General features: G+C 70.0%; 101 protein-coding genes, 2 tRNA genes, 1 pseudogene and 1 riboswitch (2 of these 105 running past the window's edge). Of the genes and pseudogenes, 59 read left to right on the top strand and 45 right to left on the bottom strand.

The genetic code is table 11. The annotated features are described in order from the left end of the window. On the top strand, positions 1–1,192 hold the 3' portion of the coding sequence (locus tag EV567_RS12760) for a PLP-dependent aminotransferase family protein (RefSeq protein ID WP_130439283.1). Its footprint begins 206 nt before the window's first position; the window shows 1,192 of its 1,398 coding nt (coding positions 207–1,398); the start codon falls outside the window, past its left edge; it ends in the stop codon at positions 1,190–1,192. 110 nt (positions 1,193–1,302) lie between these two features. Continuing rightward, the gene (locus tag EV567_RS12755; protein ID WP_130439281.1) at positions 1,303–2,592 is read left to right on the top strand and encodes an MFS transporter; all 1,290 of its coding nucleotides are present in this window, start codon (positions 1,303–1,305) and stop codon (positions 2,590–2,592) included. A gap of 175 nt (positions 2,593–2,767) precedes the next feature. On the opposite strand, the gene EV567_RS12750 is transcribed toward EV567_RS12755, so the two are convergent. The 3 genes from EV567_RS12750 to EV567_RS12740 all read right to left on the bottom strand — a co-directional run bounded on the left by EV567_RS12750 (position 2,768) and on the right by EV567_RS12740 (position 5,190). Next, entirely contained in the window at positions 2,768–3,595 is an 828-nt protein-coding gene (locus tag EV567_RS12750) for a triphosphoribosyl-dephospho-CoA synthase (protein WP_130439279.1), read from the bottom strand. Positions 3,596–3,605: 10 nt separating this feature from the next. Further along, a complete protein-coding gene (locus EV567_RS12745; protein WP_207228753.1) occupies positions 3,606–4,586 on the bottom strand; it encodes an intradiol ring-cleavage dioxygenase in 981 nt (326 codons plus the stop codon). 100 nt (positions 4,587–4,686) lie between these two features. Beyond that, positions 4,687–5,190 (bottom strand): ATP-binding protein, encoded by a 504-nt coding sequence (locus EV567_RS12740; RefSeq protein ID WP_130439277.1) that lies wholly within the window; start codon positions 5,188–5,190, stop codon positions 4,687–4,689. 243 nt (positions 5,191–5,433) lie between these two features. Between EV567_RS12740 and EV567_RS12735 the strand changes: the two genes are divergently transcribed. The 9 genes from EV567_RS12735 to EV567_RS12695 all read left to right on the top strand — a co-directional run bounded on the left by EV567_RS12735 (position 5,434) and on the right by EV567_RS12695 (position 15,558). Next, positions 5,434–6,309 (top strand): hypothetical protein, encoded by an 876-nt coding sequence (locus EV567_RS12735; RefSeq protein WP_130439275.1) that lies wholly within the window; start codon positions 5,434–5,436, stop codon positions 6,307–6,309. Between the two features lie 128 nt (positions 6,310–6,437). Continuing rightward, the gene (locus EV567_RS12730) at positions 6,438–7,187 is read left to right on the top strand and encodes a YcnI family protein (protein WP_130439273.1); all 750 of its coding nucleotides are present in this window, start codon (positions 6,438–6,440) and stop codon (positions 7,185–7,187) included. A gap of 78 nt (positions 7,188–7,265) precedes the next feature. Further along, complete coding sequence (locus EV567_RS12725; RefSeq protein WP_130439271.1) at positions 7,266–7,916, top strand: SCO family protein; 651 nt, start codon at positions 7,266–7,268, stop codon at positions 7,914–7,916. Then, complete coding sequence (locus EV567_RS12720; RefSeq protein ID WP_165430362.1) at positions 7,913–8,377, top strand: copper chaperone PCu(A)C; 465 nt, start codon at positions 7,913–7,915, stop codon at positions 8,375–8,377. Before EV567_RS12725 ends, EV567_RS12720 begins: the two co-directional genes overlap by 4 nt. A 43-nt stretch (positions 8,378–8,420) precedes the next feature. Then, the gene (locus tag EV567_RS12715) at positions 8,421–10,601 is read left to right on the top strand and encodes a copper resistance CopC/CopD family protein (RefSeq protein WP_130439269.1); all 2,181 of its coding nucleotides are present in this window, start codon (positions 8,421–8,423) and stop codon (positions 10,599–10,601) included. Positions 10,602–10,608: 7 nt separating this feature from the next. After that, positions 10,609–11,910, top strand: a complete 1,302-nt coding sequence (gene efeB, locus EV567_RS12710) for an iron uptake transporter deferrochelatase/peroxidase subunit (RefSeq protein WP_130439267.1) — start codon at positions 10,609–10,611, stop codon at positions 11,908–11,910. Between the two features lie 112 nt (positions 11,911–12,022). Then, the gene (gene pheA, locus EV567_RS12705; protein ID WP_130439265.1) at positions 12,023–12,955 is read left to right on the top strand and encodes a prephenate dehydratase; all 933 of its coding nucleotides are present in this window, start codon (positions 12,023–12,025) and stop codon (positions 12,953–12,955) included. A 525-nt stretch (positions 12,956–13,480) separates the two neighbouring features. After that, complete coding sequence (gene serS, locus EV567_RS12700; RefSeq protein ID WP_130439263.1) at positions 13,481–14,758, top strand: serine--tRNA ligase; 1,278 nt, start codon at positions 13,481–13,483, stop codon at positions 14,756–14,758. Then, the gene (locus EV567_RS12695) at positions 14,755–15,558 is read left to right on the top strand and encodes an HAD family hydrolase (RefSeq protein ID WP_130439261.1); all 804 of its coding nucleotides are present in this window, start codon (positions 14,755–14,757) and stop codon (positions 15,556–15,558) included. The genes serS and EV567_RS12695 overlap by 4 nt, the downstream gene beginning before the upstream one ends. 370 nt (positions 15,559–15,928) lie before the next feature. On the opposite strand, the gene EV567_RS28120 is transcribed toward EV567_RS12695, so the two are convergent. From EV567_RS28120 to EV567_RS12670, 5 genes are all read right to left on the bottom strand, one after another. After that, positions 15,929–16,222 carry a hypothetical protein gene (locus EV567_RS28120; RefSeq protein WP_242620778.1) on the bottom strand — a complete coding sequence of 98 codons (294 nt, stop codon included), beginning with the start codon at positions 16,220–16,222 and terminating at the stop codon, positions 15,929–15,931. A 190-nt stretch (positions 16,223–16,412) separates the two neighbouring features. Then, the gene (locus EV567_RS12685) at positions 16,413–17,132 is read right to left on the bottom strand and encodes an ABC transporter permease (RefSeq protein WP_130439259.1); all 720 of its coding nucleotides are present in this window, start codon (positions 17,130–17,132) and stop codon (positions 16,413–16,415) included. A 10-nt stretch (positions 17,133–17,142) separates the two neighbouring features. Beyond that, positions 17,143–18,054, bottom strand: a complete 912-nt coding sequence (locus EV567_RS12680) for an ABC transporter ATP-binding protein (protein ID WP_130439257.1) — start codon at positions 18,052–18,054, stop codon at positions 17,143–17,145. Then, a complete protein-coding gene (locus EV567_RS12675) occupies positions 18,051–18,959 on the bottom strand; it encodes an ABC transporter permease (RefSeq protein ID WP_130439255.1) in 909 nt (302 codons plus the stop codon). The genes EV567_RS12680 and EV567_RS12675 overlap by 4 nt, the downstream gene beginning before the upstream one ends. After that, complete coding sequence (locus EV567_RS12670; protein WP_130439588.1) at positions 18,949–19,914, bottom strand: ABC transporter ATP-binding protein; 966 nt, start codon at positions 19,912–19,914, stop codon at positions 18,949–18,951. The genes EV567_RS12675 and EV567_RS12670 overlap by 11 nt, the downstream gene beginning before the upstream one ends. Positions 19,915–20,139: 225 nt before the next feature. Here EV567_RS12670 and EV567_RS12665 point away from each other — a divergent pair, with 225 nt between their 5' ends. From EV567_RS12665 to EV567_RS12650, 4 genes are all read left to right on the top strand, one after another. Next, a complete protein-coding gene (locus EV567_RS12665; protein WP_207228752.1) occupies positions 20,140–21,924 on the top strand; it encodes an SDR family oxidoreductase in 1,785 nt (594 codons plus the stop codon). A 186-nt stretch (positions 21,925–22,110) separates the two neighbouring features. Beyond that, positions 22,111–22,659 carry an RNA 2'-phosphotransferase gene (locus EV567_RS12660; protein ID WP_130439251.1) on the top strand — a complete coding sequence of 183 codons (549 nt, stop codon included), beginning with the start codon at positions 22,111–22,113 and terminating at the stop codon, positions 22,657–22,659. Between the two features lie 75 nt (positions 22,660–22,734). Further along, positions 22,735–23,637 (top strand): LLM class flavin-dependent oxidoreductase, encoded by a 903-nt coding sequence (locus EV567_RS12655; RefSeq protein WP_130439249.1) that lies wholly within the window; start codon positions 22,735–22,737, stop codon positions 23,635–23,637. Positions 23,638–23,696: 59 nt separating this feature from the next. Next, the gene (locus tag EV567_RS12650) at positions 23,697–24,605 is read left to right on the top strand and encodes an HAD hydrolase family protein (RefSeq protein ID WP_207228751.1); all 909 of its coding nucleotides are present in this window, start codon (positions 23,697–23,699) and stop codon (positions 24,603–24,605) included. Between the two features lie 13 nt (positions 24,606–24,618). Here the strand turns inward: EV567_RS12650 and EV567_RS28115 are convergent. From EV567_RS28115 to hisC, 5 genes and pseudogenes are all read right to left on the bottom strand, one after another. Then, a pseudogene (locus EV567_RS28115) lies at positions 24,619–24,735 on the bottom strand (M23 family peptidase); the annotation flags it as partial. A gap of 146 nt (positions 24,736–24,881) precedes the next feature. After that, the gene (gene cydD, locus EV567_RS12640; RefSeq protein ID WP_130439245.1) at positions 24,882–28,385 is read right to left on the bottom strand and encodes a thiol reductant ABC exporter subunit CydD; all 3,504 of its coding nucleotides are present in this window, start codon (positions 28,383–28,385) and stop codon (positions 24,882–24,884) included. Between the two features lie 56 nt (positions 28,386–28,441). Next, entirely contained in the window at positions 28,442–29,446 is a 1,005-nt protein-coding gene (cydB, locus tag EV567_RS12635) for a cytochrome d ubiquinol oxidase subunit II (RefSeq protein ID WP_130439243.1), read from the bottom strand. A 20-nt stretch (positions 29,447–29,466) separates the two neighbouring features. After that, a complete protein-coding gene (locus tag EV567_RS12630) occupies positions 29,467–30,975 on the bottom strand; it encodes a cytochrome ubiquinol oxidase subunit I (protein WP_130439241.1) in 1,509 nt (502 codons plus the stop codon). Positions 30,976–31,231: 256 nt separating this feature from the next. After that, positions 31,232–32,311 carry a histidinol-phosphate transaminase gene (hisC, locus tag EV567_RS12625; RefSeq protein WP_130439239.1) on the bottom strand — a complete coding sequence of 360 codons (1,080 nt, stop codon included), beginning with the start codon at positions 32,309–32,311 and terminating at the stop codon, positions 31,232–31,234. A gap of 437 nt (positions 32,312–32,748) precedes the next feature. Here hisC and EV567_RS12620 point away from each other — a divergent pair, with 437 nt between their 5' ends. The 3 genes from EV567_RS12620 (at position 32,749) to EV567_RS12610 (ending at position 36,239) form a co-directional block, all read left to right on the top strand. Further along, positions 32,749–33,861, top strand: coding sequence for a LacI family DNA-binding transcriptional regulator (locus EV567_RS12620; protein ID WP_130439237.1), 1,113 nt, complete (start codon positions 32,749–32,751; stop codon positions 33,859–33,861). 230 nt (positions 33,862–34,091) lie between these two features. Then, positions 34,092–35,171 (top strand): metallophosphoesterase, encoded by a 1,080-nt coding sequence (locus tag EV567_RS12615; RefSeq protein WP_130439235.1) that lies wholly within the window; start codon positions 34,092–34,094, stop codon positions 35,169–35,171. Positions 35,172–35,363: 192 nt separating this feature from the next. Next, entirely contained in the window at positions 35,364–36,239 is an 876-nt protein-coding gene (locus tag EV567_RS12610) for a hypothetical protein (protein WP_130439233.1), read from the top strand. A gap of 74 nt (positions 36,240–36,313) precedes the next feature. On the opposite strand, the gene thiC is transcribed toward EV567_RS12610, so the two are convergent. Then, complete coding sequence (gene thiC / locus EV567_RS12605) at positions 36,314–38,128, bottom strand: phosphomethylpyrimidine synthase ThiC (RefSeq protein WP_130439231.1); 1,815 nt, start codon at positions 38,126–38,128, stop codon at positions 36,314–36,316. Then, positions 38,121–38,309, bottom strand: a riboswitch (TPP riboswitch). It overlaps the preceding gene by 8 nt. 72 nt (positions 38,310–38,381) lie before the next feature. Between thiC and EV567_RS12600 the strand changes: the two genes are divergently transcribed. Continuing rightward, positions 38,382–39,935, top strand: a complete 1,554-nt coding sequence (locus EV567_RS12600; RefSeq protein ID WP_130439229.1) for a YibE/F family protein — start codon at positions 38,382–38,384, stop codon at positions 39,933–39,935. A 165-nt stretch (positions 39,936–40,100) separates the two neighbouring features. Here the strand turns inward: EV567_RS12600 and EV567_RS12595 are convergent, their stop codons facing one another. The 4 genes from EV567_RS12595 to EV567_RS12580 form a co-directional block, all read right to left on the bottom strand. Next, a complete protein-coding gene (locus tag EV567_RS12595; RefSeq protein WP_130439227.1) occupies positions 40,101–40,547 on the bottom strand; it encodes an SsgA family sporulation/cell division regulator in 447 nt (148 codons plus the stop codon). A gap of 97 nt (positions 40,548–40,644) precedes the next feature. Next, the gene (locus EV567_RS12590; RefSeq protein WP_207228750.1) at positions 40,645–41,502 is read right to left on the bottom strand and encodes an IclR family transcriptional regulator; all 858 of its coding nucleotides are present in this window, start codon (positions 41,500–41,502) and stop codon (positions 40,645–40,647) included. A 196-nt stretch (positions 41,503–41,698) separates the two neighbouring features. Beyond that, positions 41,699–41,911 carry a DUF5326 family protein gene (locus EV567_RS12585; protein ID WP_130439223.1) on the bottom strand — a complete coding sequence of 71 codons (213 nt, stop codon included), beginning with the start codon at positions 41,909–41,911 and terminating at the stop codon, positions 41,699–41,701. 174 nt (positions 41,912–42,085) lie between these two features. After that, the gene (locus tag EV567_RS12580; protein ID WP_130439221.1) at positions 42,086–42,403 is read right to left on the bottom strand and encodes a cupin domain-containing protein; all 318 of its coding nucleotides are present in this window, start codon (positions 42,401–42,403) and stop codon (positions 42,086–42,088) included. A gap of 48 nt (positions 42,404–42,451) precedes the next feature. On the opposite strand from EV567_RS12580, the gene EV567_RS12575 reads away from it, so the two are divergent. The 5 genes from EV567_RS12575 to EV567_RS12555 all read left to right on the top strand — a co-directional run bounded on the left by EV567_RS12575 (position 42,452) and on the right by EV567_RS12555 (position 46,185). Next, positions 42,452–42,829 carry a phage holin family protein gene (locus EV567_RS12575; protein ID WP_130439219.1) on the top strand — a complete coding sequence of 126 codons (378 nt, stop codon included), beginning with the start codon at positions 42,452–42,454 and terminating at the stop codon, positions 42,827–42,829. A 7-nt stretch (positions 42,830–42,836) separates the two neighbouring features. Continuing rightward, positions 42,837–43,328 (top strand): low molecular weight protein-tyrosine-phosphatase, encoded by a 492-nt coding sequence (locus EV567_RS12570; protein ID WP_130439217.1) that lies wholly within the window; start codon positions 42,837–42,839, stop codon positions 43,326–43,328. After that, positions 43,325–44,482: a cystathionine gamma-lyase gene (locus tag EV567_RS12565; protein WP_130439215.1), complete on the top strand. Its 1,158-nt coding sequence runs from the start codon at positions 43,325–43,327 to the stop codon at positions 44,480–44,482. The genes EV567_RS12570 and EV567_RS12565 overlap by 4 nt, the downstream gene beginning before the upstream one ends. 227 nt (positions 44,483–44,709) lie before the next feature. Continuing rightward, positions 44,710–45,615, top strand: a complete 906-nt coding sequence (locus tag EV567_RS12560; protein ID WP_130439213.1) for a LysR family transcriptional regulator — start codon at positions 44,710–44,712, stop codon at positions 45,613–45,615. 87 nt (positions 45,616–45,702) lie between these two features. Beyond that, on the top strand, positions 45,703–46,185 hold the full coding sequence (locus tag EV567_RS12555; RefSeq protein WP_130439211.1) for an NUDIX domain-containing protein: 483 nt from the start codon (positions 45,703–45,705) through the stop codon (positions 46,183–46,185). A 16-nt stretch (positions 46,186–46,201) separates the two neighbouring features. Here EV567_RS12555 and EV567_RS12550 read toward each other — a convergent pair whose 3' ends face one another. Continuing rightward, complete coding sequence (locus tag EV567_RS12550) at positions 46,202–47,560, bottom strand: globin domain-containing protein (RefSeq protein WP_130439209.1); 1,359 nt, start codon at positions 47,558–47,560, stop codon at positions 46,202–46,204. Positions 47,561–47,981: 421 nt separating this feature from the next. On the opposite strand from EV567_RS12550, the gene EV567_RS12545 reads away from it, so the two are divergent. Next, entirely contained in the window at positions 47,982–48,848 is an 867-nt protein-coding gene (locus tag EV567_RS12545; protein WP_130439207.1) for a GNAT family N-acetyltransferase, read from the top strand. 154 nt (positions 48,849–49,002) lie between these two features. On the opposite strand, the gene EV567_RS12540 is transcribed toward EV567_RS12545, so the two are convergent. Beyond that, positions 49,003–50,220 (bottom strand): MFS transporter, encoded by a 1,218-nt coding sequence (locus tag EV567_RS12540; RefSeq protein WP_130439205.1) that lies wholly within the window; start codon positions 50,218–50,220, stop codon positions 49,003–49,005. A 145-nt stretch (positions 50,221–50,365) separates the two neighbouring features. Here EV567_RS12540 and EV567_RS12535 point away from each other — a divergent pair, with 145 nt between their 5' ends. Continuing rightward, complete coding sequence (locus EV567_RS12535) at positions 50,366–50,833, top strand: MarR family winged helix-turn-helix transcriptional regulator (RefSeq protein WP_130439203.1); 468 nt, start codon at positions 50,366–50,368, stop codon at positions 50,831–50,833. A gap of 9 nt (positions 50,834–50,842) precedes the next feature. Beyond that, positions 50,843–51,295: a GNAT family N-acetyltransferase gene (locus EV567_RS12530; RefSeq protein ID WP_130439201.1), complete on the top strand. Its 453-nt coding sequence runs from the start codon at positions 50,843–50,845 to the stop codon at positions 51,293–51,295. Between the two features lie 79 nt (positions 51,296–51,374). On the opposite strand, the gene EV567_RS12525 is transcribed toward EV567_RS12530, so the two are convergent. Both EV567_RS12525 and EV567_RS12520 read right to left on the bottom strand, forming a co-directional pair. Further along, a complete protein-coding gene (locus EV567_RS12525; protein WP_130439199.1) occupies positions 51,375–52,760 on the bottom strand; it encodes a serine hydrolase in 1,386 nt (461 codons plus the stop codon). Positions 52,761–52,855: 95 nt separating this feature from the next. Continuing rightward, positions 52,856–53,536 (bottom strand): TetR/AcrR family transcriptional regulator, encoded by a 681-nt coding sequence (locus EV567_RS12520; RefSeq protein WP_130439197.1) that lies wholly within the window; start codon positions 53,534–53,536, stop codon positions 52,856–52,858. Positions 53,537–53,604: 68 nt separating this feature from the next. Between EV567_RS12520 and EV567_RS12515 the strand changes: the two genes are divergently transcribed. Continuing rightward, a complete protein-coding gene (locus tag EV567_RS12515) occupies positions 53,605–54,714 on the top strand; it encodes an NAD(P)/FAD-dependent oxidoreductase (RefSeq protein WP_130439195.1) in 1,110 nt (369 codons plus the stop codon). Between the two features lie 57 nt (positions 54,715–54,771). Here the strand turns inward: EV567_RS12515 and dnaB are convergent, their stop codons facing one another. Then, positions 54,772–56,250 carry a replicative DNA helicase gene (gene dnaB / locus EV567_RS12510; RefSeq protein WP_130439193.1) on the bottom strand — a complete coding sequence of 493 codons (1,479 nt, stop codon included), beginning with the start codon at positions 56,248–56,250 and terminating at the stop codon, positions 54,772–54,774. A 459-nt stretch (positions 56,251–56,709) separates the two neighbouring features. On the opposite strand from dnaB, the gene EV567_RS12505 reads away from it, so the two are divergent. Further along, complete coding sequence (locus EV567_RS12505) at positions 56,710–58,047, top strand: MATE family efflux transporter (protein ID WP_130439191.1); 1,338 nt, start codon at positions 56,710–56,712, stop codon at positions 58,045–58,047. Positions 58,048–58,185: 138 nt separating this feature from the next. On the opposite strand, the gene rplI is transcribed toward EV567_RS12505, so the two are convergent. The 4 genes from rplI to rpsF all read right to left on the bottom strand — a co-directional run bounded on the left by rplI (position 58,186) and on the right by rpsF (position 59,895). After that, on the bottom strand, positions 58,186–58,632 hold the full coding sequence (gene rplI, locus EV567_RS12500) for a 50S ribosomal protein L9 (protein ID WP_130439189.1): 447 nt from the start codon (positions 58,630–58,632) through the stop codon (positions 58,186–58,188). A gap of 18 nt (positions 58,633–58,650) precedes the next feature. After that, positions 58,651–58,887, bottom strand: coding sequence for a 30S ribosomal protein S18 (gene rpsR / locus EV567_RS12495; RefSeq protein WP_130439187.1), 237 nt, complete (start codon positions 58,885–58,887; stop codon positions 58,651–58,653). Positions 58,888–58,932: 45 nt separating this feature from the next. Continuing rightward, on the bottom strand, positions 58,933–59,523 hold the full coding sequence (locus EV567_RS12490) for a single-stranded DNA-binding protein (protein WP_130439185.1): 591 nt from the start codon (positions 59,521–59,523) through the stop codon (positions 58,933–58,935). Positions 59,524–59,604: 81 nt separating this feature from the next. Then, positions 59,605–59,895 (bottom strand): 30S ribosomal protein S6, encoded by a 291-nt coding sequence (gene rpsF / locus EV567_RS12485; RefSeq protein ID WP_005482942.1) that lies wholly within the window; start codon positions 59,893–59,895, stop codon positions 59,605–59,607. Positions 59,896–60,181: 286 nt separating this feature from the next. On the opposite strand from rpsF, the gene EV567_RS12480 reads away from it, so the two are divergent. The 3 genes from EV567_RS12480 (at position 60,182) to EV567_RS12470 (ending at position 62,931) form a co-directional block, all read left to right on the top strand. Beyond that, the gene (locus EV567_RS12480) at positions 60,182–60,493 is read left to right on the top strand and encodes a hypothetical protein (protein WP_130439184.1); all 312 of its coding nucleotides are present in this window, start codon (positions 60,182–60,184) and stop codon (positions 60,491–60,493) included. A 211-nt stretch (positions 60,494–60,704) separates the two neighbouring features. Next, positions 60,705–61,826, top strand: a complete 1,122-nt coding sequence (gene femX, locus EV567_RS12475; protein WP_130439182.1) for a peptidoglycan bridge formation glycyltransferase FemX — start codon at positions 60,705–60,707, stop codon at positions 61,824–61,826. Positions 61,827–61,899: 73 nt separating this feature from the next. After that, on the top strand, positions 61,900–62,931 hold the full coding sequence (locus tag EV567_RS12470; protein ID WP_130439180.1) for an alanine racemase: 1,032 nt from the start codon (positions 61,900–61,902) through the stop codon (positions 62,929–62,931). Between the two features lie 97 nt (positions 62,932–63,028). Here EV567_RS12470 and EV567_RS12465 read toward each other — a convergent pair whose 3' ends face one another. Then, entirely contained in the window at positions 63,029–64,528 is a 1,500-nt protein-coding gene (locus tag EV567_RS12465) for a glycosyltransferase family 87 protein (RefSeq protein WP_207228749.1), read from the bottom strand. Between the two features lie 128 nt (positions 64,529–64,656). Further along, positions 64,657–67,323, bottom strand: coding sequence for a transglycosylase domain-containing protein (locus EV567_RS12460; protein ID WP_207228748.1), 2,667 nt, complete (start codon positions 67,321–67,323; stop codon positions 64,657–64,659). Between the two features lie 385 nt (positions 67,324–67,708). Here EV567_RS12460 and EV567_RS12455 point away from each other — a divergent pair, with 385 nt between their 5' ends. The 4 genes from EV567_RS12455 to EV567_RS12440 all read left to right on the top strand — a co-directional run bounded on the left by EV567_RS12455 (position 67,709) and on the right by EV567_RS12440 (position 71,508). Then, positions 67,709–68,392: a PadR family transcriptional regulator gene (locus EV567_RS12455; protein ID WP_130439176.1), complete on the top strand. Its 684-nt coding sequence runs from the start codon at positions 67,709–67,711 to the stop codon at positions 68,390–68,392. Between the two features lie 44 nt (positions 68,393–68,436). After that, entirely contained in the window at positions 68,437–69,519 is a 1,083-nt protein-coding gene (locus tag EV567_RS12450; protein WP_130439174.1) for an inositol-3-phosphate synthase, read from the top strand. Between the two features lie 106 nt (positions 69,520–69,625). Then, positions 69,626–70,918 (top strand): MFS transporter, encoded by a 1,293-nt coding sequence (locus tag EV567_RS12445; protein ID WP_130439172.1) that lies wholly within the window; start codon positions 69,626–69,628, stop codon positions 70,916–70,918. Between the two features lie 89 nt (positions 70,919–71,007). Then, positions 71,008–71,508 carry a hypothetical protein gene (locus EV567_RS12440; protein ID WP_130439170.1) on the top strand — a complete coding sequence of 167 codons (501 nt, stop codon included), beginning with the start codon at positions 71,008–71,010 and terminating at the stop codon, positions 71,506–71,508. A gap of 117 nt (positions 71,509–71,625) precedes the next feature. Here the strand turns inward: EV567_RS12440 and EV567_RS12435 are convergent, their stop codons facing one another. Further along, on the bottom strand, positions 71,626–73,092 hold the full coding sequence (locus EV567_RS12435; protein ID WP_130439168.1) for a CCA tRNA nucleotidyltransferase: 1,467 nt from the start codon (positions 73,090–73,092) through the stop codon (positions 71,626–71,628). Positions 73,093–73,352: 260 nt separating this feature from the next. Between EV567_RS12435 and EV567_RS12430 the strand changes: the two genes are divergently transcribed. The 7 genes from EV567_RS12430 (at position 73,353) to trxA (ending at position 83,064) form a co-directional block, all read left to right on the top strand. Continuing rightward, positions 73,353–75,740, top strand: coding sequence for a DUF6049 family protein (locus tag EV567_RS12430; protein ID WP_130439166.1), 2,388 nt, complete (start codon positions 73,353–73,355; stop codon positions 75,738–75,740). A 44-nt stretch (positions 75,741–75,784) separates the two neighbouring features. Then, entirely contained in the window at positions 75,785–78,070 is a 2,286-nt protein-coding gene (gene murJ / locus EV567_RS12425) for a murein biosynthesis integral membrane protein MurJ (protein WP_130439164.1), read from the top strand. Positions 78,071–78,208: 138 nt separating this feature from the next. Further along, complete coding sequence (locus tag EV567_RS12420; RefSeq protein WP_130439162.1) at positions 78,209–79,927, top strand: protein kinase family protein; 1,719 nt, start codon at positions 78,209–78,211, stop codon at positions 79,925–79,927. A 26-nt stretch (positions 79,928–79,953) separates the two neighbouring features. Next, complete coding sequence (sigM, locus tag EV567_RS12415) at positions 79,954–80,679, top strand: RNA polymerase sigma factor SigM (RefSeq protein WP_130439160.1); 726 nt, start codon at positions 79,954–79,956, stop codon at positions 80,677–80,679. Further along, positions 80,676–81,551 carry an anti-sigma factor gene (locus EV567_RS12410; RefSeq protein ID WP_130439158.1) on the top strand — a complete coding sequence of 292 codons (876 nt, stop codon included), beginning with the start codon at positions 80,676–80,678 and terminating at the stop codon, positions 81,549–81,551. Before sigM ends, EV567_RS12410 begins: the two co-directional genes overlap by 4 nt. A gap of 167 nt (positions 81,552–81,718) precedes the next feature. Beyond that, on the top strand, positions 81,719–82,690 hold the full coding sequence (gene trxB, locus EV567_RS12405) for a thioredoxin-disulfide reductase (RefSeq protein ID WP_130439156.1): 972 nt from the start codon (positions 81,719–81,721) through the stop codon (positions 82,688–82,690). A 44-nt stretch (positions 82,691–82,734) separates the two neighbouring features. Then, entirely contained in the window at positions 82,735–83,064 is a 330-nt protein-coding gene (trxA, locus tag EV567_RS12400) for a thioredoxin (protein ID WP_130439154.1), read from the top strand. Between the two features lie 114 nt (positions 83,065–83,178). On the opposite strand, the gene EV567_RS12395 is transcribed toward trxA, so the two are convergent. The 9 genes from EV567_RS12395 to rpmH form a co-directional block, all read right to left on the bottom strand. Beyond that, positions 83,179–83,796 (bottom strand): GNAT family N-acetyltransferase, encoded by a 618-nt coding sequence (locus EV567_RS12395; RefSeq protein ID WP_130439152.1) that lies wholly within the window; start codon positions 83,794–83,796, stop codon positions 83,179–83,181. A 319-nt stretch (positions 83,797–84,115) separates the two neighbouring features. Continuing rightward, the gene (locus EV567_RS12390; protein WP_130439150.1) at positions 84,116–85,213 is read right to left on the bottom strand and encodes a ParB/RepB/Spo0J family partition protein; all 1,098 of its coding nucleotides are present in this window, start codon (positions 85,211–85,213) and stop codon (positions 84,116–84,118) included. Beyond that, positions 85,210–86,283 carry a ParA family protein gene (locus EV567_RS12385; protein WP_130439584.1) on the bottom strand — a complete coding sequence of 358 codons (1,074 nt, stop codon included), beginning with the start codon at positions 86,281–86,283 and terminating at the stop codon, positions 85,210–85,212. Before EV567_RS12385 ends, EV567_RS12390 begins: the two co-directional genes overlap by 4 nt. Before the next feature lie 265 nt (positions 86,284–86,548). Next, positions 86,549–87,265: a 16S rRNA (guanine(527)-N(7))-methyltransferase RsmG gene (rsmG, locus tag EV567_RS12380; RefSeq protein WP_130439148.1), complete on the bottom strand. Its 717-nt coding sequence runs from the start codon at positions 87,263–87,265 to the stop codon at positions 86,549–86,551. Between the two features lie 119 nt (positions 87,266–87,384). Then, positions 87,385–87,897 (bottom strand): R3H domain-containing nucleic acid-binding protein, encoded by a 513-nt coding sequence (locus tag EV567_RS12375; protein WP_130439146.1) that lies wholly within the window; start codon positions 87,895–87,897, stop codon positions 87,385–87,387. Positions 87,898–87,912: 15 nt separating this feature from the next. Further along, positions 87,913–89,178 carry a membrane protein insertase YidC gene (gene yidC, locus EV567_RS12370; RefSeq protein ID WP_130439144.1) on the bottom strand — a complete coding sequence of 422 codons (1,266 nt, stop codon included), beginning with the start codon at positions 89,176–89,178 and terminating at the stop codon, positions 87,913–87,915. A gap of 3 nt (positions 89,179–89,181) precedes the next feature. Further along, positions 89,182–89,535, bottom strand: a complete 354-nt coding sequence (gene yidD / locus EV567_RS12365; protein ID WP_130439142.1) for a membrane protein insertion efficiency factor YidD — start codon at positions 89,533–89,535, stop codon at positions 89,182–89,184. Next, complete coding sequence (gene rnpA / locus EV567_RS12360) at positions 89,532–89,903, bottom strand: ribonuclease P protein component (protein WP_130439140.1); 372 nt, start codon at positions 89,901–89,903, stop codon at positions 89,532–89,534. Before rnpA ends, yidD begins: the two co-directional genes overlap by 4 nt. 21 nt (positions 89,904–89,924) lie before the next feature. Next, positions 89,925–90,062 (bottom strand): 50S ribosomal protein L34, encoded by a 138-nt coding sequence (rpmH, locus tag EV567_RS12355; protein WP_003956500.1) that lies wholly within the window; start codon positions 90,060–90,062, stop codon positions 89,925–89,927. Positions 90,063–90,438: 376 nt separating this feature from the next. Here rpmH and dnaA point away from each other — a divergent pair, with 376 nt between their 5' ends. The 9 genes from dnaA (at position 90,439) to EV567_RS12300 (ending at position 103,619) form a co-directional block, all read left to right on the top strand. Then, positions 90,439–92,448, top strand: coding sequence for a chromosomal replication initiator protein DnaA (dnaA, locus tag EV567_RS12345; protein ID WP_130439138.1), 2,010 nt, complete (start codon positions 90,439–90,441; stop codon positions 92,446–92,448). A gap of 873 nt (positions 92,449–93,321) precedes the next feature. Further along, complete coding sequence (gene dnaN, locus EV567_RS12335) at positions 93,322–94,452, top strand: DNA polymerase III subunit beta (RefSeq protein ID WP_130439136.1); 1,131 nt, start codon at positions 93,322–93,324, stop codon at positions 94,450–94,452. Positions 94,453–94,668: 216 nt separating this feature from the next. Beyond that, positions 94,669–95,550, top strand: coding sequence for a phosphogluconate dehydrogenase (NAD(+)-dependent, decarboxylating) (gene gnd / locus EV567_RS12330; protein ID WP_130439134.1), 882 nt, complete (start codon positions 94,669–94,671; stop codon positions 95,548–95,550). Between the two features lie 94 nt (positions 95,551–95,644). After that, on the top strand, positions 95,645–96,766 hold the full coding sequence (gene recF, locus EV567_RS12325; RefSeq protein WP_130439131.1) for a DNA replication/repair protein RecF: 1,122 nt from the start codon (positions 95,645–95,647) through the stop codon (positions 96,764–96,766). Continuing rightward, on the top strand, positions 96,763–97,299 hold the full coding sequence (locus EV567_RS12320; protein ID WP_130439129.1) for a DUF721 domain-containing protein: 537 nt from the start codon (positions 96,763–96,765) through the stop codon (positions 97,297–97,299). The genes recF and EV567_RS12320 overlap by 4 nt, the downstream gene beginning before the upstream one ends. Positions 97,300–97,781: 482 nt before the next feature. Then, entirely contained in the window at positions 97,782–99,842 is a 2,061-nt protein-coding gene (gyrB, locus tag EV567_RS12315; protein WP_207228759.1) for a DNA topoisomerase (ATP-hydrolyzing) subunit B, read from the top strand. A 42-nt stretch (positions 99,843–99,884) separates the two neighbouring features. Beyond that, the gene (gyrA, locus tag EV567_RS12310) at positions 99,885–102,479 is read left to right on the top strand and encodes a DNA gyrase subunit A (RefSeq protein WP_130439125.1); all 2,595 of its coding nucleotides are present in this window, start codon (positions 99,885–99,887) and stop codon (positions 102,477–102,479) included. Between the two features lie 18 nt (positions 102,480–102,497). Then, positions 102,498–103,418 carry a DUF3566 domain-containing protein gene (locus tag EV567_RS12305; RefSeq protein WP_130439123.1) on the top strand — a complete coding sequence of 307 codons (921 nt, stop codon included), beginning with the start codon at positions 102,498–102,500 and terminating at the stop codon, positions 103,416–103,418. A gap of 124 nt (positions 103,419–103,542) precedes the next feature. Then, a tRNA-Ile gene (locus tag EV567_RS12300) sits at positions 103,543–103,619 on the top strand. A gap of 44 nt (positions 103,620–103,663) precedes the next feature. On the opposite strand, the gene EV567_RS12295 is transcribed toward EV567_RS12300, so the two are convergent. Both EV567_RS12295 and EV567_RS12290 read right to left on the bottom strand, forming a co-directional pair. Further along, positions 103,664–105,133 (bottom strand): helix-turn-helix transcriptional regulator, encoded by a 1,470-nt coding sequence (locus EV567_RS12295; RefSeq protein ID WP_242620775.1) that lies wholly within the window; start codon positions 105,131–105,133, stop codon positions 103,664–103,666. Between the two features lie 297 nt (positions 105,134–105,430). Continuing rightward, positions 105,431–105,811: a DUF6344 domain-containing protein gene (locus EV567_RS12290; protein ID WP_130439121.1), complete on the bottom strand. Its 381-nt coding sequence runs from the start codon at positions 105,809–105,811 to the stop codon at positions 105,431–105,433. Positions 105,812–106,160: 349 nt separating this feature from the next. Between EV567_RS12290 and EV567_RS12285 the strand changes: the two genes are divergently transcribed. Both EV567_RS12285 and EV567_RS12280 read left to right on the top strand, forming a co-directional pair. After that, positions 106,161–106,289, top strand: coding sequence for a DLW-39 family protein (locus tag EV567_RS12285; protein ID WP_003999697.1), 129 nt, complete (start codon positions 106,161–106,163; stop codon positions 106,287–106,289). A 202-nt stretch (positions 106,290–106,491) separates the two neighbouring features. Beyond that, a complete protein-coding gene (locus EV567_RS12280) occupies positions 106,492–107,814 on the top strand; it encodes a hypothetical protein (protein ID WP_242620774.1) in 1,323 nt (440 codons plus the stop codon). On the opposite strand, the gene EV567_RS12275 is transcribed toward EV567_RS12280, so the two are convergent. Continuing rightward, on the bottom strand, positions 107,778–109,367 hold the full coding sequence (locus EV567_RS12275; protein WP_130439117.1) for a serine/threonine-protein kinase: 1,590 nt from the start codon (positions 109,365–109,367) through the stop codon (positions 107,778–107,780). The genes EV567_RS12280 and EV567_RS12275 overlap by 37 nt on opposite strands. A 304-nt stretch (positions 109,368–109,671) precedes the next feature. Then, positions 109,672–110,220: a DNA-binding protein gene (locus EV567_RS12270; RefSeq protein WP_130439115.1), complete on the bottom strand. Its 549-nt coding sequence runs from the start codon at positions 110,218–110,220 to the stop codon at positions 109,672–109,674. Between the two features lie 184 nt (positions 110,221–110,404). On the opposite strand from EV567_RS12270, the gene EV567_RS12265 reads away from it, so the two are divergent. Both EV567_RS12265 and EV567_RS12260 read left to right on the top strand, forming a co-directional pair. Continuing rightward, positions 110,405–110,477: transfer RNA gene (locus EV567_RS12265), tRNA-Ala, on the top strand. A 378-nt stretch (positions 110,478–110,855) separates the two neighbouring features. Next, positions 110,856–111,470, top strand: a complete 615-nt coding sequence (locus tag EV567_RS12260) for a hypothetical protein (RefSeq protein WP_130439113.1) — start codon at positions 110,856–110,858, stop codon at positions 111,468–111,470. 135 nt (positions 111,471–111,605) lie between these two features. Here EV567_RS12260 and EV567_RS12255 read toward each other — a convergent pair whose 3' ends face one another. Further along, complete coding sequence (locus EV567_RS12255) at positions 111,606–112,307, bottom strand: DUF5324 family protein (protein WP_130439111.1); 702 nt, start codon at positions 112,305–112,307, stop codon at positions 111,606–111,608. Positions 112,308–112,664: 357 nt separating this feature from the next. On the opposite strand from EV567_RS12255, the gene EV567_RS12250 reads away from it, so the two are divergent. Next, positions 112,665–113,192, top strand: coding sequence for a peptidylprolyl isomerase (locus EV567_RS12250; protein ID WP_130439109.1), 528 nt, complete (start codon positions 112,665–112,667; stop codon positions 113,190–113,192). A 139-nt stretch (positions 113,193–113,331) separates the two neighbouring features. Then, the gene (locus tag EV567_RS12245) at positions 113,332–114,228 is read left to right on the top strand and encodes a rhomboid family intramembrane serine protease (RefSeq protein WP_130439107.1); all 897 of its coding nucleotides are present in this window, start codon (positions 113,332–113,334) and stop codon (positions 114,226–114,228) included. Between the two features lie 267 nt (positions 114,229–114,495). On the opposite strand, the gene crgA is transcribed toward EV567_RS12245, so the two are convergent. Then, positions 114,496–114,750, bottom strand: a complete 255-nt coding sequence (gene crgA, locus EV567_RS12240; protein ID WP_130439105.1) for a cell division protein CrgA — start codon at positions 114,748–114,750, stop codon at positions 114,496–114,498. Positions 114,751–114,891: 141 nt separating this feature from the next. Here crgA and EV567_RS12235 point away from each other — a divergent pair, with 141 nt between their 5' ends. Beyond that, positions 114,892–115,343 carry the 5' portion of a DUF881 domain-containing protein gene (locus tag EV567_RS12235; RefSeq protein WP_130439103.1) on the top strand. The gene runs 337 nt beyond the window's last position, so only the first 452 of its 789 coding nucleotides appear in the window; its start codon is at positions 114,892–114,894; the stop codon falls past the right edge of the window.

Genomic DNA, 115,343 nt, shown 5'->3' with positions numbered 1-115,343 from the left:
CGTGAAGGCCGCCTACGACCAGCTCGTCGCCGAGGGCTACCTGATCGCCCGGCAGGGCTCGGGCACCCGCGTCGCCGCCCTGCCCCACCGCCCCGCCGAGCCGTCCGGCGCGGCCGCACACGCGGGTGCGCCGCGTTTCGACCTGCGGCCCGGCAGCCCGGACGTCGGGACGTTCCCGGCGGCGGTCTGGCTGCGTTCCCTGCGCCGGGCGATCGCCGCGGCGCCGTCGACGGCGTACGACTACGGCGACCCGCGCGGGCGTGCGGAGCTGCGTACCGCGCTGTCGGAGTATCTGGGGCGGACGCGGGGGGTGATCGCGCCGCCGGAGCGGATCGTGGTCACTTCCGGGTCTGTGCAGGGCCTCGCGCTGCTCACGCGCGTGCTGGAGGGCGGGCCGATGGCCATGGAGGACCCCGGGCTGCCCTTCCACCGTGAGGTCGTGCGGCACAACGGCGGGAAGGTGACCGCGGCTCCGGTCGACGACCTCGGGGTGCGCACGGAGGAGCTGGGAGCGGACGTGCGGGCCGTCGTCGTCACACCCGCGCACCAGTACCCGACGGGTGTGACCCTGCACCCGGCGCGGCGACGGGCTCTGACGGACTGGGCACGTACGCGCGGCGCGCTGATCGTCGAGGACGACTACGACGGGGAGTTCCGTTACGACCGGCAGCCCGTCGGGGCGCTCCAGGGGATGGCGCCGGGTCAGGTCGTCCACCTCGGCACCGCCTCCAAGACCCTCGGGCCCGCGTTGCGGCTCGGCTGGATGGTGCTGCCGCCGGCGCTGGTCGACGCGGTCGCCGACGCCAAGCTGCACAGCGACCACCACACCGAGTCCATCGGCCAGCTCGCCCTCGCCGACCTCATCACGGGCCACGCCTACGACCGTCACATACGGGCGAGCCGGCTGCGCTACCGGCGCCGCCGGGACCTGCTCCTGGACCGGCTCGGTGCTCACCGGGGCGTGCGCGGGGTGGCGGCGGGTCTGCACGCGCTGGTGGAGGTCGACGACGAGGCGGAGGTGCTGGCACGCGCGGAGGCGGAGGGCCTGGCGGTCGGCCGGCTCGGCGAGCACTGGCACACCGCACGCGGCGCCGGCCGCCCGCAGGGGCTGGTGGTCGGTTACGGGACGCCCCGCGAGCGGGTCTATCCGGAGGCGCTGGAGGTGCTGGCGAGGGTGCTGGGCGGGGGCTGACGGAGACGGCGGCCGACTGGGCGCGGTATGTCGGCGGGCCCGATTGGACCACTGAGATGCAGTCGGATTGGTGCTGTCGACAGGTCCATCCCGCTTCTAGCGTCGTCGGCATGAGGACCTCTCCCCCGCAACGCCTTCTCGCCCTGGCCCAGTTGAGCAACTCGGTCGGGGACGGCGCCTACTACACGACATCGGCCCTCTACTTCACTCAGATCGCCGGACTCGCTCCCGCGCGCGTGGGACTCGGGCTGACCGTCGGGTGGGCGGTCGGCTCGCTGGCCGGAGTGCCGCTCGGACGGCTCGCCGACCGGCGCGGGCCGCGCGGCACGGCGGTGCTGCTGGCGCTGGCGACCGGGCTGGCGGTGGCGTCCTTCACGCTCGTGCGGGACTTCCTGCCCTTCGTGCTGGTGGCGTCCGGGTATGCGGCGGCGCAGTCCGGGCTCGCGGCGGCGCGTCAGGCGCTGCTGGCCGGGCTGGTGCCCGCCGGGGAGCGGACCGGGCTGCTGGCGCGGTTGCAGGCGACGCTCAACGCCGGTCTGGCGGTCGGGGCAGGCCTCGGCGGGCTCGCCCTGCACGCCGGGAGCAGATCGGCGTACGTCGCGGTGTTCGTGGTGGACGCGGTGAGCTTCGTGGTGTGCGCACTGCTGTTGCTCGGGCTGCCCCGGGTGCCGTGCTCGGCGGAGTGTGCGGTGTCTGCCGTGTCTGCGGCCGCCTCCGTGGCCTCTGTGGCCTCCGGGACCGAGGGGCGTGGGCGGCTCGGCGGTGTGCTGCGGGACCGGCCGTACGCGGTGGTGGCGCTCCTCAACACCGTGCTGCTGCTGCGGCTTCCGCTGCTCAGTCTCGTGCTGCCGCTGTGGATCACGTCGCGGACGGGGGCGCCGGCATGGCTGGTCTCCGCGCTGTTCGTGCTCAACACCGCCGTGGTGACGCTCTTCCAGGTGCGGGCGGCGCGCGGGGTGACCGGCCTGGACAGCGCCACACGCGTGTTGCGCCGCTCGGGGTGGGTGATGTGCGCGGCGTGCGCGGTGTTCGCCCTGTCGGCGGGAACCTCGCCGTGGGTCGCGACGGGCGTGCTGGTGCTGGGGGCGTTGCTGCAGGTCGTGGCGGAGATGGGGCAGTCGGCGGGGTCCTGGCAGCTCTCCTTCGACCTGGCTCCCGCCGACCGCGTCGGCGAGTACCAGGGTCTCTTCGGCACCGGAGTCACCGTGGCCCGCACCCTGGGTCCGCTCCTCCTGACCTGGCTCCTCGTCGAATGGGGCACCCCTGGCTGGCTCCTCCTGGGGACGGCCATGCTGGCGGCGTCCTACGCCATGGGCCCGGTGTCCCGCCACGCGGCGCGGGCGGGCGAGGTGAGCCGCACGCGGGGGCTGACACCGGCGAACGTGGTGACGCCTCGCTGATGAACTTCCGCTCGGAGTGGGGCCAGTCGTGCCGCTGGGGCAGTGCGGTGGAGGACCGCAGCTCAGCGTTTCACGTGAAACAACCGAAGAAGCCCTACACCGCTGCTCGGGTGTGACGGAACCCCGCCGGCGCCGGCACTCAGCAACCGCCGTACCCCCGCGTGCCGGGTCGCGTTCACAACCCCCGCGCACCGACCGGCAGCGCGTCCACGAACAGCGCGCCCGCCAGCAGCCCCGCACTCCCCCGCGGACTCCATCCCCGCGCCACCAGATCCGCGTCGAACACCGCCATCGCCTCCCACCCCTCCCCCGTGGCCGCACCGCCCGCCTCCAGCACGCTCTGAGCGCCCGCCTGAACATGCCGTAGGCCCACCGGCCCCGCGACATGGAGCAGCTCCGTGTCCTGAAGCGTGGACATCACCGTCAGCAGAGCGTTCAGACGGGCCTGCGTCTCCGTGGCCCCGGCCGATCGAGCCGCCCCGAGCGCGCCCAACGCCCGCCTCACATGCGGAAATCCGGCCCGCGCCTCCCCCCGCGCCCCCGCCGCCCCGTACGTCGCCGACACCGTCGATCCCCGCGACGGCCGGCGCGGAGCGCCCCGGTCGGGATGGGCGGCGATCCGCTTCGCGGTCGCGGTCACCTCGTCCCCCCGCGCGCGTGGATCGAGGGCGGCCGCCGCGACCAGCAGGCCGAGCGTCCACAGCGCACCCCGGTGCCCGCCGCCGGTCAGCCCCACCGAGTGCTCGGCGCACCGCCCGATCGCGCCCAGCTCGGCGCGCAGCCCGGGCGAGGGCTCGCCGGTGCGGCGGGCGGCGGCGGCCATCGCCGTGAGGCCGGGGGCGAGCGCCTTCGCCGACCAGCGCAGCCCGCGGTGGTCCCGCCGGGTCGCGCGGGCGGCGAGGTCGCGCGGGTCGGGCAGCCCGGGCTTGGGGGCCAGGGCCAGCTGTCCGGTGAGCGCGGCCACCGCGGCCTGCGCGAGCGTCTCGTCCTCACGGCTGGTCATCGCCGGCGCCTCAGGAGGACGCCGAGGCCGAAGGCGCGCCGCTGGGCGGCGTACCGGTGGGCGCCCCGCTCGGGGGTGCGCCGGTCGGAGGCGTGCCCCCCGCTCCACCCGCGCCACCGCCCGCGCCCGTGGTCTCCGCGTCCGGGTCGACCCCGAGCGTGAGGAAGCCCTTGTAGCCGCGCGCCGGATCGGCCTTCTTGACCGGTTCCAGGGTGAGCAGGCCGCTGGAGGCGCCGCCTCCGTCGTAGACCATGTCGTCGGCGAGCCGGGTGTAGCTGCCGGAGTGCTTGGAGTACGGCTCCAGGGTGAAGACCTGCTCGGCGATGTCGTCGGCGAAGAACAGCTGGCCGGTGTGGTTGACCTTGCCGCCTTCGTAAGTGCCGTCCTCCTTCCGGCCTCCGGTGTGCACCCTGAGGTGGATGTGGCAGGTGCGCGGGGTGTACCAGCCCGGGAAGATCGTCTCGAACTTGACGACCCCGTTGGCGTTGGCGATCTGGTAGCCGCGCAGGTAGGTGCTGTCGTTCGCGGTGGAGCCGTCCTCGCTCTCGGCCGGGGCCGAACCGCCGGGGTTGGCGGTGGTGTAGCCCGAGTAGTAGCCCCAGGCGTCGCAGTGCCAGATCTCCACGGCGGCGCCGGCGACCGGTGTGCAGCCGTCGGTGGCGTCGACGACGGTGAGGCGCAGGGTGAGCGGGACACCGCTCTTGCCCTCGGTGATGTTCTTGCGCACCAGCGCGCCGTCGAGGTAGTACGGCCCTTCGGTGACGCTCGACATCAGGGTCATGCAGCTGCCGCTGCTCGAACTCGCCGAAGCGGACGCCGTGTTCGAGGCCGAGGTCGAAGTCGCCGCGGATGCCGAGGCCGCCGACTCGGTCGTATCGGCGAACGCCGTCCGGTAGCCGGCGACCGCGAGTCCGCCGGCCGCGACCGTGCCGCCGGTCACGGCGAGGGCGCGACGCCGGGTGAGGGCCTTGTCCTTGTGGTTTCCCGTCATGAACACGCAACGTAGAAGCGCTGCCCGTCAGGGGCATGGGCCGCCGCTGTGGGACGCCTGTGAGTGCTCCCCGGGTCCGGACGATCTTCCCGCGCACCCCTCAGACCGCCATCAGAGGTGCGTCCTTCCGCCACTTGAGGATCTTGTCGAAGCTCACCACGGCCCCGGCCCGGCCCGGCTTGTTGCCGATGTGGACGTGGTCGGCGAGCTCCCTGATGAGGAAGAGGCCGCGGCCCTGCTCGGCGTCGACGCTCACCGGCACGGGGGCAGGAGCGGGCGCCGGCGCCGGGGCAGCGGTGGGCACTGCGGCGAGGGGAGGGGCGGGGCGTTCGGGGGTGAAGCCGGGCCCCGAGTCGGCGACCTCGATGCGGCACTTCTCGCCGTCGAGGTAGGCGGTCACGCTGTACGCCTGCGAACAGTCGCCGTGAGCGGTGTCCCCGCCGTGCTCGACCGCGTTGGCGCAGGCCTCGCTCAGCGCGACCGAAAGGTCGTAGGAGACGTCGGGATCCACGCCCGCCGTCTCCATGGTGCCGAGCAGCAGGCGCCGGGCGAGCGGCACGCTCGCGGCCTCGCGCCGCAGATGGAGTGACCACCAGATGCTCATGCTCCAGCCTCCCGGCCGCGGCTCGACATACCCCTACGTATTGCCGCCATGGGCGCTGAGTAAGCGCGGATCCCGCGTGATGCCGCCCATACGGTGGGCGCGCGGCCCACCGGATCCGGTGTATGTGGGGGCCCGGGGATACAGGGGGCGACTGTCACACCAGAGGGTGATCTTCCGCGGGGCCGGGAACCTTGTGGACCTGCCGTGTGGCCGCGGTGAGGCCAGTGCGATGATGAGCCCGCCATGTTCCACCGCCCCCTGCGCACGACGCGCTCCGGAGACGATCTCCGGCTGCTGCGGGCCGCGATGTTCGCCGCGGTCTGCGTCGTGCTGGCCGCGGCCGGTCACACCATGGCCTCCTGCGCGACGGTCCCGCTGTGGACGCTGGGCGCGGGGTTCCTGGGGGTCCTCGTCGTCGTGGCGCCGTTCGCCGGGCGCGAGCGCTCACTGCCGGGCATCGCCGCGCTGCTCGCCCTCGGACAGACCGTGCTGCACGCGCTGTTCGGGCTGGGCCAGCACGGGACGACGGCCGTCGCGTCCACGTCGAGGACCGTCTCCGACGCCGCGCTGGTCGAACAGGCCGCCCGCCTGGTGTGCGGGAGCACCGCGGCGGCGATCACGCCCTCCCAGGCGCTGAAGATCCTCGTCGAGGCGCGGGTCCGCCCGGCCGGCGGCGCGGGTGTCGGCGCCGGCAGCGGGGCCACGGTCATGGGCGGCGGCAGCGGCGGCACGGTCATGAGCTCCGCGCATCACACCGCGGACGCCCTGTCCACCGCCGGTTCGACGACGTCGCTGCTGCCGTCCCTGCCGATGATGCTCGCGCACCTCCTCGCGGCCGTCGCCGCGGGCTGGATGCTGCGGCGGGGCGACACCGCCCTGCTGCGCCTGACGGAACTGTCGGCGCAGGGCGTCGCCGAAGGGGCGCTCATACGGTCCCTGCGCGGGGCGTTCGCCCTGGCGCGCGCGCTGTACGCGGGATTGGGCGCCGCGCCGCAGGAAGGCCCCCGCCGCCCGCGCCTCGTCGCGTCCACGCTTCCCAAGCCGCCCGCCGACGCACTCCAGCACACGGTGATCAGGCGCGGCCCGCCGGCCGCCGCCGCTCTCGTCCTCGCCGCCTGACGCGACGCGACCAGCACTCCATCACACGGGGGGCGGCCGCCGTCGCCGCGGCACGCGTGCGTGCGCACATTCGCGTGCTCACGTCCCACCACCGTCACCTCTCACTCAGAGTGGAGTGCTTCGCTGTCATGAAGGCTTCTCGTCTCGCCGCCGTCGCCGCCGGCTCCGCCGTCGCCGTGTTCGCCCTGTCGTCGCCCGCCTTCGCGCACGTCACCGTGCAGCCGGAGGGCACGGCAGCCAAGGGCGGATACGCCGTCGTCAACTTCCGCGTCCCCAATGAGCGCGACAACGCCTCGACGGTCAAGCTGGAGGTCAACTTCCCGACCGACACCCCGCTCGCCTCGGTGCTGCCGCAGGACGTGCCGGGCTGGAAGATCGCCATCACCAAGAGCAAGCTCGCCAAGCCGCTCGACCTGCACGGCCGGCAGATCTCCGAGGTCGTCTCCAAGGTCACCTGGACCGCGGACGGCAAGGGCATCGAGCCCGGCCGCCTCCAGCAGTTCCCGGTCTCCATGGGCGCGCTGCCCGAGAAGGCCGACCAGGTCGTCTTCAAGGCGATCCAGACGTACTCCAACAAGGAGGTCGTGCGCTGGATCGAGGTCCAGGAGAAGGGCAAGGAGGAGCCCGACACCCCGGCCCCGGCGCTCGCCCTGTCCGACGCCGCCGACGGCCACTCCCACGGCGCGGCCGCCGGTGACTCCTCCGACGACGCCGACGACGCCAAGCCGGCCGCCGCCGCCACCGAGGCCTCCGACTCCTCCGGCGGCAGCGACACCACCGCCCGCGTCCTCGGCGTAGTCGGCATCGTCGTCGGCGCCGCCGGTGTGGCGTACGGCGTGCTCGCGGGCCGTCGCCGCGCCGACTCCTCCGCCTCCTGACGCCACACAGTCCGCGGCGCGTGCGGGCCCGCGCGGCCCGGCACGCGCCGGACTCCACCACATCCAGGACTTCTCTCCATGCACAAGAAGAAGCTCGCCGCGGCCGCTCTGCTAGCCGCGGCCACCCTGACCCTCTCCGCCTGCGGAAGCGAGAACAACGACGCAGGCCCGGCCGCCGTCGTCTCCCAGGAAGGCCGCAAGCAGGCCGCGACCGTCCTCGACCAGCCCTTCACCAAGCCGAACCTGGTCCTGACCGACACCCAGGGCAAGCAGTACGACCTCCGCAAGGAGACCGCCGGGCGCCCGACACTGGTGTACTTCGGCTACACCCACTGCCCCGACGTCTGCCCGCTGACGATGAGCAACATCGCCGTCGCGAAGAAGCAGCTGCCCAAGGCGGAACAGGACCGGCTGCGCGTCGTGTTCGTCACCACCGACCCCCAGCGGGACACCCCGGCCGCGCTCGGCGCCTGGCTCAAGGGCATCGACCCGCAGAGCGTCGGCCTCACCGGCGACTTCGCCACCATCCAGGCCGCGGCGCGCACCCTCGGCATCTCCATCGAGCCGCCGCACAAGGACAAGAACGGCAAGACGGTCTCGACGCACGGCACCCAGGTCGTCGCCTTCTCCCCGAAGACGAACGGCGGATACCTCCTCTACGGCGAGGGTGTCACCGTCGACCAGTACGCCAAGGACCTGCCCAAGATCGTCAAGGGACAGACCCCGTGAAACGGTTCGCCACCGCCACCGCGACGGCCGCCGTCTCCGCTCTGACCGGCGCCCTGGTCCTCGCCGGCTGCGGCTCCGACGCGTCCGCCGCCGAACTGTCCGTGAACGCCGCCTACATGCCGCAGCCGATCTCGGACAGCATGGCTGCCGGCTTCCTCACCATCACCAACGAGGGCGGCGGCAAGGACGAGCTGACCTCCGTCACCAGTGACGTCGCCGGCAGCGTCACCGTCCACGAGACGGTCGACGGCGCCATGCAGGAGGTCGACTCGCTCGACGTCCCCGCCCACGGGCAAGTGGTGCTCGCCAGCGGCGGGAACCACCTGATGTTCGAGAAGCTGAAGCGCAAGCCGAGGCAGGGCGAGAAGGTGAGCCTGAAACTGCACTTCGCCGAGTCCGGGACCCTGGAGGTCGCGATGCCCGTGGAATCCGCCACCTACACCCCGAAGACCGGGCGCTGAAGGGCTCCGAGGGCCCCTGAGCGCCCCTGAGGGAAGGATCGCCTTGACCCACCAGACCACCGCTCCCCGACTCCGGACGCTGGTGCTGCTGTTCCTGGCCGTCGCCGGCGCGCTCCTCGCCGCCGCCGGGCCGGCCTCCGCGCACGCGGCGCTGACCGGCAGCGATCCCGCGCAGGGGACGGTGGTCGACAAGGCGCCCACGCAGGTGTCGCTCACCTTCTCCGAACAGGTCGCGATGAGCGGCGCCTCGCTGCGCGTGCTCGACCCCAAGGGCACACGCGTCGACACCGGCGAGCCCTCCAACGTCAGCGGCACCACGTACGCCGTGCGGTTGCACCCGGGGCTGCCCGACGGCACGTACACCGTGACCTACCAGGTGGTGTCCGCCGACAGCCATCCCGTCGCCGGCGCCTACACCTTCTCCATCGGCGCCCCCTCCGCAACCAGCGTTCCGGCGTCCGCGCAGGAGGCCGGCGGCGGGGTCGTCGGCGGGCTGTACGGGTTCGGACGGTACGCGTCCTACGCCGGTTTCATCGTCATGGTCGGCGGCGCCGCGTTCGTGCTGGCCTGCTGGCCGGCCGGCACCGGGGTGCGCGCGCTGCAGCGGCTCGTCGTCTCCGGCTGGCTCACTCTCACCTCGGCCACCCTGTTCCTGCTGCTCCTGCGCGGCTCCTACACCGGTTCCGGCGAGCTCGGCGACGTCTTCGACCTCGATCTGCTCGGGCAGGTCCTCCAGACCAAGACCGGGGCCGCCCTCGTCTCCCGGCTGCTGCTGCTCGCGGCGGCCGCGCTCTTCATCGCCGTCCTGTTCGGCGCCTACGACAAGCGCGAGGACGAGGAGAAGCGGGACCTGACCTTCGGGCTCGCGATCGGCGGGACCGTCGTGGCCGGCGGGCTCGCGGCGAGCTGGGCCATGGCCGAGCACGCCTCCACCGGGCTCCAGCCGGGCATCGCGATGCCGGTGGACATCGTCCACCTGCTTGCCGTCGCCGCCTGGCTGGGCGGACTGTGCGCACTGCTCACGGCGCTGTACCGGGCGGAGAACCCGGTGGAGCCGTCGGCCGTCCGCCGGTTCTCGAAGGTCGCCTTCGGCAGCGTGATCGCCCTCCTCGCGACCGGCGTCTACCAGTCGTGGCGGCAGCTCGGCTCCTGGCCGGCCTTCACCGGGACCCGCTACGGGCAGCTCCTGCTCGTCAAGATCGGCCTCGTGGCCCTGCTCGTCGGCATCGCCTGGATCTCCCGTGGCTGGACGGCCCGGCTGGCCGAGCCGGCGGCCTCGCGGCACCAGGAAGCGGCGACGGCTGAGGAGACCGCGGGGTCGGCGGCGCTTGAGGAGCGGGCAGGGGCGGCGGCTGCCGGGCGCACGGACTCTCCCGTGCGCGGGAGGCCGGCGGCAGAGGATCAGCCGGCCGAGATCACCGAGGCCGCCTCCCCCGAGGCCGAGGCCGAGGTCGCCGAGAAGGCGTCGAGCGAGGAGGCCGGGGCGGCCGGGCGGACCGGGTCGATCCCCGGGGCAGGGGCGGCCGAGCGGGCAGGATCGAGCAAGGGCGCGGCGAAGGCGTCCCCGACCGACGCCGAGTCCGGTTCGGGTGCGGGTACGGGTGCGGGTTCGGGTGATTCCGGCTCGGGCGACGCCGGCACGGCCGATTCCCGGCGGGCCGCACAGCTCGCGCGGCAGCGTGCCGCCGTCGACGCCGCGCGGCAGAAGCGGCTGCGGGACGCCGACCCGAACCGTTCCGGGCTGCGCCGCTCGGTGCTGGCCGAGGCCGGCGTCGCCGTGATGCTGCTCGCCGTGACCACCGCCCTGACGTCCACCGAGCCCGGCCGTACCGAGCTGGACGCCAAGGCCGCCACGGCCGCCGTCGCGTCGTCGGACGCCGCGGGGGCCGTGACCCTGGACATGTCCTTCGACACCGGCGGCGCCAACGGCAAGGGCGTCGTCAGCGTCGACATCGACCCGGCACGGATCGGCGCCAACGAGATGCACGTCTACGTCACCCGCCCCGACGGCCGCGCCTTCGACGTCCCCGAGGTGAAGGTCGCCTTCACCCTCGAAGCCAAGAGCATCGGGCCGCTGCCCGTCACCCCCGACCACATCACCACCGGCCACTGGTCGGCCGACGGAGTGCAGATCCCCGTGGGCGGCGAATGGCAGGTCGCCGTCACCGTCCGGACCTCCGACATCGACCAGGTGACCGTCTCCAAGAACGCGCAGATCGGCTGACCCCACCATGCCCGAACAGACCAGCCCGGTGACCCCCTCCCCGACGGCCAAGGCGTCCGCCGAGAAGCCGCCCTCCGCCGAGCCCTCCGCCGAGGGCCTGACCCGGCGCAAGCTGCTCGGCACCGCCGGCGCCACCGGGCTCGTGCTCGGTGCCGCGGGCGGCGCCGCCGGTTATGCCGCGGCGCCGGCACAGGCGGCCCCGCTGTCCTCGATCGGGTCGGAGCAGGTGCTGTTTCACGTGAAACACCAGCCCGGCATCACCCAGGGGCTCCAGGCCAGGGGCCATCTCGTCGCCTTCGACCTCACGGCGGGCGCGGGCCGCAAGGAGGCCACCGCGCTGATGCGCCGCTGGTCGCAGACGGCACAGCGGCTGATGGCGGGCGAAGCCGCCCCGCACGACGACACCGACGTGGCCCGCGACGCCGGCCCGTCCTCGCTGACGATCACCTTCGGCTTCGGCCACAGCTTCTTCACCCGCACCGGTCTGGAGAAGCAGCGTCCTGTCTCCCTGGATCCCCTGCCCGCCTTCTCGTCCGACCGACTCGACCGGTCCCGCAGCGACGGCGACCTGTGGGTGCAGATCGGTGCGAACGACGCCCTCGTCGCCTTCCACGCCCTGCGCGCGATCCAGAAGGACGCGGGCAGCGCGGCCCGTGTGCGCTGGCAGATGAACGGCTTCAACCGCACGCCGGGCGCGACCGCCCACCCCATGACGGCCCGCAACCTGATGGGTCAGATGGACGGCACGCGCAACCCCAAGCCGGTCGAGCCCGACTTCGAGAAGCGGATCTTCGTGCCGGCCTCGGGGTCGAACGACCCGGCCTGGATGGCCCACGGCTCCTACGCCGTCGTACGCCGGATCCGGATGCTCCTCGACGACTGGGAGAAGCTGTCGGTCCCGGCGCAGGAGCAGGTCATCGGGCGCCGCAAGTCCGACGGAGCGCCGCTGACCGGGGGCTCCGAGACGACCGAGATGGACCTGGAGAAGACCGACGCCAACGGCGATCTGGTGGTCCCCCTCAACGCGCACGCGCGCATCACCCGGCCCGACCAGAACGGTGGAGCGGCGATGCTGCGACGGCCGTTCTCGTACCACGACGGCATCGACCGGGACGGCACCCCGGACGCGGGCCTGCTCTTCGTCTGCTGGCAGGCCGATCCGCTGCGCGGCTTCGTCACCGTGCAGCGCAAGCTGGACCGCGGTGACGCGCTGTCGAAGTACATCCGGCACGAGACCAGCGGGCTGTTCGCCGTGCCCGGCGGGGCGGCCGAGGGCGAGTACGTAGGTCAGCGGCTGCTGGAGGCGTGAGGAGCCCCGCGAACCGCCGTGGCCGGTGCGGGGTTACGCGGGTTCACTCGCCTGAGGGGTCGGTGTGAGACACGGGTCCACCCGATCCCGCAAGGCCCATTAGGGTGAGGTCATGCCAGCGAGCTACGCCTATCTCGGCCCCGAGGGCACCTTCACGGAGGTCGCCCTGCGCACGCTTCCCGAAACGGCCACCCGGCAGTTGGTCCCCTACGTGTCCGTGCAGTCCGCGCTGGACGCGGTGCGCACCGGCGAGGCCGAGGCCGCGTTCGTGCCGATCGAGAACTCCGTGGAGGGCGGGATCACCACGACGCTCGACGAGCTCGTCGCGGGCACGCCACTGATGATCTACCGCGAGGTCCTGCTGTCGATCACCTTCGCGCTGCTGGTCCGTCCCGGCACGAAGCTCACGGACATCAAGACGGTCACCGCCCATCCGGCCGCCCAGCCGCAGGTGCGCAACTGGCTGAAGGCCCATCTCCCGGACGTCATCTGGGAGTCGGCCGCCTCCAACGCCGACGGCGCGCGTCTCGTCCAGGAGGGCCGCTACGACGCAGCCTTCGCGGGCGAGTTCGCGGCCGCCCGGTACGGCCTGGAGGCCCTGGAGACGGAGATCCACGACGCGGAGAACGCGCAGACGCGGTTCGTGCTGGTGGGCCGTCCGGCCCGGCCCCCGGCGCCGACCGGGGCGGACAAGACCTCCGTCGTGCTCTGGCAGCGCGACGACCATCCGGGAGGGCTGCGCGACCTGCTCGGGGAGTTCGCGACCCGCGGCATCAACCTCATGGTGCTGCAGTCCCGGCCGACCGGCGCCGGCATCGGCAACTACTGCTTCTGCATCGACGCCGCCGGTCACATCACCGACCGGCGGATGGCCGAGGCGCTGATGGGGCTGAAGCGGATCTGCCGCGATGTGCGGTTCCTCGGCTCTTACCCCCGCGCGGACGCGGTGGCGGCGGACATCCCCGCGCCGCTGCCCGGGACCTCGGAGGGCGAGTTCGTCGCGGCGGCGGACTGGGTGGCACGCTGCCAGGACGGCCGTTTCTAGGTCCGTTCTGCATATCTTCGTTATCCACAGGCGTTATCCACAGGTTGGCTTCTCGACCTGGGGACAAGTCGACATCGATGGGCCGTCCGGTCGACAAATCGCCCTGCAGGCCGCACACGCGGCCAGGGCGGTACACGTCACCCTTAGTCCATCTGTTTCCTTCGATCACGCCTTTGGGGTGACCCAATTCCACTCGAAAGTGGGGTGCAGTCGGCACGGAACGGGAATTCCCCACCGCTCGGCCAGCTCTCGGAATGATCAATTCCAATGTCCACAGACCTTTCGCACACCCTGTGGATAACTTTCCCCCATCCCGCATGCCCTGTGGACAACGACGGCCCAAGTCGCCCCCTGCACAAGGAAGTCGGGTCAACGTGCCGAGCGTGGCCTGCCTCGTCCCAGGGAGTGAGACACTTTCCCTTGACCTGTCCGGCAATTGCCTCATAGCCGCCCGTAAGCCGTGAATCGCCACCACGGGCAATAGTGAGTCGTGAGCGCTCACGCCGCACCGGTAGCCTTGACCGCGTGATTGACCTTCGCCTGCTCCGTGAGGACCCCGACCGTGTGCGCGCGTCCCAGCGCGCCCGTGGAGAGGACGTCGCCCTCGTCGACGCTCTCCTGTCCGCCGACGAGCGGCGCAGGTCGTCCGGCGTCCGCTTCGACGAGCTCCGCGCCGAGCAGAAGCAGCTCGGCAAGCTCATCCCCAAGGCCTCCGCCGAGGAGAAAGCCGAGCTGCTCAAGCGCGCCGAACAGCTCAAGGCCGACGTCAAGGCCGCCGACACCGAGCGCGACGCCGCCGACGCCGAGACCCAGGAACTGCTGCTCAGGCTCGGCAACCTCGTCCACCCCGACGTGCCCGTCGGCGGCGAGGAGGACTTCGTCACGCTGGAGACGCACGGCGAGATCCGCGACTTCACCGCCGAAGGCTTCGAGCCGAAGGACCACCTCGAGCTCGGCCAGATCCTCGGCGCGATCGACGTCGAGCGTGGCGCGAAGGTCTCCGGCTCCCGCTTCTACTTCCTCACCGGCGTCGGCGCCCTCCTGGAGCTCGCCCTGGTGAACGCGGCGATCGCGCAGGCGACGGCGGCCGGCTTCACGCCGATGCTGACGCCCGCCCTGGTGCGCCCGCAGTCCATGGCCGGCACCGGCTTCCTCGGCCAGGCCGCCCAGGACGTCTACCACCTCGACAAGGACGACCTCTACCTCGTCGGCACCTCCGAGGTCCCCCTCGCCGCGTACCACATGGACGAGATCATCGACGCCGAGCGGCTGCCGCTGCGCTACGCGGGCTTCTCCCCCTGCTTCCGGCGCGAGGCCGGCTCGCACGGCAAGGACACCCGGGGCATCTTCCGCGTGCACCAGTTCGACAAGGTCGAGATGTTCACGTACGTCACTCCCGAGGACTCCCAGGCCGAGCACCAGCGCCTGCTGGAGTGGGAGAAGCAGTGGCTTACCTCGCTGGAACTGCCGTTCCGCGTGATCGACGTCGCCTCCGCCGACCTGGGCTCCTCGGCCGCCCGCAAGTTCGACTGCGAGGCGTGGATCCCCACCCAGGGCAAGTACCGCGAGCTGACCTCGACGTCGGACTGCACCGAGTTCCAGTCCCGTCGTCTGTCGATCCGCTACCGCGAGGGCAAGCAGGTCCGCCCGCTGGCCACGCTCAACGGCACGCTGTGCGCCGTCCCGCGCACCATCGTGGCGATCCTGGAGAACCACCAGCAGGCCGACGGCTCCGTGCGCGTGCCCGAGGTGCTGCGGCCCTACCTCGGCGGGCGTGAGGTGCTGGAGCCGGTGTCCAAGTGAGCGAGGGCTTCCCCCACCGGCTCATCGCCACCGATCTCGACGGGACGCTCCTGCGCTCCGACGAGTCGATCTCGCGGCGCACCCGCGACGCTCTCGCCGCGGCCACCGCGGCGGGGGCGGCCCACATCGTCGTCACCGGCCGCGCGGTCCCCTGGACCCGCCACATCCTCGACGAACTGGGCTACGACGGTCTGGCCGTCTGCGGCCAGGGAGCCCAGGTCTACGACGCCGGCGCGCACCGCCTGCTGACCTCGGTCACCCTGGACCGGCAGCTCGCCGGGGTGGCGCTCGCCAAGATCGAGGCGGAGGTCGGTCCGCTGTACCTGGCGGCGAGCCGCGACGGACTGGACGGAGACGTCCTGGTCGGCCCCGGTTACTCGGTGACCGGCAAGCTCCCGGCGACGCCGTTCACCGACGCGTCGGACCTCTGGTCGGCGCCGCTGAACAAGATCTACATCCAGCACCCCGAGCTCTCGGACGACGACCTCGCCGAGGCGGCCCGCCGCGCCGCCGGCGGCTTCGTCACCGTCGCCCTCGCCGGCGCGGGCATCGTGGAACTGCTTCCCCTCGGCCTCTCCAAGGCCACGGGGCTCTCCCTCGCCGCCCGGCGCCTCGGCCTCAAGTCCGCCGACACGATCGCCTTCGGCGACATGCCCAACGACATCCCGATGTTCGCCTGGGCGTCCCGAGGCGTGGCCATGGCCAACGCACACCCCGAACTGAAGGCGGTGGCGACCGAGGTGACGGCTTCGAACGAGGACGACGGCATCGCCCTGGTGCTGGAGAAACTGCTTCCCTGACGGGTGCCCGCACCGCTCGCGCCGAGCCCCCGGACACCGCCGGGGATCAGGGTCGGGGTGGGGCGGCCTCACGCGGCGGTGATGCCGCGTGCTCGAAGCGGCCGCCCCCGGGCAGCTCCCCGTGCGGGGCGGGCTCGGACGGAGCGTGTGAACGCTCCGGAGCCCGCCGCGGGCTGCCCTGCCGGGAGCCGGACGTCATGCCGTGCATGGGCGTCGTCCCGCTCCTCCCCGGTTCCTGACACCGGCCCTCGCCGGCGTTGCGGACATCACCACTGTGCCGGGCGGACGAGTGGGACGCCACCGAATAAAACGGCCGTTCGACACAAGGCCGGTGACCCACGCGGAGGCGACCCCGGGATGTCCCGGGCGTCTACCGGCGCCGCCATCTCCACCGGCGCGCCTTGCTGAAGAACCAGCCGGCCGGCGGCTCGTCGGACCGCCACGGCTGCGGCTCGGGCTGCTCGGCGCGCCAGCGGGCCGCGAGCATCCGGGCGCGGGCGGACGGCTCGGACGTCCCGGCGGCCCGTATGAACTCCTCGTCCAGCACCAGGCCGTCCCAAGCCGCGTCCGAGGACCCTTCCCCGGCCGGACCGTCGACCGGTCCGTCGGCCGGTCCGCGCTCGCCCCGCTCCCGGCTGCCGTGCCCCGCCGTCTCGTCCGCCACAGCAGTCCTCCCCTCCGCCGGTGTCCTGTTCGCGCCCCTTGACGCCGCTTGGCGTCTTTTGATGCCTCTTGGCATCGGTTGACGCCTGTTCACGTCGTTCGCGATTCTTCGCCCAGTGTGCCGGGGCCGAGGTGAAACCACCGTCAAGACGGGGATGCCCCTCGGCCCGCCCGTTCCGCGTCCCGCCGGCCTACTCCTCGCCGGCCAGCGTCAGCGAGCGCAGCTTCTGCCCCGCGAACCAGGTGGCCAGCACGGTCACCGCGACCAGCAGGACGGTCGCCGTGGTCAGCCCGACGTCGGAGCTGATCAGATCACCGCCGGCCACCTTGTCGGCGACGGCCAGCGACCACTGCTGGACGCTGAGCGTGCGCGCGCCCGGCACCAGGGAGCCGAACAGGGCCTCCCAGACGAGGGCGTAGACCAGTCCGAACACCACCGCGTGCCGCGACACCGTGCCGAGCAGCAGGAAGAGCGCGGCGTAGGCGATGGAGGAGACCAGCGCGGCCACCGTGTAGGCGACGGCGATCTGCTGGCCGTTGCCGTTGAGGATGAAGCCCGCGATCAGCGTCGGCAGCGCCGAGAACACCATCGTCACCGCGATCGCCACGATCAGCTTGGTGAAGATGATCGTCGGTCGCTTCAGCGGCTTGGACAGCAGGTAGACGACCGAGCCGTCGTCTATCTCCGGGCCGATCGCACCCGTGCCGGCGATGACTCCGATGATCGGCACCATGGTGGCGAGCGCGAGCCCGCCCAGCAGATCGGACGCGGTCTGGTCGTCGGCGCCCGCGAGGGCGCGCACCAGCACCGAGATCACGATCAGCAGCATCGGCAGCGCGCCGAGGATGAGGGCCCGGCGACGGCCGAGCAGGGCCCGGTAGGTGAGCCGGGCGACGGTGGGGTCGTACATCTTCGGCCTCCTACGCCGCGACAAGATACGAGAAGACGGACTCGAGGGACTCGTCGGACGGCGACACCGTGAGCAGGCGAATGCCGTTGTCGCGCGCCACTCTCGGCAGCAGCGTCGTGAAACGCCCGAAGTCGACGGCCTGGATGCGCAACGCCCCTTCGGCGACGTCCACTTCGATGCCCGATGTCGACGGGTCGGCGATCAGCGCCGCCGCGAGGGCTCGGTCGTCGCTGGAACGCACCAGGTAGCGGTGCGGGCGGTCGGTCATCAGACGGCGGATCTTGCGGAAGTCGCCGCTGGCCGCGTGCCGCCCCGCGACCACGACCTCGATGTGCCAGGCGAGTTGCTCGACCTCTTCGAGGATGTGCGACGAGAACAGCACCGTGCGGCCTTCGTCGCCCATGCGCCGCAGCAGGTCCATGAGCTGCATCCGCTGACGGGGGTCCATTCCGTTGAACGGCTCGTCGAGCAGGAGCAGGGAGGGCTCGTGGACCAGGGCGGACGCCATCTTCACGCGCTGCCGCATGCCCTTGGAGTACGTCTGGATCTTGCGGTCCTGCGCGTACTCCATCTCCACCGTGGCCAGGGCCCTTTGGGCGGCCTTGGCGCCCAGGCCGTGCAACTCGGCGTTGGCGACGACGAATTCGCGGCCGGTGAGGAAGTCGTACATCGCCTCGCGCTCGGGGACGATGCCGATGTGCTTGTAGATCGCCTCGTTGCGCCAGACCTGCTGTCCGTCGAGGGTGACGGTGCCGGTGGAGGGCGCGAGGAAGCCGCCCATCATGTTGATCAGGGTGGACTTCCCGGCGCCGTTGGGGCCGAGCAGCCCGGTGACGCCGGGGCCGATGGTCATGGTGATGTCGTTGACGGCGACCACGTTGCCGAACCAGCGGGAGACGTGATCGATGGAGAGCGTGGTCACAGGCCCACCTTCCGGTAGCGGCGCATCAGGAGCCCGTAGCTGGCGACGATGAGGCCCAGGGCGGCAAGGACGTACACGACGCCCTCGCCCGTGGAAGGGCCGATCCCGCCCGGGAAGGCGGAGGAGGCGCCGAGGAATGCGGACTGCACCCCGTCGATCAGCGTGATCGGCGAGAACAGGCCTATCCACCGGGTGGCGCCGGTGCTGCCCTGGGCGTCGGCGATGGCCTGGAGGGTGGAGACCGCGCCGTAGGAGATGGTCAGGACGGCGATGACGGCGGCGATGCCGAATCCGCGGCGCGGAGTGACCGCGGCGACGACCAGGCCGAGGCCGGCGAAGAGCAGGGAGAGCAGGGTCACGGAGACCAGTCCCTGGGCGAATCCCTTGGTCTGGTCGGCGAAGTCCAGCTTGGCCAGCAGGGCGCCCACGTAGAGCACCAGCAGGGGTGCGGCGGTGAGGACGAACAGCGCCGAGGCGAGCGCTGCGAACTTGGCGCGCACGTAGTCGGCGGTCTCTATCGGCCGGGAGAAGTACAGCGGCACGGTCTTGAAGCGCAGGTCGCGGGAGACGGACTGGGGTGCCTGCGAGGCGACGTACAGGCTGATGACGGCCTGCATGACGATGGCGTAGCGGGTGTACTCCACCGGCAGCGCGGTCGCCTTGGTGGCGACCGCGACGGCGACCATGATGGCCGCGGGCACGCACATCACCACGAACAGCAGCATGGGCAGCACCTTGGACTTCACCGAGCGGCCGAGGCCGTAGGCGCCGCGCAGGGACTGCGAGTAGAGGGAGCGGCGGGCGTAGGAGCGGCCCAGGCGGGGGCCGTCGTAGCTGCGGTAGCCGATGTTGTGGATGCGGGTCTGGTCACCCGGGAGGGTGGGTGCGGGGTGCTCAACCGCCATGGCCGACGGCCTCCTTCCGTTGTGCGTCGCCGTCCTTGAAGACCTCGGAGATGTGGTGCCGGCGCTGTTCCATGCGCACCAGTCCGAGGCCGAGGTCGGCCACCAGGTCGCGCACCACGTCGTAGGTCTCCTCGCCCCGGGCGGTGAGCAGCAGGATGTGGCCGGCGCCCGGCAGGCCGCTGTCGCCGTCGAGGACGTCCACTCCGCGCGCGTGGAGCGCCTCGCGGACGGCGCGGGTGCCGTCGGGGTGTTCGTCGGTGTCGGTGACCTCGACGGCGAGGGTGGTGGTGGTCTGGGTGAAGTCGGTGGTGGAGCTGGAGCGCAGGAGCTTTCCGCCGTCGACGACGACGACGTGGTCGCAGGTGCGTTCCAGTTCGCCCAGGAGGTGGGACGTGACCAGGACCGAGATGCCGAAGTCGGTGTGGATGCGCCGGATCAGGCCCAGCATCTCGTCGCGGCCGACCGGGTCGAGGCCGTTGGTCGGCTCGTCCAGGAAGACCAGCTGCGGGTCGTGGACGAGGGCCTGGGCGAGCTTCACCCGCTGCTTCATGCCGGTGGAGTAACCGCCGATGGGGCGGTAGCGCTCCTCGTACAGGCCGACGTGGCGCAGTGTGTCCGCGGTGCGCTCGCGGGCGGCGGTGGGCGGCAGGCCGGACATGCGGGCCATGTGCACGACGAACTCGGTGGCCGAGACGTCGGGCGGCAGGCAGTCGTGCTCCGGCATGTACCCGACGCGCTCGCGGATGGCGGCGCCCTTGGTGGCGACGTCGAGGCCGAGCACCTCGGCGCGGCCCTCCGAGGCGGGGGACAGACCCAGCAGGATCTTGATCAGCGTGGACTTGCCGGCCCCGTTGGCGCCGACGAGTCCGGTGACACCGGGCCCGACGTCCACGGACAGCCGGTCGAGCGCGGTCACCCGGGGGAACCGCTTGCTCAGGCTTTCGGTAGCGATCACAGTCACGTCTTCGACATTAGTGACGCGCGCCACGTCCGTCGTCAGACCGAAGAGCCGTCTTCGCATCAACCTTCAGAAGTAGGGGAACGTAGGGGACCCCCTGCCTGAGAGTTACGGGAGAGGTGGCTCCGGCGCGGGAGTCGCCCTATTGACGATGCGTCTAACGACTGTCAGATTCGGCGGCGTCACCTCACGGACACGCTGAGCGGCGGAGGGAGAGCGACGGTGCTCGAAGGTGCGCGCGAGCGCAGGGTGCGGACCGGCGGGGTCGAGCTGAGCGTGGCCGAGCTGGGAGATGCCGGGCGGCCGACGGTGGTCCTGGTGCACGGCTACCCGGACAGCAAGGAGGTGTGGTCCGAGGTCGCGGCCCGTCTGGCCGGCGCCTTGCGTTTCCATGTGGTGCTGTACGACGTCCGGGGGCACGGCCGGTCCACCGCGCCCGAGCCGCTGCGGGGCGGGTTCACCCTGGAGAAGCTGACGGACGACTTCCTGGCCGTGGCGGACGCCGTCAGCCCGGACCGTCCTGTGCACCTGGTGGGGCACGACTGGGGTTCGGTGCAGTCGTGGGAGTTCGTCACCGTCGCGCGCGCCAGAAAAAGGATCGCCTCCTTCACGTCGATGTCCGGCCCGTCCCTGGACCACGTCGGCCACTGGATCAACGAGCGTCTCTCCAGGCCGAGTCCGCGCCGGGTGAGCCAACTCCTCGGCCAGGGAGCCAGATCGTGGTACGTCTGTCTGCTGCACACGCCCGCGTTGCCCGAACTGGCCTGGCGGGGACCGCTCGGCAGGCGGTGGCCCGGCGTCCTGCGGCGGCTGGAGCGTATGCCGGGCGGTGACTACCCGACGCCCTCGCTTCCTTCCGACGCCGCCAACGGCGCCTGGCTGTACCGGGACAACGTGCGGACACGGCTGCGCCGGCCGCGCACCGACGCCCGGACGGATGTGCCCGTGCAGCTCATCACACCCTCGGGCGACGTGTACCTGTCGGAGCGGCTGTACGACGAACTGGAGCGATGGGCACCGCGGTTGACACGACGGACGGTGGCGGCGAAGCACTGGCTGCCGCGAACGCGGCCCGACCAGGTGTCGGCCTGGATCGCCGACTTCGTCACTTCTGTGGAGTCAGCTTCGGGTGACGGGGCCGGCCCGGCCGCAGAGTCCCGGCGCGAGGCCACGTCTCCCTACTCCCAACGCTTCGGCGGACAGCTTGTGTTGGTCACCGGAGCGGGCAGCGGCATCGGGCGGGCCACGGCGCTCGCGTTCGCCCGGGCCGGGGCGCGGGTGATCGCCGTGGACCGGGACGCGGAGAGCGCCGCCCGCACCGCGGAGGCGGCATTGTCGGCCGGCGCGACGCAGGCTTGGGCGGAGACGGTGGACGTCTCAGACGAGCCGGCGATGGAGAAGCTCGCGGCGAGGCTCCGCGCTGAACTGGGCGTCGTGGACGTGCTGGTGAACAACGCGGGCATCGGATTGTCGGGTCCCTTCTTCGACACGACGGCCGACGACTGGCGCAAGGTGCTGGACGTCAACCTGTGGGGCGTCATCCACGGCTGTCGTCTCTTCGGACGGCAGATGGCGGAGCGCGGACAGGGCGGCCATATCGTCAACATCTCTTCCGCAACAGCATTTCAGCCGGTGAGGGCCCTGCCCGCCTACGGCACGTCCAAGGCGGCGGTCCTCATGCTCAGCGAGTGCCTGCGGGCTGAACTGGCCGGGAAGGACATCGGAGTCACGGCGATCTGCCCCGGCGTGGTGAACACCGGCATCACGGCGACGGCCACGTTCGTCGGGGTCGACCCGGAGGAGGAGAAGCGCCGCAGGAAGAAGGCCGCCCGGGCCTACGGTCTGCGCAACTACCCACCGGAGAAGGCGGCGCAGGCGATCTTGAGAGCGGTCGTCCGCAACGAGGCGGTGGTCGCGGTGACGCCGGAAGCCAAGGCAGCACGTGCGTTGTCCCGTTTCGCTCCTAGGGTGTTGCGGGCTTTGGCGCGCATCAAGCCCTTTCTGTAGGGAGCGTTGGCATACCTGAGCCCAAGTGATCGGCCCCCACGTGTGCTTGCCCAACAAGTCTTTTTAGGCGTTCAGTTGTCCACAGCATTGCCAAACAGTCTGTGGATAAGCGTAGTTGGCTGTGGACCAAACATCCGGGCACAAAACGAAATGCGTGATCCACGTCTCACGCGTCATGCTGGACGAATGGACGAAAGACGCACCGTGAAGGTGTCGAAGTACCTCTCGAAACACCTGCGACACCAGCCCGAACGGATCGGCCTGACCCTCGACGAAGGGGGCTGGGTCGAGATCGAGACGCTGATCGAGGCGGCCGCGGCCCACGGGTTCCGATTCACCCGGGACGAGCTGGACCACGTCGTGGCAGCCAACGACAAGAAGCGCTTCGCGATCGAGGGCACCCGCATCCGCGCCAGTCAGGGGCACAGCATCGAGGTCGACCTCGGCCTGCCCCCGGCGACCCCGCCGCCGTACCTCTACCACGGCACCGTCGCCCGCTCCCTGGACGCGATCCGCACCGAGGGGCTGCTGCCCATGAACCGACACGACGTGCACCTCTCGGCCGATCGGGAGACGGCGACCCGGGTCGGCGCCCGCCGCGGCCGCCCGGTGGTCCTCTCCGTGGACGCGGGGGCCATGCACCACGACGGCCACCTCTTCCACGTCAGCGCGAACGGGGTGTGGCTGACCAGGGCCGTCCCGCCGCGGTATCTGCGGTTCCCCGAGCCCCGCTGACGCCGCACCCTGTGGTGAGACACACACACGGCGACCGTTTCACGTGAAACAGGACGTCCGCATAGGCTCGCTGCCATGAGTCTGCGTCTGAGCACTGTGATCCTCCCGTACCGCCGCTGGCAGGACGGCAGCCGTTCGGCGTGGATGCGCGCCGAGCAACTCGGCTTCCACACCGCGTACACCTACGACCACCTGTCCTGGCGCGCCTTCCGCGACGGTCCCTGGTTCGGCGCGATCCCGACGCTGACCGCCGCCGCGTCCGTCACGGACCGGATCCGCCTCGGCACGCTGGTCACCTCGCCGAACTTCCGGCACCCCGTGACCCTCGCCAAGGAACTGATCTCCCTGGACGACATCTCCGACGGCCGTGTCACCCTCGGCATCGGAGCGGGCGGCACCGGCTTCGACGCCACCGCCCTCGGCCAGGAACCCTGGACGCCGCGCGAGCGGGCCGACCGCTTCGCCGAGTTCGTGCCCCTACTCGACCGGCTGCTCACCGAGGACTCCGTGTCCTTCGAGGGCGACTTCTACTCGGCGCACGAGGCCCGCAACATCCCCGGCTGCGTCCAGCGGCCCCGGCTGCCGTTCGCCGTCGCCGCGACCGGGCCGCGCGGGCTGAAGCTGGCGGCCCGGCACGGGCAGGCCTGGGTGACCACCGGTGACCCCCGGCTGTTCGAGAACGGCACGTCCGAACAGTCCGTCCAGGCCGTCCACGGCCAGATCGAGAAGCTGACGGACGCGTGTGTGGCTCTCGGGCGCGATGTGAACTCGCTCGACAAGATCCTGCTCACCGGTTTCACCCCCGACGGCGCCCGCCCGCTGGAGTCCCTGGACGCGTTCGTCGACTTCGCGGGGCGCTACAAGGAGCTCGGCTTCACGGAGCTCGTTCTGCACTGGCCCATCCCGGACTCCGACTTCGCCGCGGACCAGAAGGTCTTCGAGCAGATCGCCATGGAAGCCCCGGCGCAGCTGCGCTGACCTCGACGGCCCCTGCCCCGGCCTCATCCGTGCGGACCGTCGCACGGCCGTGCAGGCATATGCGCGAGAATGGCGCGGTGACCTCAGCGACTCGACAGCCCGAGACCCCGACCGCCGCCACCCCGCCACGGCTGATCGCCACCGACTTGGACGGCACTCTCCTGCGCGACGACAAGTCGGTCTCGCCACGAACGGTCGCGGCCCTCGCCGCCGCCGAGGAGGCCGGCATCGAGGTCTTCTTCGTCACCGGCCGCCCGGCCCGCTGGATGGACGTCGTCAGCGACCACGTCCACGGGCACGGTCTGGCGATCTGCGGCAACGGCGCCGCCGTGGTCGACCTGCACGGCGGCCCGGGCGCCCACCGGTTCGTGAAGGTGCGCGAGCTGGCCCGGGAGAACGCTCTGGACGCCGTACGGCTGCTGCGCGAGGCGGCGCCGGGGACCATGTACGCGGTCGAGCAGACGTACGGCTTCTACCAGGAGCCTGAGTACCCCAAGATGCACATGGAGGTTCCCGACGCCCTGGCTCCCGCCGAGCGGCTGCTCGCGCCGGACGCTCCGGGCGCCGACGAGCCCGTGTTGAAGATCCTCGCGTTCCACCCCACGCTCGACCCGGACGCGTTCCTCACCGTGGCCAGGCTGGCTATCGGCGACCGCGCCAACGTCACCCGTTCCAGCCCCAGCGCCCTGCTGGAGATCAGCGGCCCCGACGTCTCCAAGGCGAGCACCCTCGCCCTGTGCTGCGCGGAACGCGGCATCTCCCACGAGGAGGTCGTCGCCTTCGGGGACATGCCCAACGACGTCGAGATGCTCACCTGGGCGGGCCGGTCGTACGCGATGGGCAACGCGCACCCGGACGTGGTCGCGGCGGCCTCCGGACAGACCGTCGCCAACAACGACGACGGCGTCGCCGTGATCATCGAGGAGCTGCTCGCCGAGCGACTGCGCTCCGAGGGCCGGGACCGGTAGGCGCCCCAGGGCGTCACTGGCCGACAGGAGCCCCGCGTACCGCCAGCCAGGGCACCGGGTCCACCGCGGAGCCCGCCTCCGGGGTGACCCGTGCCTCGAAGTGCAGATGCGGCCCTGTGGAGTTGCCGCTGGCAGAACCGGGACGATCGGCAGACGGCAGCGAGATGAGCGGATGTCAGCGATCGTGGCCCGGCGGTCCCGACCCGGTCCTGTTCACGTCGTACGCCCGGGGGACCGGGCAGCACGAACGGCCCAGCCGCGTGGTGAGCGGGCCCGCTACCGCACACCCGCCGGCGTCTGCGCCGCCGTCTCCCGCTCGATCATCGTGCGCAACGGCCCCACCTCGGCGGCCAGATCCGCATACGCGCCTCGCTGCACCACGTGTCCCTCGTCCAGGACGATCACCTCGTCCACGGCGTCCAGTCCGGCCAGCCGGTGCGTGATGAGCAGCGTCGTCCGCCCCTCGGTGGCGGCCAGCAGGTCCGCGGTGAGGGCGTCGGATGTGGCCAGGTCGAGGTGTTCCGCGGGCTCGTCGAGCACCAGCACGGGGAAGTCGGCGAGGAGAGCGCGGGCGAGCGCGAGCCGCTGCCGCTGCCCGCCGGAGAGCTTGGCCCCGTGCTCGCCGACGAGCGTGTCGAGACCGTCGGGCAGGCTGTCGGTCCACTCCAGCAGCCGGGCCCGCCCCAGCGCGTCCCGCAGCCGGTCCTCGCTCGCGTCCTTCCTCGCCAGCAGCAGGTTCTCGCGGACCGAGCTGTCGAAGAGATGCGCGTCCTGCGCGCACAGTCCGACGAGCCGTCGCACGTCGTCGCCGTCCAGGGCCCAGGCGTCGACGCCGCCGAGCGTGTACACGCCCGTGTCCGCGTCGAGGAACCGCAGCAGAACCTGGGCGAGCGTCGTCTTGCCGGAACCGGAGGCGCCCACGACAGCGATTCGGCGTCCTTGGTCCATGGTCAGGTCGACCCCGGCGAGGGCGTCCCGGTCCTGCCCGGCGTGCCGGGCGTGCAGCCCTTGGACGACGATCGGGAACGGCGACGTGGGCGCCTGCCGGGGCCGCTCCGGTTCCCGCACCGGCTCGGGGGAGTCCAGCACCTCGAAGACCCGATCCGCGCTCCTGAGCGCCCGCTGGCGGTACTGGACGGCCGTCGGCAGCCCGAGGACGGCCTCGAAGGCGGCCAACGGGGTGAGGACGACGACGGCCATGGCCACGCCGCTCAGCCGCCCCGCGCCCACGGCCTGCGCACCGACGAGCGCGGAGGCGGCGACGGTCAGTCCGGACACGAGCGCGGTCAGTCCGGCCCCGAGGGCCGTGGCGGTGGCGGCGCGTGAGGCGATCCGCGTGAGCACCGAGTCCGCCGCACGCACCTCGGCCGTCCGGGCCGGCAGGGCGCCGGCGACGGCCAGTTCGGCGGTGCCGGTGAGGAGGTCGGCCGCGCGGGTGGCGAGTTCGCCGCGGGCCGGGGCTAGCCGGCGCTCGGCTCGGCGCGCCACGGCCGCGGTGACCAGCGGGACGGCCACTCCGGCGGCGAGCAGACCCGCCGCGAGGACGGCGCCGGCCTCGGGCAGCAGCCACGCCGTGAAGGCGACGGACCCGGCCGAGACGACGGCGGCCGCGCCGGCGGGCAGCAACCAGCGGAGCCAGTAGTCCTGCAGTGCGTCCACATCGGCGACGAGCCGGGACAGCAGGTCCCCCCGGCGCGTGGCGCGCAGCCCCGCGGGCGCCAGCCGCTCCAGCCGCCGGTACACCGCGACCCGGGTGTCGGCGAGCATCCGGAGCACGGCGTCGTGCGAGACGAGCCGCTCCGCGTACCGGAACACCGCCCGCCCGATTCCGAAGGCTCGCGTCGCCGTGACCGCGACCATCAGATACAGCACCGGCGGCTGCTGGGAGGCCCGGGAGATGAGCCACCCGGAGGTGGCCATGAGTCCGACCGCGCTGCCGAGAGCGAGACTGCCGAGCAGCAGCGCGAGAGCCAGCCGGCCGCGCCTTGCGCCCGCCATGGCCCGGACCCGCGCGAGGACCGCGCCCCCGCTCGAGGTGAGCCGGCCGTCGGGCTCGGCCGCCTCGGTGGGCCGCGGCTCCGCTTCGCGGCCTTCGGGCAGGTCGTCCACCCGGCGGACCGCCGCGGTCCGTACCGGCCCCGTGACCGGCTCCGCCGCGTCCAGGCGCACCACCCGGTCCGCCACGGCCAGCAGCGCCGGCCGGTGCACGACGAGCAGCACCGTCCGCCCGGTCGCCAGCCGCCGCACGGCCGTCACGACCTCCGCCTCGGTCTGCCCGTCGAGCGCGGCCGTCGGCTCGTCGAGCAGCAGGACGGGCCGGTCGGCGAGGAACGCCCGGGCCAGCGCGAGCCGCTGGCGCTGGCCGGCGGAGAGTCCGGAGCCGGCCTCACCGAGCACCGTCCGCTCCCCCTCGGGCAGCGCGTCCACGTACTCCAAGGCGCCCGCGTCGGCCAGCGCCCGGCGCACGGCCGCGTCGTCGGCGTCGGGGCGCGCCAGCCGTACGTTCTCGGCGATCGTCCCGGCGTACAGGTGCGGGTGCTGCGGCACCCAGGCGATCCGGGACCGCCACTGCTCCAGGTCGATGTCCGCGAGATCGGTTCCCCCGACCCGGATCCGGCCTTCCGTGGGCCGGACGAAGCCCAGCAGGGCTTGCAGCAGGGTCGACTTGCCCGCGCCGCTCGCGCCGACGAGGGCGACCGTCTCGCCGGGCCCGGCGGTGAAGGACACCCCGGACACCGCGGCGACGGACCGTCCGGGATGACGGATCGTCACGGCGTCGAAGGCGATAGCACCCGCCGGCGCCGCGCTCGTGCCCGACACCGGGAGCGGGGTCTGCAACACCTCGAAGATCTCCTCGGCGGCCGCGAGTCCCTCGGCAGCAGCGTGGTACTGCGCTCCCACCTGCCGCAACGGCAGATAGGCCTCCGGCGCGAGCACCAGGATGACCAGGCCGATGTAAAGGTCCATCTCGCCGTGGACGAGCCGCATGCCGATGGTCACGGCGACCAGGGCCACCGACAGCGTCGACAGCAGCTCCAGGGCGAACGACGAGATGAAGGCGATCCGCAACGTCCGCAGAGTGGCTCGCCGGTACTCGCCGGTGATGCGCCGGATCGACTCGGCCTGGGCCTTGGCCCGACCGAACACCTTCAGCGTGGGAAGTCCCGCGACGACGTCGAGGAAGTGCCCGGACAGCCTGGACAGGAGCCGCCACTGACGGTCCATCCGCGCCTGTGTCGCCCAGCCGATCAGCACCATGAACACCGGGATGAGCGGCAGCGTGCCCACGATGATCGCGGCGGACACCCAGTCCTCGGTGACGATCCGCGCCAGCACCGCCACCGGCACGACGATCGCGAGGCCCAACTGCGGCAAATAGCGCGAGAAGTAGTCGTCGAGGGCGTCAACCCCCCGCGTGGCGAGGGCGACGAGTGAGCCGGTGCGCTGTCCGCTGAGCCAGCCGGGGCCGAGCAGGGTCGCCCGCCCCAACAGACGTCCCCGCAGCTCCGACTTCACGGCGGCGCTCGCACGGTGCGCCGAGAGTTCGGTGAGCCAGGCAACCAGTGCCCGGCCGACCGCCACGGCTGCCAACGACACCAGAGGAGTTCGAAGTTGGGTGATCGACGATCCGTGCTGGAACGCGCCGACCACCACCTCGGCGATGAGCATCGCCTGGGCGATGACCAGCGTCGCTCCGACGACGCCCAGTGCGACGACCGCCACCAGGAAGAGGCGAGTGGCGCGGGCGTAGCGGAGCAGGCGCGGGTCGATCGGTTTCACGTGAAACACACCCTCTCAAGGGGCGTGTTCCACGTGAAACACGCCCCGGCTCGGACTCAGTGCGCCGACTCGGCGATGTGCTGCGTACCGATCCGCTTGCGGAACACCCAGTACGTCCAGCCCTGGTAGAGCATCACGATCGGGGTGGCGATGACCGCGCACCAGGTCATGATCTTCAGCGTGTACGGGCTCGACGAGGCGTTGGTCACCGTGAGGCTCCATTCCTCGTTGAGGGTGGACGGCATGACGTTCGGGAAGAGCGTCAGGAACAGCATGGCCACGGCAGCCACGATGGTGACTCCGGACAGCGCGAACGACCACCCTTCGCGCCCTGCCTGGTTCGCCACGAGCGCCGCGACCAGAGCGGCCACCGCCACGCCCATCGCCACCAGGCTCTTGGCGTCACCGCTGTCGATCTGCGTCCACAGCAGGAAGAGCAGCGCGAGGACGGCGGTCGCCAGACCGACCTTGGAGGCCAGCTTGCGGGCCCGCTCCCGGATCTCGCCGACGGTCTTGAGCGCCGTGAACACCGCTCCGTGGAAGGTGAACAGGGTGAGGGTCACCAGACCGCCGAGCAGCGCGTACGGGTTGAGCAGTTCCCACAGGCTGCCGACGTACTCGAAGTTCCGGTCGAGCTTCACGCCGTGGACGATGTTGCCGAAGGCCACACCCCACAGGAACGCGGGCAGCAGTGAGGTCCAGAAGATCGCGTTCTCCCAGTTGCGCTGCCAGTTCTCCTCGGGCCGCTTGGCCCGGTACTCGAAGGCGACGCCCCGGACGATCAGACAGACCAGGATGAGCAGCAGCGGCAGATAGAACCCGGAGAAGAGCGTGGCGTACCACTCCGGGAAGGCGGCGAAGGTCGCGCCGCCCGCCGAGAGCAGCCACACCTCGTTGCCGTCCCAGACCGGCCCGATGGTGTTGATGAGCACCCGCTTCTCGGGCCGGTTACGGGCGAGCAGCTTGGTGAGGACGCCGACCCCGAAGTCGAAGCCCTCCAGGAAGAAGTAGCCGATCCACAGGACGGCGATCAGGACGAACCAGACGTCGTGCAGTTCCATGACTGTGCAGCTCCCTCGGCCTAGTACGAGAAGGCCATCGGCTTGTCGGCGTCAGGGGAGTCGCCGCCGATCTTCGTGGGCGGATTGAGGTCGGTCTCGGTGAGCTCGGGCGGACCGGCCTTCACGTACTTCACCAGCAGCTTGACCTCGACCACGGCGAGGATCGCGTACAGAGCGGTGAAGACGATCATCGAGGTGAGGACCTCGCCCTGGGACACACCGGGGGAGACCGCGTCCCGGGTGCGCAGGACGCCGTAGACGACCCACGGCTGGCGGCCCATCTCGGTGAAGATCCAGCCCCACGAGTTGGCGATCAGTGGGAAGCCCAGGGTCCAGATCGCCGCGAGCCAGTACAGCTTGGTGAGCTTGGGGCTGAGCGCCTCGTTCCGGAAGAGCACCACGTGCGGCACCTCGTCGTCGCCGACCCGCAGGTGCTGCGGCAGCATGAACTTCTTGCGGGTCAGCCACAGCCCGGCCGCACCGACGGCGAAGGACGTCATGCCGAAACCGATCATCCAGCGGAAGCCCCAGTAGGCGACCGGGATGTTGGGCCGGTAGTCGCCGGGGCCGAACTTCTCCTGCTCGGCCTTGTTGACGTCGTTGATGCCCGGCACGTACGAGCTGAAGTCGTCGTTGGCGAGGAAGGACAGCAGACCGGGGATCTCGACGGCGACCTTGTTGTGGCCCTTGTCGACATCGCCGTAGGCGAAGACGGAGAACGGCGCGGGTGCCTCGCCGTCCCACAGGGCCTCGGCCGCGGCCATCTTCATCGGCTGCTGCTCGAACATGATCTTGCCGAGCACATCGCCGCTGACCGCGGTGAGCAGGCCGCCGACGGCCACGGTGACCAGGCCGAGCCGCAGCGAGGTCTTCATCTCCCGGATGTGCTTCTTGCGCAGCAGATGGAAGGCGGAGATGCCCACCATGAACGCGCCGCCGGTGAGGAAGGCCGCCGAGAGGGTGTGGAAGGCCTGGGCGAGGGCGGTGTTCTGGGTCAGCACGAGCCAGAAGTCGGTGAGCTCGGCCCGGCCTTTCGCCTCGTTGATCCGGTAGCCGACCGGGTGCTGCATCCAGGAGTTGGCCGCGAGGATGAAGTAGGCCGACAGGACGGTGCCGATCGAGACCATCCAGATGCAGGCCAGGTGGATCCTCTTGGGCAACTTGTCCCAGCCGAAGATCCACAGGCCGATGAAGGTCGACTCGAAGAAGAAGGCGATGAGCGCCTCGAAGGCGAGCGGGGCGCCGAAGACGTCGCCGACGAACCGCGAGTAGTCGGACCAGTTCATGCCGAACTGGAACTCCTGCACGATGCCGGTGACGACACCCATCGCGATGTTGATCAGGAAGAGCTTGCCCCAGAACTTTGTCGCCTTGAGGTATTTCTCCTTCTCCGTGCGCACCCAGGCGGTCTGCAGGCCGGCTGTGAGAGCGGCCAGCGAGATCGTCAGGGGTACGAACAGAAAGTGGTAGACGGTCGTGATGCCGAACTGCCAGCGCGCCAGGGTCTCCGGCGCCAACGCCAGGTCCACGTCACCGCTCCTAACTCCACGCTTGTGAAAGCGTTCACATTCACAAGCAATTATGACGCATACCCGTTCGACACCCGTACGGCGGGGTCCCCAAACGCCGCTTCAGGTCTCTGACCAGCAACAAAGGGCTGTCTGGGCGCGCGCGGACGCTTGTCCACATCCCGGCAGCACGCTCCCCCACGGCATGCGAAAGGGCGCCTCGGTTCCACGTGAAACCAAGGCGCCCCGACGGTGGCCGACCCGCTCGCGGCCGTGCCTACATGTCCTTGCGGAAGCCCTCCGCGGCCTTGAGGAGGATGTCGTTCGCCTCGGTCTCCCCGATCGTCACGCGCACGCCCTCACCCGGGAACGGCCGGATCACCACGCCGGCCTGCTCGCACGCCGCCGCGAAGTCGACGGTGCGCTCACCCAGCCGCAGCCACACGAAGTTCGCCTGGGTCTCGGGCACCGTCCAGCCCTGCGCACGCAGCCCCTCCAGCACCCGGGTGCGCTCGCACACCAGCGAGCCGACCCTCCCGAACAGCTCGTCCTCAGCCCGCAACGACGCGATCGCGGCTTCCTGGGCGAGCTGGCTCACTCCGAACGGCACCGCCGTCTTGCGCAGCGCCGCCGCCACCGGCTCATGGGCGATCGCGAAACCCACCCGCAGACCAGCGAGCCCGTACGCCTTGGAGAACGTCCGCAGGACGCACACGTTCGGCCGCTCGCGGTACAGCTCACAGCCGTCCGGCACCTCGGGGTCGCGGATGAACTCGCGGTAGGCCTCGTCCAGGACGACCAGCACGTCAGCCGGCACCCGGTCGAGGAATCGCTCCAGCTCGGCCCGCTTCACGACGGTTCCGGTGGGGTTGTTGGGGTTGCAGACGAAGATCAGCCGGGTCCGCTCGGTGATCGCGTCCGCCATGGCGTCCAGGTCGTGCACATCGCCCTGCGTGAGCGGCACCTGCACCGGCGTGGCGCCGCTGATCCGCGTGATGATCGGGTACGCCTCGAAGGAACGCCAGGCGTAGATGACCTCGTCGCCGGGCCCTGCGGTCGACTGCACCAGCTGCTGGGCGACGCCCACCGATCCGGTGCCGGTGGCGACGTGCGAGGCGGGCACGCCGAAACGCTCGGCGATCTCGTTCACCAGCCCCGTACAGGCCATGTCCGGGTAGCGGTTGAAGGACGCGACGGCGGCCGAGACGCTCTCCAGCACACCGGGCAGCGGCGGGTAGGGGTTCTCGTTGGAGGACAGCTTGTAGGCCACGGGACCGCCGGGCGCGGCCGGCTTGCCCGGCTTGTAGGTGGGGATACCCTCCAGCTCGGCGCGCAGCTTGGGGCTCGTCTCGCTCACCGCAGTCCTCCTCATGACCACCACCGGCTTCAATACTGCTCACCTTATGAGGATTGAGCCCGCTTGCGAACAGGTGCGGGAGCCCTGGTGGCCGACCCGCGTTCGCCGGCCGGCGGGCGCGATCCCAGGCCGGCGCCCCTCGGCAGTCGCATCTACGTACGAAGGTGTACGAATCGGGGGCGCGCTTCACATATATCTACGCGCCGGTGGTTCGCGCCGTGGCGCGCATCCCTCGTGCAGGTGAGTTGAGACCTCTTCGAGACATCGGTGCCTCAACAGGCGCATCCGCGCGCGCACCACACGTCCCGGTGCGCCGACTCTCAACTACCTTCATTTACAAGGCAATTGGTCCCTGGCGACCGTGCAGAAACGTGCCTGTCAACGCGCGCATATGCGTCCGCCCTACCCCACCCGATGGGCCCTACTATCGGCTCGCCATGACAGCAGCAGGGAAGCACCAGGTGAGCCGCGCGGAAACCTCACGCAGAGGCAGCCGGCCGGGCCGGGCGGGCATCAGGGACGTGGCCGCCGCCGCCGGAGTCTCCATCACGACCGTCTCCGACGCCCTCAACGGCAAGGGCAGGCTCCCCGACGCCACCCGACGCCATGTCCGTGAAGTCGCCGACCGGCTGGGCTACCGCCCCTCGGCCGCGGCCCGAACCCTCCGCACCGGCAGGTCCGGCCTCATCGGCCTGACCGTCACCACGTACGGGGATGAACCTTTCACCTTCACCGAGTTCGCGTACTTCGCCGAGATGGCGCGCGCCGCCACCTCGGCCGCCCTCGCCCGCGGCTACGCGCTCGTCATCCTGCCCGCGACCTCGCGCCACGACGTGTGGTCGAACGTGGCCCTGGACGGCACGGTCGTCATCGACCCCTCCGACCAGGACCCCGTGGTCAGCGAACTCGTCAAGCAGGGCTTACCCGTCGTCTCCGACGGCCGCCCGGCCGGCACGCTCCCGGTCACCGCCTGGGTGGACAACGACCACGAGGCCGCCGTCCTGGACCTCCTCGACCATCTCGCCGACGCCGGCGCCCGCCGCATCGGCCTTCTCACGGGCACCTCCACCGACACGTACACCCACCTGTCGACCAGCGCCTACCTGCGCTGGTGCGAACGCGTCGGACAGGACCCGGTCTACGAGGCCTACCCCGCCCACGACCCGTGCGCGGGCGCCGTCGCCGCCGACCGGCTGCTGGCCCGCCCCGACCGCCCCGACGCCGTTTACGGCCTCTTCGACCCCAACGGCACCGACCTGCTGGCCGCCGCCCGCCGTTACGGGCTGCGCGTCCCCGAGGACCTGCTCCTGGTGTGCTGCAGCGAGTCCACCGTCTACGCCGGCACCGATCCGCCGATCACCACGCTCTCCCTGAAACCGCGCCGCATCGGTACGGCGGTCGTCCAGCTCCTCATCGACGCGATCGAGGGCGTGGAATCCGACCACCCGGTCGAACAGGTGATACCGACCGAACTGATCGTGCGCACCTCGTCCCAGCGCCGCCCACCGCGGACGACGGTGAGTCCGCCCCGGGCGCCCGAGAAGACCTAGGGCGTGTGCGACGAGGTGTGGTCACGGTGTCCGCGGTGTGAGCGCGCGGCCGCCGATCCCACCTCAACCGGGGCGAAAGCCGCAGGGAAACGGAACCTCTCTCTGATTCACCACCCCTGGGTCATCACACGACAGGATCCGCATTCCTATGATGGGCGCACGGCACCGCGGGCCGTTACGACCAGACAGTCCGAAGCGGTGCAGATGCGGCGCGATGGTGGAGGGGTCTGATGACTCAGGGGGCCGGTCAGGGACCCGAGGTGGAGCGTACGGCGACGTTGCGCGACTTCCGTGTGCCCGCGTACGTGCACGAGACCGGCCCGTACGCCGAGAGCGCGCATCCCGGAAACGTCGCGCCGCCGCTCGACGACGCGGCCGAGCACCCCGACGGCTACACGCCCACCCAGCGCGACCTGCCGGTCATCAACCGGGGCGACACCGTCCAGGTGACCGTCGACCCCGCCGCCGCCCAGGCGCCGCCGCAGGCCACCCGCCAGGGCCCGCTGTTCGTCGTCGGCGACGTGCACGGCTACCTCGACGAGCTGCTGACCGCGCTCGAGGACAAGGGGCTGATCGACGCGACCGGCCAGTGGTGCGCGGGCACCGCCCGGCTGTGGTTCCTCGGCGACTTCACCGACCGCGGGCCGGACGGCATCGGCGTCATCGACCTCGTGATGCGGCTGTCCGCGGAGGCGGCCGCGGCCGGCGGCTACTGCAAGGCCCTCATGGGCAACCACGAGCTGCTGCTGCTCGGCGCCAAGCGGTTCGGCGACACCCCCGTCAACTCCGGCGCGGGCACCGCCACCTTCCAGGCCGCCTGGCTGCTGAACGGCGGCCAGAAGGCGGACATGGACCGCCTCCAGGACCATCACCTGCAGTGGATGGCCCGCCTCGACGCCGTCGAGGAAGTCGACGGCCATCTGCTCGTGCACTCGGACACCACCGCCTACCTCGACTACGGCGACTCGATCGAAGCGGTCAACGACACCATCCGCGAGACGATCACCCGCAACGACGCGGACGAGGTGTGGGACCTGTTCCGCAAGTTCACCAAGCGCTTCGCCTTCCGCGACGAGGGCGGAGCAGACGCCGCCCGCTCCCTGCTCGACACCTACGGCGGACACCGCGTCGTTCACGGCCACAGCCCCATCCCGTACCTGCTGGGCGAGGTCGGCTCCGAGGAGGGCGACGACCCGGCGCCCGCCGTCGAGGGACCGCACGTCTACGCCGACGGGCTCGCCATCGCCATGGACGGCGGAGTGACGATGGCCGGAAAGCTGCTGGTCCAGCAACTGCCGCTCACCGTCTGACCGTTCATGGGACCCGGCGCACCCCGCGCCGGGCCCGCCGCGGCACCGCAGGCCAGGGGCCAATTTCCGCGAACCCCCTGTTACCCCGGGCCGTCGCCGCTCTACCATCGGTTCATCCGTAGCAGGCTCCCCTCCGTTTCTGCCCGACGGCTCGTTGGCATGCGAGCCCCAAGCCCTACGGAGCATCGGGGGATGCACATGAACAGCGTTCCGCAGCACCTGCACAGCGAGGACCGCCAGGAGTACGAGCGGATCCTCGATGAGGCGCTGCGCTCCGCACCACACCACCCGGAACTGACCGCCGTCGGCCAACGGCTCAACGCCGAGCAGCTGCGCACCATGGCGCTCAACGCCACCGCCCTCATCACGGCGGCCGCGGCGACCGAGTACCAGCACTACGTGAAGGTCCGCGAGGAACTGCGCCACCCCTCCCCGTCCGCGCCCTCCGCCGCCGGCCGGGACGCCGGCGAGCCGGGCATGGGCGGGCTGGGGCTCGCCACCGTGGGCGAGGCGGCCCAGGTGGCCGAGGCCGCCGGGGCGGGCGCCGTCGCCATCGCGGCCGTCCTCACCCCCGTGCTCGCCGGAACCGCCGCGGTGATCTTCCTGCTCGTCGGCTACGTGCTCAGGATGCTCGATCCAGGAGCGACGGCCGCCGAGGCCATGGTCAACGTCGGGTGGGCGTTCGGCGCGGTCGCCGCGGCCGCGATTCTCGTCGCCACCGTCGGGCTCCTGCTCACCGCCCTGCGCAACCGGCCCTCCCTGGAGGCCGGCCCGTACGGCGAACGCAGCGAGGAGGTGGACCGCGCCAAGGAGGCCTGGCGGGAAGCCCTGCTGGCACGGGGCATCGTGCCGTTCCTGCGCGAGGCTCTCGCCGATCCCGGCGCGACCGACGCCGAGCATCCCGCACCGGCCCCGCCGGCCCCCGGCAGCCGCCTGCCGAAGATCGGTTACGACCGCCCGGGCTTCACCAGTCCCGACGACGGCCCCGCGGCCGGCCCGCGCCCGAGCTACTCGAGCCCGGACTACACCAGCCCGGACTTCGGAGGCCCGGAGCACCAGCCGGAATAGGCCTCCGGCTTGCGCCCCGAAGGGAGCGCAAGGGGCCTGCGGCGCGCAAGCCCCTTAGGTCGGCCTGTGCTGCCTCAGTCCGCCATGGGGAGGTACACCCGGTTGCCGCTCGCCGCGAACTCCTTCGACTTCTGGAGCATCCCCTCCGTTATCTCCTCCGGTGTCGCTCCCTCCGCCGACCCACCGCCGAACCGCTCGGTGATGCTCTGACTGATCTTCATCGAACAGAACTTCGGCCCGCACATCGAGCAGAAGTGAGCCGTCTTGGCCGGCTCCGCAGGCAGCGTCTCGTCGTGGAACTCACGGGCCGTGTCCGGGTCGAGGGCCAGGTTGAACTGGTCCTCCCAGCGGAACTCGAAACGGGCGTCGGACAGGGCGTCGTCCCATTCCTGGGCTCCGGGGTGCCCCTTGGCGAGGTCGGCCGCATGGGCGGCGATCTTGTAGGTGATGACGCCTGTCTTGACGTCGTCCCGGTTGGGCAGGCCCAGGTGCTCCTTGGGCGTGACGTAGCAGAGCATGGCCGTGCCCCACCAGGCGATCATCGCGGCGCCGATGCCGGACGTGATGTGGTCGTACGCCGGGGCGACGTCCGTCGTCAGCGGGCCGAGCGTATAGAACGGAGCTTCATCACAGATCTCCTGCTGAAGGTCGATGTTCTCCTTGATCTTGTGCATCGGGACGTGGCCCGGGCCCTCGATCATCGTCTGTACATGGAAACGCTTCGCGATCCGGTTGAGTTCCCCGAGCGTCCTCAACTCCGCGAACTGCGCGGCGTCGTTGGCGTCCGCGATCGAGCCGGGACGCAGACCGTCGCCCAGCGAGTACGTGACGTCGTAGGCCGCGAGGATCTCGCAGAGTTCCTCGAAGTTCTCGTACAGAAACGATTCCTTGTGGTGGGCCAGGCACCACGCGGCCATGATCGAACCGCCGCGGGAGACGATCCCCGTCTTGCGGTTCGCCGTCAGGGGGACGTACGGGAGACGGACGCCCGCGTGGACGGTCATGTAGTCCACGCCCTGCTCGGCCTGTTCGATGACCGTGTCCTTGTAGATCTCCCAGGTCAGTTCCTCGGCCTTGCCGTCGACCTTCTCCAGCGCCTGGTAGAGCGGCACCGTGCCGATGGGTACGGGGGAGTTGCGCAGCACCCACTCGCGGGTGGTGTGGATGTTCCGGCCGGTCGACAGGTCCATGACGGTGTCGGCACCCCACCGGGTCGCCCAGGTCATCTTCTCGACCTCCTCCTCGATGGAGGACGTGACCGCCGAGTTGCCGATGTTGGCGTTGACCTTCACCAGGAACCTCTTGCCGATGATCATCGGCTCGATCTCCGGGTGGTTGACGTTGGCGGGCAGCACCGCGCGGCCCGCTGCGATCTCCTCGCGGACGACCTCCGGCGCCACGTTCTCCCGGATGGCCACGTACTCCATCTCGGGCGTGATCTCTCCTCGCCGGGCATAGGCGAGTTGGGTGGCCGCCTCGCCGGTCCGGGCGCGTCGCGGCAGCCGCGGCCGTCCCGGGAAGACCGCGTCGAGGTTGCGCAGACCACCGCGCGGCGAGGTGTGCTTGACGCCGTCGTCCTCGGGGCGGACGGGGCGGCCCGCGTACTCCTCGGTGTCGCCTCGGGCGATGATCCAGTTCTCCCGCAGCGGAGGCAGCCCCCGGCGGACATCGGTGTCGACATGCGGATCGGTGTACGGACCGGAGGTGTCGTACAGCGTGACCGAGTCGCCGTTGGTGAGGTGCACTTGGCGGACCGGTACCCGCAGGTCGGGGCGGCTGCCCTCGACGTACGCCTTGTGCCAGCCGATGGACTTTCCGGCCTCCCCGTCGACGGAGACCTCGGTGGAGATCTGCGTGGAGGCAGGCGTGCGTGCGTCCTTGTTGGTCATGAGACCTACTCCCTACGCCGGCATTACCCGGTAACAGGTTCAGCGGTCGACGCAGCGATTGCCGTCTGCCGATGTTTCGTGTGACCCATCACTCGTGCTGGTGACGTTCCACGTGAAACATCGCGAAGACAGAGGTCAGCGCCCTCTCAGCCCGGTGCTCCGAGCTCCCGCGTGTACAAAAGGTGCCTCCACGCTAGCGGCATGTGTGGCGCGGTGAACAGTGGGCCCCAGCGGTTCTTGCGATGATCGGTCGGTGACCACGACTCACCAGCCTCCGTATCCGCCACCGGAACAGCCTCGCCGTCCGGACGACGGCGGGCCGGGACCGGACGACGACCGCGGACGGGACCGTCACCGTCAAGACGACCACCGGCGGGACCATCACGGCCCCGGCGGCCACGGGCCAGGTGATCATGGCGCGGGCGGTCACGGTGCGGGCGGCCACGGGCCGGGCGGTGGGCATGGGCATTCGCACAGTCACAGCCACGGGCCGGCTGCCCCCGTCTCCCGGCATCTGCGCAAGGTCATCGCCGCCGTCCTGATCCCGTTCGCGGTGGCCGTGCTCGCCGGGCTCGTCGTGCTGTGGCCCGGCGGCGCCCCACCGCACGAGCGCACCGGGGTGGGCTTCGACCGGCAGACCCACCAGGCGACGGTCACCAAGGTCCAGAGCCTGAGCTGTTCCTCGGTGAACGCCTCGGGCGTGCCCCCGACCGGAGACACCTCCACGGCCGAGGGCTCCTCCGCCGAACAGCAGGCGAAGGGAACCTGCAAACGGGCCACGATCCGGGTGGACACCGGCAAGGACAAGGGCCGTATGTTCACGGAGATCGTCCAGCCGGACCAGACACGGCAGTTGGAACAGGGGCAGAAGGTCGTGGTCGCCTACGAGCCCTCCGCGCCGAAGGACTTGCAGTACTCGGTCACCGACATCAACCGCAAGCTGCCGATGGGACTGCTCGCCGGGATCTTCGCGGTCGCCGTGGTGGTCGTCGGGCGGCTGCGGGGCGTCATGGCGCTGGTCGCGCTGGCCATCAGTTTCCTGGTGCTCAACTTCTTCGTCCTACCCGCCATCCTGCAGGGGTCGAACCCCCTGGCCGTCGCGGTGGTCGGGTCCAGCGCCATCATGCTGATCGCGCTCTACCTGTGCCACGGTCTGTCGGCCCGCACCTCCGTGGCCGTCCTCGGCACGCTCATCTCCCTGCTGCTGATTGGCGTGCTCGGGTCCTGGTTCGTCGACTGGGCCGCTCTGACGGGCAACACGGACGACAACACCGGGCTGATCCACGGCCTGTACCCCTCGATCGACATGAGCGGTCTGCTGCTCGCCGGCATCATCATCGGTTCGCTCGGCGTCCTGGACGACGTGACGGTCACACAGACCTCCGCGGTCTGGGAACTGCACGAGGCCAACCCGTCCATGGGCTGGCGCGCGCTGTACCGGGCCGGCATCCGCATCGGCCGTGACCACATCGCGTCCGTGGTCAACACCCTCGTGCTCGCCTACGCCGGTGCCGCGCTGCCGCTGCTGCTGCTCTTCTCGATCGCGCAGAGCAGCGTCGGCACGGTCGCCAACAGTGAGCTGGTCGCCGAGGAGATCGTGCGCACGCTGGTGGGCTCGATCGGCCTGGTCGCCTCTGTCCCGGTGACGACCGCGCTCGCGGCCCTCGTTGTCTCGGCCGACCGGCCAGGGCCGGCTTCCGTGGGCAAGGCGGTCCCGGACGCGAGGCCTTCAGGGGCGGCCACCGCGGCCGGGGGAACGTCGCCCGCGGCTGCTCGGAGCGGCAAGGGCCGGCGCCGCAAGCGCTGACCGGGGCCGATCGCCCGACCCCGTCATCGGCGCGCCGGCGGTACGCCTCCGGGCGGGGTCCCTCACGCGGCCTTCGGCGCCCAAGCCCCGTACCGCCCTGAGTGAACGTTCCTGCAGAGCCCCTCCCCGCGCTGAAGCGTCCGTCGCCCTCCCCGGCGCGACGCTTCAGCCGGCGCTCTGTTCCTCCGCCAGGATCCGGTCCAGAGCCTCGTCGAGATGGGCGTCGAAGTCGGCGAGCGCGCCCTCCTGGCCCAGCGGGACGAGCTTGTCGGTGCGGTCGAGGAAGGCCACGAGCGGAGCCGTGGAAGAACGGAACACCGCTTGGTCGCCGCCCACCTGAAGCCGGATCAGGACCTCGGCGAGCGATCCGGGGTCGAGGGGCGAGACCCGCACATCGCCCTCGCCGCACGGTCTGCCCACCCCGTCGATCAGCAGCTCCCTCCCGAACGCCCAGGTCACCGGCGCATCACCGGGCAGGTGAAAGGTGAGGCGCACGGCGTAGGGATCGCAGGTCTCGTAGCCCAGCTCGACCGGGATACGGAACGAGAGCTCCTCGGAGACGAGGAAGCTCATCATGACCTCTGCCTGTACTGCCTGCACGGACTCGCGCATCGCCTTACCCCGTCATTGCCGTAGATGGCTGGGAATCAACCCCTGACACTGGTGGCATCTTGCTGAACGTGCACGACAGATCACAAGGAGTGAGTTTTCAGATACTGATAGAGAGCGCGAGCGACCCGAGCATGCGTCCGACCTCGCGCTGCAGTTGCTGCGCCGCCGAGAGCAGCCGGTCCGACTGATGGGCGGGCAGTGAGATCGCCATCGTCGCCGCCGATGTGCCCACGGTGATCGGGATCGCCGCGCAGACCGTGCCCAGCGCGTACTCCTGGCGCTCGACGACCGCCTCCATCCGCCGCACCCGGGCCAGACGCCGCATCAGCGTGTGATCGTCACGGACGGTGTACGGGGTGATCGACTGCACGGGGTAGCGGGTCAGATGGTCGCGGCGTGAGTCCTCGTCCAACTGGGACAGCAGGCACTGGCCGATGGCGTGCGCGTGCCCGGTCTCGCGGAAGTCGGCCCACTCCTCGACCGCCGGGTTGCCCGGGGTGTCGGAGACGCACATGACCTCGATCTCACCCTCCCGGTAGACGGCGTAGTAGACCGGCACACCGATCGAATCGCGCCAGTGGGCGAGGGTGTCGACCACCGTGCTGCGACGTTTCTGCGCCGCGCCGCTGGCACCCAGCCGCACAGCCGCCTCCCCCAGGAAGAACAGCCCCTTGTCACGCCGCAGATACCCCTCGTGGACGAGGGTCCGCAACAGGTGGTAGGCGGTGGGAAGCGCGAGGCCGGTCTCACGGGCCAGCTGTTTGGCCGGAGCGCCGCACTCGTGCTCGGCGACGGACTCCAGCAGACGCATCGCGCGCTGGACGGAGCTGATGAGGGTCGCCGAATGCGGCTGTTGGGGAACGCCCCTGGCCGGCGGGCGCTGGAGCGGGGGCGCGGAACGCGACCGGGCGGGGGGTCCGTACGGTTCCGCTGATGCGGTGTCAACCGTGGCCAAGGGTTACTCCCGAAGCGCGAGGGGGCGGTCCGTGCGGGGGAACACGGGAGGGGGATACGCCGCTCGCGGGGGTCGTCCCCGCGTCGGGTTCCGGACTTTAACCGTCCGCCACCGCTCACAGTCAGGCTGTCGGGGAAACTTCCCCCGGCCGAGGTAACAGGCGATTCCTGTTACCGTCGCCGGCCGTCCGCGCCGCTCACCAGTCGCCGCGCGAGGAGGAACTCGACGTGAACTTCCGCACCACGTAGACCAGTCCGGCGACCAGCGCCACGAACACCAGCAGCTTGAAGAGCAGTCCGATGACGAAGCCGACCACGCTCGCTATCAGGCCGCCGAACACGACCAGCGCGATGACCGGCACGGCCACCCACTTCACCCACCACGGCAGTCCCGCGAAGATCTCTCGCATCGCTCTCGTCCTCGTCTCGTCGGATGTCCGAGCCCCGACGGGCCGGATCTTCGATGTCCTGCCGTCGATGCTAGGGCGCGAGGGACGCCGACGGAGGCCTCGCGTCCCTTGTCCTCCCCTGATCGTCCCCCTAGGGAACCCTGAGACGCCGAATCCCCTGCGGGGTGGAGACGGTCATCCCTCCGGCGGCGAGAACACGACCAGAACGCGCAGGTCCTCGCTGATGTGGTGGAACTTGTGGGCGACCCCGGCGGGCACGTACACCACGCTGCCCCGTGCCACCTGGGTGGTCTCCAACCCGACCGTCAGGGAGGCCCGTCCGCTCACGACGAAGTACACCTCGTCCTGATTGTGGGGGTTCTGTGGATCATTCGCTCCCGCATCGAGCGCGTACAGCCCGACCGACATGTTCCGCTCCCGCAGGAACTGCAGGTAGGCGCCGTCGTTGGCGGCTCTCTCCGCCTCCAGTTCGTCCAGCCGGAATGCCTTCATCGCCCTCGCCCACGCTCGTCGCCGATCTCGTCTGCCACGATCAGACACATGAAGAATTTCGTAGTCAAGACGATCGCCAACGCGGGCGCCCTGGCGGTCGCCGTCTGGCTGCTCGACAAGATCACTCTGACCGGCGACAGCACCGGCAAGAAGGTCGGCACCCTGATCGCGGTGGCGCTGCTTTTCGGCCTCGTCAACTTCCTGGTGAAGCCGTTGGTGAAGGTGCTGACCTTCCCGCTGTTCGTCCTCACGCTCGGCCTGATAACCCTCGTGGTCAACGCGTTGATGCTGCTGCTGACCTCGTGGCTGGCCGGCAAACTCGACCTCAGTTTCCACGTCGATGGTTTCTGGGCGGCCGTGCTCGGCGGCCTGGTCATCTCCGTCGTCTCCTGGGCGCTCAACGTCGTCCTGCCCGACAAGGACTGACCACGCGATGACATACCGCGTCTGCTTCGTGTGCACCGGCAACATCTGCCGCTCCCCGATGGCCGAGTCCGTCTTCCGCGCACGCGTCGCGGAGGCCGGACTCGACGGACTCGTCGAGATCGACAGCGCCGGAACGGGCGACTGGCACGTGGGCGAGGACGCCGACCCGCGCACCGTCGCGGTCCTCGGGAAAAGCGGTTACGCCACCGCGCACACGGCCCGCGTCTTCGACCGGTCCTGGTTCGCCCGGCGCGACCTGGTGATCGCCCTGGACTCCAGCCACCTCAGGGCCCTGCGCCTCCTCGCTCCCACCCCGGAGGACGCCCGGAAGATCCGTCTGCTGCGTTCGTACGCTCCCTCGGCGGGTGACGACCTCGACGTCCCCGACCCCTACTACGGGGGCCCGGACGGCTTCGACGACTGCCTTGAGATGGTGGAGGAGGCGAGCGTCGGTCTGCTCGCCGCGGTACGCGAGGCTGTGGAAGGACGGGCGACATGAGCGATTCCGCTGCGACCGGGGGCTTCTCCGCGGACGCCGGCGAGGGCACACGCGCGGTGCGGGCCGGCCTGCCCGACCCGGTGAAGTACGAGCCGACCCTGCCCGGCCCCGTGTTCGCCGCGCACTTCCACCTGCCGGGCGAGCCGACCGGCCCTTACACCTACGGCCGGGACGAGAACCCGACCTGGACGCATCTGGAGCGCGCCATCGGTGAGCTCGAGGCGCCGGGACACGACGACGTGGAGACCCTCGCGTTCGCCTCGGGCATGGCCGCGGTCTCGGCGGTCCTCTTCTCCCAGCTGCGCACCGGCGACACCGTCGTGCTGCCGAGCGACGGCTACCAGGCGCTGCCCCTGGTCCGTGCCCAGCTGGAGGCCTACGGGATCGTGGTGCGGACCGCTCCCACCGGCGGGGACGCCCAACTCGACGTCCTCGACGGCGCGAAGCTGCTGTGGATCGAGTCGCCGTCGAACCCCGGGCTCGACGTGTGCGACATCCGTCGGCTCGTCGAGGCGGCACACACGCGTGGCGCTCTGGTGGCGGTGGACAACACCCTGGCGACGCCGCTGGGACAGCGTCCCCTGGAGCTGGGCGCCGACTTCTCGGTGGCCAGCGGCACCAAGCAGCTCACCGGGCACGGCGACGTCCTCCTCGGTCACGTCACCGGGCGCGCCGGTGAGCCGATGTCGGCGGTGCGCCGCTGGCGCAAGATCGTCGGCGCGATTCCCGGTCCGATGGAGGCCTGGCTCGCCCACCGGTCGATCGCCACTCTGCAGATGCGCGTCGACCGGCAGACCGCAGGCGCCCTGGCCGTGGCCGAGGCGCTGCGGAGCAGAAGCGAGGTGAGCGGACTGCGGTATCCGGGGCTGCCGGGCGACCCGTCCCACGAGATCGCCTCGCGGCAGATGCGGCGCTTTGGATGCGTGGTGTCCTTCACGTTGCCCACGCGCGCGCGTGCGGAGCGCTTCCTCGACGCGCTGCGGCTCGTGGACGACGCGACCAGCTTCGGCGGGGTGCGTTCCACGGCCGAGCGGCGGGGCCGCTGGGGCGGGGACGCGGTGCCGGAGGGCTTCATCCGGCTGTCGGTCGGCGCCGAGGATCCCGATGACCTCGTGGCGGATGTGCTGCGGGCGCTGGACGAGTCGGGCCGATGACGGATGGGCGGACCTCGTCCGGTGGACCGCTGGGCGCACCGGACGGTCCGAACCTCCCCCCTCGTGGCTCGGACCGTCCGCGGCTCCACGCGCGAAGAACCGCCCGATCCAGGCTAGTTGACTCTGTGTCAGTGTCCAATCACGGTAGCGACAGGGGCCTATCGACTTATTTATAGTTGGCCCCTGCCTCGGGCCGGGGGAAAGGCAGGGAAGGGAGAACACGCTCCATGGATCTGGCCTTGCTGCGCACCTTCGTGACCGTGCACCGGGCCGGTTCGTTCACGCGTGCCGCCGCTCTGCTGGGGCTGTCCCAGCCGGCCGTCACCTCCCAGATCCGCACGTTGGAACGGCAGCTAGGGCGACCTCTGTTCCTGCGCCAGGCGCGCGGGGTCACCCCGACCTCGATCGGCGACGAGCTCGCGCACAAGGCCGCCCCGCACCTCGACGCCTTGGTGGAGATCACCGAGACCGGGCTCGACGACGAATCCGCGGCACGGACTCTGCACCTCGCCGGTCCTCCGGAGTTCACCGCCGCACGGGCTCTCCCGGCTCTCACCGAGCTGGCCGGCGACGAGGGGCATTCCCTCTCCTTACGCGCCTCGTTCGGGACCGCCGAGGAGGTGCTGGAGGGGCTGGCCGCCGGGCACCACGACATGGCGATCAGTACGGTCCGGCCGCGCGGCACCCTGCTCACGGCGACCCCGCTGTGCGACGAGGAGCACGTTCTGGTCGCCGCTCCGGACCGGGCCGAGCTGATCAGTGCCCGGCAACAGCAGCGCAAGGGCGCCGCCGCGCTGGAGCACCTACCGGTGATCGAAGTGCACGAGTCGCTCCCCCTCGTCTGCCGCTACTGGGCCTCCGTCTTCGACGCCCGTCCCACAGCCTCAGGGACTGTGATCGTCCCCGACCTGCGCGCGGTGCTGGCGTGCGCTGTCGCGGGCGCGGGGCTGGCGGTGCTGCCGCGCTATCTCTGCGCGGCAGACCTGGCCCGCGGTGATCTGGTGGAACTGCACGAGCCCACGGTGCCGCCGCTCCGGACATACGTCCTGGTGGTGCGCAGTGGCACCCTGGCGATGCCGCACATAGCGCGGGCACACGACTGGCTGCTGAGCGCGGCCGCCGAGTGGTGCTGAGCGTGTTCCGCCAGGCGTCACGGTGAAGGTTCGACCGGTGACGATGCGGGATGTTTCACGTGGAACCAGCCGGGCCACATTTCTCCCATGACCGTCCGACCCGTGGTCAAGCGCACCGCACGCGCCGTTCTGCTGGACGGTGACGACCTGATCCTGATCAAGCGCACCAAGCCCGGCATGGATCCCTACTGGCTCACGCCCGGAGGTGGTGTCGAGCCGGAGGACGCGACCGTCGTCGAGGCCCTGCACCGGGAGGTGCACGAGGAGCTCGGCGCCAAGATCACCGATGTGGTGCCCTGCTTCGTCGACACCGTCGAGCACATCGGCGAGGACGGCGGCGCGACCGGCGTGAAGGTGCAGCATTTCTTCGTCTGCCGGCTCGGCTCCATGGACCCGGCCCTGCGGCACGGTCCGGAGGTCGACGAGCCCGTCGGTGAGTACGAGATCGTCCGTGTGCCGTTCACCCGGGTCGGGATCGCCTCCGTCCACCTCGTCCCGCTGTCCCTGCGGCACTACCTCGACGGCAACATCGAGGGCGTCCGTGCCATGCACGCCCCGGACCTGGGGTGACGTCCGGGACGAGGGGTCAGGATCTGGTGCCGGCGAGTTCCTCGACCGCGTCGTGACGTATGCGCTCCGCGGGGATGCCTGAGGCGCTCAGGGACTCAACTCCCTTGCGTATCAGTTCGGGCGGCCCGGAGACGTAGGCGTCGTATCCGGCCCAGGGGCCGAAGTCGCGCAGGGCGTCGGGGAGTCGCAGAAGGCGGTCCCAGTCGTCGACCACGGGGTGTACCTGCAGCCAGGAGTGGGACTGCTGGAGCCCGAGCAACGTCTCGATCGCATACAGGTCCTGATCGCTGCGCGCGCCGTAGAAGACCTCGACCGGTCGGCGTGCGCCGCGTTCGGCGACGTCCTCGACCAGCGCCTTGACGGGCGCTATCCCTGTGCCGCCGCCCAGGCAGAGCAGTCCGCTGTCATTGGTGTGGTCGACGGTCATCGAGCCGGCGGGCGGGCCGAGCCGGACGATGTCGCCGGGGCGGGCGCGGTGCACCAGCGCGTTGGACACCCAGCCCGCCGGGACGGCTTTCACGTGGAACGTGAGCAGTCCGTCGGAGCGGGGGGCCGAGGCGAAGGAGTAGTGCCGCCAGATCCGCGGCCACCACGGTGTCTCCAGGCTCGCGTACTGCCCGGCGAGGAACGGGTAGGGCTGGTCGGGCCGGACAGTGAGGAGGGCGACGTCCGGGGTGCTCATCTCGTGGGAGACGACCTCCGCGTTCCACCAGGGCGGGGCGCGCAGTTCGTCGGCGGCCGCCGCGTCGATCATCGCTTGGGAGATCCTGGTGTAGGTCCGGGCCCAGGCCGCCTCGGTCTCGGCGTCCCAGACGGAGCCGGCGTAGGCGCCGAGGGCCTCGATCAGGCACTCGCCGACGGCCGGGTAGTGCTCGGGGCGGGTGCCGTACCTGCGGTGACCACGGCCCAGGTTCTGCAGGTACTCGTCCAGCATCGGGGTGTTGTCGAGGCGCTCGGCGGTGATCAGCAGGGCCTTCAGCAGCCGGTCCCGCTGAACGTCCATCGCGGGCGGGAAGAGCGAGCGCAGCTCGGGGTGGCGGACGAAGAGCAGCGCGTAGAAGTACGAGGTGACCTCGTCGGCCACGGGGGTCACCTCGGCCATGGTCCTGCGGATGAGGACGCCGTCCGAGGAAGCGTTCCTACTGGGCACAGGGGGTTCGGCGGGGACCCGAGGCCATGAGGCGACGCCGGGCCGGGCGGGAGCCGACAGTTGCGAAGGCCCGTGGGGCGGGGCGGTGGGCCTCGGAGGCTCGGGAGGGGCGGAGGCTGCCCGGTCGGGTTCGGTGGGCGGATCAGGCTGCTTGTGCGGCGTGAACCATCCCTCCTCGCCGTCGGACGTGTCCTCGTCGGCCGACCTGGTGGTCGGAGCGTCCATGGTGTGCCTCGCCTCGCACGTCTTTCGGTCGGTCTGCGCACCTGCCCGTTGGAAGGTGCCTGCTTCCCCTCGCGGACAGCCGGCTTCTGCGTCCTGTCGCACGGCCGCCCTGGCCGCGGTCCCCCGGTTCCGGCTGCCTGAGGCCGTCGGCTCGCGCGGGACGCACGCACTGCACCTCGCAGATCACGTTCCGGACACGAACCGGACTCGACCATACCGGGCATCGTTCTCCACTCACACGCCCCCTTCCCCGACCGAGGGGCCCGGGCTGGGTAACAGCGGCACGGCGGTGCCGAGCGCGACGGCGTTTCACGTGAAACAGCCCCACGCCGTGCAAGCTCCGGGTGACATGGCCTAAAGCACGTACGTACCCCAGGAATGAGGTGGACGACCGAGCCACCGATCGGACAGCCTGTTCCGCGTGCCGACTCCTTCCCCCGCCACCCTCCCCATCCGCCGCCTGACGCACCGTGACCTCACGGCATGCGCCGACCTGTCAGAGGACCGGGGGTGGCCACGCGAGGAACACAAATGGGGCCTCCTCCTCACCGCCGGAACGGGCTACGGCATCGACGACCCCGACGGAGGCCTCGTCAGCGCCTGCGTGGTCACCGAATACGGTCCGTACGGTCGGCCGGTCCTCGGCGCCGTCGGCATGGTGCTGGTGGCCGAACGGCACGCCAGGCAGGGCGTGGGCCGACGGCTGATGCGCCACGTCGTCTCCGCCATGGGCACCACTCCGCTGACCCTTCACGCCACCGAGTTCGGGCGGCCCCTCTACGAGGAGCTGGGCTTCAAGACCACGGGGCGTGCGGAGATGGTGCGCGGCCGCTTCACCGGGGGCGACGTCCGCCCCGACGGCATGACCCGCGCGGCCACGGCTGAGGACCTCGCCACGATCGTCAAGATCGACCAGGAGGTCTTCGGCGCCGACCGCACCCACATCCTCGCCCGGCTTCCCGCCTTCGCCGACCAGGTACGGGTCGCCGAGGAGAACGGCCGGATCATCGGTTACGCCGCCGCATGGCCCAACATGGACACCCACGTCGTGGGCCCGCTGATCGCCCGGGACACCGAGACCGCGAAGGCGCTCGTGACGTCCTTGGCCGCCCGTACGGACCGTCCTCTGCGCACCGACATCGACGTACGGCACGAGGATCTGCTGGCGTGGCTGAAGGCCCGGGGCCTGGCGTCCGTCGGCTTCAACGCCGTCATGACCTACGGGATCGCCGAACTGCCCGGTGACTGGAGCCGGCGGTTCGCGCCGCTCACCGTGGCGGCCGGCTGACCGCGCGGACACACGCCTGCCGAGCCCCGCGAGGTGCGGTACCCGGCATGCCGCCTGCGACGAACAGCGGGTGGCCGAGCGCGGCCGGGGCGTTCAGCTGAAGCACCGAATGCCGTAGGAGATCAACTCGGCGCGGCCCTCGTGCCGGCCGCTCTCAGTGGTGAACGGTGGCCCGCGGCCCTGTCGGGGTACCGCCGGCCACGACGGCACTGGGGGCCTCGGCTGCGCCCTCCCGGCGCTCCAGCGTGGAAGAGACGAACGCGAGGAGCAGAGCGGCGGCGGCGAGGGCCGCGCCCACCCAGTTCGGAGCGGTGTAGCCCAGGCCGGCGGCGATGACCATGCCGCCGAGCCATGCGGACAGGGCGTTGCCGAGGTTGAAGGCGCCGATGTTCACCGCCGAGGCGAGCGTCGGCGCGCCGTGCGCCTGGTCGAGGACGCGCTTCTGCAGCGGCGGGACGGCGGCGAAGCCCAGGGCGCCGATCAGAGCGATCGTGACGGCCGCGAGGACCTTGTCGTGAGCGGTGAACGTGAAGAGCGCCAGGACGACGGCCAGGGCGCCCAGGGAGACGTAGAGCATCGGCATCAGGGCGCGGTCGGCGTACCTGCCGCCCACGAGGTTGCCTGCGACCATCCCGAGCCCGAAGAGGACCAGCAGCCAGGTCACGGAGCCGTCGGCGAAGCCGGCCACGCGGGTCATCATCGGTGCGATGTAGGTGATGGCGGCGAAGACGCCGCCGAAGCCGAGGACCGTCATCGCCATGGCGAGCAGCACCTGTGCGTTCTTGAAGGCGGCGAGCTCGTGGCGCAGGTGCACGCCCTCCGGCCGGGGCATGTCGGGCACCAGCTTGGCTATGCCGGCCAGGCCCACCACACCGAGCACCGCGACGACGGCGAAGGTGACGCGCCAGCCGGCGCTCTGGCCGACCAGGGTGCCCAGCGGGACGCCGACGACGTTGGCGACGGTCAGACCGGTGAACATCATCGCGATGGCGCCGGCCTTCTTGTCGGGGGCGACGAGATCGGCCGCGACGACCGAGCCGATGCCGAAGAAGGCGCCGTGTGCCAGTGACGCGACGATCCGGCCGGCCAGCATGACGGCGAACGCGGGGGCGACGGCGGACAGCAGGTTGCCGACGATGAACAGGCCCATCAGCAGCATCAGCATCCGCTTGCGGGAGAGCCTGGTGCCGAGGACGGTCATCAGGGGGGCGCCGAACATGACGCCCAGCGCGTAACCGGTCACGAGGAAGCCCGCGGTGGGGATGGAGACCCCGAAGTCGGCCGCGACCTCGGGCAGCAAGCCCATGATCACGAACTCGGTCGTCCCGATCCCGAAGGCTCCGATCGCCAGGGCAAGGAGCGCGAGAGGCATGGTGGGATACGCCTTCCATGATGATTGCAGGTGCGCTTAACGTGCTCCAACAATAGTTGCAGACGCTTGATAAATGCAAACGCCGTATATCGCGATGTTGCATTACCCTTGGGTTCAGCCGCTCCACGACGGAGGAAGGACGCTCATGACCGCGACGGACCCCGCACTCACCGCGCTCTCCCAGGGCTGGTGCGCCCTCTCCCTGCTGCACGGGAGGATCGAGGCGCACATCGAGCGGGCGCTGCAGTCCCGTCACGACCTGAGCGTGCGTGAGTACTCCCTGCTCGACGTGCTCAGCCGTCAGCACGACGGCGAGGGCGGCCATCTTCAGATGAAGCAGGTCGCCGACGCAGTCGTCCTCAGCCAGAGCGCCACCACCCGGCTGGTGACCCGGCTCGAGGACCGGGGTCTCCTGGAGCGCTACCTGTGCCCCACCGACCGTCGCGGCATCTACACCAACGTCACCGAGGCCGGCCTCCGCCTGCTCGGCGAGGCGCGCCCGACCAACGACGCGGCGCTGCGCGAAGCCCTCGACGCGGCGGCGAGGAACCCCGAACTGGCCCCGTTGGTCCGGGCCGTGGAGACGCTGAAGACGACCCCCGCCACTGCGTAGGCTGCAGACATGGGAGATCTTGAAATACGCCCCGCCGTCGCCGACGACATTCCCGCGATCGTCGCCATGCTCGCGGACGACCCCTTGGGGGCGCAGCGGGAATCACCGGACGATCTTGCCCCTTACGCCACCGCGCTGGAACGGCTCAGCTCCGACCCGAACCAACGCGTCGTCGTCGCCGTGAGAGAAGGCCGGGTCGTCGGCACGCTCCAATTGACGATCGTCCCGGGCCTGTCCCGGCGTGGAGCCACCCGGTCGATCGTCGAGGGCGTCCGAGTCCACGCCGACGAACGGGGCAGCGGCCTGGGAACGCGGTTCATCGAGTGGGCGGTCGAGGAATCCCGGCGGGCGGGATGCCAGTTGGTGCAGCTGACGTCCGACGCCACACGCACCGACGCCCATCGCTTCTACGAGCGGCTCGGCTTCGTGGCCTCGCACGTCGGTTTCAAGCTCCACATCTGAGACCGCGGAACACAAAGGGAGAAGCGCCCTGTTTCACGTGAAACAGGGTGCTGCCTCAACTGCCGCTTTCCAAGGGCGACTAGCCGATTCCCCGCCACCCCTCCGCGTCGACACCACCGGGTACGGCGGCGCCTTCGTCGTAAGGCTGACGGGTGAACACGAACGAGCCGAGATCCAGATGGTCCATCGTGCCGTCCGGGCGTCGAACGGCCTGAAGGATCTCGCCCGCGAAGTAGCCCTCCAAGCCTGTCCAGGTGCCGTCGCCGTTGGTCCGGAACCGTGAACGCCTGCCGCCGCCGGAGAGCGGTGCAAGGCTGAGGAGACCGTCCGCCGTGACCCGCAACGCGTAGGGACTGGTCCCCCAGTACCAGGGGCCGGTCAGGTCCAGCAGCGAACGGTCGACGTGCGGCGACGGCCGCCAGGGCTCGGGAATGCGCGGCTCCGCCTCGGCGACGATACCCACGAGGTCGCCGGCCACCTGGGTCACCATCGGACCGGAGGTGCAGTTGGCGAGCACCACCGCCGCGACGTCGTCCGACACGCTCAGGGCAAGGCTCGCCAGGAACCCCGGAACCGATCCGGAATGGCCCACGAGTACCCGCCCGCCCTGGTTCTCGATCCGCAGACCGAGCCCGTAGGAGCCACCGTCCGCGAGATCCGCCGGGTCGGCCGGCGCTGCGGGCGTTCGCATCTCCCGCAGCGTCCGAGCGCACAGCACCCGGTCGTCGCCGTGCGCCAGGAACGCCGCGAACCGGGCCAGGTCCCCTGTCGTGGACCAGAGTTGACCCGCCGCTGCCATCCGGCCGAAGTCCTCGGCGGGCTCGGGCAGCAGGACATCGGCCCACGGATGCACCGCCCAGCCGCCCGCATGAGGGTGCCGGGGTCGTGTACCCGTGCGATCAAGGCCCAGGGGTTCGAGCACTTCACGCCGTAGGACCTCGTCCCACGACGCCCCTCGGAGCTCCTCCACCAGGGCCCCGAGAAGGCTGTAGCCGGGGTTCGAGTAGTGGAACCGGCGGCCGGCCGGATGCAGGACAGGGCGATCACCGAGGACGTCGGCGAGGTCGGGGCGCGATGAGCCCGGTGTCCGCTCCCACCAGGGGCCGGGTGATTCGGCCGCCAGGCCGCCGGTGTGGGCGAGCAGTTGAGCGATCGTCGCCTCGCCCGCGCCCGTACCCGGCAGGTGCTTCTCCAACGGGTCCTCGAGGTCGAGCGCCCCCTCGTCACGCAGCCGCATCACCAGCACCGCGGTGAAGGTCTTGGTGATCGATCCGATGCGGTACTGCACGTTCTCATCGGGGCCGTGTCCGTCGACCGAGGTACGCGCCCCGTGCCACACGGCCCGCCCGTCGCGCACGACCGCTGCGACGAGCGACGGGGACCTGCCCTCGGCCTGGGCCACGGCGATCCTGTGCAGCAGCGCACGCCGGGTGCCGGGGAGCAGCTCTTCATGGAATGTCGTCATGGGGCCAGTCCACCTGGCCCGACAGCGTGAGTCGAGCCCATTCCCTCCGCCCCGCCCACCTCAGGTTGTGGCCGATCGGGTTCTTGCGTCCCGGGTCACCTCGCCATATGCGCTTCGATGCCGTCCAGCAGGAAGTCGAGGCCCATACGGAAGGTGTGGTCGGCGTCGTGGTGGGCGGCATCGCGCACCACCGTGGCCAGCGCGGGGAACCGCCCGGTGGCGAAGGTTCGCTCCAGATAGGGACCGAGAGAGGCCTGCCAACGCTTCTCGTCCATCCCCGTGGCCCTCTCGGCACGCCGCTCGGCGATCTCCCGACGCACCGCACCGATCACGTACGCGTTGACCGCGGCGGCCACCGGCATGACGGCGTCCACGTCGACGTCGCCCAGAGCGGCCATCACGCTCTCCCCGCTGGCCAGCGCGTGCGGACCGAGCTGGGGGCGGCCACCCAGGAGATCGGCGAGCCATTCGTGCTCGTGGACGGCGTGCCGGGTGGCTTCGGCGAGAGACCTGAGCACCTCCCGCCAGCCGTCTCCGACCGGCCGGATCTCGGCATAGGCGGCGTCGACCATCAGGTCGAGCAGCTCTTCCTTGCCGGCGATGTAGCCGTAAAGCCGCATCGGCCGGACGTCGAGCGCCCCGGCGACCTTGCGCAGCGACACCGCGTCCAAGCCGTCCGCGTCCGCCAACCGGATCGCCGCTCGCACGATCCGTTCCCGGCTCAACGCGGCCGGTACCGGGCGATTCGGCGGCTCCGGCCTCTCCCACACCAACATGCCGCCAACGATACATCGCATCGCGCGATACAGTGTATCTACTGATACGGCGTATCGAAGGAGGCGGCGTGACCATCGCCATCGTCGGAGCGGGTCTGGGCGGCCTGGCCCTTGCCCGGTTGCTGCACATGAACGGCATCGACGCCGTCGTGTACGAACGTGAATCGTCCCGCGCTGCACGCGGGCAGGGCGGCATGCTCGACATCCACTCCGGCCAGCGGGCGCTGCGAGAGGCCGGACTGATCGACGGCTTCTACGAGATAGCCCGCGGTGAGGGCCAGGACATGCGCCTGCTCGAACCGGACGGCACCCTGCTGCTCCAGGAGGACACGCCCGACGACGCCCCACTGGAGCGACCCGAGGTCGACCGCGCCGATCTGCGCGACCTGCTGCTGGACTCCCTCCCCGACGACATGGTGCGCTGGGGCCACACGTTCACATCCGCCGGCGACGGCCTGCTCCGCTTCTCCGACGGCACCACGGCGACGTACGACCTTCTGGTCGGCGCGGACGGCGCCCGCTCCCGGGTCCGTCCGCTGCTCACCGACGCCAGCCCGGCGCACATCGGCCAGAACGTCGTCGAGATCGGCATTCCCGACATCGACCGCACGCACCCCGACCTCGCGGCGATGGTCGGGCGCGGCAACTACTGGGTGCTCGGCAACGGAGTGTCCCTGGCGGCACAGCGCAACGGCGACGGCCGCGTGCGCATCGGCCTCAGTTTCTACGGCACCGGCGAGGACTGGTTCGCCGGCAGCGGGATCCCGTTCGACGATCCGGCCGCCGCCAGGGAGCGGTTGATCGACCTGCTCCCCGGCTGGGACTCACGGTTCACCGCGCTGATCGCTGCCTGTGACGACACGGTGGTGCCGCGGCCGATCACCGCTCTCCCGGTCGGCCTGACCTGGCCGTCGAGGCCGGACGTCACGCTGATCGGCGATGCCGCGCACCTGATGCCGCCGGTCGGAGAGGGCGCCAACATGGCGCTGCTGGACGGCGCCCTGCTGGGTCTCGCGCTGGCCTCGCACCCGGATGACTTTCCGAAGGCCGTCGAAGAGTACGAACGCGAGATGTTCGAACGCACCGGCGCCGCCGCCCGGATGTCCGCGAAGATCCAGGCCTTGCTGACATCGCCGGACGCCGCCCGGAAGATGCTCGCGTTCTTCCAGCCCGACTGAAAAGCCCCTTCCCGGCTGAAGGCCCCCCGAGAACGACGGGGGGCGACAGCCGCAGGCTCAGGTCTGGGCCATGTCCACGAAGCGTGAGTAGTGGCCCTGGAAGGCGACCGTGATCGTCGCCGTCGGGCCGTTACGGTGCTTGGCCACGATCAGGTCGGCCTCGCCCGCCCGCGGCGACTCCTTCTCGTACGCGTCCTCACGGTGCAACAGGATCACCATGTCGGCGTCCTGCTCGATGGAGCCCGACTCACGCAGGTCGGAGACCATGGGCTTCTTGTCGGTGCGCTGCTCGGGGCCACGGTTGAGCTGGGACAGCGCGATCACCGGGATCTCCAGCTCCTTGGCGAGGAGCTTGAGGTTACGGGACATGTCCGAGACCTCCTGCTGGCGGTTCTCGGCGCGCTTGGAACCGCCGGACTGCATCAGCTGGAGATAGTCGATGACGACCAGCCTGATGTCGTTGCGCTGCTTGAGACGGCGGCACTTGGCCCGGATCTCCATCATCGACAGGTTCGGGGAGTCGTCGATGAAGAGCGGGGCGGCCGAGACGTCCGGCATCCGGCGGGCGAGCCGGGTCCAGTCCTCGTCGGTCATCGTGCCGGAACGCATGTGGTGCAGGGCGACCCGCGCCTCGGCGGACAGCAGGCGCATCGCGATCTCGTTGCGCCCCATCTCCAGGGAGAAGATCACGCTGGGCAGGTTGTTCTTGATCGAGGCGGCCCGCGCGAAGTCCAGCGCGAGCGTGGACTTTCCCATGGCGGGACGGGCCGCGATGACGATCATCTGGCCGGGATGCAGCCCGTTGGTGAGCGAGTCGAAGTCGGTGAACCCGGTCGGCACACCGGTCATCTCGCCGCTGCGCGAGCCGATCGCCTCGATCTCGTCGAGGGCGCCTTCCATGATGTCGCCGAGGGGGAGGTAGTCCTCGCTGGTGCGCTGCTCGGTGACGGCGTAGATCTCAGCCTGGGCACGGTTGACGATCTCGTCGACGTCGTCGTCGGCCGCGTATCCCATCTGGGTGATGCGGGTGCCGGCCTCGACCAGGCGGCGCAGCACCGCCCGCTCGTGGACGATCTCCGCGTAGTACTCGGCGTTGGCCGCCGTGGGCACCGTCTGGACGAGCGTGTGCAGATACGACGCGCCGCCGACCTTGTTGATCTCGCCGCGTTTGGTGAGCTCGGCGGCGATGGTGATGGGGTCGGCCGGCTCGCCCTTGGCGTAGACGTCGAGGATCGCCTGGTAGATCGTTTCGTGGGCGGGCTTGTAGAAGTCGTGGCCCTTGAGGATCTCGACCACGTCGGCGATGGCGTCCTTGGACAGGAGCATGCCGCCGAGCACGGACTGTTCGGCGTCCAGATCCTGGGGCGGCACTCGCTCGAAGGCGGTGCCGCCGCCGTCCCACTCGCCGCTGTCCCTGCCCCGGTCGTGCTGTTCGTCCCGTCCGCGGCCCACGTCGCCGCGCCGCCGGGAGGAGGGCAGACGATCGCTGGGGCCAGCGTCGGCCCAGGGATCGTCCAAGGGCTCGGAAATGCTCACCGAGCCACCTCCTCCCGTCCGCGGAGCGGACCTCGCCGGGCACGTCATTTCTACGCCACGGCACTGACAACTGAGAGGCCCAACTCCGGTCCTGGCGGGTGGGTTCCGCAGGGGTTCCCCAGCCGGTGGACGGAGCGGGCGCCGGACCACGGTAGGCCCGTGAGCGGCGTCAGCCAATCTGGTTATCCACAGGCCATGTGGACGACCGGCCCTATGCTGTGGAGAACTCCGCGAAACCTGTGCACGACCCGGTGGACAGCCCTGTGAACAAGCCCTCGTATTTCACTGGTGAACCGACGTGACCTGCAGTTTCACCATCCACCGGCTGTGCAGAAGAAAAAGTTTCCCGGTCGGGCCAAGATCGCTTCGAACGGTGCGCGAGAAGCGGCCTGACCAGAAGCCCTGTAAGGGGCAGAGGTTTATTGCATCGCTTACCTGTGGAAGATTAGATTGGTGCTCATGACACAGGCTCCCGCGACCGCCAAGGCCACCCGGCGACAACACGATCGCGAGATCGTCGCACTGGCAGTTCCGGCCTTCGGAGCGCTGGTCGCCGAGCCTCTCTTCGTCATGGTCGACAGCGCGATCGTGGGTCACCTCGGCACGGCTCAGCTCGCCGGCCTGGGCATCGCCTCCGCACTCCTCACGACCGCCGTGAGCGTCTTCGTCTTCCTCGCCTACGCCACCACGGCGGCCGTCGCCCGTCGCGTGGGGGCCGGCGACCTCCCGGCGGCCATCCGCCAGGGTATGGACGGCATCTGGCTGGCGCTGCTGCTCGGCGCCGCCGTGATCGCCGTCATCCTGCCCACGGCGCCCGCGCTCGTGGGGGCGTTCGGCGCCTCCGACACCGCCGCCCCCTACGCGATCACCTATCTGCGTATCTCGGCGCTCGGCATACCGGCCATGCTCGCCGTGCTTGCCGCGACCGGCGTTCTGCGCGGACTGCAGGACACGAGGACTCCGCTCTACGTCGCCGTCTCGGGCTTCCTCGCCAACGCCCTCCTCAACGTGGGGCTCGTCTACGGGGCGGGGCTCGGCATCGTCGGCTCCGCCTGGGGCACCGTCGTCGCTCAGTGCGGCATGGCCGTGGTCTACCTCGTCGTGGTGGTCCGGGGTGCCCGCCGTCACGGAGCCTCGCTGCGTCCCGACGCCGCCGGCATCCGGGCATCGGCCCAGGCCGGAGCGCCACTGCTGGTGCGCACCCTCTCCCTGCGCGCCGCCCTCATGATCACCACAGCGGTCGCGGCGCGTCTCGGTGACGCCGACATCGCGGCGCATCAGATCATCCTGTCGCTGTGGAGCCTGCTCGCCTTCGCCCTCGACGCCATCGCCATCGCGGGTCAGGCGATCATCGGGCGCTATCTCGGTGCCGGCGACACCCAGGGCGCCCGGGCTGCCTGCCGCCGCATGGTCGAGTGGGGCATCGGCGTGGGCGTGGTGCTCGGAGTGCTCGTCGTGGTCTCGCGACCGCTCGTCCTCCCCCTGTTCAGCGGCGATCCGATCGTGAAGGACACCGCGTTGCCGGCTCTGCTCGTGGTGGCGCTCTCGCAGCCGATCTGCGGCGTCGTCTTCGTCCTCGACGGCGTACTGATGGGCGCGGGGGACGGCCCCTACCTGGCCTGGGCGATGGTGCTCACGCTGGCCGTCTTCGCACCGGTGGCCGTGCTCGTACCGGTGCTCGGTGGCGGGCTGACCGCCCTGTGGGGTGCGATGACGTTGATGATGGCGACGCGGTTGCTGACCCTCTGGCTCCGCGCCCGGTCCGGTCGCTGGGTAGTGACCGGCGCGACGCGCTGACACGGGCCGGGGCCTCGCCCACGGACTGCGAGCCGGCTCGTTTCACGTGAAACCGTGACTTGCTTCCGCGGACACGCGGAAGGGGCCGCACCTCGAAAGGTGCGGCCCCTTCTCAGCTCTACGAGCCGAGCACGGCGATCAGGCCGAGACGACCTCGATGTTGACCTTGGCGGCAACCTCGGGGTGCAGACGCACGGACGTCTCGTGGGCGCCCAGGGTCTTGATCGGCGAACCGAGCTCGATGCGGCGCTTGTCGACCTCGGGGCCACCGGCAGCCTTGATCGCCGAGGCGATGTCGGCCGGGGTGACGGAGCCGAAGAGACGACCGGCGTCGCCGGAGCGGACGGCCAGGCGGACCTTGACGCCCTCGAGCTGGGCCTTCACGGAGTTGGCCTGCTCGATGGTCTGGATCTCGTGGATCTTGCGAGCGCGACGGATCTGCTCGACGTCCTTCTCGCCGCCCTTGGTCCAGCGGATAGCGAACTTCCGCGGGATCAGGTAGTTGCGAGCGTAACCGTCCTTGACGTCGACGACGTCGCCCGCGGCACCGAGGCCGGAGACCTCGTGGGTGAGGATGATCTTCATGTGTCGGTCACCCTTCCCTTATCGCGCGGTGGCGGTGTAGGGCAGCAGCGCCATCTCACGGCTGTTCTTGACGGCCGTGGCGACGTCACGCTGGTGCTGCGTGCAGTTGCCGGTCACGCGGCGGGCACGGATCTTGCCGCGGTCGGAAATGAACTTCCGCAGCATGTTCGTGTCCTTGTAGTCCACGTACGTGACCTTGTCCTTGCAGAAAGCGCAGACCTTCTTCTTAGGCTTGCGCACAGGCGGCTTCGCCATGGTGTTTCTCCTGTGTGATCAAGAAGTTGGGACGCGAACCCGCCCTTAGAAGGGGGGCTCGTCCGAGTAGCCGCCACCGCTGCCGCCGCCGGAGTTTCCACCCCAGCCGCCGCCACCGCCGCCGCCGGAGTTGCCACCGGCTGGAGCGCTGGTAGCCCACGGGTCGTCGGAGGGGGCTCCGCCGCCCTGCTGGCCGCCGCCGGGGCCACCGCCCCAGCCGCCGCCACCCTGGCCGCCGCCGTAACCGCCGCCGCCACCCTGGCCACCGCGACCGGTGGTCTTGGTGACCTTGGCCGTGGCGTTGCGCAGGCTGGGGCCGACTTCCTCGACGTCCAGCTCGTAGACCGTGCGCTTGACACCCTCGCGGTCCTCGTAGGACCGCTGCTTCAGCCGGCCCTGCACGACGACGCGCATGCCTCGCTGGAGCGACTCGGCGACGTTCTCCGCCGCCTGACGCCAGACCGAGCAGGTCAGGAAGAGGCTTTCGCCGTCCTTCCACTCGTTCGTCTGGCGGTCGAAGGTGCGGGGGGTGGACGCGACACGGAACTTCGCGACCGCCGCACCCGAGGGGGTGAAGCGCAGCTCGGGGTCGTCGACAAGATTGCCGATGACCGTGATGACGGTCTCGCCTGCCATGGGGGAACCTCTCGGCGGGTTTGCTGCTGCTGGCTGCTTGTGCTGCTACTCAGATTCCCGAGATCAGCTGAGCGGGAGAGCTCAGTGGGTCTCGGGGCGGAGGACCTTGGTCCGGAGGACCGACTCGTTCAGGTTCATCTGGCGGTCGAGCTCCTTGACGACCGCAGGCTCGGCCTGCAGGTCGATGACCGAGTAGATGCCCTCAGGCTTCTTCTTGATCTCGTACGAGAGACGACGACGGCCCCAGGTGTCGACCTTCTCGACCTTCCCGTTGCCCTCACGGACGACGGAGAGGAAGTTCTCGATCAGGGGGGCGACAGCGCGCTCCTCCAGATCGGGGTCGAGGATGACCATCACCTCGTAGTGACGCATGTGGAACCCACCTCCTTTGGACTCAGCGGCCACGGTCGTTCCGTGGCAGGAGGGTTGTGATGCGTTCGCAACGGTATCGGCCGCCACTGACAGTCGGGGTCGGCTTGCGACGTCCCCGCGCCTAGCTGGGCGGAAGCCCTGGCTGTGCCTGGGCAGACACCGGTGCAGACGGTACAGACTACCTGCATGCGTGCTTGCGGTTGAAATCCGCCCGGGAGGACCCTCAGTCTGTACGCATCGGGTGTGTACGGCGCTACTATGCGCCGCCTTCCGCAGGAGGTGCCCTATGGCACAGGCATTGCGACCCAACACCGCCGGCTCTCTCTTCGCCACCGACGGCCGACCCCATCCCGTGCAGCACGCCATGATGGCGGCGACCCTGCTGCTCGGGGCGGTGTCCTTCATCACGGCGATGTTCGACAACCTCCACCTGCTCAGCTCGTGGGCCGGCCTGGTGGGGATCTTCACCGGCGCCTACGGACAGTGGATCTCCGAGACCACCCGTGAGCGCTTCTTCCTGATCCTGGGCCTCGGCGCCTCCGGCGTCGGCTTCTTCCTCGGCATGGCGCACGGCGGCCTCTTCGGCGGCCTCTGGTGAGCCGAGCCACGCCGACCCGGCACCGCGACACCGTCCGTACCCTCGTGCACGACTGACGGCCGCTCGCCCCGCGAACAGCCCCTGCCGCCTCGTCGGCCGGGGCGAAGGTCCCGTGCGCCCAGTCGGGCCGCTCCCCAGGCGCAGTAGGCTTCGCGCGAGAGCCAGGAGCCCCTGTACCCATGGGGACACACCAGCCCGAGGAGCGCCCCGAATGAGCCTGACCCTGAGGACGATCAGCCGCGAGCAGCATCTGGCGTACATCCAGAGCCTGCCGTCGGCGAGCCACATGCAGGTTCCGGCCTGGGCCGACGTCAAGGCCGAGTGGCGGTCGGAGAACCTCGGCTGGTTCGACGACAGGACCGGCGAACTCGTCGGCGCCGGCCTCGTCCTCTACCGCCAACTCCCCAAGATCAAGCGCTACTTGGCCTATCTGCCCGAGGGCCCGGTCATCAACTGGTACGCGCCGAACCTGACCGAGTGGCTGGAACCGATGCTCGCGCACCTGCGGCAACAGGGCGCCTTCTCCGTGAAGATGGGCCCGCCGGTGATCATCCGCCGCTGGGAGGCCACCTCCATCAAGGCGGGCATCCAGAACCCGGACGTCAAGCGACTGCGCGACATCGAGGCCGACTTCATCGAGCCGCGTGCCTTCGAGGTGGCCGACAAGCTGCGCCGCATGGGCTGGCAGCAGGGCGAGGACGGCGGCGCCGGCTTCGGCGACGTCCAGCCCCGGTACGTCTACCAGGTGCCGCTGGCGAACCGTTCCCTCGAAGAGGTGCACAAGAACTTCAACCAGCTGTGGCGCCGCAACATCAAGAAGGCCGAGAAGGCCGGCGTCGAGGTCGTCCAGGGCGGCTACCACGACCTGGAGGAGTGGCAGCGGCTGTACGAGATCACTGCCGTGCGCGACCACTTCCGGCCGCGCCCGCTGTCGTACTTCCAGCGCATGTGGACGGCTCTCAACACCGAGGACCCGAACCGCATGCGGCTGTACTTCGCCCGCCACAACGGGGTGAATCTCTCGGCGGCGACCATGCTGATCGTCGGCGGGCACGTCTGGTACTCATACGGCGCCTCCGACAACATCGGCCGCGAGTTCCGTCCCTCGAACGCCATGCAGTGGCGGATGCTGCGCGACGCCTACGCGCTCGGCGCGACCGTCTACGACCTGCGCGGCATCTCCGACTCGCTGGACGAGTCGGACCACCTGTTCGGCCTGATCCAGTTCAAGGTGGGCACGGGCGGACAGGCCGCCGAGTACCTCGGCGAGTGGGACTTCCCGCTGAACAAGCTGCTCCACAAGGCGCTCGACATCTACATGTCGCGCCGCTGACAGGCTCTCCCTTCTCCGAGCTTCACTCACCTCCACACCAACCGCAGCCACAGGAAAGGTTCCGGGTCCGGCCATGGCGCTCACGCTTTACGTCGACACCGCGCGCTGGCGGGCGCACCACAAGCACGTGCAGGAGCAGTTCCCGGGACTCGTCCCGGTCTGCAAGGGCAACGGCTACGGGTTCGGGCACGAGCGGCTCGCCGAGGAGGCCACACGGCTGGGCTCCGACGTCCTGGCCGTCGGCACCACGTACGAGGCCGCGCGCATCAAGGACTTCTTCAGCGGCGACCTGCTGGTGCTGACCCCCTACCGGCGCGGCGAGGAGCCCGTCCCGCTGCCCGACCGCGTCGTGCGCTCGGTGTCGTCGATCGACGGCGTGTACGGCCTCGTGGGCGCCCGCGTGGTCATCGAGGTGATGTCCTCGATGAAGCGGCACGGCATCAGCGAGCAGGACCTTCACCAACTGCACGCCGCCATAGAGAACGTCCGCCTCGAAGGGTTCGCGATCCACCTGCCGCTGGACCGCACCGACGGCTCCGACGCCGTCGAGGAGGTCATCGGCTGGATGGACCGGCTGCGCGCGGCCCGGTTGCCGCTGCACACGATGTTCGTCAGCCACCTCAAGGCGGAAGATCTCGCCCGGCTGCAGCAGCAGTTCCCGCAGACCCGGTTCCGCGCCCGTATCGGCACGCGGCTGTGGCTGGGGGACCACGAGGCGACCGAGTACCGGGGCGCCGTTCTGGACGTCACCCGCGTCGCCAAGGGCGACCGGTTCGGCTACCGCCAGCAGAAGGCCGCCTCCGACGGCTTCCTGGTGGTCGTGGCGGGCGGTACGTCGCACGGAGTGGGTCTGGAGGCCCCCAAGGCCCTGCACGGCGTGATGCCGCGCGCCAAGGGCGTCGCCAGGGCCGGCCTCGCCACCGTGAACCGGAATCTCTCGCCGTTCGTCTGGGGCGGCAAGCAGCGCTGGTTCGCCGAGCCGCCGCACATGCAGGTGTCGATCCTGTTCGTGCCCTCGGACGCCCCCGAGCCCCAGGTCGGCGAGGAGCTCGTGGCCCATCTGCGGCACACCACCACGCAGTTCGACCGGATCCTGGACCGCTGAGCACTGCCGCGCTCAGTCATCCGCGCGGAACCAGCGAAGGCCGTACACGGAGTGTCCGTGCACGGCCTTTCGTCCGCTCGGGCGGCAGCTTGTTCGCTCAGGGCGAACTCTCGGCCGTCGGCTGCTTGCCCCAGTCCGCCCCGGGGTCGTCGAAGCTCGCCTCGTGCAGGGGCGGAGGGCTCGTCGCGCCGACGACGAAGACGTCGTCCGCCCCGTCGAGCACTCCCCCCGAGGGATCGTCCTCACCGGCCTGACGGACCACGTCCCGCTCCGGCGTGAGGATGTCCCGCACCACCATGACGCAGAGGTAGAACGTGCCCAGGAGGTGCACGCCGACCGCCCAGTGGTAGCCGTCGGTGGGCAGACCCTTGTGGGCGTCTCCGCTGGTCGTGTAGGCGAGGTACATCCAGATCCCGAGGAAGTACACGACCTCCGAGACCTGCCAGATCAGGAAGTCCCGCCACTTGGGCCTGGCCAGTGCCGCCAGCGGCACCAGCCACAGGACGTACTGCGGGGAGTAGACCTTGTTGGTGAGGATGAAGGCAGCGACCATCAGGAAGGCGAGCTGGGCGAAGCGAGGGCGGCGCGGGGCGGTCAGCGTGAGCCATGCGATGCCGAGGAAGCTCACCCCCACCAGGGCGGTGGCCAGGGTGTTGACGCTGCCGGTGGTGAGGGGATCGCTGGAGTTCTGGGCCAGGATCAGCCAGAAGGACCCGAAGTCGACGCCGCGCTCCTGGCTGAAGGTGTAGAACTTCGACCAGCCGTCGAAGGCGAAGAGCATCACCGGCAGGTTGACCACGAGCCAGGCGACGAGCGCGCCCGCGACCGCGGTGGCGTAGGCCCGCCACTTCCCCGCGCGCCAGCACAGCACCAGCAGCGGTCCGAGCAGGAAGACGGGATAGAGCTTGGCGGCCGTGGCGAGCCCCAGGAGGACGCCGAAGGCGAGGGGCCGGCTCCGGGACCACATCAGCATCGCCGCGGCCGTCAGAGCGACCGCCAGCAGGTCCCAGTTGATCGTGGCGGTCAGCGCGAAGGCCGGCGCCAGGGCGACCAGCAGACCGTCCCAGGGACGTCGGGCGTGCGTCCGGGTCACGCAGACGGCGATGACCGCCGCGCACGCCATCAGCATCCCGGCGTTGACCATCCAGTACCACTGCTCCTGGTGCTGGACGGTGCCGCTCCCCGGCGTCAGCCAGCTGGCCACCTCCATGAACACACCGGTCAGCACCGGGTATTCGAGGTAGGTCATGTCGCCGGGGAGCTTGTCGAAGTACGGAACCAGCCCGTCGGCGAAGCCGCGTCCCGCGTAGAGGTGCGGGATGTCCGAGTAACAGGCGTGCGTGTACTGGGAACTGGCCCCGTAGAACCAGCCTCCGTCGTAGCAGGGCGCCTTCTGGACCAGGCCGAGGGCGAACATCCCGATCGCCACGAGCGCGATGACCCGTACGGGAGTCAGCCAGGACATCCCGGTCAGGGCGTGCCGTCCCAGAGGGCCGCCGATCAGTTCGCTGCCGGCCTTGGCGATCTCGTCGTCCTGGGTGGGCCGTACCGGCTCCGGGTCGTGCACGCGCACTGGCGTCGATTCTGCACTGGGCATGGGCGCCATCCTGCCGTACCCGCCTAGGAAAACGCCGAGGACCGCCCCACTGGTCGGGTGGGACGGTCCTCGTTTCACGTGAAACACGGACATGTTTCACGTGAAACAGCCTTGCGGGGCGTTACGGACTAACCGTTCGGGGCGCCGAAGAAGCCTCCGCCGTCATTGCCTCTGCTGGTGCCTGGTGACTCCGAGAGGCTGGGCGACGGACTGATGTCGCCACCCGGCCCGCCGTTGGCGCCTCCGTTGTTGTTCGCTCCACCCGTTTCGTCGTCGTCACAGCCGAAGAACTTGGTGCAGGTCTCGCTCGGCGAGGGCGAGGGCTCGACCTCCGTCTTGCTGGGGCTCGGCGACGGAGAGGGCGATTCCTCCTCGGTCTCGGTGACCGACGGGGTGGGAGTCGGGATCGGGTCCTTGTTCAGGACCTCGCCGATCTCCTCCGGAGCGGGGAAGTCCTTCACCGGCAGGCCGTCCATGGCCTCGGCCATGTAGTCGTGCCAGATCTCGGCCGGGAACGAGGCGCCGTGGATCTTCTTCTGACCACCCGTGCCGAACATCTCCAGGAACGTGCGGTTCTTGTTCGACTCGTTGTCGTCGTAACGGAACATGGTGACGGCCGTCGACAGCTGCGGCGTGTAGCCGACGAACCAGGCCGACTTGTTGCCGTCGGTGGTGCCGGTCTTGCCGGCCACATCGCGGCCGGGCAGCTGGGCGGCGGTGCCGGTGCCGTCATCGACCACGGTCTTCAGGATGTCCGTGACGTTGTCGGCGACCTTCTTGGTGAACGCCTGGTTCGTGACGGTCTTGTGCGTGAAGATCGTGCCGTCCTTGCTCGTGACCTTCTCCACGGAGTAGGGCTCACGCTGCTTGCCGCTGGCCGCGAAGGTGGCGTAGGCGCCGGCCATCCGGATCGCGCTCGGGTCGGAGATGCCGATCGAGAACGACGGGAAGCCGGAGCCCGTGAGGCTGCCCTTCTTCAGGCCGGCGTTGAGCGCGGCCTCCTTCACCTTGTCCAGCCCGACGTCCATGCCCAGCTGCACGAAGGCGGAGTTCACCGACTCGCGCATCGCCTCACGCAGGTCGATCTTGAAATTGGGCGGTTCGCCGTAGGAGGCCTGGCCGTCATTGGTCTGCAGCCACTCCTGGCCCTTCTCGTTCTTCCAGACCGATCCGTCGTACTCCTTGATCTTCAGCTTGTTCTTGCCGCTGAACAGGCTCTTGGGGGAGACGACCGTGCGTTCGTCCTGGGCCTGCGACGAGCCCAGATCCGGGTCACGGACGCCCCAGGTCATCGCTGCCGCGAGCACGAACGGCTTGAACGTGGAACCCACCTGGGCGCCGGTCTGGTCGGAGTTGTTGGTGAAGTGCTTGGTGGCGTCCTCACCACCGTAGATCGCCTCGATGGCGCCGTTCGCCGGGTTCACGGAGGCCCCGCCGAACTGGACATGGGTGTCCGTCTTCGGACGCTGATCCGGCTTGATGTTGGCCTTCTTGACCTTCGCGACCGACGCCTCGAGCTCCTTGACCTTGCTCTTGTCGAAGGTCGTGCGGATCGAGTAGCCGCCCTTCTGGAGCTCGTCGGCGGTGATCCCGGTTTCCTCGCTGTGCGTGACGAGGTAGCTGTTGGCGAGATCGACGAGGTAGCCGATCTGCCCGCTCAGCGCGGTGTTCGAGCGCGGGTTCTGCCACTTCGGGAGGGTCGTGTACTTGACCCGCTCGGCGAGCGGAAGATGCTTGTACTCGACCATCTTGTCGAGGGTGTCCTGCATCTGGCGGAGCGCCCGCCGGGAGTTGTTCTGCGCCGTGGCATTGGGGTCGATCGACGTCGCGCCCGCCGGGTCGTAGTACGTGGCGCCCTTCAGCATGGCGGACAGGAAGGCGCACTCACCGGGCTTGAGGTCGATGGCGTCCTTGTTGAAGTACGCGCGGGCGGCGGCCTGGATCCCGTAGGCGCCGCGGCCGTAGTACGCCGAGTTCAGGTAGCCGGCCAGGATCTGGTCCTTGTCGACCTCGGCCCCGACCTTGACGGCGACGAAGATCTCCTTGACCTTGCGGGAGATCGTCTGGGACTGGTCGTTGAGCATGGCGTTCTTGACGTACTGCTGCGTGATCGTGGAGCCACCCTGCGTCTGGCCGCCCCGGGCCATGTTGAACACGGCTCGGGCGATGCCCTTGGGGTCGATGCCGGCGTCGTCGTAGAAGGTCTTGTTCTCCTGCGAGATCACCGCCCAGCGCATCGCCTCCGGGATCTGCGAGAGATCGACGATCTGCCGGTTCGTCTCCCCACCGGTGGCGACCATCTGGCTGCCGTCTTTCCAGTAGTAGACGTTGTTCTGCGCCTCGGCCGTCTTGTCGACGTCGGGGATGCCCACCATGGCGTACCCGATGCCCGCGGCGGCCACCAGGCTGCCGAAGAAGGCGACGCACAGCCCGGCGACCAGCTTCCAGGACGGCGTCCAGCGACGCCAGCCGTCCTTGTCGGCGCGCGGGTAGTCGACCAGTCGCTTGCGGCCGGGAGGCCTGGACGAAGGGCCGCGGCGGCCCGCCGCGGGTTCGGCTGCTCTGCGCCGGCCACCGCCCGCGCTTCTCTGGGCCGCGCGCCGGGCCTCGGCCCGGCCGCCGGGCGCTCCGTCGCCTCCCAACCCGTAGTAACCCGACCCGTGGGAGTCGGAGGGAGACCCGGTGGCGTCTCGCGGCGCCGCGCGGCGGCCGGAGGGCGAGCCGGGCTGGCCGCGTCGGGCCGCGGCACGTCCGCCCTCCTGCGGCTGCGGCGGTTTGCGACGGTGCTCGCTCATCGAACGATTACTCCTCGGGCAGGCGCATCCGTGCGCGCCTGGAAACGGCGGCTGGTTTCCTGTCCCCCCGAAGTACGGACGCGGTCGGTCGCGCATTCATCCGTACGGCACCGAGGACCTCGACGCCCCCCGGCGTCTCCTGGGTCCCGGTGGTGTGCATGGCGCACAGACTACGCACCGCCAAAACCTGCCCAGCTCCGAAGTTCACCCCAAACCCGGCAACTCGCCCCCAACTCCTGCCCGATGTGATCCCGCTCACGGAACCCGTGCTTGTCGCATTCCGGAGGCCGTTCTATCGTGCTGATGTATCGAGTCGATACATCGGCGCGACATAAGCCGTCCGGGGAGCCCGCCACAGCGGGCCGGGGCAGAGAGGAGGCGACCCATGAGCCGGCGTTCCGGGATTCTGGAGTTCGCCGTACTCGGTCTCCTCCGCGAATCCCCGATGCACGGTTACGAGCTGCGCAAACGGCTCAACACGTCGCTGGGGGTGTTCCGGGCGTTCAGCTACGGGACCCTCTACCCCTGCCTCAAGACGCTGGTCGCCAACGGCTGGTTGATCGAGGAGGCGGGCAGCACCCCGGAGGACGCCCTCGCCGCATCCCTCACCGGCCGCCGTGCCAAGATCGTCTACCGGCTGACGGCGGAAGGTAAGGACCACTTCGAGGACCTGCTCTCCCAGACCGGGCCCGACGCGTACGAGGACGAGCACTTCGCGGCTCGCTTCGCCTTCTTCGGGCAGACCTCCCGCGACGTGCGCATGCGCGTCCTGGAGGGCCGCCGCAGCCGGCTGGAGGAGCGGCTGGAGAAGATGCGCGCCTCCTTCACGCGCACCCGGGAGCGCCTCGACGACTACACGCTCGAGCTCCAGCGCCACGGGATGGAGTCCGTGGAGCGCGAAGTGCGCTGGCTGAACGAGCTCATCGAGAGCGAGCGGGCCGGACGGGACCTGAGAAGTCCCGCTTCCGGAGGATCCGCTCAGCAGGACACCACACATGGAGCGTCGGGCGGCCTGCCCCGTGCCGGGGACACCCCCCGGACGGATACGCCCGACGACACCGCCACGTGAGCGCCCAGTCAGGGCCTCACTCGTACACACAGGGAGCAACCGGAATGGGTTCGGTTCGCGTAGCCATCGTCGGCGTGGGCAACTGCGCCGCGTCGCTGGTGCAGGGCGTCGAGTACTACAAGGACGCCGACCCGGCGTCCAAGGTCCCGGGCCTGATGCACGTCCAGTTCGGCGACTACCACGTCCGCGACGTCGAGTTCGTCGCCGCGTTCGACGTCGACGCGAAGAAGGTCGGCCTGGACCTCTCGGACGCCATCGGCGCCTCCGAGAACAACACCATCAAGATCTGCGACGTGCCCACCACCGGTGTCACCGTGCAGCGCGGCCACACCCTGGACGGTCTCGGCAAGTACTACCGCGAGACCATCGAGGAGTCCGCCGAGGAGCCGGTCGACATCGTCCAGGCCCTCAAGGACAAGCAGGTCGACGTCCTCGTCTGCTACCTGCCCGTCGGCTCCGAGGACGCGGCGAAGTACTACGCCCAGTGCGCCATCGACGCCAAGGTCGCCTTCGTCAACGCCCTCCCGGTCTTCATCGCCGGCACCAAGGAGTGGGCGGACAAGTTCACCGAGGCGGGCGTCCCGATCGTCGGCGACGACATCAAGTCCCAGGTCGGCGCCACCATCACGCACCGCGTCATGGCGAAGCTGTTCGAGGACCGCGGCGTCGTCCTGGACCGCACGATGCAGCTGAACGTCGGCGGCAACATGGACTTCAAGAACATGCTGGAGCGCGACCGCCTGGAGTCCAAGAAGATCTCCAAGACGCAGGCCGTCACCTCGCAGATCCCCGACCGTGAGCTCGGCGAGAAGAACGTCCACATCGGCCCGTCCGACTACGTCGCCTGGCTCGACGACCGCAAGTGGGCCTACGTGCGTCTCGAAGGCCGCGCCTTCGGCGACGTCCCGCTGAACCTGGAGTACAAGCTCGAGGTCTGGGACTCCCCGAACTCCGCCGGCGTCATCATCGACGCGCTGCGCGCCGCGAAGATCGCCAAGGACCGCGGCATCGGCGGCCCGATCCTCTCCGCGTCGAGCTACTTCATGAAGTCCCCGCCGGTCCAGTACTTCGACGACGTGGCCCGTGAGAACGTCGAGAAGTTCATCAAGGGCGAGGTCGAGCGCTAGCCGAGCCCGCTGCGCGCTCCGACTCACAGAGTCGCTCCTGCCAGGGCCGGAGAGGGGCCCCGGGTCGTCGACCCGGGGCCCCTCTCCGTATGTGAGGCTGTGCCCCATGCCCGTCGTCCGTGATCTGCGCCTCCTGCTGCGATTCGGCAACTTCCGGCGCCTGCTCGCCGTGCGGCTGCTCTCGCAGTGCGCCGACGGCGTCTACCAGGTCGCGCTGGCGGCGTACGTCGTCTTCTCACCGGAGAAACAGACCTCAGCCGCGGCGATCGCCTCGGCGATGGCGGTGCTGTTGCTGCCGTACTCCCTGGTCGGCCCCTTCGCCGGCGTCCTGCTGGACCGCTGGCGCCGCCGGCAGGTCTTCCTCTACGGCAACCTGCTGCGCGCCCTGCTGGCGTCGGCGACCGCCGTCCTGATGATCGCGCCCGTTCCCGACTGGCTGTTCTACGTCTCCGCCCTGTGCGTCACCGCGGTCAACCGCTTCGTCCTCGCCGGTCTCTCCGCGGCGCTGCCCCGGGTCGTCGACGCCGAGCGCCTGGTGATGGCCAACTCCCTCTCCCCGACGGCCGGGACCCTCGCGGCGACCGCGGGCGGGGGTCTCGCGTTCGTCGTACGGCTGGCGGTCGCGGACTCCGACGCGGTCGTCGTCCTGCTGGGCGCCGCTCTGTATCTGTGCGGGGCGCTCGCCGCACTGCGCATGACACGGGACCTGCTCGGACCGGACATCGCAACGGTGCAACCGCGATTCGCCTCGGCGCTCGCCTGGACCGCCCGCGACCTGGCGGCCGGTGTGCGTCACCTCGCCGAACCGCGCCGCCGGGGAGCGGCGATGGCGCTCGGCGCGATGACGCTGATGCGGTTCTGCTACGGCGCCCTGCTGGTCATGCTGCTGATGCTCTGCCGTTACGCCCTGACCTCCGACACCGGCGACGGCCTCGCCCTGCTGGGGCTGGCCCTGGGCGTCTCCGGCGCCGGCTTCTTCGCCGCGGCCGTCGTGACGCCGGGGGCTGTGGGGCGGCTCGGGCCCGGACGCTGGATCGTCGTGTGCGCGGGCGCCGCGGCGGTACTGGAACCCGCCCTGGGCCTCCCCTTCGCCACGGTCCCTCTGCTGGCCGCGACCTTCGTCCTGGGGCTGACCACCCAGGGCGCGAAGATCGCGACGGACACGATCGTGCAGTCCTCGGTCGACGACGGCTTCCGTGGCCGGATCTTTTCCGTGTACGACGTGCTCTTCAACGTCTCCTTCGTGGGCGCCGCGGGGGTGGCCGCGCTGATGCTGCCGCCGGACGGACGCTCGGCGGCCCTCGTGATCACGGTGTCCTTGATCTACGGAGTGGTTGCGGTGACTATGGCCCGCTTTGCTCGCACGTCAGGGTCACATCAACGCCACAGACTGATCTAGGAAGAGCAAAGTGGCCTGTGGCGCCCGGTAACTTACGTGGGTCTTATTTTGCGCCAAGCGCGCCCATGTTCCAGGGGGGACAACCCACCATGACCACGCCGCCGCCTCAGGGCCAGAACCCGTACGCCCAGGCTCCCACCGACCCCACGGTGCAGCAGTCCGGCCTGCCGGGGGTTCCCGCCCAGGGCACTCCCGGTCCCTACGCCCCCGTCCCCGACCAGGGTGCGCCGCTGCCCCCGCCGGCGCCGCAGAAGAAGGCGGGCAAGAAGGTGGCGCGCGTCCTCGGCTTCATCGTCGTCGCCGTCGTCATCGGTGTCGTCAAGTGGGGCATCGGCTGGTGGGCGACCTCGACGGACGCGGAGACGACCTCGGTCGGCGCCTGCCTGCACAACGAGGGCAACGAATCCTCGCCCGACCTCAACGAGGTCGACTGCTCCTCGGGCGACGCGCAGTTCAAGGTCGTCGAGAAGTTCGACGGCACGAGCGACGACAAGAAGTGCGAGTCCGTCACCAAGGACTGGACGATCTCCTACATCCAGTCCGGCGGCGGCCACGACGTCGTTCTCTGCCTCGCGGAAACGAAGAAGTAGAGAAGTACTGCGGAGAGCGCGTCAGCGCAAAGGGGCGGTGTTTCACGTGAAACACCGCCCCGTCCGTCTGTGGAGCGGGGGTGTGTTTCACGTGAAACACACCCCCGCTCCCTGCTGTCAGCTCTGCTCGGCCCACCACTCCTTGAGCGCAGCCACCGCGGCGTCCCGCTCCATGGGCCCGTTCTCCAGCCGCAGCTCCAGCAGGTGCTTGTACGCGTTGCCGATGACCGGGCCAGGCCCGACGCCGAGGATCTCCATGATCTGGTTGCCGTCCAGGTCCGGACGGATCGCGTCCAGCTCCTCCTGCTCCTGCAGCTGGGCGATTCGCTCCTCCAGCCCGTCGTACGCCCGCGAGAGCGCCGTCGCCTTGCGCTTGTTGCGGGTGGTGCAGTCCGAGCGCGTCAGCTTGTGGAGACGGTCGAGCAGCGGCCCCGCGTCCCGCACATAGCGCCGCACCGCGGAGTCCGTCCACTCCCCGGTGCCGTACCCGTGGAAGCGCAGGTGGAGTTCGACCAGACGTGAGACGTCCTTCACCAGCTCGTTGGAGTACTTCAGCGCGGTCATGCGCTTCTTCGTCATCTTCGCCCCGACCACCTCGTGGTGGTGGAACGAGACCCGGCCGTCCTTCTCGAAACGACGGGTGCGCGGCTTACCGATGTCATGCAGGAGCGCCGCCAGCCGGAGGGTGAGGTCGGGACCGTTCTCCTCCAGCGCGATCGCCTGTTCCAGGACGATCAGGGTGTGCTCGTAGACGTCCTTGTGCCGGTGGTGCTCGTCACTCTCCAGCCGCAGCGCGGGCAGCTCGGGCAGGACGTGCTCGGCGAGTCCGGTCTCCGCCAGCAGGGTCAGACCCTTGCGGGGATGTGCGGACAGGATGAGCTTGTTCAACTCCTCCCGGACCCGCTCCGCGGAGACGATCTCCAGACGGCCTGACATCTCCTTCATCGCCGTGACGACCTCAGGGGCGACCTCGAAGTCGAGCTGGGCGGCGAAGCGGGCGGCGCGCATCATGCGCAGGGGGTCGTCCGAGAAGGACGCCTCGGGAGTGCCCGGGGTACGCAGCACGCCCGCCGCGAGGTCGCCGATGCCGCCGTGAGGGTCGATGAACTCCTTCTCGGGAAGCGCGACCGCCATCGCGTTCACGGTGAAGTCGCGGCGGACCAGGTCCTCCTCGATGGAGTCCCCGTAGGACACCTCCGGCTTACGGGAGGTGCGGTCGTACGCCTCCGACCGGTAGGTGGTCACCTCGATCTGGAAGCTTCGCTCGACGTCCCCGACGCGGGCGTTCTTCTGCGCCCCGACGGTGCCGAAGGCGATCCCGACCTCCCAGACGGCGTCCGCCCAGGGCCGGACGATCTTGAGAACGTCCTCGGGGCGGGCGTCCGTCGTGAAGTCGAGGTCGTTGCCGAGCCGGCCGAGCAACGCGTCCCGCACCGATCCGCCGACCAGGGCGAGGGAGAACCCGGCCTCCCGGAAGCGGCGGGCGAGATCGTCGGCCACAGGGGCGACCCGCAGCAGCTCGTCGACCGCGCGGTGCTGCACCTGGCTCAGGGCACTGAGGTTGTCTTCGTTGGCGTTCGGCACAACAGAAGAGGGTACGTGGCCGGGCGAGCCCGAAGCGCCCGCATTACGGCGCGGGACAACTCGCTCGGACCGGCGCAAGGTCGGCTTCCCCGGCGTACACTCCCACCTCTCTCCCTTATACGCACAGCGGACGCCCGCCCGTTCTTCCCGATCTTGTGGAGCGGTCCGCGGCACTTCCCCTCAGCGCGCATCGTTACCATGCGTGGACGCACTTTCCGACGACCACTGACGACCACTGACGACGAGGGACGGACGAGCACGTGGCCGAGGCGGCAGACTTCCCGGGGACGACTCCCTCACCTGCCCGCCGGTGGCTGCGCCGCACCGGAGCACTGCTCGCGGCGGCGCCTCTGCTGGCCGGTCTTCTCCAGCTGTCCGCTCCCGCCGCACACGCGGCCGCACAGGACTCCGTGAAGGACGCCTCCGGCGCCGGATCGGTCGCTGTCGCCGTGGACTCGCTCACACCCGGCGCACCCACCGCCGACGACACGGTGACCGTGTCCGGCACCGTGACCAACAACGGCAAGCAGGCGGTCACCGAAGCCCAGGTCGATCTGCGGGTCGGGTCCCCGCTGGCGACACGCTCGGCCGTCGACACCACCGCCGGCCGCTCCGACGAACTCGCCGGCGCGGACGCCGGAGCCGCGGTGGGCGGTAAGTACGTCGCCGAGTTCGACCGGCTGACCCCCGGCGTCGCCGAACCGTTCAGCATCTCGGTGCCGGTCGCCGCGCTCAAGCTCAAGGCCGACGGGGTGTACCCGCTGAGCGTCTCCCTCTCGGGCGAGACCGCCGCGCGGCCGTGGGGGCAGGTCCTGGGCGTCCAGCGGACGTTCCTGCCCTGGCACCCCGAGGACGCCGCCACCCCGACCCGGACGACCGTGCTGTGGCCGTTGATCTCCTCCGTCCACATGACCGCTCAGACCGGTTCCGACGAACAGCAGACTCCGGTCTTCCTCGACGACGACCTCGCCAAGGAGATCTCTCCCGGCGGCCGGCTCGACCAGCTCGTGAGTCTGGGCAAGTCCCTCGACGTCACCTGGGTGATCGACCCCGACCTGCTGGCGTCCGTCGACGCCATGGCGGACCGCTACAACGTGCAGAACGGCTTGGACGCCCCCATGGCCGGCACCCACCAGGCGATCGCCAAGCGGTGGCTCGCCGAGTTGCAGGACGCGGTGCAGGGCAAGGAAGTCGTCGCCCTTCCCTTCGGCGACCCCGACCTGGCCTCCCTCGCGCACGACGGCACAGGCGTCAGCGGCTCGCTGAACCAGCTCAAGGCGGCCACCGATGTCGCGGCCACCACGGTGGAGACCGTGCTCCACGTGACTCCGAGCACGGACTTCGCCTGGCCCGCGGAGGGAGCCGTCGACCCGTCGATCGTGAAGGTCGCCACCTCCGCCGGCGCCGACAAGGTGATCGCCCGCAGCGACAGCCTGCGGGAGACCAACGGCCTGACGTACACCCCTTCCGCCGCCCGGCCGATCGGAGGCGGCACCACGGCGGTCGTCGCGGACGCAGCGCTGTCGACGGCGTTCCAGGGCGATCTCACGCGGGCCTCCACGTCCACGCTCGCCGTGCAGAGATTCCTCGCGCAGAGCCTCGCGCTGAGTCTGCAGACGGGAAAGCAGCGCAGCATCGTCGTCGCCCCGCCCCGCATGCCGAGCGCGAGCCAGGCGCAGGCGATGGCGGAAGCGGTGACCGCGCTGCAGAGCGGCACCTGGTCCCAGCCCCAGCAGCTGACGGCGGCGGCCTCGGCCAAGCCCGATCCGGCCGCCACCACCAGGGTTCCGGCACAGTCCAAGTACCCCACCGCGCTGCGCAAACAGGAACTGCCCCGCTCCGCCTTCGAGCGGATGGCGGCCACCCAGGCCAAGCTCGACAACTTCGAGCTGATCCTCACCGACGAGTCGCGGGTGGTGACGCCCTTCGGGCGCGCGATCAACCGCGAGATGGCCACGTCATGGCGGGGCCGGCCCACGGCGGCCCGCACCTTCCGCAAGGACGTGCAGACCTACCTGACCACGCTCACCAGCCAGGTCAAGCTGATCCAGAAGTCGGAGACCAAGCTCTCCGGGCGCAGCGCCACCATCCCCGTGACGGTGCAGAACAACCTGGTGCAGGGCGTCGACCACCTGGTGCTGCGGCTCACGTCCACCAACGCGACGCGTCTGGAGATCGTCGGCGACGACTACTCCGAGCAGCGCGTCGAGGTCTCCGGCGGGCACAGCACGACGGTGAAGTTCACCACGTCCGCCAACGTGAACGGCAAGACGTCCGTGGTCGCGCAGCTCTACACCGAGGACGGCCGGCAGTACGGCGCCCCCGTCAGGTTCGACGTGCGGGTCACCGAGATCACGCCGACCGTCATGCTGGTCATCGGCGGCGGTGTGCTGCTGCTGGTGCTGGCCGGCTTCCGCATGTACACCCAGCGCAAGCGCGCCGCGGCCCGGGAGGCCGAGGAGGACGCACGCGACGGGGAAGAAGCCCCCGAGGAGCCCGGCAGCCCGGCCGTTCCGGGAGACCTTGAGGCCGATGAGACGGGTGTACGGTCCGGGGCGGACGACCCGGTGCAGCCGAGTGACGGGACGCTGGACACCGCAGCGGAAAGCACCGACCCGTCCGGGACGGGTGAGAGAGTGGACCGTTGAGGATGTCGTGGCCGGTCGGCCCGGGACGATGAGGTGGGGTAACCATGAACGCGCCGTACGACGGTGACCGCGGCCAGGCCGCGGGCAGCTCGGGTCACCCCGAGGGCCCGCCGCCCGAGCACGGCCAGGTGCCGCCGCAGCACCCCGCGGACATGTACCTTCAGGACGCCTTCGACCAGGACCCGTACCGCTCCCAGGACCTCAGCGCGCAGGATCCGGTGGCCGAGGCGCTCTACGACCGCGCCGCCCACCCCCCGCCGCCGCCCGGCGCCCACGAGCCGCAGCAGCCGTTGTACGGGCAGCCGCAGCAGTCCCCGTACGCACCCGACCCCCGCGTGTGGGCCCAGACGCCGGCTCCCGAACCCGCGAGTGCCACCCAGTACCTGCCGTACGGTGACGACCCCCGCACCACGCAGTTCGTGGGAGTGGACGACCTGGTCACCCACTCCGGCGAGGAAAGGCACGAACCCGACGCGTTCGCGCATCTCTTCCGCGACCAGCAGCAGAGCGGCGCCCGCCCGTTCACGGACTCTCCGGCGGTCCCCGGGCCGGCAGCGGCTCCGGGCGGCTCCGGACCGGCGACTCCTCCCGCGCCGGCAGCGGCGGAACCGTCGCTCGCGGTCGAGGAGACCATGAACCTCACCGCCACCCCCGCCGCGGCCCCGCCGCCCGCCCCGGCCGCCCCGGCCGGAAAGAAGGGCGGCCGCGCCGCGGGACTGCTGAAGTCCAGCGCGGTGATGGCGGCGGGCACGATGGTCTCGCGCCTCACCGGGTTCATCCGGTCGGCGATGATCGTGTCGGCGCTCGGCCTCGGCCTGTTGGGCGAATCGTTCCAGGTGGCCTACCAGCTGCCGACGATGATCTACATCCTGACCGTCGGTGGCGGGCTCAACTCTGTGTTCGTGCCCCAGCTCGTCCGCGCCATGAAGGAGGACGACGACGGCGGAGAGGCGTACGCCAACCGTCTGCTGACCCTGGTCATGGTGGCGCTGGCCGCCCTGACCGCGCTCGCCATGTTCGCCGCGCCTCTGCTCGTCAGCGCGCTGTCGACCCCGTTGGCCTCCAACCCCGAGGCCAACGCGACCGCGGTCACCTTCACCCGTTACTTCCTGCCGTCCATCTTCTTCATGGGCATCCACGTGGTGATGGGCCAGATCCTCAACGCCCGCGGCCGGTTCGGCGCGATGATGTGGACTCCGGTCCTGAACAACATCGTCATCATCGTGACGCTCGGCGCGTTTCTCTGGGTCTACGGCAGCGCGGCCGACTCCCGGATGCAGGTCGAGACCATCCCCGCAGAGGGCGTGCGGCTGCTGGGTGTCGGCGTCCTCCTCGGACTCGTCGTGCAGGCTCTCGCGATGATCCCGTACCTGCGGGAGACCGGCTTCCGGATCAGGCTGCGGTTCGACTGGAGGGGGCACGGCCTGGGCAAGGCCGCCATGCTCGCCAAGTGGACGATCCTCTTCGTGCTGGCCAACCAGGCCGGGGCACTCGTCGTCACCCAGCTCGCCACCGCCTCCGTCACCGAGACCAAGATCGACGGCACCGGTTTCAGCGCCTACGCCAACGCTCAGCTGATCTGGGGCCTCCCGCAGGCCATCATCACCGTCTCGCTGATGGCCGCCCTGCTGCCCCGCATCTCGCGCTCTGCGGCTGAGGACGACGCGGGCGCCGTCCGGGACGACATCTCCCAGGGCCTGCGCACCACCGCCGTCGCGATCGTGCCCATCGCCTTCGGCTTCATCGCCCTCGGCATCCCGATGTGCACCCTGATCTTCGGCTCCTCCGGGACCGGCGCGGCCACCAACATGGGCTACATGCTCATGGCCTTCGGCATCGGCCTGATCCCGTACTCCGTGCAGTACGTCGTCCTGCGCGCGTTCTATGCGTATGAAGACACCCGCACCCCCTTCTACAACACGGTCATCGTCGCCGCGGTGAACGCGGGCGCCTCGGCGGTCTGCTTCCTGGTGCTGCCCGCCCGCTGGGCGGTGGTCGGCATGGCCGCCTCTTACGGCCTCGCCTACGTCACCGGCGTCGGCGTCGCCTGGCGCCGACTGCGCAAGCGGCTGGGCGGCGACCTGGACGGCGGACGCGTGCTGCGGACGTACACCAGGCTCAGCCTGGCCTCCGTTCCGGCGGCGCTGCTCAGCGGAGCAGCCTGCTATGGGATCATCCAGACGCTCGGCAAGGGCGTCCTCGGCTCCCTCGCCTCGCTGCTGGCCGGCGGGGCCGTCCTGCTCGTCGTCTTCTTCGTCGCGGCCCGACGCATGCGCATCGAGGAGCTCAACTCCCTCGTCGGCATGGTGCGCGGACGCCTTGGGCGCTGAGGCCGGGGGTAGGCGCACAACCATCGTCCGCCGCCGCGTGTCGTGCATAGCGTCGGACTGTGGGCACAATTGGGTTCGGCGTCTGACGGCGCGCACGAGGTCGCACGGCGCGCAATGAATGGGGAGGCAGGAACGACGGTGGCGGAACGGACTACGGCTGCCGTCGACGTGGCAGACAACAGCGGTGACGAGCCGCTGACCGCGCAGGCGGACCAGTCCACGGCCGACGGGGTGGCCAAGAACCGGGAGCGGGACACGGACAGGGACGAGGCACAGGAAAGCGACGGGGCGGAGCGTCCCGAGGAGGCCTCACCGCTGGAGCTGCACAGCGGCCACAAACTCGCCAGACGCTACCGTCTCGAGGACTGCGTCACCCGCCTGGACGGGTTCAGCAGCTGGCGCGCGGTCGACGAGAAGCTCCGGCGTGCCGTCGGCGTGCACGTCCTGCCCGCGAACCACACCCGGGCCCGTTCCGTGCTGGCGGCGGCTCGCTCCTCCGCGCTGCTCGGCGATCCCCGCTTCGTCCAGGTGCTGGACGCGGTGGAGGAGAACGCCCTCGTCTACGTCGTCCACGAGTGGCTGCCCGACGCCGTCGAGCTGACCACGCTCCTCGCCTCCGGGCCGCTGGAGCCGCACGACGCCTACCAGATGGTCAGCCAGATCTCCTCCGCCATGGCCGCCGCGCACCGCGAGGGCCTGGCCCATCTGCGGCTGAACCCCAACGCCGTGCTGCGCACCTCCACGGGCCAGTGGCGTATCCGGGGTCTCGCCGTGAACGCCGCGCTGCGGGGCGTCTCCTCCGACAGTCCTCAGCGCACCGACACCGAGGCGATCGGCGCTCTGCTGTACGCGGCGCTCACCCAGCGCTGGCCCTACGAGGACGACGCCTTCGGCCTGTCCGGGCTGCCCAAGGACGTCGGGCTCATCGCCCCCGACCAGGTGCGGGCCGGCGTCCACCGGGGTCTGTCGGAGCTCGCGATGCGTGCCTTCGCCAACGACGGCGCGACCGCGTCCCGGCACGAGGCGGCGTGCACCACGCCGGAGGAGCTGGTGAAGGCGATCGGCGAGATGCCCCGCATCCGCCCGCCGGAGCCCTCGTTCACCGCGCCGCCGGACTACCAGCGCACGACGTACCAGCAGGGGGCCTACGGTCGCCCCGCGCCGCACCCGGGCGCCACCCAGGCTGTGACCGCACTGCCGCCCCCGCTCCAGAGCCGCACCGGAAGGGCCCTGAAGTGGGCGGTCTCCGCTCTGCTCATCGCGGCCCTGGGTCTCGGCAGCTGGCAGCTCGCGGACGCGCTGATGGACCATGACAACAAGTCCGAGGACACCGACCAGACGCAGACGACGGACGGCGGCGACAAGGGCACTCCCGCGCCGAAGCCCGTCCGGACGCTCGACATCAAGGACGCCGCCGAGTACTACCCGGACGGCAAGCCCCAGCACGCCGAGGACGCGAAGCTCACCTACGACGGCGACAGCTCCACTTACTGGCGTACGTACTCCTACACCGGAGGTCCGGTGCTGGCGCCCTTCAAGGAAGGCGTGGGCCTCGTGTACGACCTCGGGTCGAAGCAGAGCGTGTCCGCCGCTGACATAGGGCTCTACTACGGCGGTGACCGGACCTCGGCCTCGCTGTACGCGGCCGACTCTCTGTCGTCTTCGGCGTCGCTCGGCTCCATGAAGAAGATCGCCGACGCGACGACCTCGGGCGAAAAACTGAAGATCTCCGCCAAAACGCCGGTGCAGACGCGGTACGTTCTGGTCTGGATCACCGCGGTGCCCAAGTCGGGCCCGGACGAATTCAGTCAGGCCGGCTACAAGCAGGCCATCACGGATGTGAAGTTCACAGGCTGAGGTCTCATGGAGGGGGAGGTGGTCCGATGGGGGAAGCCGCCGGGTTCGACGGCGTCAGCGATCAAGACCTCCTCGCCCGCCATGTGAAGGGCGACCCCGACGCCTTCGCTGAGATCGTGCGACGGCACCGGGACCGGCTGTGGGCAGTGGCCCTGCGGACGCTCGGCGACCGGGAAGAGGCCGCTGACGCGGTCCAGGACGCCCTTGTCTCCGCCTACCGGGCCGCTCACACGTTCCGCGGCCAGTCGGCCGTCACGACCTGGCTGCACCGCATCACCGTGAACGCCTGTCTGGACCGGGCCCGCAAGGCGGCCTCCCGCAAGACCTCTCCGGTCGACGACACCGAGCGCCTGGAGCAGTTGCTGGAGCCCCACGAGTCGGCCTCCGCCCCCGCCGAGCGCAACGATCTGCACCGCCAGCTCCTCGAAGCCCTCGGCACCCTTCCGCCCGACCAGCGCGCCGCCCTCGTCCTGGTGGACATGCAGGGCTACCCCGTCGCCGAAGCCGCCCGCGTGCTCGACGTGCCGACCGGCACGGTGAAGAGCCGGTGCGCCCGCGGCAGAGCCAGGCTGTTGCCGCTCCTCACTCACCTGCGGCCCGAGAGATCCGGGCGCGACAGAGAAACGGAGGCGGGACGGAACCGGGCGCAGGGGACATCCGTCCCACCGGCAGCGGACACTCGCGGCGAGGGTCCGGACAGCGCCGGGAACGGCGATTCAGCTGCTGTGAAGGGCGGAGGTGGGCGAACGTGACATCGACGGACACGGCCGGGCACCCGGATGTCGCGGAGATCTCCGACCTCGCCGAGGGTCTGCTGTCCCCCTCCCGCAGCGCCGATCTCCGCCGCCATCTGGACGCGTGCGAACTCTGCGCGGAGGTCGAGGCGTCGCTCGACGAGATCCGCGGTCTGCTGGGAACGCTGCCCGCACCTCCGGCCATGCCGGACGATGTGGCCCACCGCATCGAGGCCGCGCTCGCCGGGGAGACGTCGCTGAACGCCGGACGCCAGTCGGAGCCGGACACGACCACTCTCCACGAAGGCGTCACGCGAGTTTCACGTGAAACATCGCCCTCCCGGCCCGCCGGGCACGCCAGCTCCACCGGCACCGGCCCGGGCCGCAAAGAACGCAAGCGGGCCGGGCGCCGTAAGGCAGTCCTACTCGGCGCCGCCCTCGCCGCAGCCGTGGGACTCGGCGCGATCCTGGTCCCGGCCCTCACGGGGACCGAGGGGCCGGGCAGCGCGCCACAAGAACAGAGGACAACCGCCGCGGACACCTTCTCCGCGAGCAAGCTGGAGCAGCAGGTGACGAATCTCCTCGCCGGCTCCCAGGGCTCGCGGACTCCGCACAGCATGGGCGTCCAGGACGAGCCCGGCGTCAACAGCCCTCGGGTTTTCCACCAGCCCACGGTCCCTGCATGCGTACAGCAGGGCATCGGCCGGAGCGACTCCGCCCTCGCCCTTGAGGAAGGCACTTACCAGGGGAAAGAGGCTCTGCTCGTGGTACTGCCGGACGCCTCGGACGGCACCCGGGTCACCGCCTACCTCATGGATGCGACCTGCCGGAAGGACCCGTCGGTCGGCGCGGCCAAGATCCTCTTGAAGGACTCCTACACACGGCCCTGACCGATCAGGCTTTGTCCGCGTCATGCGTGGTATCCCCTACCGTGTCGGCCCTCCGTGTGCCCGGCCACACCGGGAATGCACGCCCCTTAGGATCCGTTGGGTGGGGTGAGAGTTCAGAGAGGCTCCCACCGCTCGACCGACGCAGTCCAGAGACGAGGAATCAAGCCGTGAGCGACGTCCGTAACGTGATCATCATCGGCTCCGGGCCCGCCGGCTACACGGCGGCCCTGTACACCGCGCGCGCGTCGCTGAAGCCGCTGGTGTTCGAGGGTGCCGTCACAGCGGGCGGCGCGCTGATGAACACCACCGAGGTGGAGAACTTCCCCGGCTTCCAGGACGGCATCATGGGCCCCGAGCTCATGGACAACATGCGTGCCCAGTCCGAGCGGTTCGGTGCCGAGCTGATCCCCGACGACATCGTCTCCGTCGACCTCTCCGGAGAGATCAAGACCGTCACGGACACCTCGGGCACTATCCACCGGGCCAAGGCCGTCATCGTGGCCACCGGCTCGCAGCACCGCAAGCTGGGCCTGCCCAACGAGGACGCGCTCTCGGGCCGCGGTGTCTCGTGGTGCGCCACCTGTGACGGCTTCTTCTTCAAGGACCAGGACATCGCCGTGATCGGCGGCGGCGACACCGCGATGGAGGAGGCCACCTTCCTCTCCCGCTTCGCCAAGTCCGTGACGATCGTCCACCGCCGGGACACCCTGCGCGCCTCCAAGGCGATGCAGGAGCGCGCCTTCGCCGACCCGAAGATCAAGTTCGTCTGGGACAGTGAGGTCGCGGAGATCCAGGGCGACCCGAAGCTGGCCGGCCTGAAGCTGCGCAACCTCAAGACCGGCGAGCTCTCCGACCTGCCGGTCACCGGCCTGTTCATCGCGATCGGCCACGACCCGCGCACCGAGCTCTTCAAGGGCCAGCTCGACCTGGACGAAGAGGGTTACCTGAAGGTCGCCGCGCCCTCCACCCGCACGAACGTGACCGGTGTCTTCGCCGCCGGTGACGTGGTCGACCACACCTACCGCCAGGCGATCACCGCGGCCGGCACCGGCTGTTCCGCCGCTCTGGACGCCGAGCGCTTCCTCGCAGCCCTTACGGACGAGGAGCAGGCCGAGCCCGAGAAGACCGCCGCCGTCTGACCTCCCCACCGCCCCACCGCACACATCAGTTAAAGGAGCCCGCCGTGGCCGACCTCAAGAACGTGACCGACGACACCTTCGAGCAGGACGTCCTCAAGAGCGACAAGCCTGTCCTGGTGGACTTCTGGGCCGCCTGGTGTGGTCCGTGCCGCCAGATTGCTCCGTCCCTCGAGGCGATCGCCGCCGAGTACGGCGACAAGATCCAGGTCGTCAAGCTCAACATCGACGAGAACCCCGGTACGGCTGCCAAGTACGGCGTGATGTCCATCCCGACGCTGAACGTCTACCAGAACGGCGAGGTCGCCAAGACCATCGTCGGCGCCAAGCCGAAGGCCGCGATCGTCCGCGACCTCGAGGACTTCATCGCCGAGTGAACGACAGGCCGTCACACAGACGGCTGATGTTTCACGTGAAACAAGCGAGTGGGCCGACCCCGAAGGGTCGGCCCACTCGCTTGTTCCCCATCGACGGTTCGGCCGCTGAGCCGCTCACAGCGGTCTCAGCGCCGGCTCCTTCTGCACCGCCCCCAACAGCCGGTCGAGAGCCATCTCCACGTCTTCCTTCCAGGAGAGCGTCGTACGCAGTTCCAGTCTGAGCCGAGGATGGGCGGGATGGGAGCGGACCGTCTTGAATCCGACCGCGAGCAGATGGTCGGCCGGCAGCAGACAGCCGGGCTCCTTCCAGCGGGCGTCCCCGAATGCCTCGATCGCCTTGAAGCCCCGCCGCAGGAGATCCTTGGCGACCGTCTGCACCATCACCCGGCCCAGTCCTTGGCCCTGGTAACCCGGAACGATGAACGCGGTCATCAGCTGCACGGCGTCGGGTGAGACGGGGCTCGTGGGAAACGCGGTGGAGCGGGGGACGTAAGCGGGCGGTGCGTAGAGCACGAAGCCCACCGGGACCTCGTCGACGTAGACGACCCGGCCGCAGGATCCCCAGTCCAGTAGGACAGCCGAGATCCAGGCCTCCTTCTCCCGGGCGGCTGTGCCCGCCCCTATCGCGGCTTCACCGGTGACAGGGTCGAGTTCCCAGAAGACGCACGAGCGGCAGCGCTGGGGGAGGTCCTGAAGATTGTCCAGCGTGAGCGGTACGAGCCGACGCCCCATGAAGGCTGTTCCTCGCTTCCTTCGCTCGCGGCATCGCGAGCGGCTGTGAGTGCACTCCGTTCTCTGAGCAGGCTGCCGAAGAAGCCTCCGACCGCGCCCAGGCCCAGTCCCGCGCCCACCAGTCCGGTCCGGCTCATCGTTCGCATGGCCTCCGCCTCCCCCTCAGAGGTGCTGCCCGGTGAATGCGCCAACCCTCACGCATCGTATCCACGATGCGGTGGCCTCGGTACGGCGTGAAAGCAAAGAGCGGGCCGTGTCCGTCAGGTATCGGACACGGCCCGCTCTTCTCAGGAGCGCCGCCGGCTGTGGCAGCGAAAGCTCAGCCTTCCGAGCCCTCGGGCTCGCTCTCCAGGAGGCTCTTCTGAAGGGCCAGCCTCTCGCCCGGAGCGAGAGTGTTGAGGATCCGCTCAAGGTCCTCCGGCGAGGCGAACTCGACGGTGATCTTGCCCTTCTTCTGCCCCAGCTCCACCTTCACCCTTGTCTCGAAGCGGTCCGAGAGCCGGGTCGCCAACTCGCTGAGCGCCGGGGCGACGCGCCCGCCCGCCCTCGGCCCCTTAGGACGCTGAGCCCTCTGCGGCCGAGCACCCATCAGGGTCACGATCTCCTCGACGGCCCGCACGGACAGCCCCTCGGCCACGATGCGGTGTGCCAGCCGGTCCTGCTCCTCCGAGTCCTCCACGGAGAGCAGCGCCCTGGCATGGCCCGCGGAGAGCACGCCGGCAGCCACACGCTTCTGGACCGCGGACGACAGCTTCAGCAGGCGCAGCGTGTTGGAGACCTGCGGCCGGGAGCGGCCGATGCGGTCAGCCAGCTGGTCGTGCGTGCAGTTGAAGTCCTTCAGCAACTGGTCGTAGGCGGCCGCCTCTTCCAACGGGTTGAGCTGAGCCCGGTGGAGGTTCTCCAGGAGGGCGTCCAGAAGGAGCTTCTCGTCGTCCGTGGCGCGCACGATCGCCGGGATGGCCTCGAGCCCCGCTTCACGGCAGGCACGCCAGCGGCGCTCGCCCATGATGAGTTCATAGCGGCGCGGTCCGAGCTGCCGTACGACGACGGGCTGGAGGAGACCGACTTCCTTGATGGAGGTGACCAGCTCCTGGAGCTCGTCGCCATCGAAGACCACGCGCGGCTGGCGCGGGTTCGGCGTGATGTCGTCCAGCGGAATCTCAGCGAAGTGAGCGCCCAGCGGAGGCGCGGGGGGCGCCACGGGGCTGCTTGCCAGCGACTCCTCTGTTTCACGTGAAACAGGGAGCGTCGCCACCTTCGCCGCAGCCACTCCACGGTCGGTCGTCAGAACCGGGACGGCCGCGGGGGAGGTGTGGCCCCCGCTTCCCAGGGCTCCGGACGCCGTCGACTTCTCTGTAGGAGCCGCAGGGATCAGTGCGCCTAGCCCACGCCCCAGCCCCCTCCGCTTTTCACTCACTGGATCCCCTCCACCATGCTCGGGTTGTTCTGGGCGCCGATATGAGCATGGGTGGCGTCATAGCTGACCTCAATGCCCTTCAGCGCGATCTCTCGGGCCGCCTCAAGATAGGAGAGGGCACCGCTCGATCCAGGATCGTAAGTCAGCACCGTCTGCCCGTAGCTCGGCGCCTCGGAGATGCGGACCGAGCGGGGAATGCTCGTCCTCAGCACCTCGTCGCCGAAGTGGGTGCGCACCTCTTCCGCGACCTGCGACGCGAGACGCGTCCGGCCGTCGTACATGGTGAGCAGGATGGTCGACACATGCAGAGCGGGGTTGAGGTGCCCCCGCACCAGGTCGACGTTGCGAAGCAGCTGGCCCAGTCCCTCCAGTGCGTAGTACTCGCACTGGATCGGAATGAGAACCTCCTGGCCGGCGACGAGCGCGTTGACCGTCAGCAGGCCGAGTGAGGGCGGGCAGTCGATGAGGATGTAGTCCAGAGGCTGCTCGTAGGCCTGGATCGCTCGCTGCAGCCGGCTTTCTCGCGCCACCAGGGACACCAGCTCGATCTCCGCACCGGCGAGATCGATCGTGGCGGGAGCGCAGAAGAGTCCCTCGACGTCGGGGACGGGCTGAACGACCTCCGCCAGCGGGCGGCTCTCGACCAACACGTCGTAGATGGACGGGACCTCGGCGTGGTGGTCGATTCCGAGCGCGGTGGAGGCGTTGCCCTGCGGGTCGAGGTCGACCACCAGGACGCGACCGCCGTGCAGGGCAAGGGAGGCGGCAAGGTTGACGGTCGTCGTCGTCTTGCCGACGCCGCCCTTCTGGTTGGCGACCACGATGACGCGGGTCTGCTCGGGACGTGGAAGCCCTTCCCCAGCTCGTCCCAGAGCCTCTACCGCCAGTTGGGCGGCGCGACCGATCGGAGTGTCGTCCATCGGGGGCGGGGTTTCACGTGAAACATCCTCCCTCATCGACTCGGTTCGGGGACCGGGGACCGGATCGGTCATCGGTCCCGCGATGTTGGCGTCGGACCGCAAGGATTCACTCTCCTCGACTTCAGGCTCGCAGTGAACAGAGCCTCCCATGCCTTCGGGGTCGTGAACCAGTGAGGCCTGGGGTTCTGTGGAGAAATCCACCTTTGTGGACAACTCCGTTCCCCTGTCGAGTGAGCCGAGAGGCTTTCGGTCGCGGGGTTCGGCCGCAGCGCGGCCCCGGCTGATGATGCCCTGCAACAGTGAGCGACGTTTCACGTGAAACACGATGCACAGCGCCCGGCACCGAACTGCCGCGACACTCCGTCACACGGAGGCGCGGCAGCTTGTGTGGAGTACGCCTTGCGTCCTGCCCGAGTCAGCGACGGCGGCGCGTGCGCCCTGTGCGGGCTGCCTTGGCCCGCTTGGCGGCGAACCGCACACCGCCCGGGCTCTCCCCGACCTCGACCCGCACCACCGTGGAGAGCGGATCGACCACGCCTTCGCCGACATGGTGGATCGATGTGCCGACCGCGCCCAGTTTGCTCAGCGCGGTGGCAGCGCTCTTCAGCTCCTCCTCGGCCGTGTCGCCCTTGAGGGCGAGCATCTCCCCGTAGGGGCGCAGCAAGGGAATGCCCCAGGTGGCCAGACGGTCCAGTGGCGCCACCGCACGGGCGGTCACGACATGCACCGGAGGCATCTTGCCCATGAGCTCCTCGGCGCGGCCGCGCACGACGGTCACATGGTCCAGGCCCAGCAGTTCGACGGCTTCGGTGAGGAAGGTCGTCCGCCGCAGCAGCGGCTCCAGCAGGGTGATCTTCAGGTCCTCGCGGGCGAGGGCCAGCGGGATGCCGGGCAGGCCCGCGCCGGAGCCGACGTCGCACACGGTCACCCCCTCGGGGACGACTTCAGAGAGCACGGCGCAGTTCAGCAGGTGCCGTTCCCACAGCCGGGGCACCTCGCGTGGGCCGATGAGCCCACGCCGCACACCTGCCTCGGCCAGCAGCTCGGCGTACCGGACCGCATCCGTGAAGCGATCACCGAATACCGCTCGTGCCTGCTCGGGCGCAGGGGGGAGCTCCGCTGCCTCCGTCACGGGGACCGTCCTTCCGTACCGCACCGGCGCGCTCAGCGCCGACCACCAGAACTACCAGGGCTGACAAAGACCGGCCCCGCCTGAGCGACAGACGGGGCCGGTGAAAACGGGTGTACCGATCAGTTGGGGAGTACGACGACGAAGCGCTGCGGCTCCTCGCCCTCGGACTCGCTGCGCAGGCCGGCCGCCTTGACCGCGTCATGGACGACCTTGCGCTCGAAGGGGGTCATCGGCCTGAGCTTCACCGGCTCGCCGCTGTTCTTCGCGTCGGTCGCGGCCTTGGCGCCAAGCTCTGAGAGCTCGGTGCGCTTGGTGGCGCGGTAGCCGGCGATGTCCAGCATCAGCCGGCTGCGGTCGCCGGTCTCCCGGTGCACGGCCAGGCGCGTCAGCTCCTGCAGTGCTTCCAGCACCTCGCCGTCACGGCCGACCAGCTTCTGCAGTTCGCGGCCGCCCGCATCGCTGATGATCGACACCGAGGCGCGGTCGGCTTCGACGTCCATGTCGATGTCGCCGTCGAGATCGGCGATGTCCAGCAGACCCTCGAGGTAGTCCGCCGCGATCTCGCCCTCCTGCTCCAGGCGGGTGAGGGTGTCTGCACCCTCGGCGGCGGCGGAGGTGGTGCCTTCCGTCACGGGATGGGCTCCTTCTTACTTCTTGGAGGGGGACTTGGGGCGCTGCGGACCGCCCTTGCGCTGGCCGGACTGAGCCTTGCTGCGGCCGGCGGAGCCGGGCTTGGGCTTGGCGGGGCCGGTGGTTTCGGCGTCCTGCGGCTCGTCGGACTTGGTCAGCGAGGTGGTGGTCTCGCCGGCCGCCTTCGGGCCTGTGGTCTGGCGCTGGGACTTGGTCTGGCGCTTGGGCTGCTGACGACGGGCGGCCGCCGCGCTGGTGGGCGTGCCGTCCTCGGTGAGGGTGGCGGTCTGGGCTTCGCCCTTCACCACGGTGCCGTCGGCCTGGGCCACGAGGCCCACCTTGCTCAGACCGTTGATGAACTTGCGCTCGTACTCGTTGCGGTCGCGGCCCTTGGCGACGATGGCCTTGACGATCGTCTTCTCGCTGCGGCGGCGCGTCTTGCCGTGGTGCGTGACGGACTTGTACAGACGCTCCAGGTACGCGGCCTGGGCCTTGGAACCCGGGGTCGGGTTGTTGTGGATGACGTACATCTGCTGGCCCATGGTCCACACGTTGGTGGTCAGCCAGTAGACGAGGACACCGACCGGGAAGTTGATGCCGAAGACGGCGAACATGACGGGGAAGACGTACATCAGCATCTTCTGCTGCTGCATGAACGGGGTCTTCACCGTGGTGTCGACGTTCTTCGTCATCAGCTGGCGCTGGGTGAAGAACTGCGAGGCCGACATCAGCACGATCATGAACGCGGTGACGATGCGCACGCTGGTCGGCGAGGCGTCGAGCGCGGCGAGGTCCGAGGAGCTGTCGGTGAACTTGGCGGCCAGCGGCGCGCCGAGGATGTGCGCCTTCTGCGCGCTCTCCAGCAGGCTCTGGTTGATCACGCCGATGGTCTCGCCGTTGGCGATGCCGTTGAGCACGTGGTAGAGGGCGAAGAAGAACGGGGACTGCGCCAGGATGGGAAGGCACGAGGAGAGCGGGTTGGTGCCCGTCTCCTTGTACAGCTTCATCATCTCTTCGGACTGGCGCTGCTTGTCGTTCTTGTAGCGCTCCTGGATCTTCTTCATCTCGGGCTGCAGCGTCTGCATGGCCCGCGTCGCCTTGATCTGCTTCACGAAGAGCGGGATCAGGCAGATTCGGATCAGGATCACCAGGGACACGATGGACAGACCCCAGGCCCATCCGGTGTCAGGGCCGAAGACGGCGCCGTACACCGTGTGGAACTGGACGATGACCCAGGAGACAGGTGTCGTGATGAAGCTGAAGAGGCTGGCAATCGTGTCCACTAATCATGCTCCTTGGGCATGGGACGAGGTCTCTGCGGCCGGACTCGAAGGATGACTCTCTTCGGTGGCCGTTGAGGCGGCGGAGGTCCCGCCCCTGCGTGCACGCCAGGCGTCGCGCAGCATTTCGTGCCACCGCGGACGCTTCCGCGGCGGGACATGGTCCACACCCCCCAGCGACCACGGGTTGCACCGCAGGATGCGCCAGGCGGTGAGCGCCGTTCCCTTGATCGCACCGTGCCGGTCGATGGCCGTGTAGCCGTAGTGGGAGCACGAGGGGTAGTACTTGCACACCGGCCCGAGCAGCGGACTGATCGTCCACTGGTACAGCTTGATCAGGGCCAGCAGCGGGTACTTCATCGCGCGCCCCCTCCCAGTAGCCGCTGTAGGGCGGCATCGAGGTCTTGGGCCAGCTGTGCGTGGTCGGCGTCGCCCGCGCCGGGCAGCGCCCGTACGACTACCAGGCTACCGGGGGGCAGAAGGGCGACTCGATCGCGCATCAGATGACGCAGTCTGCGCTTCACGGCGTTGCGTACGACCGCCCCGCCCACAGCCTTGCTCACGACGAAACCCGCACGCGTCGGGGGAGCGCTCTCCCCAGGCGCGTGCGGGTCCGTGGCACCGCTTCGAAAGTGGACGACGAGAGTCGGGCGTCCGGCCCGACGGCCTCGGCGTACTGCGGTCGCGAAGTCCTCGCGCCGCCTCAGCCGGTTCTCGGTGGGCAGCACGACGGCATGACCTGACCGGGATCAGGCGGACAGACGGGCGCGACCCTTGCTGCGGCGGGACGCGAGGATCGCGCGGCCGGCACGGGTACGCATACGCAGCCGGAAGCCGTGGGTCTTCGCGCGACGACGGTTGTTCGGCTGGAAGGTGCGCTTGCTCACTCGGGGGCTCCAGAAATCGCTCGGTAGTGGCGGGGTGCCGTCCTGGCTGTCACCGTGCGCCCACGAGTAGCTCCCGTTAACGCCCGAGTGCACCGCTTCCCGATCACCTGACGCGATCTGTGCCCATCGGAGGCAGGCGGCAGCAGCCATCGACAACTCGACCTGGTTACGGTACGCGGGGCTACGCCATCCGGTCAAACCAGGGGCCACCGGGCGACACTGTCCACAGCCTGGGGACAACAACTTGAACCGTACCGGTCGCGCTGACTACCGTGGCTGGACTCCGATTCTTTCCCTGGACCCTGACCCCGTCCGCTGTGAATCCCGATCCGTCCCACCGTCACCCGTTCGTGGGACCTGCGAGAGAGCGTGCCCTGTGGCTGACGTACCTGCCGATCTTGCCGCAGTGTGGCCACGCGTACTGGAGCACCTCCTCAGCAACGGTCGAGGCCAGGGCGTCGAAACGAAGGACGAGCGCTGGATCCGGCGCTGCCAGCCGCTGGCACTGGTGGCCGACACCGCGCTGCTCGCCGTACCGAACGAGTTCGCGAAGACCGTGCTGGAAGGCCGGCTCGCCCCGATCGTCAGCGAGACGCTGAGCCGCGAGTGCGGCCGCCCCATCCGCATCGCGATCACCGTGGACGACTCCGTCGGCGAGCCCGCGGCGCCCGCCCCGGCATCGCGTTACGAAGAACCCGAGCGTCCGCCCGGCCAGTACGACAGCCCGTACGACAACCAGTACGACGGCTATGGCCGGCACCGCTCGGAGCAGGCCCCCGGCGGACACGGCGGCGCCGGCGGCCAGGGCGGTCCCGGCGAGCACTCCTCCCGGCAGGACCCGCTGCCCACCGCCCGCCCCGCGTACCCCTCGGAGTACCAGCGCCCCGAACCCGGCGCCTGGCCGCGGGCCACGCAGGACGACTACGGCTGGCAGCAGCAGCGCCTCGGCTTCCCCGAGAGAGACCCGTACGCGTCGCCGTCCCAGGACTCCTACGGTCCCTCCGGTCAGGACTCCTACGGCTCGTCGTCCGCCCAGGACGGCTACGGCGGCCCGGCGCAGGACGGGTACGGCTCGTCCCCCCAGGACTACCGCCCACAGAAGATGGAGCGACCGCCCTACGACGCGTCGCCCTACGACCAGAAGCGCCCGGAGTACGAGCCCACGCGCGCGGAGTACGAACCGCAGCGACCGGAGTACGACCAGCGCGACCCCACACGGCGTGAGCTGCCCGAGCCGTCCGGCGGCGTGGGGCATCCGCATCGCGGCGGTCCGATGGGCCCCGGCCAGCCCGGCGGAGGCGGGTCCGGCCCGTCGACGGCGCAGTCCGCGCCGGCCGGCGGTCCCGGTGAGCCGACCGCGCGGCTGAACCCCAAGTACCTCTTCGACACCTTCGTCATCGGTGCGTCCAACCGCTTCGCGCACGCGGCCGCGGTCGCCGTCGCCGAGGCCCCCGCCAAGGCGTACAACCCCCTCTTCATCTACGGGGAGTCGGGCCTCGGCAAGACCCACCTGCTGCACGCGATCGGGCACTACGCGCGCAGCCTCTACCCGGGCACGCGCGTGCGGTACGTGAGCTCCGAGGAGTTCACCAACGAGTTCATCAACTCCATCCGCGACGGCAAGGGCGACAGCTTCCGCAAGCGCTACCGCGAGATGGACATCCTGCTCGTCGACGACATCCAGTTCCTCGCGGACAAGGAGTCGACGCAGGAGGAGTTCTTCCACACCTTCAACACGCTCCACAACGCCAACAAGCAGATCGTGCTGTCCAGCGACCGGCCGCCCAAGCAGCTGGTCACGCTGGAGGACCGGCTGCGGAACCGTTTCGAGTGGGGCCTGATCACCGACGTGCAGCCGCCCGAGCTGGAGACGCGCATCGCGATCCTGCGCAAGAAGGCGGTGCAGGAGCAGCTCAACGCCCCGCCGGAGGTGCTGGAGTTCATCGCCTCGCGGATCTCGCGCAACATCCGCGAACTGGAGGGCGCGCTGATCAGGGTGACGGCGTTCGCGTCGCTCAACCGGCAGCCGGTGGACCTGGGGCTGACGGAGATCGTCCTGAAGGACCTCATGCCGGGCGGCGAGGACTCTGCGCCCGAGATCACCTCCACGGCCATCATGGGCGCCACGGCGGACTACTTCGGGCTGACCGTCGAGGACCTGTGCGGCAGCTCGCGGGGCCGTCAGCTGGTCACGGCGCGGCAGATCGCCATGTACCTGTGCCGCGAGCTGACCGACCTGTCGCTGCCGAAGATCGGCGCGCTGTTCGGCGGCCGCGACCACACCACGGTCATGCACGCGGACCGCAAGATCCGCAACCTGATGGCCGAGCGACGCTCCATCTACAACCAGGTGACCGAGCTGACCAACCGCATCAAGGCCGGCTGACCCAAGGGCCTGTCCGAGCCGCGAACGACCTTCCAGGGCGCCCCGGGGACCGATCCCCGGGGCGCCCTTCTTCGTGCTCGCGTCATCCGCTGTTCGATTACCAGCCGGGTTACGGCCTTCATCCACAGATTCGGCGACTTTTTCCCCTCCACAGCCTGGGGACTGCGGAGTTTTCCCCGATTGCGTCCACAGGCAGCCCTGTTGAGGGACCATCAGAGCAGGTCATGTGGCTGTGGATTCGTGGACGAAGGATTTCCACAGACTGTGGACAACGTGATGGTCCCCACCCTGTGGACGGACTTGTCCACCGACAACCCACAGACCTCGGCCGGTTTTCCCCAGCCGGGGGCGGCTTCTCCACATGGATCTCCACTGTTCGGCAACCTGCCGCGCCTGATCACTGCGTCGAGTGAAAGCCGTCACACGAAGCTGCCGAGGCGCCCTGTGGGAAAGACGGCGAAACCTGGGGACGCAGCTGGGGAGAACTCGGCCCTCCCTGTGCACGGTGTGTGCAGAACTTTTCTTTCTCCACAGACGGGCCCGGTTATCCACCGCCTCCGCCCACAGGGTCAGTGGATAAAATATCGCCCCTGAGCTGCGAAAACGGGGTTATCCACGGTTTCCACAGGCCCTACTACTACTCCCGACTAGAGAGAGCGAGGAATCCGTTTCGAAGGGGGTCCTGTGCACAACTCGCCCTTCGGCGCCCGGCTGCCCCTCGTCACGACTTGACCCCGAGCGGCACCTACTGTCAGTGCCGTGCGTCAGACTGGTCCCCGGTGGTCCTTCCCCTCTCGGGGGCCGACGACACCGAGACAGACGACGAAGGCCAGGCAGGGCGAGAAGCGCCGGCAACAGCAGGAGGCGGCAAGAGTGAAGATCCGGGTGGAACGCGACGTACTCGCGGAGGCCGTTGCCTGGGCGGCGCGCAGCCTCCCGGCCCGTCCGCCGGCGCCTGTCCTCGCCGGCCTGCTCCTGAAGGCCGACGACGGCGCGCTGAGCCTGTCCAGCTTCGACTACGAGGTCTCCGCACGGGTGTCCGTGGAGGCCGAGGTCGAGGAGGAGGGCACGGTCCTCGTGTCGGGCCGCCTGCTCGCCGACATCTGCCGCGCGCTGCCCAACCGTCCGGTGGAGATCTCCACAGACGGTGTACGGGCGACGGTGGTCTGCGGATCCTCGCGGTTCACCCTCCACACACTGCCTGTGGAGGAGTACCCGTCGCTGCCGCAGATGCCGAACGCCACGGGCACGGTCCCCGGCGAGGTCTTCGCCTCCGCGGCCGCCCAGGTCGCCATCGCCGCCGGCCGTGACGACACGCTGCCCGTCCTCACCGGTGTGCGCATCGAGATCGAGGGCGACACGGTGACGCTGGCCTCCACCGACCGCTACCGCTTCGCGGTCCGCGAGTTCCTGTGGAAGCCGGAGAACCCGGACGCCTCCGCGGTCGCCCTGGTGCCCGCCAAGACGCTCCTGGACACCGCCAAGGCCCTCACGAGCGGCGACAGCGTCACGCTGGCGCTGTCCGGCTCGGGCTCCGGCGAGGGTCTGATCGGCTTCGAGGGCGCGGGCCGGCGCACGACGACCCGCCTCCTGGAGGGCGACCTCCCGAAGTACCGCACGCTGTTCCCGACCGAGTTCAACTCCGTCGCCGTGATCGAGACCGCCCCCTTCGTGGAGGCCGTCAAGCGTGTGGCTCTGGTCGCCGAGCGCAACACCCCGGTGCGGCTCAGCTTCGAGCAGGGCGTGCTCATCCTCGAGGCCGGCTCCAGCGACGACGCACAGGCTGTGGAGAGGGTCGACGCCCAGCTGGAGGGCGACGACATCTCGATCGCGTTCAACCCGACCTTCCTGCTGGACGGTCTGAGCGCCATCGACTCGCCGGTGGCCCAGCTGTCGTTCACGACGTCCACGAAGCCCGCCCTGCTGAGCGGCAAGCCGGCGCTGGACGCCGAGGCGGACGACGCCTACAAGTACCTGATCATGCCGGTGCGGCTCAGCGGCTGAGCCGGGCCTTCGGCGGCCGGTTCTCGGGCCGGCGTCCTGGTCCGGCCCGGTTGTCCACAGTCGGTGGACAACCGGGTGGGCCTGTGGGGAGAAGTCGCAGGTGGGGGCGTTCGTCTGAGCGCGTATGCCCACAGCTGTGCACGACCGTCCGGGTTTAGGCTCGGACACGGGTACGAAGGTGCCCCACACGCCACACAGCGACCTAAGGAACAACTGATGGAGCTCGGTCTCGTCGGCCTCGGCAAGATGGGCGGCAACATGCGCGAGCGGATACGCCGCGCCGGCCACACCGTCATCGGATACGACCGGAACCCGGACCTCGCCGACGTCCACAGCCTCGAAGAACTCGTGGGCAAGCTCGAGGGCCCGCGCGTCGTGTGGGTGATGGTCCCGGCCGGCGCCGCCACCCAGTCGACGATCGACGAACTCGCCGAGCTGCTGGAGCCGGGCGACGTCGTCGTGGACGGCGGCAACTCCCGCTGGACGGACGACGAGAAGCACGCCGAGGAGCTGGCCGCCAAGGGCATCGGCTTCGTCGACTGCGGCGTCTCCGGCGGCGTCTGGGGCCTGGAGAACGGCTACGCCCTGATGTACGGCGGCGACGCGGAGAACGTCGCCAAGGTGCAGCCGGTCTTCGACGCCCTGAAGCCGGAGGGCGACTTCGGCTCGGTGCACGCCGGCAAGGTCGGCGCCGGCCACTTCGCCAAGATGGTCCACAACGGCATCGAGTACGCGATGATGCAGGCCTACGCCGAGGGCTGGGAGCTGCTGGAGAAGGTCGACTCGGTCACCGACGTGCGCGAGGTCTTCCGTTCCTGGCAGGAGGGCACGGTCATCCGTTCCTGGCTGCTGGACCTGGCGGTCAACGCCCTCGACGAGGACGAGCACCTGGACAAGCTGCGCGGTTACGCGCAGGACTCCGGCGAGGGCCGCTGGACCGTGGAGGCCGCCATCGACAACGCGGTGCCGCTCCCGGCCATCACCGCGTCCCTGTTCGCGCGGTTCGCCTCCCGCCAGGACGACTCCCCGCAGATGAAGATGATCGCCGCGCTGCGCAACCAGTTCGGCGGCCACGCCGTGGAGTCGGCGAAGAAGTAGCCCCGGGCCGCGGGAGCCCGGGCAGTACGACGGACGGAACGCTCCACAGGGCCGTGTGAGCGGTCCACAACGCCGCGGGAGGTCGGCGAACGACATGCACGTCACGCACCTGTCGCTGGCCGACTTCCGCTCCTATCCCCGGGCCGAGGTCCCGCTCGACCCGGGGGTCACGGCCTTCGTCGGCCCCAACGGGCAGGGCAAGACGAACCTGGTCGAGGCGGTGGGCTACCTCGCCACCCTCGGCAGCCACCGCGTCTCCACGGACGCGCCCCTGGTCCGCATGGGCGCCGACCGCGCGGTCATCCGGGCGCAGGTCCGCCAGGGCGAGCGGCAGCAGCTGGTCGAGCTGGAGCTGAACCCGGGCAGGGCCAACCGCGCCCGCATCAACCGGTCCTCGCAGGTGAAGCCCCGAGACGTGCTGGGGATCGTCCGGACGGTGCTGTTCGCGCCGGAGGACCTCGCCCTGGTCAAGGGCGACCCCGGGGAGCGGCGGCGGTTCCTGGACGAGCTGGTCACCGCCCGCTCCCCGCGCATGGCGGGCGTGCGTTCCGACTACGAACGCGTGCTCAAGCAGCGCAACACCCTGCTGAAGTCGGCCGCGCTGGCCCGTCGGCACGGCGGGCGCTCGATGGATCTGTCCACGCTCGACGTCTGGGACCAGCATCTCGCGCGCGTGGGCGCAGAACTGCTCGCCCAGCGGCTCGACCTGGTCGCGGCGATCCAGCCGCTCGCCGACAAGGCGTACGAACAACTGGCCCCCGGCGGCGGGCCGGTCGCCCTGGAGTACAAGCCGTCGGCCCCCGGCGGGGCGCACACCCGCGAACACCTCTACGACCAGCTGATGGCCGCGCTCGCCGACGCCCGCAAGCAGGAGGTGGAGCGCGGCGTCACCCTGGTGGGACCCCACCGGGACGACCTGGTGCTCAAGCTCGGTCAGCTGCCCGCCAAGGGGTACGCCTCCCACGGCGAGTCCTGGTCCTACGCGCTCGCCCTGCGCCTGGCCTCCTACGATCTGCTGCGCGCCGAGGGCAACGAGCCGGTGCTGGTCCTCGACGACGTCTTCGCCGAGCTGGACGCCCGTCGTCGGGAGCGGCTGGCGGAACTGGTCGCTCCGGGCGAGCAGGTGCTGGTGACGGCCGCGGTCGACGACGACGTGCCGCATGTGCTCGCGGGAGCGCGGTACTCCGTGTCCGAGGGGACGGTGGAGCGCGTATGACCGCGGACGAGCCCGCGACGAAGAAGACGGCCGAGCCGTCCGGCGTCGACCTCGCGCGCGTGGCGTTGCGGGCGGCGCGGGAGCAGGCACGCGCGCGTGGGGAAGTGGCGCAGCAGAAGAAGCAGGCCCGGCGCGGGGGCGGGCTGCGGTCGGGTGCGCGTGCGGACGGCCGGGATCCCATGGCGCTCGGCGCCGCGATCAACCGGCTGCTCACCGAGCGGGGCTGGGAGGCGCCGGCCGCGGTGGGCGGGGTGATGGGCCGCTGGTCGCAGATCGTCGGCGAGGACGTCGCCAAGCACTGTGTGCCCGAGCGGTACGACGAGGACGAGCGCGTGCTGTTCGTGCGCTGCGACTCCACGGCCTGGGCGACCAACCTGCGGTTGCTCGCGCCGACGCTGGTGGCCCGTCTCAACGAGGACCTGGGGCACGGCAGGGTCAAGCTGATCAAGGTGCAGGGGCCCGGCGGTCCGGCACGCCGTTACGGCCCGCTGCGGGCCCCGGGCAGCACGGGTCCGGGCGACACCTACGGGTGATCTGCATCACGTGGTGGCGGTGGGAGCGGGCTGAGCCGAGTGCGGGGGCCGTCGAGGGGCGCGTGCGCGGACGGAGCTCCTTCACGGCCCTCCCTCCCCGTTCACAGGGGGCAATGGGCTCGAATCGCCCGTACACAGTGGCGAATACGGACCTGACTTCCCGATAGCCAAGGGTTGACACCTGGAAGCGCTGAGTGCCGCTGTGAGCCTCTTGGAGCCCCGCTCCGCATATGGGGACCCGGCCGAGACCGGTTGAGGGCGGCACATGGGTACACAGGTACCGGCAAACCCCCATCACTGTCAGCGCTACCGGTAGACTGGAAGCCAATCCCGCCCCAATCGTGGGGACCGCCCGGGAGAAGCTGAGCAACGCTGATCAAGGCTTACCGACGCAACATGCCGCAGCCGCTCCGGCGAACCGCCCCCTCAAGGGGAGGGGACCCCGAGGAGTTCGGCTCGTGCTGTGCCAGAAAGGGCGCTTCGTGGCCGATTCCGGCAACCCCAACGAGAACATCCCGTCCACCGACGCCGGCGTGAGCAGCGAGGTCACCGCCTCAGGCGGTGAGGTCACCGCCTCCTACGACGCCAGCGCCATCACCGTCCTCGAGGGTCTGGACGCGGTCCGCAAGCGACCCGGTATGTACATCGGCTCGACCGGTGAGCGCGGCCTGCACCACCTGGTGCAGGAGGTCGTCGACAACTCCGTCGACGAGGCGCTGGCGGGTCACGCGGACACCATCGACGTGACGATCCTCCCCGACGGCGGGGTGCGGGTCGTCGACAACGGCCGTGGCATCCCGGTCGGCATCGTCCCCTCCGAGGGCAAGCCGGCCGTCGAGGTCGTGCTCACCGTGCTGCACGCGGGCGGCAAGTTCGGCGGCGGCGGCTACGCGGTCTCCGGCGGTCTGCACGGCGTGGGCGTCTCCGTGGTGAACGCCCTGTCGACCAAGGTGGCCGTGGAGGTCAAGACCGACGGTCACCGCTGGACGCAGGACTACAAGCTCGGCGTCCCGACGGCCCCGCTGGCCAAGCACGAGGCCACCGAGGAGCACGGCACCTCGGTCACGTTCTGGGCCGACCCGGACATCTTCGAGACCACCGACTACTCCTTCGAGACGCTCTCGCGGCGCTTCCAGGAGATGGCGTTCCTCAACAAGGGCCTGAGGATCAGGCTCACCGACGAGCGCGAGTCGGCGAAGGCGACGTCCGGCGCGGACGAGGCGGGCGCGGACGAGAGGGCCGAGGTCAAGTCGGTCGACTACCACTACGAGGGCGGCATCGTCGACTTCGTGAAGTACCTCAACTCCCGCAAGGGAGACGTGGTGCACCCCTCGGTCATCGACCTCGAGGCGGAGGACAAGGACAAGCACCTGTCCCTCGAAGTCGCGATGCAGTGGAACAGCAGCTACACCGAGGGCGTCTACTCCTTCGCGAACATCATCCACACGCACGAGGGCGGTACGCACGAAGAGGGCTTCCGCTCGGCGCTGACCAACCTGATCAACAAGTACGCGCGTGACAAGAAGCTGCTGCGGGAAAAGGACGACAACCTCACGGGCGACGACATCCGCGAGGGTCTGACGGCCATCATCTCGGTCAAGCTGAGCGAGCCTCAGTTCGAGGGCCAGACGAAGACCAAGCTGGGCAACACGGAGGCCAAGACCTTCGTCCAGCGGGCCGTCTACGAGCACCTCACGGACTGGCTGGACCGCAACCCGGTCGAGGCGGCGGATATCATCCGCAAGGGCATCCAGGCGGCCACCGCGCGCGTGGCGGCCCGCAAGGCCCGCGACCTGACCCGTCGTAAGGGGCTGCTGGAGTCGGCGTCCCTGCCGGGCAAGCTCTCCGACTGCCAGTCGAACGACCCCGCCAAGTGCGAGATCTTCATCGTGGAGGGCGACTCGGCCGGCGGCTCGGCCAAGTCCGGCCGCAATCCGCAGTACCAGGCGATCCTTCCGATCCGCGGCAAGATCCTCAACGTCGAGAAGGCCAGGATCGACAAGATTCTGCAGAACCAGGAGATCCAGGCGCTGATCTCCGCCTTCGGCACCGGTGTGCACGAGGACTTCGACATCGAGAAGCTCCGCTATCACAAGATCATCCTCATGGCGGACGCCGACGTCGACGGCCAGCACATCAGCACCCTGCTGCTGACCTTCCTGTTCCGCTTCATGCGGCCGCTGGTCGAGGCCGGGCACGTGTACCTCTCGCGTCCCCCCCTGTACAAGATCAAGTGGGGTCGGGACGACGTCGAGTACGCCTACTCCGACCGTGAGCGCGACGCGCTGATCGAGATGGGGCGGCAGCGGGGCAAGCGCGTCCGCGAGGACTCCATCCAGCGCTTCAAGGGTCTGGGCGAGATGAACGCCGAAGAGCTGCGGGTGACGACCATGGACCAGGAGCACCGGGTCCTCGGCCAGGTCACCCTCGACGACGCCGCCCAGGCCGACGACCTGTTCTCGGTCCTGATGGGCGAGGACGTAGAGGCCCGCCGCGCGTTCATCCAGCGCAATGCCAAGGACGTCCGCTTCCTCGACATCTGAGTCGGTCTCAGCTGACCGCACAGGGAAGGATCTTCACCAGCAATGGCCGACGAGAACACTCCCGTCACCCCTGAACAGGGCGGCGAAGTAGCGATGCGTGTCGAGCCCGTCGGGCTCGAGACGGAGATGCAGCGTTCCTACCTCGACTACGCGATGTCCGTCATCGTCTCGCGTGCGCTGCCGGACGTCCGGGACGGGCTCAAGCCCGTCCACCGGCGCGTGCTCTACGCGATGTACGACGGCGGTTACCGCCCCGAGCGCGGCTTCTACAAGTGCGCCCGCGTGGTCGGCGACGTCATGGGCAACTACCACCCGCACGGTGACTCCTCGATCTACGACGCGCTGGTCCGCCTCGCGCAGCCGTGGTCGATGCGCATGCCGCTCGTCGACTCCAACGGCAACTTCGGCTCCCCGGGCAACGACCCGGCGGCGGCCATGCGGTACACCGAGTGCAAGATGGCGCCGCTGTCGATGGAGATGGTCCGTGACATCGACGAGGAGACCGTCGACTTCACGGACAACTACGACGGCCGCTCCCAGGAGCCGACCGTCCTGCCCGCCCGGTTCCCGAACCTGCTGATCAACGGCTCGGCGGGCATCGCGGTCGGCATGGCGACCAACATCCCCTCGCACAACCTGCGCGAGGTCGCGGCCGGCGCCCAGTGGTACCTGGAGAACCCGGAGGCTTCGCACGAGGAGCTCCTGGAGGCGCTGATCGAGCGCATCAAGGGCCCGGACTTCCCGACCGGCGCGCTGGTGGTGGGCCGCAAGGGCATCGAGGAGGCCTACCGCACGGGCCGCGGCTCGATCACCATGCGCGCGGTGGTCGAGGTCGAGGAGATCCAGAACCGCCAGTGCCTGGTGGTCACGGAGCTGCCCTACCAGGTCAACCCCGACAACCTGGCGCAGAAGATCGCCGACCTCGTCAAGGACGGCAAGATCGGCGGCATCGCGGACGTCCGCGACGAGACGTCCTCGCGCACCGGCCAGCGGCTGGTCATCGTCCTGAAGCGGGACGCGGTCGCCAAGGTCGTGCTGAACAACCTCTACAAGCACACCGACCTGCAGACCAACTTCGGCGCGAACATGCTGGCGCTGGTCGACGGCGTGCCGCGCACGCTCTCCCTGGACGCGTTCATCCGTCACTGGGTGGCGCACCAGATCGAGGTCATCGTCCGCCGTACGCGCTTCCGGCTGCGCAAGGCGGAGGAGCGCGCGCACATCCTGCGCGGCCTGCTGAAGGCCCTGGACGCCATCGACGAGGTCATCGCGCTGATCCGGCGCAGTGAGACCGTCGACGTGGCGCGCACGGGCCTGATGGGCCTCCTGGAGATCGACGAGATCCAGGCCAACGCCATCCTGGAGATGCAGCTGCGCCGACTGGCCGCCCTGGAGCGCCAGAAGATCGTCCAGGAGCACGACGAGCTCCAGGCGAAGATCAACGAGTACAACGAGATCCTGGGCTCGCCGGTCCGCCAGCGTGGCATCGTCAGCGAGGAACTGGCCGCGCTCGTCGAGAAGTACGGCGACGACCGCAAGACCAAGCTGGTGCCGTTCGAGGGTGACATGTCCATCGAGGACCTGATCGCCGAAGAGGACATCGTCGTCACCATCTCGCGGGGCGGCTACGTCAAGCGCACCAAGACGGACGACTACCGCTCGCAGAAGCGCGGCGGCAAGGGCGTGCGGGGCACGAAGCTCAAGGAAGACGACATCGTCGACCACTTCTTCGTCTCGACCACGCACCACTGGCTGCTGTTCTTCACCAACAAGGGGCGGGTGTACCGCGCCAAGGCCTACGAGCTGCCGGACGCCGGCCGGGACGCGCGCGGGCAGCACGTGGCGAACCTGCTGGCCTTCCAGCCGGACGAGGCGATCGCCGAGATCCTCGCGATCCGCGACTACGAGGCGGCGCCGTACCTGGTGCTCGCCACGAAGGCGGGCCTGGTCAAGAAGACACCTCTGAAGGATTACGATTCGCCCCGCTCCGGCGGTGTGATCGCGATCAATCTGCGCGAGCAGGAGGACGGTTCCGACGACGAACTGATCGGTGCCGAACTGGTCTCGGGCGACGACGATCTGCTTCTGATCAGCAAGAAGGCCCAGTCGATCAGGTTCACCGCGACGGACGACGCTCTGCGTCCCATGGGCCGCGCCACCTCGGGCGTCAAGGGCATGAGTTTCCGTGAGGGGGACGAGCTGCTCTCGATGAATGTTGTTCGACCCGGTACGTTCGTGTTCACTGCCACAGACGGCGGGTACGCGAAGCGCACCGCCGTCGACGAGTACCGCGTCCAGGGTCGCGGCGGCCTCGGCATCAAGGCCGCCAAGATCGTCGAGGACCGCGGTTCGCTGGTCGGCGCTCTGGTGGTCGAGGAGACGGACGAGATCCTCGCCATCACGCTGTCGGGCGGTGTGATTCGTACGCGAGTCAACGAGATCAGGGAGACGGGCCGTGACACCATGGGCGTCCAACTGATCAACCTGGGCAAGCGCGATGCCGTCGTGGGCATCGCACGTAACGCCGAGGCGGGGCGCGAGGCGGAGGAGGTCGACGGCGACATTGCCGTGGACGAGACCGTCGACGACGCCGCGACCACCGGCACGGACGAGGGTGAGGCGCCCTCGGCCGAGTAGCACGAGGAGTGAGTCATCGTGAGCGGAGCCACGGGCGCCGGTTCGGTCGGTACATCGGCCGGTACGTCTGACGGCCCTTCCACCGGCGGCGCCGGCAAGGATTCGGACGACGGCGGCAGTGGCTCCGCCGCGGGGGCGAAGGACGCGCGTTCGACCGACGCGCGGGGGACCGACGGCCGTGCGGGCGACGCCCGTACGGCCGGTGCGCGCTCGAACGACGCGCGGGTGACCGACCCGCACACGACCAACCTCAAGGCGATCAAGCCGTCGGACAAGCCGCCGACGGACGACTCGCGCTCGCCTGACACGCATGGATCCCAGGGGGGAACTGTGACGGACACCCGAGGCCCGCAGACCCAGCAGCACGCGGCTGGGGCGGGCCCGTCCGCTCCGGGCGGCAAGGCGCGGCCGCAGGGCGGGGCGGAGAGCCGTCAGACGGCCTCCCCGCTGCCCGGCGAGCGGCAGTCCCAGCAGGCCGCCGCGCCCTACCACCCGCCGCAGGCCTACGCCTCGCAGAGCCAGGCCGACGCGGCGCGCCGCCCGAGGACGGGCGCCCGCACCATGCCCCGTGTGCGCAAGGCGCGTCTGCGGGTCTCGAAGGCCGACCCGTGGTCGGTGATGAAGGTCAGCTTCCTGCTCTCCATCGCGCTGGGCATCTGCACGATCGTCGCGGCCGCCGTCCTGTGGATGGTCATGGACGCGATGGGCGTCTTCTCGACGGTCGGCGGCACCATCTCCGAGGCCACCGGGTCGACCGAGTCGAACGGCTTCGACCTCCAGTCGTTCCTGTCCCTCCCCCACGTCCTGATGTTCACGTCGATCATCGCGGTCATCGACGTCGTCCTCGCGACGGCCCTCGCGACGCTCGGCGCCTTCATCTACAACATCTCCGCCGGCTTCGTCGGCGGCATCGAGCTGACGCTGGCCGAGGACGAGTGACGACACGCGCGGAGGCCGCTCCAAACCTCCGCGCACGGTCCCACGGGAACCGATTTTGGGACTGCCCACGTCGTGCGCTAATCTTCAGGAGTCAGCGCGCGGGACACACCCCGCAGAGCGCGGCGGGGCTATAGCTCAGTTGGTTAGAGCGCATCCCTGATAAGGATGAGGCCACAGGTTCAAATCCTGTTAGCCCCACCAGCCAGAAGACCCCCGGACCGTCGGTCCGGGGGTCTCTGCGTTCCTCAGTCTGTCGTTTCCGACTTGTCGTCGGTGGTGGTCATGGGGATCCAGCCGTGGGGGTTGCGGTACCAGTAGAGGGGCAGTCCCTCGACGCTGGTGGTGCGGAACGGGCGGCCGTGGTCGTCGATGCGGACCGTGCCGGTGCGGCCCTGTGAGGACCAGTCGAGTTCGAGGTACCAGTCGCAGGTGCAGGAGACGGTGCCCGCGGAGAGCAGAAGGACCTCCGGCTGCCTCAGGGACACCCGGTAGGGGAAGTCGATCGCGGGGGAGGGCCTGTCCGGATCGTTGCCGGGCATCGGACGGGCCAGGGGGCGTTGCGCGTCGAGGTCGACGTGGAAGTAGCGGGGGGTGAGGATGGCGCCGCAGCCCTCGTACGTGGAGTAGGCGATGCCCCGGCGGTCCGCGGGGGTGGTGCGGTGGGCCATGCGCACACGCAGTGCCTCCAGAACGACGGCGGCGGACCCGCGTCCCTGCACCGAGATCCGCAGATCGGTGGTGCGTCCGTGCACCGCTTCCTGGGACGCGGCCCACACCGCGGCGTCCGTCGGAGCCGGCGGCGGCGGGACCTGCCGCGGGGGCTTGGCGATGACGTATTGGTGGTCGCATTCGCTCTGCCAGAGCTGGGCGTCTGCCGTCCAGGTGAGCGGGACCTGAGGAGGGGCCTCGTCGGCGCCCGGCCGGGTCTCACGCGGGCTGATCCGGCCGGTGGTGGCCGGTGTCGACGGGGCGGGGGTGGCGGGTGCCGATGTGGTGGGGGCGGGCGGCGACGGCGCGCCCGTGGCGGAAGCGGGTCCGGCGGCGGCGGATCGCGGGCCGCCGCCCGCTCCGGCCGGTGCTGGGGTTGCGGGCGTGATGGAGGCGGACGCGGACGGTCTGCCGTGGCCGGCAGGGCGTTCGGCAGCGGATGCGGTGAGGCCGGCGAGCGCGACGGCGAGTACGGCCGTCAGGGCCGTCGATCGCACGGAACGTCGTCGCTCGCGCCGGGCGGGGGGCCACCTGGCGGCCGATGACGTCGGTGGCGTGAGCGGCGGGGTCGGTGAGGCCGGATCCGGCCCGGAGATGGCCGGTGGGGCCGGCGCAGGCTCCGGAATCGGGTCTGCCGGCGCCTCGTCCGCTGTGCTGTCGCTGTCCTCGGAGGAGGGCGGAGCCGTGTCGTGGGGCTTCGGCGCCGGTCGAGCGGTGGAGGGGCGGGACCGTTGCCGTGCCGCGACCGCCAGGATCCAACGGCGGTGCAACTCCACGCGTTCCCGGGCTGAGGCCCCGCAGAGTGCTGCGAACCGCTCGATCCCGGTGAAGTCCAGGGGGACCGCCTCGCCGGAGCAGTAGCGGTGCAGCGTGGAGGCGTTCATGTCCAGCCGGCGGGCCAGCGCCGCGTAGCTGCGGTCTGTGCGCTCCTTGAGCCGCGTCAGCAGCAGCGTGAACTCCGCCACGTCATCGTGGATCGCGTCCATGTGATCCGTACTCGTCTTCATCCGTCGGCCTGTGCGGTCGGGTCCGGGTGCGGGGATGTGCCCCGGCAACTCCCCATACCTGCACGTCAATACGGCTGGGATGGTTCCCGGCCGACGTCATTTCACCGCGAGTGAGGGACCTGCTTCCGGTGTACCCGGCTGTGGGCGTGACGGCGGCCCGGTGGCTCCTGGGGAGCTGCCGGGCCCGGTGTCTGCGGTGTACGCGCGTTCGCCGTCAGGGGGTGGTCGGTCGTGAGGGGACGGAGCAGAGAGAAGGATCAGGGTGGAGCAGGAGGATCAGGGGGTGGAGCAGGAGGATCAGCGCTGCAGCGGGACCAGTTTGCTGAGGGACGGCGGGGGCTCCTCGGGGTCGCAGGCGGCCTCGGTGTGCTCGGCGGGCTGCTCGTCCTCGGGGAGGGGGATGTGGCGGCAGTTGGGGGACTTGCCGTGCGCCTCCGCCCGGATGCGTTGCTTCATCGTGGGCGGTAGGGACATCGCGGGGAGCCAGGGCCGTGGAGTCACCTGCGGCACGCTCACGTTCGCGCGTACGGCGCCCTCGGTCTCGTCGCTGTTGCGGGTCGGCTCGGTCTGCGCTACTGCCGGCGTGGCGGTCGTCGTGGCGAAGCCGAGCGCCGTGCACAGCGCGAGGAAGGCGCTGACGACGGCGGCCCACAGCTTCATGACTCGGTTCTCGCGCATGTCCCCTCACTTTCGGGTTGGGCGATTTGCGTACATTGCTCATCATGTGTATGGGGGGATCGAAGTGGTGGACCGACGCTCGCGACGAGGCGATGTTCCGATGAACACCACTCGTATGGGCGCAAGACGTGAGAAAAGAGCTGAAAAGACAAGAAAGACGGTGGAATCACCGTCTGTGGAGATCTGATCACCCTCCGATCCGAGGGTGTGATCCGCTTCCCTCCGCGCTCGCTACTGCGCTGTCGAGGGCGGGAGTTGAGGAGCCGACGTAGGTCACCGATCGGTATCGGTCGGTGTGTATAGTCGGGCGCCAGAGGTCCCCAACGTCAAGGAAAGACGAGGTAGCGCGGTGAAGAAGCTTCTCCTGGTCGCACTGGCCGCCATCGGCGGGCTCCTCGTGTACCGCCAGATCCAGGCGGATCGCGCCGAGCAGGATCTGTGGACGGAGGCGACTGACTCCGTGCCCACGGGTTCGTGAGTTCCGACACCGGAAACCGAGCAGACCCCGGCCGCGTCTCGCGGTCGGGGTTTTTGTGTTCCCGTGTTGCGGAGGACGCCGTGAGGGGTTAAAAGGGCCAGAAGCCTGGGGCAGGGCGGATGTCGGCGGGGCTAGGGGGCGTGCGATGGGCCGGGGTGGGATGCGGCGGACGGAATCGAGGGGGACCAGGGGGACTTCCGGGATGCGGCGGCTCGGGGCACGGCGTGCCTGGCTGCGGGGCCTCGCCCTCACGGTGACGGCGGGCGTGTCCTCGCTCGGGCTTCCGGGGGCGGTCGCCGTGGCGGACACCTCTTCCTACGCCTTCGGCGCCGACGCCCGTGAGGTCCCCGCCGCGACCGGCACCGCCGACGCCGTACCGCTGAGGCCCGGCACGACGTACCGGAGCTCCTACACGGGACCGGGCAAGGCCTTCTACCGCCTCGAACTCGACGGCGCATCGAACGCGTACGTCCCCGTCACCGCCGTCCCCCGCCCCGGCGCCGTGCTCGCCATCGGTGACGGGATCAGGGTCGCGGTCCAGGACGCGGACGGCGTCAACTGTTCCTCGGAGTCCGTGACCATCGGTGCGGCCAGGAGTGCCCGGCCGATCACGGCCTGGGGCGCCCGCGAGATCCTCGTCGGCAAGGGGCTGTGCCAAGACGCCGGGACGTACTACGTGGTCGTCGAGCGCACCGACGGGCGGGGAACGTCCGACCTGCCCTGGGAACTGGAACTCGCCCCCGTCTCCGAACCGTCCCTGGGGAGGCCCGCCCCCACCACGGTCCCCGAAGTCTGGAACTCCGCCACCCCCGCACCCGTCACCGGCGAGGCGGCCCGCCGTGCCGGGGGCGCCGGCTTCACCCGGGCGACGGCCGTGGAACAGGGGGTGTGGCGGGACGACATCACGCCCGGCGAGACCCTCTACTACAAGGTGCCCCTCGACTGGGGGCAGCAGTTGTACGCCGAGGCGGAGCTGGGCAACGCCGAGAAGGACACCGGCTTCGTGGCGCCCGCCCTGGAGATGACCCTCTACAACCCGGTGCGCTCCAAGGTCGCCGAGACCGGTGTCGGATACGGCGGCACTCAGAAGTCGACCTCCCTGAGCCCCCTCCCACCGGTCAGGTACGTCAACCGGTACGCCCCCGCCGCTCCGGAGAAGAGTCTGCGCTTCGCCGGCTTCTACTACCTGGAGGTGCACCTGGCCGCGGCGGTCGGGGAACGCTTCGGCGACGGCCCCTACGGGCTGCTGCTGCGGGTGCGGGTGGGCGGTACAGCGCAGCCCGCGCCCGGCTACGCGGGGCAGTCCGTGCCGCGCGGCTTCTTCGACGTCGGCTCGGGGGACGAGGCCGCAGGGCCGGGAGGCGTCACGGATGACGGGAGCGGCGGCGCCGCGATGAGGGCGGTTGCCTTCGGCGGCATCGGCACGGGCAGCGCGCTGCTGGTCGGGCTCGGCGTGTGGACGGTCACGGCCCGGCGCCGTGCCTCCGCTCAGATCCGCGCGAGCGCCCAGAACCCCACGGCGTAGCAGGCCAGAGCCAGCAGCAGGACGGGGACGGCGACCTTGAGGGGCGGTCCGGCACGGCGCGCGGCACGGGCTCGGCGGTGAGCGCGGTGGCCCCGGTCGGCAGGCCGCGTGGGCGTTGCGGGCATCAGGGGCACGGGGGCCGCGTGGCCCGTGGGCAGGGGGCCGCGCTGTGCCTGTGCGTCCTGGGTGGTGTAGGAGGCGGTGGAGGTGTCGGAGTGCTGGTGGTGGCCGGACGGGCTGGGCGTACGAGCGGACAGCGCGAACGTGGGGTCGTACGGGGACACCGGAGCGGCAGCCGTGGCCGGTGGCGCCGACGGTGTCGAGGAAGGGCCAGCCGTGGGCTGCGGCGGCGGCAGGTGGAAGCTGCCGGTGTCCGACATGGAAGAACCGTCCGAAACGGACGGAGCGGACCGAACCGGTGGAACTGGCGGGACAGAAGGCGTCGACGAGGCGGAAGTCGCGCCGGGGGAGACGTCGTCCGGCGCGGTGGGCGGGGGCGTCGCTCCGGCGGGTCCGCGTGGGTCGTCCGGTGTGGCGTCGGGGTCGCGTTGCGGAGTCTGCGGCGCTGGTTCCACGCCGTTGGCCGAGGTGCCGTCGCTGCGCCCTCCTGTGTCCTGCCAGGAGGGTGTGCGCTCGAACGCCCGCGGTGTCACCGTGATGCCCGAGGCCGGCTTCAGAGGCCCCTCAGGGCCGAACGCGTCCGGCAGCGGCCCGAGTTGGTCGAATATCTCGATCTGCTCGTCGTCCGGTCCGGGTTCGGGCAGCAGCTCGACGGCCTCGGCCAGGGCCTTGCGCGCTCCCGTGGCCGTGCGGAAGCGAGCCCGGGGGTCGGGCTGCAGCAGCATGGCCACCACCTGCCACAGCGGCTCGGGAACCCCCTTGGGAGCGGCGGGAGTTCCGTGCTCCGCGAAGTACTGGACGAGGGCCTTCGCGTCAGGCTTGGCGCCCTGGAGGAGATACAGCGCGACCAGGCCCACGGCGAACAGGTCGGCCGGGAAGTCGGGTTCGGAGCCGAGCATCTGTTCCGGCGCGAGGTAACCGGGCGTTCCCACCACGAGGTTGGTCTCGGTCAGACGCGGTTCGCCGAGCCGCATCGCGATGCCGAAGTCGGACAGCCGCAGCCGCGGGCGAGCGGTGCCGGTGGCTTCCAGCAGCACGTTGGCGGGCTTGATGTCACGATGGACGACGCCCTCGGCGTGGACGGCGGAGAGCCCGGACAGAAGCTGGTCGAGAAGGGTGCACACGAACGCGGGCGGCAGCGGGCCGTAGTCGCCGATGAGGTGGACCAGCGAACCGCCGGCGACCAGGTCCATCGTGAACAGGACCTTGTCGTCGTCGGCGGCCCAGCTGGCCGGCGCGAGGACATGCGGGTGATCGATGCGCAGGGCCTGCTCGCGGACGAAACGCAGCAGCGCGTGGGCGTCGCGCTGCTGGAGGACCTTGGCGGCCACGTAACGGCGGCGGCGGTGGTCCCAGGCGCGCCAGACCGCGCCGACACCTCCGCGGCCGATCGGATCCGCGAGTTCGTACCGTCCGGCGAAGACCTCACCCATGGCAGTGCGTCGCTCCTCCCCCTGCGGTTTCCCCCTTGCTACCCGCTCGCCACCCCCGTGATGAGCGGAACCCTTCCGGGACCCCCGTGACGTGCGGTACTTCCCGCGACCCCGTGCGACAGTCCCCCGTGCTGTCTCTCACTCCCCCGTGCGACAGCCCCCGTGCTGTCTTTCACTTCCCCCGTGCGGCGATCCCCCGTACCGCCTGGTGCTTCCCCCGTGCAGCGGTCCCCCGTCCGCTTCGCGGTCCCCCGCGCTGTGTCACGCCCGGTCGCCGAACCCCCTTCGGCCGCCGGGGCGCGGCTCAGCTCTGGTGGGACTGGTAGTGCGAGACCGCGTCCGAGGTGCGGCCGGCCCCGTACACCCGGAGGAACTCTGCCAGTTCCGGGTGGGTGGTGGCGAGGCTGTCGGCGGCATCGATGATGTCGCCGGCGGCGGCCACCGAGCGCAGCAGCGACTGGATCTCGCGGACGACCCGCTTGACCGTGGGCGCCCCCGAACCGCTCGTCGTGTGCGTGGTGTTGTTGAGTACCGACCCCCCTTGCGACCTCTTGATCTCGTCCATGCGGTCGGTGGCCTCGGCGGCGCTGACGCTGCCGTCCGCGACCTGGGCGGCCAACTCCTGCAGCAGCTGCACCCGTTGCACCACCGCCGGGTTGCCGATCTTCGCCCGCTGGCCGCTCATCAGCTGCGACAGCATCGGCGCGGACAGTCCGAGCACCCCCGCGAGACGAGCCTGGTTGAGACCAAGATCGTCGATGAGCTTACGGAAGAGCGCCCCCAGCGGCTCCCCGTACCAGTTCCGCTGCAGTTCCCGCGCTCTCGCGGTGGCTTCCTGCTGTGCGGCGTCCATGTGCGTCTCCCCATCGCTTCCCCAAAAAACGGCGGTTCGCTGTAGCGAACCACGCCGAGCATCTTACGGAGAGTGGTCATCCGTGGGGACCCCCAATCTTTTTGCGGGATACGGGGGGTGACCCGGTACTCTGGTCAGCGGCGCCCACCGGTGAGAGGTCTTTCCGGTCGGACGCTTCTGTTCCGGGGCCTTAGCTCAGTTGGTAGAGCGCTGTCTTTGCATGGCAGATGTCAGGGGTTCGACTCCCCTAGGCTCCACATATTCAGAGCCCTCCCGACCTGTGGAAACGCAGGGAAGGAGGGCTCTTCTCGTTGGGCTCCATGAGTGCCGCCGGCGTCTGCGCATCCCAGGACGGCATCCCAGGGTCTTCTGTTTCCGCAGGTCGGCAGGGGTGGGATGGTTCCACCGTCCCGAGTGGGGCGGCAGCTGTTGCCGGGGTCCCCGGGCGTCCTGGAATCTGTGGACGTCGCACCGGCCGAGGCGGCACGAGCTCCTCGCCGGCAGTACGACGACGACCACCCTGCGCCTGTGCACCGGGACACCTCTGTGTCCGGGCGGCGTTCGGCGCCTCGCGCCACCCGACGCCCCACGACGCAGAGACCACCCGCGTTCGGATCAGAGAAGGAAGCCACGACATGAACAGGAACACCTCCGCCCGCCGTCGCCCCGTCCGCGGCATGGCCGTCGCCGCCGGCCTCGTCCTGGCCCTCGGTCTGGGGTCGACGGCGCAGGCCTCCGCCTCCGGACTGCGGGCCGAAGGGGGCAAGGCCGGCGTCTCCGCCCCGTCCACCCCGCTCGCCGACTCCGGGACTTCGCTGTCCGGTCGCCAGATGCTCCGGGTGCTGAAGTCCCTGCTGCCCAAGGGCGGGAAGATCTCCGACCAGCAGAGCCAGGAAGGCTATGCCGCAGTGGTCTGGGACGACGGCCGCGGAAAGAGCATGATCGGAGTGAACTCCCAGTCCGACATGGGCGACGTCCTCGACGGGCTCATGGGCTGCGAGGGCCAGTACATCGAGTGCCAGGCCCTGACCCTGGCCGACGGCACCAAGGTGAAGCGGGCCAAGCGGGCGTCCGAGAAGGGCGGCTCCGCCGTGGTGTGGCTGGTCGACACCCTCCACCCCGACGGCCGCCGGGTCATCGTCCAGGAGGTCAACTCCTACATCGAGGGCGGCCCGGTGACGCGACCGCAGCCCCCGCTCTCGCTCGACCGTCTGCAGACCATCGCGCTCGACTCCCGGTGGGCCGGCTGACCTGATCGCCGTCCGGGCGCGAGGTGTTGACGAGACGTCATCGGACGACCGGGACGTGCCCCGCCGTGTGACCGAAGGAGCCCCTCCGCCGATGACCCGGTGGAGGGGCTCCTTCCGTTGTTTCACGTGAAACGCTCAGCTGCGGTCCTCGCGGTGCGCAGCCTCCTCCTCGGCTTCCTTGGCCTGGACCTCGGGGTCCAAGGCGGCCGGGTCGGTGCCGTCGATCGAGGACAGACCGCCTGCGGCGGGGACCTCGGTGGCGGCGGGGGGCTCGACCAGCCAGTCCGGGTTGGCCTGCTTGTCCCACCACTTCCAGACGGCGAAGGCGCCTCCGGCCACCACGCCGGCCACGGCCAGGGCCTTGGCCAGCTTGCCCGCCCGGGAGCGGCGCCGGTGCTTGCGCGTCAACTTCTCGATCTCCTTCGGCGTCACCTGGCCGCGCAGTGCGGCCAGCGCGGCGACGCTTCGGGAGGCTGCTTCGTCCTTCACGGGCCCGGCCGCGGCTACCGCCTGTTCGATCTTCGGCCGGGAGTAGTCGGCGGCCTGCCGGGCGGCAAGGCGCGTACGGAGCGCCGCTTCATGAGCGGCCTTGTCGACCTTCGGCGGGACGTGCGCCCACGCCTGGTCGAGGCGGGGCGCGACATGGGCGTCGTACTGAACGCGGGCCTGTTCTGCGGCCTGCGACACCTTGGGCGCGAGCCGTACGCGGGCCTCATGCGCATAGAGCGCGGCCCTCTCCTTGGCCGTGTCGGCGTAAGGCGCCACCACTTCCGCGGCGTGCAGCACGCTGCCCTTCGCCGAGCCGGTCGCGGCGCGCACGCTGTCGATGCGGGTCACGGGTTCCTCCTCCTCGGTGGCGTACGGTAATTCGACTTTCCACCCTTTTCCGGATCATGCCTGCCGACAGCCGCCGCGGCACGCCCGGACGGGGCAGACGGGTGCCGAACGTCCCGAGTTTTCTTGATCGGATACAAGAACGGGTGAACAAGACGGGGTGAATACGGGACAACGGGAGCTTCTCGTCGACAATGCCACGGATCGGCGTCGCCCGCTCCCGTCCCGGGCGACTCGGGCGCAATTCCGTACCGGAAGCGACCCTTTCCCGACCCGAGAGGGACGTCGGGCGACGTAGGCCCCGGCCCGTGCGAGGATGCGAGGATCGGGGGGATCACAGGAAGCAACGGAAGGCAGATCGTGGCCGAGCAGCTGTACGCCACCCTGAAGACCAACCAGGGTGACATCGTGGTCCGGCTCTTCCCGGACCATGCCCCCAAGACGGTCAAGAACTTCGTCGACCTCGCCACCGGCGGCCGCGAGTGGACCCACCCCGCCACGGGCGAGAAGTCCACGGACAGGCTGTACGACGGCACGGTCTTCCACCGGGTGATCAGCGGGTTCATGATCCAGGGGGGTGACCCGCTGGGCAACGGCACCGGCGGCCCCGGATACCAGTTCGAGGACGAGTTCCACCCGGACCTGCGCTTCGACAAGCCGTACCTGCTGGCCATGGCCAACGCCGGCCCGGGCACGAACGGCTCCCAGTTCTTCATCACCGTCTCGCCGACGGCCTGGCTGAACCGCAAGCACAGCATCTTCGGCGAGGTCAGCGACCCGGCCAGCCAGAAGGTCGTCGACACGATCGTGGGCGCGCAGACCAACCCGCGCACCGACCGCCCGCTCAACGACGTCGTCATCGAGACGGTCGTCATCGAGAAGCGCTGACGGCGGGACGCGCGCCGCGCTCCTCGGAGGCCGTCGCGGGAACCATTTGCCCCGCTCGTCCGTAAGGATGGGCGGGGCAAAGCCCTGCGTACGACGCTCCGTACACCGCGTTTCGCACTCGATGACGTTGGGGGACCCCATGGATCAGGCGCCGGGTAGCCGGCAGGACGGCGACGCCCACAGCGCGCTGCCCGTCTGCTACCGCCACGCGGACCGTGAGACCGGCGTGCGCTGCACCCGCTGCGAGCGCCCCATCTGCCCCGAGTGCATGGTCAGCGCCTCCGTCGGCTTCCAGTGCCCGGAGTGCGTGCGGGGAGGATCGGGCACGGGGCACGCGCCGGCGGCGAACCAGCCCCGCACCCTGGCCGGCGGCGCGGTCGCGGCCGATCCCCGGCTGTTGACCAAGATCCTCGTCGGGATCAATCTCGCGGTCTTCCTCGTAGGCCAGATCCGTCCGTCGTTCCTGGACAATCTGCTCCTGATCGGCCAGTGGCCGCCGGCTCCGTTCACGCCGGTGGACGGCGTCGCCGAGGGACAGTGGTATCTGCTGTTCACCTCGATGTTCGCGCACGAGGCGATCTGGCACATCGCGTTCAACATGATGAGCCTGTGGTGGCTCGGCGGCCCCCTCGAAGCAGCGCTCGGCAGGGTGCGCTACCTCGCGCTCTATTTGATCTCGGGCCTGGCCGGCAGCGCCCTGACCTATCTGATCGCTGCACCGAACCAGGCGTCACTCGGAGCCTCCGGCGCCATCTTCGGCCTCTTCGGCGCCACCGCCGTCCTGATGCGCCGGATGCGCTACGACATGCGGCCGATCATCGCCCTGCTGGTGATCAACCTGATCTTCACCTTCAACCCCGGGTTCAACATCGCCTGGCAGGCCCACATCGGCGGCCTGGTCGCCGGTGTCGTCATCGGCTACGGGATGGTGCACGCACCCCGCGAGCGCCGTGCCCTGGTGCAGTTCGGCACCTGTGCCCTGGTACTGGCCGCGGTCGTCGTGATGACGCTGGTGAGGACCAGCCAGCTCACCTGAGCCTTCTGTTTCCACAGTGTGGCCGATCTTGTGCACAGTGTGTGTGAACAACTGTGCCCCCTGTCACCGAACCGGCATTTATGCAGGTCAGACAGGGGGCGAACAGTGTTGCCGAGGCCGGTCTTTCAGTCGTACCGGCGTCAACCCTCGACGGGTTATCCACAGATCGTCTTTCTTTTCCCCAGGCGAGGTGTGGAAATCTCCCGGAGCTGTGGATAACTCAGCGAACAGCCGTGGGCAGAGGTGCCCGGAGGGCGGCTGCCGGGCCTACTTCCACTGGGTGGACACGCCGAAGCCGGCGGCGATGAAGCCGAAGCCGACCACGATGTTCCAGTTGCCCAGCTGGTCGATGGGCAGCGAGCCGTCGGTCACGTAGAACACGACGATCCAGGCCAGCCCGATGAGGAACATCGCCAGCATCACCGGCGCGACCCAGGCACGGCTGTTCAGCTTGATCGCGGCCGCCTGCTTCGCGGGCGGCGGCGTGTAGTCGGCCTTCTTGCGGATACGTGACTTCGGCACGAGGGTCTCTCCTGTCGATGCGCTGCGTGGCCGCGCAGGGTACTGGGTCAGGCTCGGGGCAGCGTACAAGGGGACTCTGAGTGCTCCCCCGGGCGTCCGTTAGCGTAGTGCTTCTACGGCGCCGAAGGAGATAAGGGTACGTTGAGCAATTCTGCCGACTCCCCCAGGACGGGTCCAACGGGTTCCGCCCCCGTCCGTCGCTCCCGTTTCCGGCCGGTGCGGGTCCTCACGGCAGGCGTCTTCGCCCTCGCCGGACTCCTCTTCTTCACGAGCTTCAACACCGCCAAGGGCACCGACATCCGCACGGACACCTCGCTGCTGAAGCTGTCCGACCTCATCCAGGAGCGCAGCCGCAAGAACGGCGAGCTGGACGAGTCCAACGCGACCCTGCGCGAGGACGTCGACTCGCTGGCCGAGGCGGACGACGGCCGGACCACGGCCGAGGACGAGAATCTGGCCCGGCTGGAGGATCAGGCGGGCACCCAGAAGGTCAAGGGCAAGGCGGTCACGGTCACCCTCAACGACGCCCCGCCGAACGCCACCGCCAAGCTCCCCGGCTATCCCGAGCCGCAGCCCGACTACCTCGTCATCCA

The sequence above is a fragment of the Streptomyces sp. BK239 genome, assembly GCF_004217285.1.
Classification (GTDB): domain Bacteria; phylum Actinomycetota; class Actinomycetes; order Streptomycetales; family Streptomycetaceae; genus Streptomyces.
This window is presented reverse-complemented; position numbering and strand designations above follow the sequence as displayed.

Excerpts from the sequence above, each read along its gene's own strand:
- EV567_RS12755 (WP_130439281.1), top strand. The coding sequence starts at position 1,303 with ATGAGGACCTCTCCCCCGCAACGCCTTCTCGCCCTGGCCCAGTTGAGC.
- EV567_RS12750 (WP_130439279.1), bottom strand. The coding sequence starts at position 3,595 with ATGACCAGCCGTGAGGACGAGACGCTCGCGCAGGCCGCGGTGGCCGCG.
- EV567_RS12745 (WP_207228753.1), bottom strand. The coding sequence starts at position 4,586 with ATGACGGGAAACCACAAGGACAAGGCCCTCACCCGGCGTCGCGCCCTC.
- EV567_RS12740 (WP_130439277.1), bottom strand. The coding sequence starts at position 5,190 with ATGAGCATCTGGTGGTCACTCCATCTGCGGCGCGAGGCCGCGAGCGTG.
- EV567_RS12735 (WP_130439275.1), top strand. The coding sequence starts at position 5,434 with ATGTTCCACCGCCCCCTGCGCACGACGCGCTCCGGAGACGATCTCCGG.
- EV567_RS12730 (WP_130439273.1), top strand. The coding sequence starts at position 6,438 with ATGAAGGCTTCTCGTCTCGCCGCCGTCGCCGCCGGCTCCGCCGTCGCC.
- EV567_RS12725 (WP_130439271.1), top strand. The coding sequence starts at position 7,266 with ATGCACAAGAAGAAGCTCGCCGCGGCCGCTCTGCTAGCCGCGGCCACC.
- efeB (WP_130439267.1), top strand. The coding sequence starts at position 10,609 with ATGCCCGAACAGACCAGCCCGGTGACCCCCTCCCCGACGGCCAAGGCG.
- pheA (WP_130439265.1), top strand. The coding sequence starts at position 12,023 with ATGCCAGCGAGCTACGCCTATCTCGGCCCCGAGGGCACCTTCACGGAG.
- EV567_RS12685 (WP_130439259.1), bottom strand. The coding sequence starts at position 17,132 with ATGTACGACCCCACCGTCGCCCGGCTCACCTACCGGGCCCTGCTCGGC.
- EV567_RS12675 (WP_130439255.1), bottom strand. The coding sequence starts at position 18,959 with ATGGCGGTTGAGCACCCCGCACCCACCCTCCCGGGTGACCAGACCCGC.
- EV567_RS12660 (WP_130439251.1), top strand. The coding sequence starts at position 22,111 with ATGGACGAAAGACGCACCGTGAAGGTGTCGAAGTACCTCTCGAAACAC.
- EV567_RS12655 (WP_130439249.1), top strand. The coding sequence starts at position 22,735 with ATGAGTCTGCGTCTGAGCACTGTGATCCTCCCGTACCGCCGCTGGCAG.
- EV567_RS12650 (WP_207228751.1), top strand. The coding sequence starts at position 23,697 with ATGCGCGAGAATGGCGCGGTGACCTCAGCGACTCGACAGCCCGAGACC.
- cydB (WP_130439243.1), bottom strand. The coding sequence starts at position 29,446 with ATGGAACTGCACGACGTCTGGTTCGTCCTGATCGCCGTCCTGTGGATC.
- EV567_RS12620 (WP_130439237.1), top strand. The coding sequence starts at position 32,749 with ATGACAGCAGCAGGGAAGCACCAGGTGAGCCGCGCGGAAACCTCACGC.
- EV567_RS12615 (WP_130439235.1), top strand. The coding sequence starts at position 34,092 with ATGACTCAGGGGGCCGGTCAGGGACCCGAGGTGGAGCGTACGGCGACG.
- EV567_RS12610 (WP_130439233.1), top strand. The coding sequence starts at position 35,364 with ATGCACATGAACAGCGTTCCGCAGCACCTGCACAGCGAGGACCGCCAG.
- thiC (WP_130439231.1), bottom strand. The coding sequence starts at position 38,128 with ATGACCAACAAGGACGCACGCACGCCTGCCTCCACGCAGATCTCCACC.
- EV567_RS12595 (WP_130439227.1), bottom strand. The coding sequence starts at position 40,547 with ATGCGCGAGTCCGTGCAGGCAGTACAGGCAGAGGTCATGATGAGCTTC.
- EV567_RS12585 (WP_130439223.1), bottom strand. The coding sequence starts at position 41,911 with ATGCGAGAGATCTTCGCGGGACTGCCGTGGTGGGTGAAGTGGGTGGCC.
- EV567_RS12580 (WP_130439221.1), bottom strand. The coding sequence starts at position 42,403 with ATGAAGGCATTCCGGCTGGACGAACTGGAGGCGGAGAGAGCCGCCAAC.
- EV567_RS12575 (WP_130439219.1), top strand. The coding sequence starts at position 42,452 with ATGAAGAATTTCGTAGTCAAGACGATCGCCAACGCGGGCGCCCTGGCG.
- EV567_RS12570 (WP_130439217.1), top strand. The coding sequence starts at position 42,837 with ATGACATACCGCGTCTGCTTCGTGTGCACCGGCAACATCTGCCGCTCC.
- EV567_RS12565 (WP_130439215.1), top strand. The coding sequence starts at position 43,325 with ATGAGCGATTCCGCTGCGACCGGGGGCTTCTCCGCGGACGCCGGCGAG.
- EV567_RS12560 (WP_130439213.1), top strand. The coding sequence starts at position 44,710 with ATGGATCTGGCCTTGCTGCGCACCTTCGTGACCGTGCACCGGGCCGGT.
- EV567_RS12555 (WP_130439211.1), top strand. The coding sequence starts at position 45,703 with ATGACCGTCCGACCCGTGGTCAAGCGCACCGCACGCGCCGTTCTGCTG.
- EV567_RS12550 (WP_130439209.1), bottom strand. The coding sequence starts at position 47,560 with ATGGACGCTCCGACCACCAGGTCGGCCGACGAGGACACGTCCGACGGC.
- EV567_RS12540 (WP_130439205.1), bottom strand. The coding sequence starts at position 50,220 with ATGCCTCTCGCGCTCCTTGCCCTGGCGATCGGAGCCTTCGGGATCGGG.
- EV567_RS12535 (WP_130439203.1), top strand. The coding sequence starts at position 50,366 with ATGACCGCGACGGACCCCGCACTCACCGCGCTCTCCCAGGGCTGGTGC.
- EV567_RS12530 (WP_130439201.1), top strand. The coding sequence starts at position 50,843 with ATGGGAGATCTTGAAATACGCCCCGCCGTCGCCGACGACATTCCCGCG.
- EV567_RS12525 (WP_130439199.1), bottom strand. The coding sequence starts at position 52,760 with ATGACGACATTCCATGAAGAGCTGCTCCCCGGCACCCGGCGTGCGCTG.
- EV567_RS12520 (WP_130439197.1), bottom strand. The coding sequence starts at position 53,536 with ATGTTGGTGTGGGAGAGGCCGGAGCCGCCGAATCGCCCGGTACCGGCC.
- EV567_RS12505 (WP_130439191.1), top strand. The coding sequence starts at position 56,710 with ATGACACAGGCTCCCGCGACCGCCAAGGCCACCCGGCGACAACACGAT.
- rplI (WP_130439189.1), bottom strand. The coding sequence starts at position 58,632 with ATGAAGATCATCCTCACCCACGAGGTCTCCGGCCTCGGTGCCGCGGGC.
- rpsR (WP_130439187.1), bottom strand. The coding sequence starts at position 58,887 with ATGGCGAAGCCGCCTGTGCGCAAGCCTAAGAAGAAGGTCTGCGCTTTC.
- EV567_RS12490 (WP_130439185.1), bottom strand. The coding sequence starts at position 59,523 with ATGGCAGGCGAGACCGTCATCACGGTCATCGGCAATCTTGTCGACGAC.
- rpsF (WP_005482942.1), bottom strand. The coding sequence starts at position 59,895 with ATGCGTCACTACGAGGTGATGGTCATCCTCGACCCCGATCTGGAGGAG.
- EV567_RS12480 (WP_130439184.1), top strand. The coding sequence starts at position 60,182 with ATGGCACAGGCATTGCGACCCAACACCGCCGGCTCTCTCTTCGCCACC.
- femX (WP_130439182.1), top strand. The coding sequence starts at position 60,705 with ATGAGCCTGACCCTGAGGACGATCAGCCGCGAGCAGCATCTGGCGTAC.
- EV567_RS12470 (WP_130439180.1), top strand. The coding sequence starts at position 61,900 with ATGGCGCTCACGCTTTACGTCGACACCGCGCGCTGGCGGGCGCACCAC.
- EV567_RS12465 (WP_207228749.1), bottom strand. The coding sequence starts at position 64,528 with ATGCCCAGTGCAGAATCGACGCCAGTGCGCGTGCACGACCCGGAGCCG.
- EV567_RS12460 (WP_207228748.1), bottom strand. The coding sequence starts at position 67,323 with ATGAGCGAGCACCGTCGCAAACCGCCGCAGCCGCAGGAGGGCGGACGT.
- EV567_RS12455 (WP_130439176.1), top strand. The coding sequence starts at position 67,709 with ATGAGCCGGCGTTCCGGGATTCTGGAGTTCGCCGTACTCGGTCTCCTC.
- EV567_RS12450 (WP_130439174.1), top strand. The coding sequence starts at position 68,437 with ATGGGTTCGGTTCGCGTAGCCATCGTCGGCGTGGGCAACTGCGCCGCG.
- EV567_RS12445 (WP_130439172.1), top strand. The coding sequence starts at position 69,626 with ATGCCCGTCGTCCGTGATCTGCGCCTCCTGCTGCGATTCGGCAACTTC.
- EV567_RS12440 (WP_130439170.1), top strand. The coding sequence starts at position 71,008 with ATGACCACGCCGCCGCCTCAGGGCCAGAACCCGTACGCCCAGGCTCCC.
- murJ (WP_130439164.1), top strand. The coding sequence starts at position 75,785 with ATGAACGCGCCGTACGACGGTGACCGCGGCCAGGCCGCGGGCAGCTCG.
- sigM (WP_130439160.1), top strand. The coding sequence starts at position 79,954 with ATGGGGGAAGCCGCCGGGTTCGACGGCGTCAGCGATCAAGACCTCCTC.
- EV567_RS12395 (WP_130439152.1), bottom strand. The coding sequence starts at position 83,796 with ATGGGGCGTCGGCTCGTACCGCTCACGCTGGACAATCTTCAGGACCTC.
- EV567_RS12385 (WP_130439584.1), bottom strand. The coding sequence starts at position 86,283 with ATGGGAGGCTCTGTTCACTGCGAGCCTGAAGTCGAGGAGAGTGAATCC.
- yidD (WP_130439142.1), bottom strand. The coding sequence starts at position 89,535 with ATGAAGTACCCGCTGCTGGCCCTGATCAAGCTGTACCAGTGGACGATC.
- gnd (WP_130439134.1), top strand. The coding sequence starts at position 94,669 with ATGGAGCTCGGTCTCGTCGGCCTCGGCAAGATGGGCGGCAACATGCGC.
- recF (WP_130439131.1), top strand. The coding sequence starts at position 95,645 with ATGCACGTCACGCACCTGTCGCTGGCCGACTTCCGCTCCTATCCCCGG.
- EV567_RS12320 (WP_130439129.1), top strand. The coding sequence starts at position 96,763 with ATGACCGCGGACGAGCCCGCGACGAAGAAGACGGCCGAGCCGTCCGGC.
- gyrA (WP_130439125.1), top strand. The coding sequence starts at position 99,885 with ATGGCCGACGAGAACACTCCCGTCACCCCTGAACAGGGCGGCGAAGTA.
- EV567_RS12295 (WP_242620775.1), bottom strand. The coding sequence starts at position 105,133 with ATGAAGACGAGTACGGATCACATGGACGCGATCCACGATGACGTGGCG.
- EV567_RS12290 (WP_130439121.1), bottom strand. The coding sequence starts at position 105,811 with ATGCGCGAGAACCGAGTCATGAAGCTGTGGGCCGCCGTCGTCAGCGCC.
- EV567_RS12280 (WP_242620774.1), top strand. The coding sequence starts at position 106,492 with ATGCGGCGGCTCGGGGCACGGCGTGCCTGGCTGCGGGGCCTCGCCCTC.
- EV567_RS12275 (WP_130439117.1), bottom strand. The coding sequence starts at position 109,367 with ATGGGTGAGGTCTTCGCCGGACGGTACGAACTCGCGGATCCGATCGGC.
- EV567_RS12270 (WP_130439115.1), bottom strand. The coding sequence starts at position 110,220 with ATGGACGCCGCACAGCAGGAAGCCACCGCGAGAGCGCGGGAACTGCAG.
- EV567_RS12260 (WP_130439113.1), top strand. The coding sequence starts at position 110,856 with ATGAACAGGAACACCTCCGCCCGCCGTCGCCCCGTCCGCGGCATGGCC.
- EV567_RS12245 (WP_130439107.1), top strand. The coding sequence starts at position 113,332 with ATGGATCAGGCGCCGGGTAGCCGGCAGGACGGCGACGCCCACAGCGCG.